The sequence below is a fragment of the Sorangium sp. So ce381 genome, from assembly GCF_051473845.1.
GTDB lineage: Bacteria > Myxococcota_A > Polyangia > Polyangiales > Polyangiaceae > Sorangium > Sorangium atrum.
In genome coordinates, this window is sequence record NZ_CP150336.1 from 460,670 (window position 1) to 576,012 (window position 115,343).

The 115,343-nt window shown below is 72.0% G+C and carries 73 protein-coding genes and 2 tRNA genes (2 of these 75 running past the window's edge); 43 read left to right on the forward strand and 32 right to left on the reverse strand.

Annotated features, from left to right (window positions below; translation table 11 throughout):
* The 5 genes from WMF29_RS01740 to WMF29_RS01760 all read left to right on the forward strand — a co-directional run.
* A protein-coding gene (locus WMF29_RS01740; protein ID WP_437327173.1) for a tetratricopeptide repeat protein crosses the window boundary here: on the forward strand, positions 1-1,269 show its 3' portion. Its footprint begins 369 nt before the window's first position; the window shows 1,269 of its 1,638 coding nt (coding positions 370-1,638); its start codon lies beyond the left edge, outside the window; it ends in the stop codon at positions 1,267-1,269.
* A gap of 473 nt (positions 1,270-1,742) precedes the next feature.
* Complete coding sequence (locus WMF29_RS01745; protein ID WP_437327174.1) at positions 1,743-2,315, forward strand: hypothetical protein; 573 nt, start codon at positions 1,743-1,745, stop codon at positions 2,313-2,315.
* A 1-nt stretch (position 2,316) separates the two neighbouring features.
* Positions 2,317-3,534 (forward strand): matrixin family metalloprotease, encoded by a 1,218-nt coding sequence (locus WMF29_RS01750; RefSeq protein WP_437327175.1) that lies wholly within the window; start codon positions 2,317-2,319, stop codon positions 3,532-3,534.
* A 205-nt stretch (positions 3,535-3,739) separates the two neighbouring features.
* Complete coding sequence (locus WMF29_RS01755; protein WP_437327176.1) at positions 3,740-4,069, forward strand: hypothetical protein; 330 nt, start codon at positions 3,740-3,742, stop codon at positions 4,067-4,069.
* Between the two features lie 228 nt (positions 4,070-4,297).
* Entirely contained in the window at positions 4,298-5,125 is an 828-nt protein-coding gene (locus tag WMF29_RS01760; protein ID WP_437327177.1) for a hypothetical protein, read from the forward strand.
* Between the two features lie 72 nt (positions 5,126-5,197).
* On the opposite strand, the gene WMF29_RS01765 is transcribed toward WMF29_RS01760, so the two are convergent.
* The gene (locus tag WMF29_RS01765; RefSeq protein ID WP_437327178.1) at positions 5,198-5,527 is read right to left on the reverse strand and encodes a hypothetical protein; all 330 of its coding nucleotides are present in this window, start codon (positions 5,525-5,527) and stop codon (positions 5,198-5,200) included.
* Between the two features lie 117 nt (positions 5,528-5,644).
* On the opposite strand from WMF29_RS01765, the gene WMF29_RS01770 reads away from it, so the two are divergent.
* A complete protein-coding gene (locus tag WMF29_RS01770) occupies positions 5,645-6,235 on the forward strand; it encodes a Uma2 family endonuclease (protein WP_437327179.1) in 591 nt (196 codons plus the stop codon).
* Between the two features lie 31 nt (positions 6,236-6,266).
* Here WMF29_RS01770 and WMF29_RS01775 read toward each other — a convergent pair whose 3' ends face one another.
* The gene (locus WMF29_RS01775; RefSeq protein ID WP_437327180.1) at positions 6,267-10,997 is read right to left on the reverse strand and encodes a sigma 54-interacting transcriptional regulator; all 4,731 of its coding nucleotides are present in this window, start codon (positions 10,995-10,997) and stop codon (positions 6,267-6,269) included.
* A 12-nt stretch (positions 10,998-11,009) separates the two neighbouring features.
* Positions 11,010-11,942 (reverse strand): hypothetical protein, encoded by a 933-nt coding sequence (locus WMF29_RS01780; RefSeq protein WP_437327181.1) that lies wholly within the window; start codon positions 11,940-11,942, stop codon positions 11,010-11,012.
* A 323-nt stretch (positions 11,943-12,265) separates the two neighbouring features.
* On the opposite strand from WMF29_RS01780, the gene WMF29_RS01785 reads away from it, so the two are divergent.
* Genes WMF29_RS01785 through WMF29_RS01795 form a run of 3 tightly spaced genes read left to right on the forward strand, consistent with a single transcriptional unit; the run spans position 12,266 to position 15,212 of the window.
* Positions 12,266-13,417 (forward strand): alpha/beta fold hydrolase, encoded by a 1,152-nt coding sequence (locus WMF29_RS01785; RefSeq protein WP_437327182.1) that lies wholly within the window; start codon positions 12,266-12,268, stop codon positions 13,415-13,417.
* 42 nt (positions 13,418-13,459) lie between these two features.
* A complete protein-coding gene (locus tag WMF29_RS01790; protein ID WP_437327183.1) occupies positions 13,460-14,680 on the forward strand; it encodes a GNAT family N-acetyltransferase in 1,221 nt (406 codons plus the stop codon).
* 13 nt (positions 14,681-14,693) lie between these two features.
* Entirely contained in the window at positions 14,694-15,212 is a 519-nt protein-coding gene (locus tag WMF29_RS01795; RefSeq protein ID WP_437327184.1) for a J domain-containing protein, read from the forward strand.
* A gap of 21 nt (positions 15,213-15,233) precedes the next feature.
* Here WMF29_RS01795 and WMF29_RS01800 read toward each other — a convergent pair whose 3' ends face one another.
* The 8 genes from WMF29_RS01800 to WMF29_RS01835 all read right to left on the reverse strand — a co-directional run bounded on the left by WMF29_RS01800 (position 15,234) and on the right by WMF29_RS01835 (position 27,832).
* Positions 15,234-18,554, reverse strand: a complete 3,321-nt coding sequence (locus WMF29_RS01800) for a protein kinase domain-containing protein (RefSeq protein ID WP_437327185.1) — start codon at positions 18,552-18,554, stop codon at positions 15,234-15,236.
* Positions 18,555-18,852: 298 nt separating this feature from the next.
* Positions 18,853-19,557, reverse strand: a complete 705-nt coding sequence (locus WMF29_RS01805) for a thioredoxin family protein (protein WP_437327186.1) — start codon at positions 19,555-19,557, stop codon at positions 18,853-18,855.
* Between the two features lie 38 nt (positions 19,558-19,595).
* On the reverse strand, positions 19,596-20,489 hold the full coding sequence (locus WMF29_RS01810) for a hypothetical protein (RefSeq protein WP_437327187.1): 894 nt from the start codon (positions 20,487-20,489) through the stop codon (positions 19,596-19,598).
* A 2-nt stretch (positions 20,490-20,491) separates the two neighbouring features.
* Entirely contained in the window at positions 20,492-21,520 is a 1,029-nt protein-coding gene (locus WMF29_RS01815; RefSeq protein WP_437327188.1) for a phosphatase PAP2 family protein, read from the reverse strand.
* Between the two features lie 16 nt (positions 21,521-21,536).
* Positions 21,537-21,893 carry a cupin domain-containing protein gene (locus tag WMF29_RS01820; protein ID WP_272097429.1) on the reverse strand — a complete coding sequence of 119 codons (357 nt, stop codon included), beginning with the start codon at positions 21,891-21,893 and terminating at the stop codon, positions 21,537-21,539.
* A gap of 167 nt (positions 21,894-22,060) precedes the next feature.
* Positions 22,061-23,749, reverse strand: coding sequence for a DUF4139 domain-containing protein (locus WMF29_RS01825; RefSeq protein WP_437327189.1), 1,689 nt, complete (start codon positions 23,747-23,749; stop codon positions 22,061-22,063).
* A gap of 19 nt (positions 23,750-23,768) precedes the next feature.
* Positions 23,769-26,030 (reverse strand): DUF4139 domain-containing protein, encoded by a 2,262-nt coding sequence (locus WMF29_RS01830; RefSeq protein ID WP_437327190.1) that lies wholly within the window; start codon positions 26,028-26,030, stop codon positions 23,769-23,771.
* Positions 26,031-26,104: 74 nt separating this feature from the next.
* A complete protein-coding gene (locus WMF29_RS01835) occupies positions 26,105-27,832 on the reverse strand; it encodes an Eco57I restriction-modification methylase domain-containing protein (RefSeq protein ID WP_437327191.1) in 1,728 nt (575 codons plus the stop codon).
* Positions 27,833-28,180: 348 nt separating this feature from the next.
* On the opposite strand from WMF29_RS01835, the gene acpS reads away from it, so the two are divergent.
* The 11 genes from acpS (at position 28,181) to WMF29_RS01890 (ending at position 38,710) form a co-directional block, all read left to right on the forward strand.
* A complete protein-coding gene (acpS, locus tag WMF29_RS01840; protein ID WP_437327192.1) occupies positions 28,181-28,744 on the forward strand; it encodes a holo-ACP synthase in 564 nt (187 codons plus the stop codon).
* The gene (locus WMF29_RS01845; RefSeq protein ID WP_437327193.1) at positions 28,741-30,534 is read left to right on the forward strand and encodes an NAD(P)H-hydrate dehydratase; all 1,794 of its coding nucleotides are present in this window, start codon (positions 28,741-28,743) and stop codon (positions 30,532-30,534) included. The genes acpS and WMF29_RS01845 overlap by 4 nt, the downstream gene beginning before the upstream one ends.
* 258 nt (positions 30,535-30,792) lie before the next feature.
* Positions 30,793-31,470 carry an RNA polymerase sigma factor gene (locus tag WMF29_RS01850; protein ID WP_437327194.1) on the forward strand — a complete coding sequence of 226 codons (678 nt, stop codon included), beginning with the start codon at positions 30,793-30,795 and terminating at the stop codon, positions 31,468-31,470.
* A 217-nt stretch (positions 31,471-31,687) separates the two neighbouring features.
* Entirely contained in the window at positions 31,688-33,031 is a 1,344-nt protein-coding gene (locus WMF29_RS01855) for an NAD(P)/FAD-dependent oxidoreductase (protein WP_437327195.1), read from the forward strand.
* A gap of 59 nt (positions 33,032-33,090) precedes the next feature.
* Positions 33,091-33,765 carry a helix-turn-helix domain-containing protein gene (locus WMF29_RS01860; RefSeq protein ID WP_437327196.1) on the forward strand — a complete coding sequence of 225 codons (675 nt, stop codon included), beginning with the start codon at positions 33,091-33,093 and terminating at the stop codon, positions 33,763-33,765.
* Positions 33,766-33,928: 163 nt separating this feature from the next.
* On the forward strand, positions 33,929-34,252 hold the full coding sequence (locus WMF29_RS01865; protein ID WP_272097438.1) for a DUF2325 domain-containing protein: 324 nt from the start codon (positions 33,929-33,931) through the stop codon (positions 34,250-34,252).
* A gap of 17 nt (positions 34,253-34,269) precedes the next feature.
* A complete protein-coding gene (locus WMF29_RS01870) occupies positions 34,270-35,313 on the forward strand; it encodes a sulfate ABC transporter substrate-binding protein (RefSeq protein ID WP_437327197.1) in 1,044 nt (347 codons plus the stop codon).
* 56 nt (positions 35,314-35,369) lie between these two features.
* Positions 35,370-36,224 carry a sulfate ABC transporter permease subunit CysT gene (gene cysT, locus WMF29_RS01875; RefSeq protein WP_437327198.1) on the forward strand — a complete coding sequence of 285 codons (855 nt, stop codon included), beginning with the start codon at positions 35,370-35,372 and terminating at the stop codon, positions 36,222-36,224.
* Entirely contained in the window at positions 36,224-37,129 is a 906-nt protein-coding gene (gene cysW, locus WMF29_RS01880) for a sulfate ABC transporter permease subunit CysW (protein WP_437327199.1), read from the forward strand. The genes cysT and cysW overlap by 1 nt, the downstream gene beginning before the upstream one ends.
* Positions 37,130-37,481: 352 nt before the next feature.
* The gene (locus WMF29_RS01885) at positions 37,482-38,195 is read left to right on the forward strand and encodes a hypothetical protein (protein WP_437327200.1); all 714 of its coding nucleotides are present in this window, start codon (positions 37,482-37,484) and stop codon (positions 38,193-38,195) included.
* Between the two features lie 443 nt (positions 38,196-38,638).
* Positions 38,639-38,710: transfer RNA gene (locus WMF29_RS01890), tRNA-Cys, on the forward strand.
* Positions 38,711-38,924: 214 nt separating this feature from the next.
* Here the strand turns inward: WMF29_RS01890 and WMF29_RS01895 are convergent.
* Positions 38,925-39,275 (reverse strand): SET domain-containing protein, encoded by a 351-nt coding sequence (locus tag WMF29_RS01895; RefSeq protein WP_437327201.1) that lies wholly within the window; start codon positions 39,273-39,275, stop codon positions 38,925-38,927.
* Between the two features lie 300 nt (positions 39,276-39,575).
* On the opposite strand from WMF29_RS01895, the gene WMF29_RS01900 reads away from it, so the two are divergent.
* From WMF29_RS01900 to WMF29_RS01910, 3 genes are all read left to right on the forward strand, one after another.
* Positions 39,576-42,041, forward strand: coding sequence for a penicillin-binding protein 1A (locus tag WMF29_RS01900; protein WP_437327202.1), 2,466 nt, complete (start codon positions 39,576-39,578; stop codon positions 42,039-42,041).
* Between the two features lie 144 nt (positions 42,042-42,185).
* Complete coding sequence (locus WMF29_RS01905; RefSeq protein WP_437327203.1) at positions 42,186-42,542, forward strand: c-type cytochrome; 357 nt, start codon at positions 42,186-42,188, stop codon at positions 42,540-42,542.
* Positions 42,539-43,006 (forward strand): hypothetical protein, encoded by a 468-nt coding sequence (locus tag WMF29_RS01910; RefSeq protein ID WP_437327204.1) that lies wholly within the window; start codon positions 42,539-42,541, stop codon positions 43,004-43,006. The genes WMF29_RS01905 and WMF29_RS01910 overlap by 4 nt, the downstream gene beginning before the upstream one ends.
* A gap of 64 nt (positions 43,007-43,070) precedes the next feature.
* Here the strand turns inward: WMF29_RS01910 and WMF29_RS01915 are convergent, their stop codons facing one another.
* The 3 genes from WMF29_RS01915 to WMF29_RS01925 all read right to left on the reverse strand — a co-directional run bounded on the left by WMF29_RS01915 (position 43,071) and on the right by WMF29_RS01925 (position 51,496).
* On the reverse strand, positions 43,071-46,694 hold the full coding sequence (locus tag WMF29_RS01915) for an AAA family ATPase (RefSeq protein WP_437327205.1): 3,624 nt from the start codon (positions 46,692-46,694) through the stop codon (positions 43,071-43,073).
* A 26-nt stretch (positions 46,695-46,720) separates the two neighbouring features.
* Entirely contained in the window at positions 46,721-50,299 is a 3,579-nt protein-coding gene (locus WMF29_RS01920; protein ID WP_437327206.1) for an AAA family ATPase, read from the reverse strand.
* A gap of 78 nt (positions 50,300-50,377) precedes the next feature.
* A complete protein-coding gene (locus WMF29_RS01925) occupies positions 50,378-51,496 on the reverse strand; it encodes a cytochrome-c peroxidase (protein WP_437327207.1) in 1,119 nt (372 codons plus the stop codon).
* Between the two features lie 485 nt (positions 51,497-51,981).
* Here WMF29_RS01925 and WMF29_RS01930 point away from each other — a divergent pair, with 485 nt between their 5' ends.
* Positions 51,982-52,821 (forward strand): SDR family NAD(P)-dependent oxidoreductase, encoded by an 840-nt coding sequence (locus WMF29_RS01930; protein ID WP_437327208.1) that lies wholly within the window; start codon positions 51,982-51,984, stop codon positions 52,819-52,821.
* Between the two features lie 165 nt (positions 52,822-52,986).
* Positions 52,987-53,151: a rubredoxin gene (gene rd / locus WMF29_RS01935; RefSeq protein ID WP_012232973.1), complete on the forward strand. Its 165-nt coding sequence runs from the start codon at positions 52,987-52,989 to the stop codon at positions 53,149-53,151.
* Positions 53,152-53,613: 462 nt separating this feature from the next.
* On the opposite strand, the gene WMF29_RS01940 is transcribed toward rd, so the two are convergent.
* Both WMF29_RS01940 and WMF29_RS01945 read right to left on the reverse strand, forming a co-directional pair.
* Positions 53,614-53,686, reverse strand: a tRNA-Ala gene (locus WMF29_RS01940).
* Positions 53,687-53,836: 150 nt separating this feature from the next.
* Entirely contained in the window at positions 53,837-56,011 is a 2,175-nt protein-coding gene (locus tag WMF29_RS01945; RefSeq protein ID WP_437327209.1) for a hypothetical protein, read from the reverse strand.
* Between the two features lie 194 nt (positions 56,012-56,205).
* On the opposite strand from WMF29_RS01945, the gene WMF29_RS01950 reads away from it, so the two are divergent.
* Positions 56,206-56,496, forward strand: coding sequence for a hypothetical protein (locus WMF29_RS01950; protein ID WP_437327210.1), 291 nt, complete (start codon positions 56,206-56,208; stop codon positions 56,494-56,496).
* Here WMF29_RS01950 and WMF29_RS01955 read toward each other — a convergent pair.
* Together WMF29_RS01955 and argB are read right to left on the reverse strand one after the other, a co-directional pair.
* Positions 56,457-56,924: a hypothetical protein gene (locus WMF29_RS01955; protein ID WP_437327211.1), complete on the reverse strand. Its 468-nt coding sequence runs from the start codon at positions 56,922-56,924 to the stop codon at positions 56,457-56,459. The two genes, WMF29_RS01950 and WMF29_RS01955, sit on opposite strands and share 40 nt — an antisense overlap.
* A 78-nt stretch (positions 56,925-57,002) precedes the next feature.
* Positions 57,003-57,857, reverse strand: a complete 855-nt coding sequence (gene argB / locus WMF29_RS01960; RefSeq protein WP_437327212.1) for an acetylglutamate kinase — start codon at positions 57,855-57,857, stop codon at positions 57,003-57,005.
* Positions 57,858-58,048: 191 nt separating this feature from the next.
* Between argB and WMF29_RS01965 the strand changes: the two genes are divergently transcribed.
* Complete coding sequence (locus WMF29_RS01965; protein ID WP_272097456.1) at positions 58,049-59,209, forward strand: M20/M25/M40 family metallo-hydrolase; 1,161 nt, start codon at positions 58,049-58,051, stop codon at positions 59,207-59,209.
* Between the two features lie 148 nt (positions 59,210-59,357).
* The gene (locus WMF29_RS01970) at positions 59,358-64,430 is read left to right on the forward strand and encodes a protein kinase domain-containing protein (RefSeq protein WP_437327213.1); all 5,073 of its coding nucleotides are present in this window, start codon (positions 59,358-59,360) and stop codon (positions 64,428-64,430) included.
* A gap of 24 nt (positions 64,431-64,454) precedes the next feature.
* Here the strand turns inward: WMF29_RS01970 and WMF29_RS01975 are convergent, their stop codons facing one another.
* The 3 genes from WMF29_RS01975 to WMF29_RS01985 form a co-directional block, all read right to left on the reverse strand.
* Positions 64,455-76,025: an amino acid adenylation domain-containing protein gene (locus WMF29_RS01975; protein WP_437327214.1), complete on the reverse strand. Its 11,571-nt coding sequence runs from the start codon at positions 76,023-76,025 to the stop codon at positions 64,455-64,457.
* Positions 76,026-76,619: 594 nt separating this feature from the next.
* Positions 76,620-77,201 (reverse strand): cupin domain-containing protein, encoded by a 582-nt coding sequence (locus WMF29_RS01980; protein ID WP_437327215.1) that lies wholly within the window; start codon positions 77,199-77,201, stop codon positions 76,620-76,622.
* Positions 77,202-77,738: 537 nt separating this feature from the next.
* The gene (locus WMF29_RS01985) at positions 77,739-78,980 is read right to left on the reverse strand and encodes a class I SAM-dependent rRNA methyltransferase (protein ID WP_437327216.1); all 1,242 of its coding nucleotides are present in this window, start codon (positions 78,978-78,980) and stop codon (positions 77,739-77,741) included.
* A gap of 30 nt (positions 78,981-79,010) precedes the next feature.
* On the opposite strand from WMF29_RS01985, the gene WMF29_RS01990 reads away from it, so the two are divergent.
* From WMF29_RS01990 to WMF29_RS02005, 4 genes are all read left to right on the forward strand, one after another.
* Entirely contained in the window at positions 79,011-80,084 is a 1,074-nt protein-coding gene (locus WMF29_RS01990) for a hypothetical protein (RefSeq protein ID WP_437327217.1), read from the forward strand.
* 541 nt (positions 80,085-80,625) lie between these two features.
* On the forward strand, positions 80,626-81,819 hold the full coding sequence (locus WMF29_RS01995; protein WP_437327218.1) for an FIST signal transduction protein: 1,194 nt from the start codon (positions 80,626-80,628) through the stop codon (positions 81,817-81,819).
* A gap of 25 nt (positions 81,820-81,844) precedes the next feature.
* Entirely contained in the window at positions 81,845-83,716 is a 1,872-nt protein-coding gene (locus WMF29_RS02000; RefSeq protein WP_437327219.1) for a sensor histidine kinase, read from the forward strand.
* A 111-nt stretch (positions 83,717-83,827) separates the two neighbouring features.
* On the forward strand, positions 83,828-85,786 hold the full coding sequence (locus WMF29_RS02005) for a 4-alpha-glucanotransferase (RefSeq protein WP_437327220.1): 1,959 nt from the start codon (positions 83,828-83,830) through the stop codon (positions 85,784-85,786).
* Between the two features lie 205 nt (positions 85,787-85,991).
* Here the strand turns inward: WMF29_RS02005 and WMF29_RS02010 are convergent, their stop codons facing one another.
* The gene (locus tag WMF29_RS02010; protein ID WP_437327221.1) at positions 85,992-87,488 is read right to left on the reverse strand and encodes a hypothetical protein; all 1,497 of its coding nucleotides are present in this window, start codon (positions 87,486-87,488) and stop codon (positions 85,992-85,994) included.
* Positions 87,489-87,687: 199 nt separating this feature from the next.
* On the opposite strand from WMF29_RS02010, the gene WMF29_RS02015 reads away from it, so the two are divergent.
* The 8 genes from WMF29_RS02015 (at position 87,688) to WMF29_RS02050 (ending at position 97,986) form a co-directional block, all read left to right on the forward strand.
* Positions 87,688-89,403: a serine/threonine protein kinase gene (locus tag WMF29_RS02015; protein ID WP_437327222.1), complete on the forward strand. Its 1,716-nt coding sequence runs from the start codon at positions 87,688-87,690 to the stop codon at positions 89,401-89,403.
* Positions 89,400-90,410 (forward strand): PEGA domain-containing protein, encoded by a 1,011-nt coding sequence (locus tag WMF29_RS02020; RefSeq protein WP_437327223.1) that lies wholly within the window; start codon positions 89,400-89,402, stop codon positions 90,408-90,410. Before WMF29_RS02015 ends, WMF29_RS02020 begins: the two co-directional genes overlap by 4 nt.
* Before the next feature lie 186 nt (positions 90,411-90,596).
* Positions 90,597-91,547, forward strand: a complete 951-nt coding sequence (locus WMF29_RS02025) for a hypothetical protein (protein WP_437327224.1) — start codon at positions 90,597-90,599, stop codon at positions 91,545-91,547.
* A gap of 42 nt (positions 91,548-91,589) precedes the next feature.
* A complete protein-coding gene (locus WMF29_RS02030; protein ID WP_437331073.1) occupies positions 91,590-92,363 on the forward strand; it encodes a thioesterase II family protein in 774 nt (257 codons plus the stop codon).
* Between the two features lie 100 nt (positions 92,364-92,463).
* On the forward strand, positions 92,464-94,110 hold the full coding sequence (locus WMF29_RS02035; protein WP_437327225.1) for a fumarate hydratase: 1,647 nt from the start codon (positions 92,464-92,466) through the stop codon (positions 94,108-94,110).
* Positions 94,111-94,500: 390 nt separating this feature from the next.
* Positions 94,501-94,815: a hypothetical protein gene (locus WMF29_RS02040; RefSeq protein WP_437327226.1), complete on the forward strand. Its 315-nt coding sequence runs from the start codon at positions 94,501-94,503 to the stop codon at positions 94,813-94,815.
* Positions 94,815-95,756, forward strand: a complete 942-nt coding sequence (locus tag WMF29_RS02045) for an alpha/beta fold hydrolase (RefSeq protein WP_437327227.1) — start codon at positions 94,815-94,817, stop codon at positions 95,754-95,756. The genes WMF29_RS02040 and WMF29_RS02045 overlap by 1 nt, the downstream gene beginning before the upstream one ends.
* A gap of 598 nt (positions 95,757-96,354) precedes the next feature.
* Positions 96,355-97,986 carry a protein kinase domain-containing protein gene (locus WMF29_RS02050; protein WP_437327228.1) on the forward strand — a complete coding sequence of 544 codons (1,632 nt, stop codon included), beginning with the start codon at positions 96,355-96,357 and terminating at the stop codon, positions 97,984-97,986.
* A gap of 46 nt (positions 97,987-98,032) precedes the next feature.
* Here WMF29_RS02050 and WMF29_RS02055 read toward each other — a convergent pair whose 3' ends face one another.
* On the reverse strand, positions 98,033-98,611 hold the full coding sequence (locus WMF29_RS02055; RefSeq protein ID WP_437327229.1) for a hypothetical protein: 579 nt from the start codon (positions 98,609-98,611) through the stop codon (positions 98,033-98,035).
* A gap of 110 nt (positions 98,612-98,721) precedes the next feature.
* Complete coding sequence (gene treS, locus WMF29_RS02060; RefSeq protein ID WP_437327230.1) at positions 98,722-102,117, reverse strand: maltose alpha-D-glucosyltransferase; 3,396 nt, start codon at positions 102,115-102,117, stop codon at positions 98,722-98,724.
* A gap of 507 nt (positions 102,118-102,624) precedes the next feature.
* Between treS and WMF29_RS02065 the strand changes: the two genes are divergently transcribed.
* Positions 102,625-103,227: a hypothetical protein gene (locus WMF29_RS02065; protein WP_437327231.1), complete on the forward strand. Its 603-nt coding sequence runs from the start codon at positions 102,625-102,627 to the stop codon at positions 103,225-103,227.
* 159 nt (positions 103,228-103,386) lie between these two features.
* Positions 103,387-104,988, forward strand: coding sequence for a serine/threonine-protein kinase (locus WMF29_RS02070; RefSeq protein WP_437327232.1), 1,602 nt, complete (start codon positions 103,387-103,389; stop codon positions 104,986-104,988).
* Between the two features lie 26 nt (positions 104,989-105,014).
* Here WMF29_RS02070 and gspC read toward each other — a convergent pair whose 3' ends face one another.
* The 3 genes from gspC to WMF29_RS02085 all read right to left on the reverse strand — a co-directional run bounded on the left by gspC (position 105,015) and on the right by WMF29_RS02085 (position 108,691).
* Positions 105,015-105,983, reverse strand: a complete 969-nt coding sequence (gene gspC / locus WMF29_RS02075) for a type II secretion system protein GspC (RefSeq protein ID WP_437327233.1) — start codon at positions 105,981-105,983, stop codon at positions 105,015-105,017.
* Between the two features lie 330 nt (positions 105,984-106,313).
* A complete protein-coding gene (locus WMF29_RS02080) occupies positions 106,314-108,107 on the reverse strand; it encodes a cytochrome b N-terminal domain-containing protein (protein ID WP_437327234.1) in 1,794 nt (597 codons plus the stop codon).
* Complete coding sequence (locus WMF29_RS02085; RefSeq protein ID WP_437327235.1) at positions 108,104-108,691, reverse strand: ubiquinol-cytochrome c reductase iron-sulfur subunit; 588 nt, start codon at positions 108,689-108,691, stop codon at positions 108,104-108,106. Before WMF29_RS02085 ends, WMF29_RS02080 begins: the two co-directional genes overlap by 4 nt.
* A gap of 239 nt (positions 108,692-108,930) precedes the next feature.
* Between WMF29_RS02085 and WMF29_RS02090 the strand changes: the two genes are divergently transcribed.
* Positions 108,931-111,294, forward strand: coding sequence for an autotransporter assembly complex protein TamA (locus tag WMF29_RS02090; protein WP_437327236.1), 2,364 nt, complete (start codon positions 108,931-108,933; stop codon positions 111,292-111,294).
* A gap of 70 nt (positions 111,295-111,364) precedes the next feature.
* Here the strand turns inward: WMF29_RS02090 and WMF29_RS02095 are convergent, their stop codons facing one another.
* From WMF29_RS02095 to WMF29_RS02110, 4 genes are all read right to left on the reverse strand, one after another.
* The gene (locus tag WMF29_RS02095; protein WP_157906386.1) at positions 111,365-111,529 is read right to left on the reverse strand and encodes a hypothetical protein; all 165 of its coding nucleotides are present in this window, start codon (positions 111,527-111,529) and stop codon (positions 111,365-111,367) included.
* 370 nt (positions 111,530-111,899) lie between these two features.
* Positions 111,900-114,269 (reverse strand): (Fe-S)-binding protein, encoded by a 2,370-nt coding sequence (locus WMF29_RS02100; protein WP_437327237.1) that lies wholly within the window; start codon positions 114,267-114,269, stop codon positions 111,900-111,902.
* A gap of 212 nt (positions 114,270-114,481) precedes the next feature.
* Positions 114,482-115,189 (reverse strand): hypothetical protein, encoded by a 708-nt coding sequence (locus WMF29_RS02105; protein WP_437327238.1) that lies wholly within the window; start codon positions 115,187-115,189, stop codon positions 114,482-114,484.
* Positions 115,190-115,202: 13 nt separating this feature from the next.
* Positions 115,203-115,343: the final stretch of a TrmH family RNA methyltransferase gene (locus WMF29_RS02110; RefSeq protein ID WP_437327239.1), read on the reverse strand. It continues 696 nt past the right edge of the window; 141 of the gene's 837 nt are visible here — the last part of the coding sequence; the start codon falls outside the window, past its right edge — the gene reads right to left on this strand; its stop codon occupies positions 115,203-115,205.

Consider the following 115,343-nt stretch of genomic DNA (forward strand, 5'->3'; position numbering starts at 1 on the left):
CCCGCGCAGGCGGTGCGCGACTACGACGAGGCGCTCGCGCTGTTCCAGGCCGCGGGCGCTCGCGCGGCGGAGGGCGACGCGCTGAGGGCGCGGGGCTTCGCGCGCGCCGAGGAGGGCGATCTCGGCGGCGCGGTGTGCGACTACGATCTGGCGATCCAGCTGTTCCTGCAGCTCGGCGATCGCGAGCCGCTCAAGCCCCGGGCCGGGTCGCGCGGGGCCGCCGACGCCGACACCCCGGGCCCCTCGGAGCCGCCTCGCGCCCGCCCCCACGGCGCCGCGCACGGGCGGGCGCTCAAGGCGCGCGGCGATCTGCGGGTCCGGCTCCGCAACCTCGCGGGAGCGGCGCGCGACTACAGCACCGCGCTCGCGCTGTTCCAGGACACGGGGGATCGGAGCGGGCAGGCCAGCGTGCTGAAGGCGCGGGGCGACATGCGGTTCGGCCAGGACAACGTGACGGGCGCCGCGCGCGACTACGACTGGGCGCTGACGCTCTATCAGGCGACCGAGGACCACCTCGGGCAGGCCGGCGCGCTCAAGGCGCGCGGCGATCTGCGGGTGCGGCAGGGGGATCTTGCGGGCGCCGAGAAGGATTACGATCAGGGGCTCGAGCTGTTCACGGCGACGCGCGACGTCCTGGGCCAGGCCGCGGTGCTGAAGGCGCGGGGCGATCTGCGCTCCGTGCAGGAGGACCTCGTGGACGCGGTGCGCGACTACGACCGTGCGCTCGCGCTGTTCCGCACGGGCTTCGAGCGCCGCGGGCAGGCCGCGACGCTCAAGGTGCGGGGCGATCTCCGCCGCAAGCAGTTCGAGCTGGTGGCCGAGCTCGTGGGGGTCGCGGCGGCCGATGCGTCGGACCTGGAGGAGGCGCTCTCGGACTACGAGCAGGCGCTCGCCCTGTTCGAGGTGCTCGAGGACGGCGCGGGTCAGGCCGGCGTGCTGCGGGCGCGGGGCGATCTGGCGCGCATCCAGGGGGATCTCGCCGCGGCGCTGTCGCTCTACCTCGGAGCGAAGCGGCTCCTGGAGGTGTCGGGCAACGCCGCGGAGCTCTCGGCGACCCTCGCGGAGATCGCCCGGACGCACGCGCTCGCGGGCCGCGCGGCCGAGGCGCGCGCCGCGGCGGAGCAGGCGCTCGCGCGGGCCGATCGCGCGACGAGCGCCGAGTGCCGCGAGCTCGCGGAGGCGGTCCTCGCCGGTCGCGTCGTGGCGCCGGGAGAGGCCGGCGCGAAGCGCGACTCCAGGGCGCCGAACGGCCTGAAGCGGTTCGACTGAGAGAGGCCCTGAGCGGCGTCGGGGCGCGGAGGGCGTCGGGGCGAGGCCTCCGCGCGCCCGTGCCTCCGCGGGCGGCGCGGGGCCGCGCCGAGGGCCCGAGCGCCATAGGCGAGCGGAGACCGCCTTTGAAGGCGCTGATGGCGAGTTGACCCGATCGACGGACAACCACCCTGACTCCGCCCGATGCCGTCGAGAGCGGGGATGACCCGATAAGGGTGTCTCATCCCCGAGAGCCTCCGGGAGAGCTCCGGAGTGCGCCGTCTACATGTACGGCATAAATCCAGGCGTACCACGGCGCGGGTGGTAGTGCGCGTCTCCGTACATGTCGGCGCGCCGTCGCGCCGCAGCGTGATGATCCGCCGTCACGACAGATGGGCAACACCACGGCAGCGCGAGCACGTTGCAGTCCTGTTTCCTGTGTGGCCGCCGCGCGCGCTTCGGGATAGAAATGAATGTCTTAAGGAGTCATCTACATGAAGAGAGGCTTGAAAGCAGTGCTCGCCCTGTCGGCTGCGCTCGCTCTGCTCGGCATCGGCGCGCCCGCGGACGCGACGACGGCCGTCCTGCTCTCGCGGGAGGAGCTCGTGCGCCAGTCGGCGACGGTCGCGCGCGTGATCGTCGGCCGATCGTACACGACGGAATCCGACGACGGAAAATCGATCGTGACCCGCACCGAGCTCACGATCACCCAGCCGCTCAAGGGGGGCGCGGCGGACAAGGGGGGCTCGAAGATGATTGTGCTGGAGCAGATGGGCGGGACCTACAACGGCAAGACACAGCGGCTGCTCGGCGACGCCAGGCTCTCGCCTGGCGAGGACGCCGTGGTCTTCCTGCGCCCGGGCGACAAGGGGCGGTGGCACCTCACGGCGCTGGCGCTTTCGGCCTATCATGTGGACAAGAAGGGCATGGCGCGGCGCATCCTCGAGGGGCTGAACCTCGTCCGGCGGACCGGAGCCGCGCTCGTGCCCATCGCGGCGCCCATCGACGAGGTCGAGCCCATCGAGAGCCTCATGACGGACGTCGTGCGCATCGCGGGAGGGAAGTGAGGTGAGGCGCCGCGTCGCCCTCGCCGCCCTGCTCGGCGCCGCCTCGTCCCTCGCCGTGGCCCGTGAGGCCGCCGCGTGGACGCCGCTCGATGACGTGGTCCCCCGCTGGGACAAGCTGCCCGTCGCCTACTACATCAACCGCTCGACGATCCCGGGCGAGATCTCCGCCTTCGCCGTCGCCCGTGTCGAGTCCGGGTTCGAGACGTGGTCGAACGCGGGGTGTACGGAGTGGCGGGTCGACCTCCTCGGCGACACCACCGATCGTTACAACTACAACGACGGCAAGAACGTGTTTCAGTGGATCAGCTCCTCCTGGCCGAACATGCTCGGCGACGTCAACTCGGTCATCGGCGTCACGATGCCGGTCTGGAGCTTCGACGGCGCCATCGTGGACGCCGACATGGTCTTCAACGACGTCGGGTTTTGCTGGAACGACACCGGCAACAACGGCTGTGTCGACACACAGTCGATCGCCACGCACGAAGAGGGGCACTTCCTGGGCCTCGGCCACTCCAGCGAGCGGAGCGCGACGATGACGCCTTACTATGTCGTGGGCTCGTCGATGCGCACCATCGAGCAAGACGACATCGACGGCGTGTGCGCGCTGTATCCCATCGGCGGGACCACGGCGAGCGCCGCGAGCGCCACGAGCGCCGCCGCCGGCGGCGGCAGCTGCGATAGCTGCTCGAACGATTCGCTCGCGAACACCTGCAAGGCGTCCTATGACGCGTGCGGCGCGTCGCTCGCGTGCAGGGGATTCATCGGCTGTGTCAACGAGTGCCCGGACGACGCGTGCGTCGAGGGATGCTTGAATGACTACGCCGAGGGGGCCGGCATGTATATCAGCATCCTCGAGTGCGTCTGCGGGGAATGCTCGACGGAGTGCTCGACCGAGTGCGTTGGCTTCGATGGCGGCGGCGCCGGCGGCGCCGGCGGCAGCGGGGGCGACGGCGGAGCGGGCGGCAGCAGCACGTCGACCTCCTCGTCGGCCGGCGGCGGATCGAGCGTGGGCGCGACCGTGAGCTCGTCGGTCGCCTCGAGCGGCGGGGTGGGCGGCGGCGGCGGCGCCGATCCGGACGACACGCAGAAGAGCGGCGATGGGGAGTCTGGCGGCGATGCCGGGTGCTCCTGCTCGACGACCGGCCGATCGGCCGATGTCGGCGGGGTCATGCTCCTCGGCGTGCTCGGCGCGCTGGCGTCGCGACGGCGCCGGCGCTGAGCGTTCGATCGCGGGGCTTCGGGGGGAGCGCCGGCCCTCGCGGCGGCGCGGAGCGAGTCGGGGCCTGCCGCGATCTTCCGGACCAGAGAGCACCTGAGAGGACACCTGGTGGAGGCCCACCTCGTCCTTCTCCCTCGTCGGCTGCATCGCCGAGCCGCTCGAGGGTGACAGCGCCGATGACGGCGCGAGCGACGCCGCCGAGGTCGTGGGCGAGGGCGCAGAGGCGATCATCGGTCCTGGCGGCGATGACGGCGGCGGTCCGGTCACGAAGACCGTGAACCTCTCCTGCTCGATCACCTATCCCACCATCTTCAACCCGAACGCCGCGATCAAGAACACCTCGCTCTTCGCCGTTCCTGACTCGGCGAAGATCACCTTCACCGTCACGCACTACTACGGCGATCCGGGGCCCATCACCCGCTCGGTCACCGGGCCGCTCGCCAAGGGCCAGACCAAGCTCGTCCCCCTCACACACACCGGCGCGCTCGACGCTTACGGCTGCACCGCCAAGGCCACCTGGACCCTCCTCGACTGAACCCTCGGCGACAGACCAGCTGCCCCATTGCAGGGCCAGGACGTCTCCGCGCACGAAGCCCCGATGTCTCTAGGCGCGCGTCCACGCGCGCCTTCGCGGAGGTCGCCCTGGCTCCCGATCTCCACGAGGGCATCGGCAGGCGTCCTACCTGCTCCCACCACTTCCGCCTCACGCCCAATTTTTATTTTGCCAATTGACACAATAGAAAATAGGGGTACCCTGAAGCTCGTGACATCGCCAGGCCGCCCGCGCGGCAGACCGAGGAAGGATCCGCAGCAGCTCGCGACATGGGTTCCGCCCGAAGGCTGGTCACGCCTCGTCGCGTGGATCTCGCCGGAGGAGCGGATGGCGCTGAAGCGCGTCGCGCTCGAGGCGAATACCTCCGTGGCGGAGCTGGTGCGTGCGCTGGCGAGCGGGCTCGCTGGAGGCGTCATCACGCCTGACGAGCTGCTCGGCCAGGTACGAAAGGGCATTCAGGTCATGGAGAAGATTCCGACGATTTTCGATCGCGGCGACGACTTCAAGGTGCTCCCGAAGCCGCGCCAGGGGTGCGAGTGGGTCTTTGCGGGCGAGGGCCGTCCCACCGAGAAGCTCGACGGCACGAACGTGCGATTGACCGTTCGCTCGGGCCACGTGGTCCGGGTCGAGAAGCGCAGGAACCCGAGCAAGCTCCAGAAGCAGCAGGGGATCATCGACGGTTGGTACGTCGACGCGGACGAGCACGGGCCGGAAGACAAGTGGATCTTCGAGGCGGTTCGAGAGACGGAGTTCCAGGGCTGGCCGGACGGCGAGCACTCGGCCGAAGCGCTCGGACCGAGCATTCAGGGCAACCCGCTCGGGCTCGCCAGGCACATGGTCGTGCCGTTCAACCTCGAGATTCCCGTCTACGACGACATCCCGAGGACCTATGACGGCCTCCGCGGCCTGTTCGAGCACCTGGAGAGCCGCTTCGCCCCGGGCCACCTCGCCGAGGGAATCGTGTTTCACCACCCCGACGGCCGGCGCGCCAAGATCAAGCGCAAGGACTTCCCCGGAGGGACCGGGAAGTCGCGGTGAGGCTCCGGCCGATCGGGGCGCCTCACCGCCGGGATCGGGGCAGCTCGCGATTCGCGCCCGTCCGGTGGGCGCTCAGCGCCGCCGCCTGCCGCGCGCTGGCTTGCTGCTGCCTCCGCGGCGCGGCGTTGGCTTTTCTCCACCGCGACGCGGGGCCGGCTTCTCTCCACCGGGGCGCTGGGCCGGCTTCTCCGGCGGCGCCTCCGTCGTCCGGACGACGAGCAGCGCCCGCCCGCGCTCGAAGGTCGGCGTCACGCTCACGTAGCCGTTCTCCCGCGCGAAGCCCGCCATGTCGCCGCGGTGCTCATCCATGTACCGGCTGAACCGCGTCCAGAGATCACGCGCCTCCTCGTCGGCGAGGGGCGCGCCGTCGATGGAGGCGGCGAGGTTCGAACGATCGCTCACTGGATACCGTGGCTGGGATGATGCGCCGTGAAGTGCGGCGTCTCCAGGGGTTTTTGCGGGGCGACCCACACGTCTCGCCGCCTTGCCGCGCCAGCCGCCCCCGGGCAGGCTTCGTCCATGGGCCAGCCCGCCGAGAAGCAGCGCCGCGCGACGTACGCCGACCTCGAAGCTGTCCCACCGAACAGGGTGGCGGAGCTCGTCCGTGGCACCCTGCATGTGTTCCCCCGGCCGGCGCCGAAGCACGCGTGGACGTCGTCGGGCCTGGGAGCCGAGCTGATCGGCCCCTTCCAGCGTGGACGCGGCGGCCCGGGTGGCTGGATCATCCTGGACGAGCCGGAGCTGCACTTCCCCGAGCCAGACGCGCCAGGGGAGATCGACGCCCTCGTGCCCGACCTTGCCGGCTGGCGCCGCGAGCGCATGCCTGAGCTGCCCGAGACGGCCTACTTCGCGCTCGCCCCGGATTGGATCTGCGAGGTGCTGAGCTCTTCGACCGAGGAGCTCGACCGCGACGAGAAGATGCCTATCTACGCGCGCGAGGGGGTGCGGCACGCGTGGCTGGTCGACCCCATCAAGCGGACGCTGGAGGTCTTCTCGCTCGTCTCGGGTCGGGGCTGGGGGCCCGCCGTCGTCCACCGCGACTCCGCTCGCGTCCGCGTCGAGCCCTTCGAGGCCATCGAGCTCGATCTCTCGGTCCTCTGGGCGAGGTGACACGCCGCTCGCTTCGAGCGCGGCCCCCGAATCACTGGATGCCGTACTCCTTGAGGCGTCGGTAGAACGTCCGGCGCGGCAGGCCCACGACCTGCGCCGCCTTCACCCGGTTCCAGTTACAGCTCGAGAGCGCGACCAGGATCCGCTCCCGCTCGCTCGCCTTGTGCGCGTCCAGCGACGTCTCGACGCGGCGGGGATCGCTCGACGGCGGTGCCCGGCCAGCGCTCGCGGGCGCACCGCCGCCGGCGGGCGCTCGCGGCGGGGGCGCCGCGCCGCCGTCGAGCGGGCCCCGCAGCGACCGAGGCGCCGCGTCGGGGAGCTCGAAGTCCTCGCTCTCCAGCTCGGGGCGATCCGACAGGACCCACGCGTTGAGCAGCACGTTCTCGAGCTGCCGCACGTTCCCGGGCCAGGTGTACGCCGACAGCCGCTTCAGCGCGGCGCGGGACACGCTGCGGCGATCGCGGCCGTAGCGCGCGGCGAAGATCCCGAGGAAGTAGTCGATGAGCAGCGGGATGTCCTCGATCCGCTGGCGCAGCGACGGCACCCGCACCTCGACGACGTGCAGCCGGTAGTAGAGATCCTCGCGGAACGTGCCCCTCGAGACCATGTCGGCGAGATCCCTGTGCGTCGCCGCGATGACCCGCGCGTCGACCGGCTCCTCGCGCGCGCCGCCGACCGGACGGACGACCTTCTCCTGCAGCACGCGCAGCAGCCCCGCCTGCATCTTCTGCGGCATCTCCCCGATCTCGTCGAGCAGGATGGTGCCGCCGGTCACCTCCCGGAAGAGCCCCTTCCGGTCGCGGTCGGCGCCCGTGAACGCGCCGCGGACATGCCCGAAGAGCTCGCTCTCCAGCAGGTGCTCCGGGATCGCGCCGCAGTTGACGCCGACGAACGGCTTCTTCGCCCGCGGGCTCGCGTTGTGGATCGTCCTGGCGACGACCTCCTTGCCCGTCCCGCTCTCGCCCGTGATCAGGATCGGGATGTCCGTGTCCTTCACCCGGTCGATGAGCGCGTACACGCGGCGCATCGCCTCGCTCGTGCCGACCAGGCCCTCGTAGCCGAAATGGCCGCGGATCACCGCGCGCGCCGAGCGCAGATCCCGCCGCGTCGCGGCCAGCTGCGCGGTGCGGTGGCCGAGGAGCTCCTCCAGCTTGGCGCGCGCCGCGCGCAGCTCCTCGTTCGCGCGCTCGAGCTCGCGGGCGCGGCGCTCGTTCTCGCTCACGAGGCGCGCCGTCTCGATGGCGATCGCGACCTGATCGGCCAGCGCCGTCAGCGTCGGGAGCTCCACCTCGAACTTCGCCGCCGCGCTCAGCCGGGTCTCCAGGTACAGCGCGCCGATCACCTGCCCGCTCCGCTGCCGGATGGGCACGCACGCGACCGACTGCAGCATGAGCTGGTGCACCGAGACGTAATCGCTCATGCGCGCGTCGTCCCGCGCGCTCGCGGTCACGACCGACTCGCCCGTGGAGATCACCCGCTCGGCGATCGAGCTGGAGAAGCGCGCGTGCGGGTCGTCCCCCGCCTGGTCGCGCGAGGCGTGGATCGAGAGATCGACAGCGCCCTCGCCCGCAGCCTGCTGCAGCTCGTCGCGCGGCGGCCGCTGCAGGATGATGAACCCGCGCTCCGCCTGGAGGAGCGCGATCGCATGATCGGTCACCTTCGCGAGCAGGCGCGTGAGATCGTGCTCGCCCGCGATCTCGCGGTTGATCTCGAGGACCCGCGCCAGCCGGTCCTCGCCCTGCGGGGGCGCCGCGCCGGCCTGAGCGCCCGTGCTCTGCTGGGTGAACGGCACCGTGCGGCTGCTCATCAGCTCGAGCATCGCGGCCGCCCGGATCTCCTTGCGACGCGCGTCGTTCCAGAAGACCTCCCGGAGGTCGCGCGGCAGCTTCGAGGCGATCTCCTCCAGCGTGATCAGCGCCTCCTCGCGGTCGTGGCGCGCCCGGATGAGGTGCCCCCGCTCCGTCTCGAGCTGCGCCCGCGCCTCCAGCGCGCGCCAGATCCAGTCGCGCTGGCCCGCGGCGCGCGCCGCGTCGAGCGCCTCGTCGTACGCCGCCCGGGCCCGCCACTCGTCGCGCGCGAGCGCCGCGACGCGGCCGCGCGCGAGCGCGAGCAGGGCGCGGTGGGCGCCGGTCGTCCCCAGGCGCTCCGACGCCACGTCGATCTCCTCGCCGAGGGCCCGCGGATCCGCGCCGGCGCGCGCCACCGCGAAGAGCACGCGCTCGAGCCGCGCCTCGACCCCGTCGATGCGCCGGCCCATCGCCTCGTACGCCTCGGCGCACTCGAGGCAGAGCCGCTCGGCCTGCTCGAGATCGCCCGAGCGCGCCGCGTGCTCCGCCTCGAGCGCCAGCAGCTGCGCCTGCTGCTGCGGCGCGAGATCCGCGCGCTGGGCGGCGAGCGCGTCGAGCGACACCCGGGCCCGCGCGAGCCGCCCGAGGTAGAGGTCGAGGTTCGCGAGGTTGAGGAGCGCCTGGCGGATCGTCGCGACGCGGCCGGAGCGCCGGCCCAGATCGACGGCGGCCTCGAGGTGGCGGATGGCCGCGCCGAGGTCGCCCTGGAGCTTCGTGAGCGCGGCGAGGTTCAGGCGGGTCGTCGCGAGCGTGCCCGCGTCGCCGGCCTGCTCCGCGGCCGTGAGCGCCTCCTCGTAGACCGCCTTCGCCTCGCTGAGGCGGTCGTCCCGCTGGAGCGCGAAGGCGAGCGACACGAGCGCGACCGACAGGATGCGCGGCTCTCCCGTGAGCCGCGCGAGCCGGACCGCGTGCTCCAGCGTGCGCTTCGCGTCCTCGTGCCGAGAGGCGAAGCTCTGCGCGAGCCCGCGCGTCGCCACCGCCTCGGCGACGATCGCCTCGGGCGACGCGCCGAACGCGGCGGCCGTCGCGACCTCGGAGCGCGGCGCGCCGGTGAGCTCCGCCTCGATCTTGAGGGGGCCCACGCGCTCCACGGCCTCGCCGGCGCGGCGCTCCGCCTCGCCGTAGTCGCCGGCGCGCACGAGCGCGCGGGCCATCTGCAGCGACCAGAACGCCGCGAGCGCGTGATCGCGCGAGGCCTCGACCTGATCCTTCACGCGCCCGAGCTCGGCGAGCGCCCTCGCCGTGTCGCCGCGGTTCATGGCGAGCCGCGCGCGCGCGACGGTCAAGGTGGGCACCGCGGCGGGCGAGCCGTCGCCCTCGTGCCGCCCGAGCGCCTCCGCGGCCGCGTCGAAGTGGCCGCGGTCGAGCAGCCGGTGGATCTCCGCCGGCGGCAGCGCCGCCCCCTCGGCGCCCGCGCCGCCCGGCCCGGACGCCACCGCGCTCGTCGGGGGCGCGTCGAGCAGCCGATCGACGTCCTCGGTCGACGCGACGGGCGCGCGCGCGATGCGCGCGACGATCTCGCGGATGCGCCCGGGCCACCGCCCCGCGCGGGAGACGACGTGCGCCGCCACCGCGTCGCTCAGCGACGGGATGGTGCGCTGCACGAGCTCGCGGGCGACCTGCTCGTCGAGCGGCGCCATCTCGAAGCGCTCGAACCCGCGGCCCAGGCGCGCGGGGGAAGGCGCGTCGTCAGCGGGCGCGCCGCGTGCCGCGCGCGGCGCGCCTGGCGCCCGGCCCGCGCCGCCCTCCGATGGATCCCCGAGCACGAACACGAGCTTGCCGCCGGCCTTCCGCACCTCGTCGAGGCGCTCGAGCGCCGCGTCGCCGAGCCGGTCCGCGTCGTCGACGAGCGCCGTCACCCGGCCGAGATCGTGCTCCGACAGCTCGATCGAGAGCGCCTCGCGCGGGTCGGCCACGCGGGCCGCCTCGACCCACGCGACGGCGTACCCGCCCACCTCGAGCGACCACGCGATGCGCCGGAGCAGCGCGCTCCGCCCGGAGGCGCGCGGGCCGTCGATCGAGAGCCCGCCGCCCGCGGGCAGCGCCATGATCTGCGCGAGCAGCCGCGTGGAGGGCGCGTCCAGCCCGACGATGGGCCAGACCACGGCGCCCGCGTCCGCGTCGGGCCTCGCGCCCGCCTCGCCCGTCCTCGCGGCCTCCTCGCCCGGCCCGGAGGGGAGCCGCGCCGCGCGCCGGAGCGCGTTGGCGAGCTCGTCCGCGCTCGGGTAGCGCGCGTTCGGGTCCTTGGCGGTGGCCCGGTCGACGACCCCCTGGAGCGCCTCGACGACCTTCGGATCGCGATCGCCCCCGCTGTCGCGGAGGGCCTCGGCGAGCGTCGCGCCGAGCGCGAACACCTCGGCGCGGACGGTGAGCGCGTCGCCCTTGAAGAGCTCCGGCGCGGCGTAGCGGGGCGTGAGGCCCACGGGCCGCGAGCCGTCGTCGCGGAACGGCGCGGCGAGGCCGAGGTCGACGAGCGTCGCGCGGCCGCCCTCGCCGACGATGATGTTCGCGGGCTTCACGTCGCCGTGCAGCAGGAGCGCGCGGTGCAGGCGCGTCAGCTGATCGGCCGCGTCGGCGATGGCCGCGAGGTTCCTGGCCAGGTCGGCCTTGCGCGCGAGCAGATCGGCGAGGCTCGTCCCCTCGACGAGCTCGCGCACCATGAACGGCCGCCCTGACGCCGGCAGCCGGCCGAAGCGGAGCACGCGCGGCACGCCGAGGCCCTCGACGCCCGACAGCGCCGCCGCCTCGCGGACGAGCGCGAGCACCTCGGGCTCGTCCGCGTCCTCGCCGAGCGTCTTCAGCGCGACCGTCTTGCCGGTGAGGCGGTCGCGCACCGCCCACACCTCGCCACCACCGCCCTTTCCGAGCGCCCCGATCGGCTCATAGCGCGGGGGAAACAGCGGACGCGACGTCACCTCATCCCTCGATCAGAGGCCATACCCCGCGGACAGCCCGAAAAACAACCCTGTGATGGAGAAGCCGGCGTCGAGCCGCGTCTGGAGCTGCTTGATCGGCTTGTACCGGAAGCTGAGCTGCGGGAACGAGATCCATGGGAACACCGACGGCTTGGATCCTCCGTTGATCCAGCTCGGCTCGTCGTAGTTGCCGAAATGGTCGTTGGAGCCGTCGCAGAAGCCGCCGGTCGGGCCGGCGCACTTGCTCCACGAGCCCACGTCGTCGGGGTCGAGGCGCGACGGGTTGTTCGGGTACGCCTGCGCGCGGTAGAGGTTGCCGAAGACGACGCCGAGCCCGACGCCGCCGCCGATGAGCAGGGAGAAGCGGCCCTTCTCCTTGTCGAGCGGGATCTCGTAGAGGAGATCGGTCGTGAAGTAGACGAGCTTCATGTCGCTCGACACCATCTCCCAGGCGTCGTTGCCGTCGTTCTTCCCCTTGAAGAGGAAGGGATCCATCGAGTAGTCCGCGTAGGAGATCGCCAGATCGATCTCGAGCCCGTCCCTGCGTGTGGCGAGCTCCGGGCCGAACGTGAACACGTTCACGGACGCCCCGCCGTCCGCGAAGAGGTTGATCATGGCCTTCGGCACAATGAGGTTCCGGAACCGGAGCCCGGCGAACCGATAGGTCTTGCCCTCCCTCTCGAACGGGGCGTTGTCATCCGCCGCCTCGGGGGGCGCTTCCTGCGGCTTTTCCTTCTCGCCGGGCGCCTTGTCGTCCTGCGCCTTCTCGTCCGTGGCCTGCTTCTCGGCAGCAGCGGAGTCGTCCTGTTTGCCTTCGGCGTCGTCCTTCTTGGGCTGCGCGCTGGCGCTCGACGAGAAGCACACGGCGCCGAGCAGCGCGGCGAGCGCGGCGGCCCTGGCGTGCACCCCGACCGCGAGCAGCCGACCCATCTTCACGTGGTACATTGTAGGTCACCTAGCGATGCGTAAGTTCAGGGCCGGGCTCCGGCGCCCACGGAACGGGCGCGCCGAGGCCAGCCTCGGGTTCTCCGCGCGCCCCGGTGGACCGGGCACCAGCGAGGGGAGGGTACACGAGACGCAGCGCCGTGTGACGCCCGCGGACCGCCCACGGCGGAGCTTTTTCCACGACGGCGTGCCAGAGCGCGCCTGCTCGTGATCAGCGTGGGTGGCCGTGCGATGTTGGCGCGGCAAGGGCCCTACGGCGGCAGCATCCCCGGCGGGCCAAACGAGGTTGCGCACAGCAAAATAATCCGCAATAGACGGAAAGGATGATCCTGCATCAGGCCCAGGTCGAGCAGACGGTCGACCGCGACGAGCGAGACAGGTTCATCAAGGAGCTCGTGGTGGTGCGGGTCCGGAGCACCGCGCACGAGTCCCCGCCGGCGAGCCGTGGGATCGAGGGGGCGCGCGCGCCGGGGGTGGAGGAAGCGGAGCCGGTGGAGCGGGACGTGCCGCTGGCGATGATCCGCAAGCGGAGCGCGCGGCTCCGGAGCACGGTGGCGAGCGTGCTGTTGATCCACGGGTACGGCCAGAACCGGTACATCTGGCACCTGCCGTCGCGGAGCTTCTCGAACTACCTGGCGCGCGCGGGCTTCGACGTCTTCAACCTGGACCTGCGGGGGCACGGTCGATCGCGGCACCTCGGGGCGCGGCGGCCGGCGCACGTGACCGATTTCGTCCGCGAGGACGTGCCGGCGGCGATCGAGGAGATCCGGCGCATCTCGGGCCCGCGGCCTGTGTACCTGATCGGCCACTCGCTCGGCGGGCTCGTCAGCTACGCGACGGCGCCGACGATGGGGGACGCGGTCGGCGGGATCGTCACGCTCGGGAGCCCGTACCTGTTCACGCACGGGTCGCGGTCGCTCGCGCTGCTCGGCCGGCTGATGCTGACGGTCGACCGGCGCGTCCCGCTCGGACAGGGGGCGCTCCCGCTGTCGGCGTGGGGCGAGCCGTTCCGGTTCGTGCGGGCGTTCGTCGAGAGCCCGATCTTTCCGCTGCCGATCCGGGGATTCGTGCCTGGCTCGATGGAGACGCGGGTGCTCACGCAGCACATGTCGCTGGCGATGGACAGCGGCAGCATCACGGTGCTCCGGAACATGTTCCTTGACGCGGCGGCGTCGCGGAAGAGCGGCCACCATATGGGGAGCCTCTTCGGCTACGCCGAGCGCTTCGAGCACCTCGACCTGCCGCTGCTGGTCATCGCGGGCACGCACGACGACCTCGCGCCGCCGGCGTCGGTGAAGCCGGCCTACGACTTCAGCCGCTCCTCGGACAAGACGTACCGCGCGTTTCCGCGCGGCCACCTCGACATCGTCGTCGGCCGGGACGCGCCGCTCACGGTGTGGCCGCTCATCGAGGCCTGGCTGAAGACGCGCATCCGGCGGGCGGCGGCGAGGGAGCGCGATCGGCTGAGCGCGTAGGGCGCCACGCGAGGGCGCCGGCGCGACTGCTATCGTAGCCTGATGAACATCGAGCTCCGGCAGCTGGGCACCGAGCGATACGGCGAGTTCGTCCATCCGATCCTCACCGCCTTCGGCGCGCTCCTGAACCCCGAGCGCATGGAGGGGACGAAGCGGCTCCAGGAGTTCACCTTGCGCCTCGGCGCGTATGACGGCGAGTCGCTCGTCGGCGCCGCCGGCACGTTCTCGCTCACGATGACCACGCCGGGCGGCGCCGTCCCGGTCGCCGGCCTCACGGCGGTCGCGGTCATGCCGACGCACCGCCGCCGCGGCATCCTCACGCGCCTCATCCGGCGGCACCTCGACGAGGCGCGGGCCGCGGGGCAGCCGATCTCCGCTCTCTGGGCCACGGAGGGCTCCATCTACGGCCGCTTCGGCTACGGCCTCGCGTCGCAGGCGTGCTCCATCTCGATCGAGCGCGATCGCGCCGCGTTCCGTGGCGAGGCGAGCGCGGAGGGCCGGGCGCGGCTGCTCGGGGAAGCCGAGGCGCTCGAGGCGTTCGCGCCGGTCTGGGAGCGCGCCCGCCCGCTCGTCCCCGGGATGCTGGCGCGCTCGGAGCCGTGGTGGCGGGGCCGGCGGCTGAGCGACAACGACTTCATCCGCCAGGGGGGCGGCCAGCTCCAGCGCGTCGTGATCGAGGTCGACGGGCGCGCCGAGGCCTACGCGCTGTACTGCGTGCACCACCGGTTCGACGCGTCCTCGATCCCGGTCGGCTCGGTCCGCGTCATCGAGGCGATCGGCGCCTCGCCGCTCGGGACCAGGCTCGTCTGGCGGTACCTCTTCGACATCGATCTGGCGCAGCGGATCGAGGCGAGCCTCCTGCCGCCCGATCATCCCCTCGGCATGCTCCTCGTCGAGCCGCGGCGGCTGCGCCTCACGGCGAGCGACGGGCTGTGGGTGCGCATCGTGGACGTCGAGGCCGCGCTCGCGGCGCGCGCCTACGGCAGCGGCGAGGCGCTCACGCTCGAGATCACCGACCGCGATTGCCCCTCGAACGCAGGCCGGTTCCGGCTGCACGGGGGCGAGCGGCGCGCGACGCGGACCGCGGCGGCGCCGGACCTCCGCCTCGACATCACGGCGCTCGGCTCGGCGTACCTCGGCGGCGTCTCCTTCCGTTGCATGGCCGACGCGGGCCAGGTCGAGGAGCTCTCCGGAGGCGCCGTCGAGCGCGCGGACAGCCTGTTCCGCGCCGCGCGCGCCCCGTGGTGCCCCGAGATCTTCTGAAGGCCCGGCCCCGATGACGCTCCCGCTCCGCGGTGTCTACGCGGTGACCCCGACCCGCCGCCGCCGCTTCCTGTGGGCCGCATGGTGGACGTCCGAGCCGGCGCGCGAGCCGTTCCGCCCTCCGGACGCGAGCCAGGGCGGCGCGCGGACCGTCGAGGAGGCGCGGGCGCAGGCCGAGCGCGCGGCGGGGCGCCCGCTCGTCGAGATCGAGCCGGCGTGGGCGACGGCCTGGACGCGCATCCTGCGCGGCGAGCCCCCGTGGCCCAAGCCGCGCGCGCGGCGGGAGGCGCCCCCGCCGCCACCCGGGCCGTCGAGGCGCGCCCCGTCGCGGCCTGCGTCCGCGCGCGGCGCGTCGCCGTTCGCGGTGCTCGGCGTGGCGGAGGCCGCGAGCGCGGACGAGATCCGCCAGGCGTTCCGCCGGCTCGCGCTCGTCACGCACCCCGATCGCGGCGGCGACGCCGGCGAGTTCATGCGCGTCAAGTGGGCCCACGACGAGGCGATGGCCAGGCTGGCGCGGCCCAAGCGCCGGTAGCGGTGCTGCGGGGATCTGGGGCTAAGGATGGCCCGCCGCGGCGACCTTGCGCGCCTCGTCGAGGAGCGGCGCGTACTCGCGCGTGAGCAGCGGGTTGCCGCGGAGCGCCTGATCGAGCAGGGCCCCTGCGCGCCGGGCCAGCTCCAGGCGCGCCGCCCGCTCGCGCTCCACCTTTGCCTTCAGGAGGAGCAGCGCGCCCTTCCTGGCGCTCGCCAGCGGGAAGCCCGGGTCGATGGCCAGCGTGCGATCGATCAGCGCGAGCCCCGCCTCGACCTCCGAGCGCACGTCGAGGAGCCCAGGCCCGGTCAGGGCGGCGCGCTGCCGGTGGACCTCGGCCAGGGTGCCGAAGATCCTCGGGTTGCCCTCGTTCGCCTCGTGGGCGCGGAGCAGCGACCGCTCCGCGGCGTCGAGCGCCGGCGCGGGGCTCCTGCCGCGCGACGCGGCCCACCGCGCCGAGAGCAGCTCGATGTGCCCGAGCGCGAGGAGCGCCCCCGCGTTCTGCGGCCTCGCGGCCACGATGGGCTCGATCGCGCCCCTCGCGGCGCGGAGCGCGGCCGTCGGATCCTCCCCCCGGAGGAGCGCCCAGTGCGCCGCCTCGATGCGCGCGAGGCCCGCGCCCTGCTTCGCCTCGAGATCGTCCGGGTTGAGGTCCGCCGCCGCGCCGTACGCCTCGAGCGACCGCGCGAGCGAGACCTCCGGGCTCTCGCCGGTGAGCCGCTGGTGCCGGCCCTGGATCAGGTAGGTCAGGGCCAGGTTGTTGTAGGCGCGGTAGCTGTCCGGGCGCCGCCGGAGCGCCGCCTCCAGGCTGTCCTTGGCCACGTCGAGCGACTCCTCGGGCGACGCGCCGTGGTCGAGCTCGTACTGCGCGCGCCGCGCGTAGAGCCAGCCCTGGTTGAGGAGCGGCGGCATGTCGTTCGGCGCGATCTCGATCGCCCGCTCGGCGTACGACGCGCCGATCTCGAAGAGGGGGAGGGGATCGGCGCCGCGGGACGCGGCGTACTCGGCCATCATGCCGTAGGCGATCGCGGCGTCGTTCCACGCCCAGAAGGAGTTCGGGTCGAGGGCGAGCGACCGCTGCGCGCTGTCGACAGCGCGGCCGAGCGAGGGCCACGCGTCGAGCCCCACGGAGCTCTCGTGCGACGCGAGGAGGAAGAAGCTCGCCCCCATCGCGCCGTACGCGGTCGCGTCCGACGGGTCGCCCTGGACCGCTTGCTCGCTGGCCGCGACCGCCTCGACGAGGTCCGACCTCGGGTCCGAGCCGCGCGACAGGTCGCGCCTCGCGCGGTGCACGAGCGCCCAGGCCTTCTTGGCGAGCGCGCCGCTCGCCCGCGGGTTGGCCTGGAGCGCCCTGTCGCACCGGGAGATGATCTGCGCGACGACCTCCTCCGCGTCTCCGCCGCGCTGCGCCTCGATCAGCATGATCTCGCTCAGGGCGCGCGCGGTCGCCTCGTGGACGTCGGGATCGCTCTCGGCCATCTCCGCCGCGGCCTCGTACGAGGCGACGGCGCCCCAGAACTCGACGAGCGCCGCCGCGTGCTCCCCGAGGTCGCGCGCCGCCGTGCCCTTCGCGAGCAGGATGTCGCCCTCCAGCTTCTTCGCCTCGTATTCCCAGGGTGATCGCGCGAACGCCAGCCGCGCTTCGGCGAGCGCCTCGTCGAACCGCCCCTCGTAGAGCGCGATGAGCGCCACGGCGTACGACGGCGGCTCCGCGGCCGATCTCACGCTGTCCCTCAGGTACCTGATCGCCGGCTGCTTGTGCCGCTCCTCGAGCTCGAGCTGGTGCGCGGACCGCTCCCCCTTGTCGGCGAGGCGCCGCGCCCGATCGAGCCCCTTCAGGTAGAGCATGCCGTGCACGAGGCCCGCCGCGAATTTCACGTCGCGCGTGGCATACCCGCTCGCGAGCGCCGCCTCGAGGTGCGCGAGCGCCTCCTCGGGCTCGTGCAGCGCGAGGTGCCCGCGCCCGAGCGCGTAGCGGCCGGGGCCCTCGACGAGATCGCCCGTCGTCTCGCGCATGCCCTGCATCTTCCGGTCGATCTCGCCCATGCGCGCCCGGATGACCTCCTTCTCCCGCGACACCTCGTGGAGGGGGAGCGCGTAGGCGTAGCGCATGAACAGCTCCATCTCCTTGACGTCCTGACCGAAGCCCTCGGCCAGGGACGCCACGCGCGCGGCGAGCTCGGCCTGCCGCGCGGCGGCGAGCTTCGCGCGGAGGGCGACGGCGCCCGAGAGCGCGAGCACGACGAGCGCCACGGCGGCCGCCGCGACCGCGAGCCTGTGCTTCCTGGCGCGCTTCAGGGCGCGGTAGCCGATGCCCATCGGCCGCGCGTCGATCGGCTCCCCCTCGAGGTAGCGCTCGAGATCGAGCGCGAGCATCTTCGCGGAGTCGTACCGCCGCTGGGGCTCCTTCTCGAGGCACTTCATGACGATGGTCTCGAGATCGACCGGGATCCGCTTGTCGAGCTTCCGCACCGGCGCCGGCAGCTCGCGCGCCACGCGGGCGATGAGGCTCGTCACCGACGGGTCGACGAACGGCGGGCGCCCGGCGAGGACCTCGTAGAGCGTGGAGCCGAGGCAGTAGACGTCCGTGCGGCGGTCGAGCTGGCGCTGGCCCCCGGACACCTGCTCGGGCGCCATGTACGCCGGCGTCCCCTCGCCGCTCGTCGTCGCCCGGGCGTCCGCCGCGGTGTCCCTCGCGAGCCCGAAATCGAGGAGGTAGGGGCGGAAGGCGCCGTCGGCCGTCCGCTCCACCAGGATGTTCGCCGGCTTGATATCGCGGTGGATCAGCCCGAGCCGGTGGGCGGCGTGCAGGCCGTCCGCGACGTCGGCCACGATCTTCACCCGCTGCTCGAGGGACATCTGCTGCGCCACCCGGTGGAGCGGCTGGCCGTCGATGTACTGCATGGCGATGAACGGCTGGCCCTGCGCCTCGCCCACCTCGTACACCTTGCAGATGTTCGGGTGCTCGACCCGGGCCTGGGCCCGCGCTTCCCAGATGAAGCGCTGGGCGAGCTCCGGATCGTTGCCCCGTATCAGCTTGAGCGCCACGTACCTGTGGAGTCGCGGGTCCCTGGCCTTGTAGACCGTGCCCATTCCCCCTTTCCCGAGGAGCGACTCGCACTCATACCGATCCCAGTTGCGGATGGGAAACCTGCTCGGCACGTGCGACGAGGGCGGCTCGACGCACATGAACACCGTTTCCTGCGCGGCGCCCGAGCTCCCCGGCGGGGCGGAGCGGGGCGGCCTGCTCTGGGGCGCGATCGCGACGGGGCGGGACGTGGGCTCCTCGTTCGCCGACCACGCGGCGTTCGCGCTCTCCGGGCCCGCTCCTCCGATTCGGCTCATGACTCGGACCCTTTTCAACAGCGAAGGTGGAGCCCCCCCAGCGCATGGCCTCGAATCGCCATCATCCCGGACCGCCTGGCCGCTTGCCAGTGAGCGTCTCGCTTCAGGCGTGAGCTACGAGCGATATGACAGAACTGTCACCCAACGGTAAACCTGAGTTTACGTCCATGTCAACACCCCGGACGGGGCCTATCCCTGGAGCCCGCGACGCCGTTTGTGGGGCGCGCGACATGACGCCGAGGTGGGTGGGTTCAGCTGCTCCGCGGCTCCGCTGCTCGAGCGCCCGCCGGCGGGCTGCTCAGTACTTGACGGAGCAGCCGAACGCTTCGGTCTCTTTCGTGGAGATCGCCTTGCCGGCGGCGAGCTCGGCCAGCGCGGCATCGACGTAGTTCGTGACCTGCTCGCCCGGCTCGGGCTCACCGCCCTTGGTGCTGTCGATGGCGCCGGCGTAGACGACCGTACCCTGCGGATCGATGACGACCATGTGCGGTGTGCGCTGGGCGCCGTAGGCGCGCCCGACATCGCCCTTCTCGTCGATGAGGACGGGGTAGCTCATCCCGAACTCGCCCTTTGCCTTCACGTTCTCTTCCTTGGTGGTGCCCTGCTTGCCCGGGGCGCCCGAGTTGATGGCGAGCCACACGACCCCCTTCTGGGCGTGCTGCGCCGGCACGTCCTTCAGGCCGCCTTGGCGGTGCGCGAGCTGCACGAACGGGCAACCCGGGTTGAACCACTCGAGGACGACCGTCTTGCCCTTGTGATCGGCCAGCTTGACGGGCTTGCCGTCGAGGTCCGGCAGCGTGAAATCGGGCGCGGGCTGCCCGATCTTGGCCTGGGCCGCCTTCGCCTGAGCCGCCGGCGCGTCCGCGGTTTTCGCCTTCGGTGCGTCGGCCTTGGCGGGCTGCGGCGCGGCGGCGCCGGCGGCCGCGGGCGCGCTCGCCTCGCCTGGCTGGGTGCACGCCGCCAGGGCCGCCGCGAGGAACGTCAGGGAAATGAGCTTGTTCATCCAGGGACGCTTACCACGCGTCGCGGGAGGCGCATGCGTCACGGGAACTCCGGCCAGCGATCGCCGGTCGCCCACCGGTACCGAAGGCCGAGCTGGCCGAGATCCGCGCCCAGCAGGCCGAGCCGATCGGGCGTCGCCGCCACCACCATCACCGTCCCCACCGCGTCCAGGTGGTGCGTCAACGACACGGCCAGCACGGGGCCGACGCGCACGACGAGGCTGTCGCGGCCAGGGTTGCCGAGCACCTCGGCGGCGGCGCCCAGGCGGAGCTCGCCGAACCGGTCCATCTCCGCCATGTAGCCGAGCCGGGCCCGGTAGAGGTACGGCGGCTTCATCACCGCGTGGAGCGCCTCCTCGTAAACGTAGAACCCCCGCGGCGTCCCCAGCACCGCATAGCCGGTCGCGACTCCGAACAGGCTGCCTCCGAGCAAGGGTATCGAGCCCGACACCTCGATCTCCCCCGCGACGTACCGCGACGGGGGCCCCTGCATGAGCTCGGTGTCCCTGCGCGTGTACGACGCCCGAGGCTCGAGGAAATACTGGCTCGTCGAGAAGGCGTATCGCGCGCCGCCGCGGATCTCCACGCTGGGCAGCGCGGCGCGGAGGCCCAGGTACTCCGCGCCGCCGCTCGGCGACAAGCTCGCGTAGGCCTCGATCCCGAGCCAGGACCAGTGCGGCTTGCCCACGCCGAGGGCGATGCTCGGCCTGAAATAGATGACGCCGAGATCCATCAACGCGGAGAGGAACGGGCGCGCGGCCGCGCTCCGCGCCCAGTACGAGCGCTTCTGCAGGAGGTCGATGCCCGAGGGCACCGGCGGCGGCTCGCCGGCGGTCGACGGCAGGTCGGCCGGATCCTGGGCGCCGGCCCCGCGGGGCAGCAGGGTGAGCGCGGCGAGCGCCGCGGCGGCGGCCAGCGCGCGGCGGAGCGCCATCGCTAGAACCTGCCCACCAGGTACCCGCCGAGCGGCGCGGGCGCGAAGCTGAGCGTGAGGCCGTCCCCGCGCGGCGCGCCCGAGGCGGGGGCGCCGCCGCGGTAGTGCAGGAGCCACGGGAGCCCGAGGCCGGTCAGGGCTCCGACCGCCGCGCCCGTGAGCGCGTCGGTCGCGAAATGCTGGTCGGCGACGACCCGGAGCGTCGCCACGGCCGCCGCCGTCCCGAGCGACGCGGCGCACGCGAGCGCGTCGGGGGCGCCGCCGCCGTAGAGGGGCAGGTTCGCGTGGTGCGAGCACACGAGCCCCGCTGCAGTGAACGCGGTCGAGCTGTGGCCGCTGAAGAAGCTCCGGTACCGCTTGCTCCCGCGGCAGTCGAGGTCCTGCTGCTCCTCCGGCCCGGCGCACCCGGCGCGGTAGGGGCGCTCGCGGCTCGTCAGCCCCGCGATGACGCCGTTCAGGGCCGCGTTCAGCGCGAGCGCCTCGACGTCGATCATCGCGATCTCCCAGGCGACGCTGCCGCGGCCGTGCCCCCACCAGGTCACGAGCAGGGCGTCCACCGCCAGGTGGTTGGTCATCAGCGTGAGCAGGAGATCGCTCGCGTCCCGCGCCATCTCGCGCTGGCGATCGCTCCGGATGCGCAGGGCGTCGCGCGCCGAGCCGTCGAAGCCGTTCACGGTCGTCCACCGGCCCTCCGACGGCGGGATGGCGAGCGTGCCGAAGGCGGTCGCGGCCAGGAGCCCCGTGGCCACGTATTCGCTCACGCGGAAGCGCGGCCAGGCCGGATCCCACGCGACCTCGGGCCGCGCGCGCGAGGGCCGCTCCGGCGCGGCCCGGCGCGGCGCGCTCGGCACCACCGCCCCGGAATGGAGAGCGGTGATGTCGCCGGCTCCCCGTGTCGCCGCGCCGGACGGCGCCGCGGACAGCTCGGCTCGCGCCGCGGCAGACGGCTCGGCGCGCGCCTCTCGAGCGCCGAGCAACGCCGTCACGGCGAGCGCGCTGGAGGCGAACCGGAGGGTCGCGGCGCACCTCAAGGAGCGGACCGCGCGATCAGAAATCGGGATGGCCGATGACGAGGAACTCGAGCGGACCGGCGCCCGTGTTGCGCAGCCCGTGGTGTACGTTCGTCTCGACGTGCATCATCTGGCCGGGGCCGAGGGGCACCTCGCGGTCGCCGACGATGCCGAGCGCGTGCCCGGCCAGGATGTAGATGGTCTCGGTGGTCTCCGTGTGGAGCTCGCGCGAGATCTCGCAGCCGGGCGCCATCGTGCCCCTGTAGAAGCCGAAGGCGTGCCCGCGATCTCTTCCCAGCAGCTGCGCCATGAAGACGCCTCGGTTGGGCAAATACTCCATCACATCTTCGTCGGCCGCGGTCAGCACCACGGCCCCGTCGAGCTGCTGCCTCATGGCGATCCTTCTCCTTCACGAGTGAAGCCGCTGAGAGATCGAACCGTTACAGAAGCGCACCGCGTCCTGTCAACGGCGCTCCGCGCAAACCGTGCGACGGCGGCCGTCGGACTCTCAGCTTCTCAGCTTCTCTCCTTCCCCGTTCCCGTTCTCTGCGTTTCCTGCCTTCAGAAGGGCAACACCACGCTCGCGGCGGCGCGGAGCTCGTAGCTGAACGACATCGTCTTCAACCCCTTCGGAGGCAGCTCGACATGGCCACGGAGAAATCCGTCCTTCTCGTCCAGCGTCCAGCCGGGGGCCTCGCCGAGCGCGACCTCTACCTCGGCCACCTCGCTGACAGGGATCCGCTCGGTGACAAGCACGCGCTTCACGTTGCCGGAGAGGTTGGACACGGAGAGCTTCACTCGCCGGCGGATCTTGCGGCTCCCCGTGATCGCCGCGGTGTCCTGCTCCTCGTCGATGGTGCGCCGCACGCGCACGGCGTCGTCCACGCCGAAGCCGAGCTCGAACGGCTCGCCGGCGCCCACGAAATCGAGCCGGGCGCGCCCGATGAGGCTGCCGCCCCGCGCGACGCGCACCGGGCCTGCCAGCAGCGGGCGCGGCCGTCCACCGGCGCCGCCGCCGTCCAGCGTCACCGTGGCGCGCAGGTGAGCGGCGGGGTGGACCTCGGGGTACAGCACCAGCGCGAGCTCTGCGGGGAGCGAGCGCCGCGCGATCTCGATGCGCGTCGGGCGGCCGTCGGAGGCGAGGGTCACCGGCTCCGCCGCCTCGAAGATCAGCGGCTCGCCGCCGTCGTCCACGCCCGGCATCTCGTCGACGGCCCGCGCCCCGCGGTCGAGCCCGGCCGCGGCGATCGCCTGGTCGCGCGCCTCGACGATCAGGCGGCGGCGCTCGATCTCCGTCTTGCGGCGTGCACGGAGCACGTCGTCCTCGAGCAGCGGCGCCTCGGCGCTCCTCGACGGCCGCGCGGTCGAGAAGCGCGCGGTGACGTTCTCCCAGACCTCGCCCGTCGCCTGCCACGCCGCCGCCCAGGTGGTGAGCTCGATCGAGCCGCCCGGACCCTGCGCCGCCGCGCCGCCCGCGGCGCCGGCAGCGAGCCGCGCGAGGTGCTCGGGGCGCCAGATCGCGCACGCGACGCGGTACGTCAGCTCGATATCGACGGGCTGGGGCGCGGGGGCGTGCACCTCGACCTCGATCACCGCTTCATAGCGGGGTTGCTCGACCGACCCCTCGCGCAGCCGCGTCGCGGCGCGCCGGGCGTCCTCCTCGGCGCGCGCCCGCGCCGAGCGCGCGTCGGCCGACGCGCCGAGCGCCTCGGCGAGCGCCGCGTGCAGCGCCTCGGCGCCGCCGCGCCACGAGGCGAGGCGCGCGGGCTCGCCGGCGTCCTTCGGGACCTCGCTCATCGCCCGCGCCCACTTCGCGAGCAGCTGGTCGAGGTGGGCCTCGCGGCGCGACGCCCGGTCCCGCGCGCGCTCCGCGGCGCCGGCCCGCAGCGACGCCTCGCGCTCCTCGCGCTCCAGCGCGTCGATCGCCTCGCGACCGAGCGCCGCCTCCCTGTGCGCCCTCCACCGTACGCGCGCTGCCGTCACGCGCACCTCGTCCGCGCCCGCGCCCGCGATGCGCGCCTGCACGGTGCGCTCGTCGACGAACACCGAGACGCCGCCGATCGCGATCCACTGCGCCCCGGCCTGGACCTCGACGCGCGCAGCGCGCACGACCTCGGCGCGATCCTCGAACAGCGTCACCGCGCGCGCCACGCTCGGGTGCGGCGCGCGGGCGCCTTCGTGCCCGCCGCTCCCTTCGCCTCCGCTCGCGCTCCGCCCAGCCCGGTCCGAACCGCTCGCATCCGTTGCCATGGTGCGCTCGTTTCCTTTGTTATTCCCGACGGTTACCGCCGACGATCTCGTTCTTGGACGAGAACACCACGCGGTAGGTGAAGGCGACGGAGGCCTTGCCGCCTGGCGCGATCGGGACGCGCCAGCGCAGCCCGCCGCGCACCGGCTCGCCGAGCTCCTCCTGGGTGTACGGCTCAGCCTTCGGCTGCGACGAGAGGAGCTTGATCTCGACGTCCTTGTCGTCCGTCACCGGGATGCGATCGAGGACCTCGACCTCGACGCCCATCCCGAGCGACGAGGAGAGGTCGATGACGACCGCGTGCTCGACGGCGAGCGAGCCGCCGAGCAGGCCGGCGCTCGACTCGTCCACGCGCGCGTTCCTTGCGACCCGGATCCGCTCCTCGACGCCGAGGCCGGCGCGGAGGAGGCCGCCCCGGTCCACGCGCCCGAGCGCGGATTGCGCCGCGAGGGCGCCGTCGACGAAGATCTCGACCGGCCCCGCGAGCAGCGGGGCGTCGAACGGGTTCTCGACGCGCGCCTCGCGGTAGACCTCGGCGGCCTCGCGGGGCGCGGTCACGAACCGGGGCGCGGCGGGGGCGCGGGCGGCGCCCAGCGCGACGCGGTGGAGCCTGCCGTTCGACGGCACGTCGGCGGCGCTCTCGCCGACGTAAAGGTGATCGAACTGCCCGCGCGAGTCGCGCGGATCCACGGCCCGGGGCGGGGCGCCGAGGTCGGCGATGTCCTGCTCCGCCCGCCGCGCGGCGCCCCTCGACGGCCCGGGCTCGTCGCGCGCGAGCCGGCCGCGCTGCTTGCCCGCTCCAGGGAGGTGCAGCGCGTCGAAGTCGAGCCACTCCTCCACCTGCGCGGGCTCGAGCGGCGCCGGGCCCGCGCCGCCGCCGTCCAGCGCCTGCTCGGGAGCGAGCCATTCCTCTTCGAGGCTGGCCGTGATCTCGGCGCTCGCCGCGGAGCCGAGGGCGCTCCGGGGGACCGGGGGCGCGCTCGCCTGGGGAGCCGGCGGCGGGGGCGGCGCCCCGTAGCCGCCGCCGAACGACGGGAGCGACAGCCCGCGCGACTTGCGCGCCGGCGCGGCGAGCGGCATCGGCGCGGCCGCCGGCATCGGGGGCGGCGGGGCGAATGCCATCGGCGCGGCGGCCTGCACCGGGGGCGGCAGCGCGCCCGCGCCGGACGGCGCAGGCGGTGCGAGCCTCTTCATCGCCGCGAGGGGCTCCGGGCTGACCGGCTTCCGCGCGGTCTCGTCGCCCCCACGGGTGCGCGGGAGCTTTCCAGGCGCGGCGGTGGTCTGCGCGGCCGGCTCGGGGAGGGCGGCGACGAAGCGGTCGAACCCCTCGAACATGGCGTCGAGCCCCTCGGGCGCGGGGCGGTAGCCGCGGCGCGGGGGGCGCTGCGCGCGGCTGAGCCGCAGCGAGGCGAGCTCCGGCAGCCGCGTGTCCTGCACGAGATCGGCCGTGGCGAGCGCGAGGCGCACGTCCTTCCAGTCCTCGCCGGAGGCCTGCGCGACGAGGGCGTCGAGCTGCAAGGCGACCTCGGTCGCGCCGCGCGAGAACCGCGCCGCGTAGGCAGGCCACCAGCGCGCGGCGAACACGGCGTACTCGAGCCGGAGCGCCGGCTCCCCGGTCGCGCCGTCGCGCTCCGGCGCGAGCCGCACGACCACGTCGAGGCGCGCCGGGTCGCGCTCCTCGACCTCGCCGCTCGTGGCCTGGGCGGCGTCGAGCTGGGCGGCCAGGAGCTCCTTCCGGGCGCGCTCGAGCTCCGCGTCGAGCGCGGCGGCGCGGGCGTCGAGCGCGGCGAGCTCGTCCGAGAGCAGGCGGCTCACCGCGAGCGCGTCGCGGATGCGGGCCGCCGGGTCGCCCGGCCGGAAGCGCCGCGCGAGCTCCGGATCGAGCGAGACGGCGCCGAGCTGGTCGCGCCAGAGGCGGAGGTGGTCGCGCTCCGCCGACAGGCGCGCGATCGCGAGCTCGAGCTCGCGGAGCTCGGCGGAGAGCGCCGTCCTCGAGACGGGCGCCGGGGGCACGACGAGCCGCGCGCGCACGCCGATCACGTCGCGCACGTCGCGCGGGGGCCCGGAGCCCGCCGGGGCGCCTGCGGCGGCGCCGCCCGCGGCGTCCATGAGCGCGCGGAAGCTCCCCGGCTCGGCGAGGGGCGTGATCCCCGGCACCGAGATCTCGACCGCGCCCCGCGGGAGCGGCGCCGCGAGCTCGACGCGGCGGGTGACGATCGCCCCGCGCGCGTACACGACGACCCCCTCGATACGGCTAGCGCACTCGATCTTCTCGGCCGTCATCGCTCGTCCCCTCGCCCGCGAACGCCCCGTGAGAGCGCGACGGTACCACGCCGCGCGTGGGCCCGGATAGCGGGCTATCTCCGCGTGTCGAGGAAGCCGAACCCGGGGAGCGCGTCGATGCCGTAGGCGCGCAGCGCGAGCTCGTCGAGCCTGTCGAAATCGCGCCGCTGGAAGGAGCTGCGGAGATCGCTCATCAGCTCCTCCGCGACGCTCTCCGGCGGCGGCAGGCGGATCCGCCGCAGGTACTGGGCCTGGAAGCGCAGGTAGCCTCCGCGCATCTTGACCGCATAGGACCACACGAAGAAGAGGGCGACCCTGGAGCCGAGCAGCCCGCCGAGGGCCTCCATGTCCCAGCCCTCCGAGGTGATGAAATAGAGATTGTGGTGCGGATAGAACCTGCCCTCGTCATAGACCACCTCGTTGGAGCCCGCGATGTCGGGGACGAGCAGCTTCGGGGCGGTGGCCAGCCCCGGATAGACGCGATCGATGGTGCGGAACCAGCCAGCGCCGCTCCGCCGGGCGATGTAGCGCCTCCTGATCTCGGCCTCGTGCGCGTGCAGGTACCCGGAGAGCCTGGGGTACTCCTCTAGATTGACCACCTTGCCGTCGGATCCGAAAGGATTGATGACGAACCGCCTGGCGTCGCGGATGCGGCCGTCCTCGATATCGTCTCGCATGACGAGCGGCACGAGGCGATCTCGTTCGATATCCACCTCTTCGCCGACGATGTAGATCCTGTCGCTCCCGGTGGCGACGCCGATGCCGACGCGGGTCCCGCCGACCTCCTCGATCGGCGCGAACCGCGCCTCGAGCGCGCGCAGGGCCTCGAGGTGCTCTGGCGAGCCGAGCACCCACGGGTCGTCGCCCTCGAACCAGGAAGCGTACTCCGACACGGCGACGCCGGAGCCGCGCTCGGCCGCGCCCGCCTCACCGCGCCCCTCCGCGCGTCCCTCCGCGCGTTGAAGAGCGGCGGAGGCGGCCTCGCACTCCTCCGGCGAGGCGGTGCGCAGCGTCGCGACAGGGACGCTCCCCGTCTTGCCGGGCGACACGGCGAATATCGACGGGTAGGCGACGACCTCGGACTCGAAGGGAGAGGCGCCGCGCAGATCGACGTAGCACCGCACCTGGAACCACCTCGACAGCATCCGGCGGAGCGGCGCGCCGTACCGGTTGAGGGTCCAACGGTCGGCGCAGATGAAGGAGAGGACCCCGCCGGGCGCGAGGAGATCGAGGCCGCGCTCGATGAACGCCACGTAGAGATCGGCGCGGTCGTAGAGCGACCTGTACCGGTGTCGATACTCCTCCTGGAGCTCGGGTGAGAGCTGTTCGATCCTGACATAGGGCGGGTTGCCGACCACCGCGTCGAACCGGCGTCCCTGGCTGGTGAGGAGGAAATCGCCGTGGGCGATCCAGGCCTCCGAGAGGCGCGTCGCGTCGGCGTGCGGCAGCCCGAGCCGCGCGAGGGCGCCGGCGACCGCGAGGCGCGCGCGGTCGACGTGATCTCGCTCGACGTCGTACGACCGGATCGCCGGCTCGATCTCGAGGAGGTCGCGATCGTGGCGGCGCGCCGACTGGATCAGCCGCTCGGCGGCGGGGACAAGGAACGCGCCGTGGCCGCAGGCTGGCTCGAGCAGCGACAGCGACGCGAGATCCCGGTCCGCGGTGTAGCCCGCGAGATCGAGGATGAGATTCACGACGTGGGGTTTGGTCAGCACCACGCCGTGGGCCTCGCCCGACGAGCGCTCGCCGTAATCGTAGGCGCTCTGCGGGAGCATGACCGTCAGATCGAGGGCTGTCTGCATTGGCGCCGCCAGCATGGTAGCCGCGATCGGCGCGCGCGGGTGACGCTCCACGGCAGCGCTCGCCGCGCGGTCGCGGCGCTTGAGGCCGCGGCCGGCCGCCTTGCGCCGGGCCTCTTCCCCGCTCGCGTGCCGCCGTCGAGGCGCTTTCTGCTTCTCCTTCCGCTCCGCGCTCGGGGCGAGGCGCGGATCGCGTTTCAGGGGGCGTCGCCATCGAATAGGGTAGAGTCGCCTCATGGCGTTCCCCCTGTCTGTCTGTCCTGCCAATCGCATCGCGGCGAGCGTCGCCTGCGGAGGCGCCGTGCAACCGCCGGCCGCCGGCCCGGACGCCCGGTCGAGCGAGGGGGGCACGTGATCCTCGGCATCGGCATCGACGTGTGCGGCATCGGACGCATGGAGGAGGCGCTCGCGCGGTGGGGCGAGCGGTTCTGGGAGCGGGTGCTGTCCGAGCCGGAGCGCCGCTCGCTCGCGCACCGCGTGGACCGGGCGACGGCGCTCGCGGGCCGCTTCGCCGCGAAGGAGGCCGTGGTGAAGGCGATGGCCGGCGCGCCGGGCGTCGGCTGGCACCACCTGGAGGTGCGCGGCGCGCCGCGCATGCCGCCGACGATGGCGCTCCACGGGCCAGCACGCGCGCTCGCCGAGCGCATGGGCGTCCGGCGGGTCCACCTGTCGATCACGCATGACGCAGGCGTGGCGGCGGCGGTGGCTATCCTGGAAGGGGACGGCGAGAGCCGATCCCCGACCGAAGCAGACGAGGACGGCGAGAGCCGATCCCCGACCGAAGCAGACGAGGACGGCGAGAGCCGATCCCCGACCGAAGCAGACGAGGACGGCGAGAGCCGATCCCCGACCGAAGCGGACGAGGACGGCGAGAGCCGATCCAGCCTGGACGACGAAGGGAAAGAGCGCTCGTGATTCCGGTCCTATCGCGCGCGCAGATGCGCGCCTTCGACAAACACGCGATCCACCAGTGCCACGTCCCCGGCGTTGTCCTCATGGAGAACGCCGGCCGCGGCGCCGCCGACGTGATCTCGGCGATCATCGAGGGGCGGAGCGCCGGGCAGCCCGGCGACGCCGCGCACCGCGCGCCGCGCCTGCCCGCGTCCGGCCTTTCGCCCGCGCGGGCGTTCTGGCCGGCGACGTTGCCCTCCGGGGCGGGTCTCCGGGGCCGCCCCGGGAGCGTCCCGCCGCCGAACGGCCGCCGCGACGCCGAGGAGGCCCGCGCCGCGCGCATCCGATCGTTCCCGGTGCGGCATGTCCCGAGCCCGGGGCAGCCCGCGACGTACCCCCTCCACGCCCGCGTCGTCGTCGTCTGCGGGGCTGGCAACAACGGCGGCGACGGCTTCGTCGTGGCGCGCCACCTCCTCGCCCGCGGCGCGGAGGTCCAGGTCTTCCTCGCCGCCCGGTCCGAGAAGGTCACCGGCGACAGCCGCATCAACCACGACGCGTACGTGGATCTCGGCGGCGCGCTGACCGAGCTCCCCCCGGGCGCGTCCCTCGCCCCGCTCGAGGTCGCGCTCGCGGAGGCCGACCTCGTCGTCGACGCGATCTTCGGCACGGGCCTGGACCGCCCCATCGAGGGCCACCTCGCCGACGTCATCGGCGTCCTCAACACGGCGACCTGCCTCTGCATCGCGCTCGACGTGCCCTCGGGCCTCGACGCCGACAGCGGCGCGCCGCTCGGCGCCGCGGTGCAGGCCGACGAGACCGTCACCTTCGGCCACCTCAAGATCGGCCTGCTCACGCCCGAGGGCGCGCGGCTCGCGGGCAACGTCCACGTCGTCGATCTCGGGGTCCCGGACCGGCCGATCCTCGCGCAGGTGGGATACGTCGCGGAGGTCCTCCGCAAGGAGACGATCGGCTCGTCGCTGCGCCCGCGCGAGGCGAGCGTCTACAAGCACCAGGCGGGCAACGTGCTCGTCATCGCCGGCTCGTCGGGCAAGCTCGGCGCCGCGCTGCTGACCGCGCGCGCGGCGATGCGGACGGGCGCGGGCCTCGTGACGATCTGCACCTGGGCCGACACGGCGCGCGCAATGGAGTCGCGCGTCGTGGAGCTGATGACGACCTCGATCGATCCGGCCCGCATCGCGGCGTCGCTCGACGGCGCGCTCGCCGGGCGGCGGGCGGTCGCCATCGGCCCGGGCCTCGGCCTCGACGAGCGGGCGCGGGCCGCGGTGGATCACGTCGTGCTCGGCTGGGACGGCCTGAAGGTCGTCGACGCGGACGCGCTGACGCACTTCGTGGGCCGCCCGGAGGCGCTCGCGACCGCGCGCGGGAGCCTCATCATGACGCCGCACTCCGGCGAGCTCGGGCGGCTCCTGGGCCGGAGCGCTCGGGCCGTCGAGGAGGACCGCTTCGGCGCGGTGCGCGAGGCCGTGGCGCTCACCCGGGCGATCGTCGTGCTGAAGGGGGCGCGCACGGTCATCGCGCTCCCGGACGGCCGCATGTTCATCTGCATGGCGGGCAACCCCGCGCTCGCCACCGCCGGCTCGGGCGACGTCCTGACCGGGATGATCGCGGCCCTCCTGTGCTCGATGGATCCCTCCGCCGCGGCGAGCGCCGGGGTGCTGATCCACGCGCTCGCCGGGGATGTGTGGCGCGCGCAGACGGGCAGCGATCGGGGGCTGCTCGCGGGCGAGATCGCCGAGCTGGTCCCGGGCCTGATCGCCGCGCTGGCCGCCGGGAGCGACCCGCTCTCGACGTGACGCGAGCGCCTGCTCCGCGGGACGCCCCGCCCGGCGCCCGCTCCGCGGGACGCCCGGCCAGGCGCCCGCGCGGGTGGGGCCGCCGGGCCGGGCGCGCCGCGGGGCGGCTCGCCACCCTGGCGCGCCCGTTCTCCCTGCTGTCGATTTGACACGCGCGCGCGTGTCTCCGCCCGCGCCGTTCAGCGTGATTCGCGGCCTTCGCGAGGTCCGCGCGGTGGCACCTGCCTTGCCAGTGCCGGTACGACAGGAGGTCCCGCCATGCTCGTCCACGCCGCTCATGCCCCCGCCCGGTCCTCGAACCCAGCGCCGCCGTCGCCCGGCGCGACGCGCGCGCTCGGGCGCGGGCCGTCCTTCGGCGCGGCGCGGACGGCGCCAGGAGAGGGCTCGCGGGGAGCGGCCGACGAGCTGCTCCGGGGCCTTGTCGAAATGACACCGGAGCTCTTCGGCCGCGCGCTGCGGCTCTCCCGGACGCCCGCGACGGCCGAGGACCTCGTGCAGGACACGGTGGAGCGCGCGATCCGGTTTGCGGGGAGCTACGAGCCCGGGACCAACCTGCGGGCGTGGGTGCACCAGATCCTCTTCAGCGTCTTCATCACCCGCTGCCGGCGCAGCCGCCGCGAGCGCAACGCCCTCGACGTGCTCGCGAGCGACCCGTGCGCGTGGACCGCGCCGGAGCGCTGCGCCGACGTGCACGCCCTCTCGCCCGGCGTGCGGCGCGCGCTCGCGACGCTCCCGCCGACCTTCCGTGACACCCTGGTGCTCGTGGATCTCGAGGAGCTGTCTTACAAGGACGCAGCGACGCGGCTGGGCGTCCCGGTCGGCACCGTCATGAGCCGCCTGCACCGCGGCCGGAAGCTGCTCGCCGAGGTGCTGCAGGGCGAAGCGCCGGGCGCCAAGACCGAGGCGAGGAGCGACGTGAAGGCCGCGGCGGCATGAGCCATCGCGGCGGCGATCTCCGTCGCCCGCGACCGGCGTCACGCCGCTCCTGCGCTGCGCCGCTGCGGCCCGATTCGCCGCCGCAACGAGGGCTCTTTCGGCCGCCTGCGCGCCGCGCCTGCCTGCCGCGCTCGCGCGCTGCGCCTGCTTGCCGCGGTGATCTGCGCCCCCTACCATCGTCGTGCCACCGAGGAAGCGTTCCTCGCCAGGAGGCACCATGGCAACGACCGCGAGAGAGCCCCACGTCGTGATCGTCGGCGGAGGGTTCGGCGGCCTGAACGCGGCAAAGGCGCTCCGTGACGCGCCCGTCCGGGTCACCCTCATCGACAGGACCAATCATCACCTGTTCCAGCCGCTGCTCTATCAGGTGGCGACGGCCAGCCTCTCGCCGGCCGACATCGCGGTCCCGATCCGATCGGTCCTGTCGCGCCAGCGCAACGTCCGGGTCCTGCTCGGCGAGGTGACGGGCGTGGACCTCGCCGGCCGGCGCGTCTCCGTCGACGGCGACCCGCTGGACTACGACTTCCTGATCCTCGCGGTCGGCGCGACGAACAACTACTTTGGCCACGAGGAGTGGGCCCGGTTCGCGCCGGCGCTCAAGAACCTCGACGAGGCGCTCACCATCCGCGAGCGCATGCTGCTCGCCTTCGAGGCCGCCGAGCGCGAGGAGGACCCCGCAGCGCGGCGGCGGCTGCTCACGTTCGTCGTCATCGGCGGCGGCGCCACGGGCGTCGAGATGGCCGGCGCCTTCGCCGAGCTCGCGCGCTACATCCTCGCGCGCGACTTCCGCTCCCTCGACCCCTCGCTCTCGCGGGTGCTGCTCGTCGAGATCGGCGCCCGCATCCTCCAGGCCTTCCCGGAGGGCCTCTCTGCGAGCGCCGAGGAGCAGCTCACGTCCCTCGGGGTCGAGGTCATCAAGGGGCGCCGCTTCCGCCGCATCGACGAGCAGGGGGTGGAGTTCGAGGACGGCGAGCGCCTCCGCGCCGCGACCGTCATCTGGGCAGCGGGGGTCCGCGGCACCCCGCTCGCGCACGCGCTCGGCGTCGAGCTCGATCGCGTCGGCCGCGTGAAGGTCGGGCCGGACTGCTCGCTCCCCGGGCACCCGAACGTCTTCGCGATCGGCGATATGGCCATGCTCCGCGACCGGAACGGCGTCGATGTGCCCGGCCTCAGCCCCGCCGCGATCCAGGAGGGGCGCTTCGTCGCGCGCTGCATCCTCGGCGACCTTGAGGGCCGCCCGCGCGGGCAGTTCGCCTACCTCGACAAGGGGACGATGGCGACCATCGGCCGCTCGCGCGCCATCGCGAAGGTCGGGCGCCTGCAGATGTCGGGCACGCTGGCGTGGCTCGCCTGGCTGGCCGTCCACGTGCTGTTCCTTATCGGCTTCAGGAACCGCTTCACCGTCATGTTCGCGTGGATGTGGCAGTACATCACCTTCAAGCGCGGCGCCCGCCTCATCACCGGCCATACCTCGCCGGTGCTCCTGGCGGCGCCCGCGCCTTCGCTGCGTCGCCCGTCGGCCGCGAGTCCGGCGGCGGAGGCCGTCTCCAGCGGCCCCTGAGCGCGCCTTTCCCCCCGCTTGCTTGACGCGCGCCCTCCACCATGGCGGATACGCGTCCAGTGAAGGCACGCAGAGCCCAGACCCCCGCGCGATCGGCGGCTGCCGAGCCGCCGTCCCCACCCCCGCCCCCGGCGAGCGAGCCTGGCGGGGACGACCCGGCGTTCGACGATGCGTCGGACCTCACGCCGGTCGTCGCCTCCAACCTGAAGCGGTTCCGGGCCGAGCGCGGCCTCTCGCTCGAGCGCCTGGCGAAGGCGTCCGGGGTGAGCCGGGCGATGCTCGGGCAGATCGAGCTGGGCCAGAGCACGCCGACCATCAACGTCCTCTGGAAGATCGCGCGCGCCCTCGGGGTCCCCTTCTCGGCGCTGATGAGCCAGGCGACCTCGCCCGTCACGACCGTGATGCAGGCCTCGCAAGCGCGCATCCTGCGCTCGCGCAACGGCGACTTCTCTTCCCGGGCGCTCTTCCCGATGGACCGGCCGCGCAACGTGGAGTTCTACGAGCTCCGCCTCGCGCCGCGCTCGGTCGAGCACGCCGACGCGCACGCCCCGGGCACCGCGGAGAACCTGATCGTCACCGAGGGCTCGGTGGAGATCACCGTGGCCGGCGAGCGGCGCCTGCTCGAGACCGGCGACGCCATCCTGTTCGAGGCCGACAGCCCGCACAGCTACCGCAACCCGGGCAGCTCCGAGGCCGTCATGTACCTCGTCATGACCTACGGCTCGCGCGGGTAGGTAGCCCGGCCGCATTTCCGGACCCCACCGGCCTCGTGTCCCTCCGGTATCCAAGACATGTCCTCCGTTATTTTGGCAGAACTCCCTTGCGTCCTCTGCTTTAGCGTGAGATATGTCCGTTATAGCGGCGGTCACCCGCTGCGAGGAGCAAGGAGGCGGAGCGATGCGGATCACCTGGATTGGTGGGTTGGATCGCAACCAGGCTCAGCTGGAGCGGATGGCCCTGCAGGCGGGGCACCATCTGGAGTTTCACACGGGCAACACGGGCGGCCGCGGGGCGGCCGAGCTGCGGGCGGCCATCGAGCGGGCCGATCTCGTCATCGTGCTGACCGACGTGAACAGCCACGGCGGTGTGCTCCTCGCCAAGAAGCTCTGCCAGAAGCTCGGCCGCGCGGCGTTCATGGCCCGGCGCTGCGGCGCCTCGCGCTTCCAGCAGCTGCTCGACGCGCTCGCGCAGCGGGAATCGCGGTATCTCGCGGCTGGATGAGGGAGTAGGGACGATCGATGCGATGCTTGATGACGATGCTTTGTTGTGTGCTGGCGCTGGCGCTCTCGGCGTGCTCGAAGGGCGATGCGGCCGGCGCCTCGAAGTCGGGGTCGCTGCAGATACTGAACGTCTCGTACGACCCCACGCGTGAGCTCTATGAAGAGGTGAACGCCGCCTTCGCGAAGCGCTGGAAGGAACAGAGCGGACAGGACGTCACCATCAAGCAATCACACGGCGGCTCGGGCAAGCAGGCCCGGTCGGTGATCGACGGGCTCGAGGCGGACGTGGTCACGCTCGCGCTCGCCTACGATGTCGATGCGGTCGCGTCCGCCGGGTTGATCAAGGAGGGATGGCAGGCGCGCCTCAAGGACAACAGCGCTCCTTACACGTCGACCATTGTCTTTCTGGTGCGCAAGGGCAACCCCAAGGGCATCAAGGACTGGGACGATCTCGTGAAGGAGGGCGTGGCGGTCATCACCCCGAACCCCAAGACCTCCGGCGGGGCGCGGTGGAACTACCTCGCCGCGTGGGGGTACGAGCTGAAGCGGGCGGGCGGCGACGAGGCGAAGGCGAAGGATTTCGTCGGCCGACTCTTCAAGAACGTGCCCGTCCTCGACACGGGGGCGCGCGGCTCGACCACGACGTTCGTCGAGCGTGGGCTCGGCGACGTCCTGATCGCCTGGGAGAACGAGGCGCTGCTCGCGGTGAAGCAGAGCGGGCAGAACGGCAAGGACAAGCTCGAGGTGATCGTGCCGTCGATCAGCATCCTCGCCGAGCCGCCTGTCGCGGTGGTCGACAAGGTGGTCGACAGGCGCGGGACGAGGGCCGCGGCGGAGGCATACCTCGCCTTCCTCTCCACGGAGGAGGGGCAGCGCATCGCGGTGAAGCACTTCTATCGCCCGCGCAACCCGGCGATCCTCGCGGCGGCCGAGTCGGAGGGGGTCTTCCAGAAGGTCGCGCTCTTCTCGATTGACGACGTGTTCGGCGGGTGGCAAAAAGCCCAGAAGGCGCATTTCTCCGACGGCGGCGTCTTCGACCAGATCTACCAGGCCGGTAAGTAGACTTCGTGGCTCTCCTCTGGCGGCGACAGAGCGTTCTGCCCGGCTTCGGGCTGGCGATGGGGATTACGGTAACGTACCTGTCGGTGCTCGTGCTTGTCCCGCTGTCGATGATCTTCCTCAAGACGGCGACGCTCCAGCCCGCCGAGATCTGGGCGGTGGTGACCTCGCCGCGCGCCGTCGCCTCCTTGAAGATGAGCTTCTCCGCGTCGCTCATCGCGGCGGGCATCAACGCGGTCTTCGGCGTCCTCGTGGCGTGGGTGCTCGTGCGCTACAGCTTTCCGGGCAAATCGATCGTCGACGCGCTCGTCGACCTGCCCTTCGCGCTGCCGACGGCGGTCGGCGGCATCGCGCTCACGGCCATCTATGCGCAGCAGGGGTGGGTCGGTCGGTTCCTGTACCCGCTCGGGATCCAGAGCGCGTTCAGCCGCCTGGGCGTCGTCATCGCGCTCACCTTCGTGGGGCTCCCGTTCGTCGTTCGGACCGTCCAGCCGGTGATGGAGGAGCTCGAGGTCGACCAGGAAGAGGCGGCGGCGTCGCTCGGCGCGGGCCGATTCGAGATCTTCCGTCGCATCCTCCTGCCCGCGCTCTGGCCATCGATCCTCACCGGGTTCGCGATGTCGTTCGCGAGGGCGTTCGGCGAGTACGGGTCGGTCGTGTTCATCTCCGGGAACATGCCGCTCAAGACCGAGATCACGCCGCTCGTCATCATGACCAAGCTCGAGCAGTACGACTACGCGGGCGCGACGGCGCTCGCGCTCGTGATGCTGCTCTGCTCCTTCGTGCTCCTCTTCCTCATCAACCGACTCCAGTCCTGGAGCGGTGCGCGCGTGTCGTCGCGGAGCCCTGTCGAAGCGCCCAAGCCTGCGTCCGAGCGGCCCGCGGGGGACAGCGCGCCCGGGGTCGCGTCGTAATGGCTGGGGCGGCGGGCAAGCTGCGGGTCAGGTCGCGCGGGGCGGTGCGCGGCGCGACGTCCGAGCCCCCGCTGGTGCGCTGGGCGCTGACGGCGCTGGCGCTCGCGTTCCTCGGGTTCTTCCTGTTCCTGCCGGTCGTGTCGGTGTTCATCGAGGCGTTGAAGGACGGCCTCGCGGGGTACTGGCGGGCGATCACCGCGCCGGACGCCGTGGCCGCCATCGAGCTGACGCTCACGACCGCGATCATCGCCGTGCCGCTCAACCTCGTCTTCGGCGTGGCCGCGGCCTGGGCGATCGCGCGCTTCGAGTTCACGGGAAAGAGCCTGCTCGTCACGCTCATCGATCTGCCGTTCGCGGTCTCGCCGGTGATCTCCGGCATGATCTTCGTCCTGCTCTTCGGGGCGCAAGGGGTGCTCGGCCCCTGGCTCATCGAGCACGACCTCCGGGTCATCTTCGATCGTCCGGGCATCATCCTCGCGACGACGTTCGTGACGTTCCCGTTCGTCGCGCGCGAGCTCATCCCGTTCCTGGAGAGCCAGGGGGCCGACGAGGAGCACGCGGCGCTGTCGCTCGGCGCGAGCGGGTGGAGCATGTTCTTCCGCATCACCCTCCCCAACGCGAAGTGGGGCCTGCTCTACGGCGTGGTGCTCTGCAACGCGCGGGCGATGGGCGAGTTCGGCGCGGTGTCGGTCGTCTCGGGGCATATCCGTGGGCAGACCAACACCATGCCGCTGCACGTCGAGGTGCTCTACAACGAGTTCCACTTCTCGGCGGCGTTCGCCGTCGCCTCGCTGCTCGTCCTGCTCGCGCTCCTGACGCTCGTGGCGAAGCGCCTTATCGAGTACCGGGCGGAGCGAGACGCCGCTCCGGCGATCGACCCGGCGGCGAAGGCCGGCGCGGGGTGACGCGCGCGCTGTCCGGCGCTCGCGCGGGACAGGGCGTGCGCGGAGGAGCGAGGGCCGCTGGAGGACTCGGCGCGAGCGGCATGAGAGGGAGCGCCGGGGACACGGTGCTTCCCTGGAATCGCCGTTGCGCGGGAGAACGGAGCGCGCGCGGAGAACAGCGGATCTCGACGCCTCGACCCGGGTGAGCGCCGCGGGAGGGCCGCTGTCGGGCTGCGCCCAACTTGCGATTGGCCCCCGGCGCTCCAGGTTCGAGGGAGGGGTCACCATGCGGTTCTTGGAAGCGGTTGGGCGTGTGATCGGCGGAGCGCTGTCTCCCATCGCCTTGGGAGGCAGCTTCATCCGGAGAGCGAGGTTGTTCCATCCCGACGGCGTGGTCTACTGCGCCGGGGTGAAGGCGCTCGCGGCGGAGGGCGAGGTCGGCGCGCTGGCGCAGCGGCTTGCGGGGCCGGCGCTCGTGCGGCTCTCGGGCGGGATATGGCGGTGGCGGGACGGCAAGGGCGAGCGCCGTCCGGAGGTGCTGGGGGTCGCGGTGCGCTTCCGGACCAGCGAAGAGGTGACGCCGGTCGCGAGCGCCGGCGATCAGGATCTCCTCTTCGTGAGCGCGCGCCGATTCTGGCTGCTCCCGTTCGCGCTCTTCACGACGAAGAGGCACGATTTCCTGGACAACGACTACTACGCGCTGGCGCGGTTCGACGTGGCCGGCCTCGGTCGCGCGGAGTTCCGCCTGGTGCCGCTGCGCGCGTCGGTGGTGAAAGGCAACCGCCGGGAGAAGCTGGAGCGCGCCGCTGCGGCGGGGCTCGCGCTGATGCGCCTCGAGGTGAGGCGACGGGGCTCGCGCGCGCGGTGGATGGCAGTGGCCGATATGGAGCTGTACGAGCCGGTGGACATCGACCAGCGCGCCCTCCGCTTCAACCCGTTCCAGACGGGGAAGGGGATCGTGCCGCGCGGGCTGCTCCAGGCGACGCGGCGGGCGGTCTACATGGCCAGCTACATCGGGCGAGCCCTGGGGGGGCGGGAGAGGGTGCCGCGCGCGAGAAGGACGCGGCGCGGCGGGCGCGAACAGTAATCGGCGGGGCGGCGCCGCGGCGCGGTGCGGTGCGGGGGTTCTGGAGGGCTGCGGGGGAACGCGTGGAGGCCCTCTCCAAGGGGCAGCGGCCGGCGGAGGGGGGGAGGGGGAGCGCACGGCGCGCGCTGGGGCCCCGCCGAACTCGCGTGGGCGCCTGCGTTCACCTCGCGAAGCGAGGTGAACGCAGGCGCAGAGTCGCTCGGACAGCGGCCCGTCCCCAGCGCGCGCCGTGCGCTCCCCCTCCCCCCCTCCGCCGGCTCCAGGATCGGGACGGAGGGAGCTGGAAGCTGGAAGCTGGAAGACAGAGCGGGAACGGCGCCTGAACGAGCGCGGCGGAGCGCTGGCGGAAGAGGCGGCTCGGCCGCGTGAATGGAGACGGGGGCACCAAAGGCGTTGACAGCCGGGCGGAGATGAGGCATGACCACCCGCCGCTTCGAACAGTCGGTGAGGTAGCCAAGTGGTTAGGCAACGGTTTGCAAAACCGTTATACGCGGGTTCGAATCCCGTCCTCACCTCCGCACGGACGTCACAGTTCGACTCTGCCGGTGGCATGCGACGGTGCCCAGCATCGCGCACCACGACGCCTCGATCGACGTCCGAGAGTTGTCGCAGCGGGCAGCGGCGATACTTCGTGCGCCACGGTTCTGGATCCAATGGATCGAGCCGAACGGCGCCGATGAGCCCGTGACGCACGAAGGTGCGCCCCGCCATGGAGCACCTCGGAAGAGATTACTTCAGAGGGAACCAGACGGACTCGTAGCGGAACGTCACCTCTTCGCCTGGATGGATGTCGCGCACGGCGACGATCTCCATCTCCCTCGACTCGAGGTGCCGGATGACCTTTGCGTTTGGCTCGGGGGAGTGGTTGTACAGCATCCCGAGCCCGGTCGGGATCGCCGCCGCGTCCTCTCCCCAGAGGAAGTAATACGCGTGGAGCGCCGTCTGCTCGAGCAGCTCCCACTGCGGATCCGGGAGCACGATCACCGGCACACGTTCGACTGTCTCGTCCTTCGCGATGAGGCCGCACGCGAAGACGCCGAGACCCCTCTCTCCACTTGAGCCAATCTTGAGCTTCGTCATGGGCACGGCGTTATCGATCGGGCCGGCGAGGGCGCGGCGCGCCGCCTCTCGCCTCTTCTCCAGGTCTCGCCGCAGCCTGCCATGGGCTGATGCCCGCACCAAAAATTTTGCGCTCCACGACTCGGACGCCGGCGGCCATGAGGCCCGCGCGTCGATGCCCGGGCTCGTGATATTGTGGCGTGGCTGGATTGGCTCACCGCCGCGAGGAGGCTGGTGATTCCGGCGCGCTGACGCATGGCCTCGGATCTCCCGCGAAAGCCCGCCGTACCGCCCGACGCATCGAGCGATCGGGCCGCACCCGTGGAACGTACGCTCCCCGATGACGGTGGCGCCGATGGCTCAGGCCCCTCGCCGAGCGAGCGCGCGCCGACGCGGCTCTGGTCCCCGCCGCGGTCCGCGGCCGAGCGTGTGCGAGCGGCGCTCGGCGCGCTCTTGCGAGCGGCGCAGGGCGCGCTCTTGCGGCGGGAGCCTCGCGCGCCGCGGCCCAAGCTGCCGCCCCGCGCGCTGCTCCTCCGCTGGGGAAAGCGGCTCGCGATCGCCCTCGCCTGCCTTCTTACTGTCGCCGTGGTCGCCTTCTTCCTCGTCGTCCATCACTACGAGCGCGACCTGCCGACCACCGAGGAGCTCAAGAGCTACAACCCGCCGCAGGTGACGCGGTTCCTCGCGCGCGACGGCACCGTCATCGGCGAGCTCTTCGTGGAGCGCCGGACGCTCGTGCCCGTCATCGAGATCCCGCCGGTGATGAGCCTCGCGGCGCTCGCGGCCGAGGACGCCAGGTTCTACAAACACGACGGCCTCAATTACCTGGGCATGCTCCGCGCGCTGATCGTCAATCTGCGCTCGGCGGAGGCGCGCCAGGGCGGCAGCACGATCACCCAGCAGGTCGTGAAGAACGTGCTGCTCACGCACGAGCGCACGCTGGACCGGAAGATGCGCGAGCTCCTCCTCGCGCGCCGCATCGAGCAGGAGCTCACGAAGGACCAGATCCTCGAGCTCTACCTGAACCACATCTACTTCGGGCACGGGCGCTACGGGGTCGAGGAGGCGGCGCGGTTCTACTTCGGCAAGAGCGTCCGTCAGGTCACGCTGGCCGAGGCGGCGCTCCTCGCGGGCCTCGTGAAGGGACCCTCCATCTACTCGCCGCGCGTGAACAAGGAGCGCGCCGAGAAGCGCCGCGCCTTCGTGCTCGGTCAGATGCGCGAGAAGCGCTTCCTGCCCGCGGCGCAGATCGACGCGGCGCTCGCGGAGCCGATCCACCTCGCGCCCGAGCCGGAGCACCTGGACGAGCTCGCGCCCGAGGTCCTCGCCGAGGCCGAGCGCGCGCTGCGGAAGGCCGTCGGGCCCGACGCGAGGTACGGCGGCTACACGGTCGTGACGTCGATCGACCCGAAGATGCAGGCCGCGGCGCGCGCGGCGGTGCGCCAGAACCTCGACGCCTACGCCGCGCGGCACGGGCTCGTCGCGCCGTTCACCCGCGCCAAGGGGGATCCGGCGCCCTTCCAGGGCGCGCCCAAGGACGCGGGCCGCGCCTACCTCGGCGCGGTGACCGGCGCCGACGACGCGCGCGGGACGCTGGCCGTCCGCGTCGGCACGGCGCAGGGCACCGTCGATCTGCGCAAGGAGCGCCGGTACAACCCGCGCGGGCTCCCGCCGAGCCGCTTCGCCGAGGTCGGCAAGGTGCTGCGCGTGCGCTTCGAGGGCGGCCCCGAGGCCGGCAAGCTCCGGCTCGACCTCGGCCCGCAGGGGGCGCTCGTCGCGATCGACGCGCGCACGCGCGAGATCGTCGCGCTCGCCGGCGGCTACGAGGGCGCGCGCGGCGGCCTCGATCGGGCGAGCAACGCGCACCGCCAGCCAGGATCGACCTTCAAGGCGATCGTCTACGGCTACGGCATCCATTCGCGCAAGCTCACGGCCGCGTCGATGCTCGAGACCGACCCGGCGGCGCTCGAGGGCTATCGGCCCGGCAACTACGACGAGAGCGAAGGGCAGAGCCCGAAGCGCCTGCGCGAGGCGCTCGCCCACAGCGTGAACGTGGCCGCTGTGTCGGCGCTCCGGGACGTCGGCCCCGAGGGCGTGGTCGCGTGGGCGCGGGAGCTCGGGATCGCGTCGAAGCTCGGCGCGGACCTGTCCCTCGCGCTCGGCTCCTACGAGGTGACCCCGCGCGAGATGGCGGCCGCCTACGCGACGTTCGCCGCGGGCGGCGCGTACCAGGAGCCCGTCCTCGTGACGAGGATCACGGGCCCGCGCGGCGAGGCGCTGCCCCTGCCGGCGCGGCCCCCGCCGCGCCCGGTGATGACCGCGGCGGAGGCGTACATCACGACGGACCTGCTCACCTCGGTCGTGAAGGTCGGCACGGCAAAGCAGGCGCTCTCGCTGCGCCGGCCGATCGCTGGCAAGACCGGGACGACGAACGACGCGAGGGACGCGTGGTTCGTGGGCTACTCGACCGATATCGCGTGCGCCGTGTGGACCGGCTTCGACGACGCCACGACGCTCGGCGCGCGCGAGGTGGGCAGCAGCGCCGCCCTGCCGGCGTTCATCGCGTTCATGGAGAAGGCGCACGCGGGGCGGCCGGCGACCGACTTCCCGGAGCCGCTCGGGATCGTGCGCCTCCCGATCGACCCGGAGAGCGGGATGCCGGCGTTCCCTGGCCAGGAGGGCGCGGTGGAAGAGGTGTTCCTCGAGGGCACCGAGCCGACCGGCGTCGCGGTGCCGGACCCGGCCGCGATCGGGCAGGGGATCCTGGACCTCTTCAAGACGCAGTGACCGTCGTGACGCGACCGCGCTTCCCCGGCGCCCTGCGCCGCGGTCGCCAGCTAGGGCTGGCCGGGCGCGCGGCGCCCTGGTGATCCTCGCAGCGCGACGCCGGCCCCACGCGGGCCGGCGCGCGCTATGTTCCGGGCCGCCCGCATGAAGTGGTCGCCGATCCTCGCCGCCCTGCTCCTGCTCGCGGCCGCGTGCAAGAGGCCCGCCGAGGAGGCGGTCGCGCTCTCGCCGCAGGCCGCGAAGGGCAAGGCCATGTTCTCCACCCTCTGCGCGGCGTGCCACGCCCCCAGTTCCAAGCTGGTCGGCCCTCCGCTCAGCGAGATCGCAGGGCTCTACAGGGCCGATCCCGCGGGCATCGTCCGCTGGGCCGTGACCCCGGGGCGCAAGCGCGCCGACGTCCCCCCGATGCCCAGCTTCCGCGGCGTCCGGGAGTCGGATCTCGCCGACATCGCGCAGTACATCATCGAGGCCGGCACCGCGGCCGGAAAGCAGGGTCCATGATCTATTCGTTCGTCCTCGTCGCGCACTCGTGGCTGCGCTGGGTCGTCCTGCTGCTCGGGCTCCTGGCGCTCGCGCGGTCGGTCCGTGGCTGGGTCCAGCGGGCGCCGTGGACGGCGGCGGATCGCAAGGTCGGCGCGGCGTTCGTCGGCTCGCTCGACGCCCAGTTCCTCCTCGGCATCCTGCTCTACACCGCGCTCAGCCCGCTCAGGCCCACGTCGCTGGCCGCGCTGAAGGCCGCCATGCCCATCGCGGCGCTGCGCTTCTTCGCCGTCGAGCACATCTTCACCATGATCGTGGCGGTGGCGGTCGCCCACGTCGCCTGGGCCCGGGTGAAACGAGCCCCGGACCCCACCGCGCAGCACCGGCGCCTGGCGCTCGGCGTCCTCATCACGCTGCTCGTCATCCTCGCCGCCATCCCGTGGCCCTTCATGGAGTACGGTCGCCCGCTCTTCCGGGTGCCCTGAGAGGCCGCCCACCGCGGCCTGCGCGTTCCCGGAGCAGCAGCCCGGGGCGCGCCGGCTTACGGGCTTACGCGACGTCCTCCCGGCTCATCCGGAGCAGCCACAGCGGCGCCAGCGCCTGCGATAGGCTCCGCACCAGCGACGACTCGGCGTACCCCATCACGTAGTCCTCGATCTCGATCGGCGCGGTGGCGCCCGGGCGGCGCGGCGGATCGAACCGGACCCGCCGCACCACCGGGAGGAGCTCGGCCGGGTTCGGCGGGAGCGCGCGCCCGCGCCGCGCCGCCTCGTCGAACGCCGCCTGCAGCTCGAGGTGCTCCCGGACCGCGCCCGCCGGCGAGAGGCCCGGCCGAGCCGGCAGGACGCGCACCCGCACCACCTCGGGGCCGCGCGAGAGCGACGTCCAGACGTGGGCGCCCGTCTCCAGATCGAAGAAGTCCATCACGCACAGGCCCACGACGCTCAGGACGAGGAGCTCGGCCCCGCGCCCGGGGGCGGCGAGCATCGCCTCGAGCCCCGCCGCCCCGCGGCCCTGCTCGACCACGCGCGCGTGCCCGTCGCCGTCGGACGCGCTGCAGAGGGGCGCGCAGGCCCACCCCTCCACCTCGCCCCCCGCCTCGCCGTAGGCGCGCGCGAGCGCCTCGAAGAGCCCCTCCTCGGGCTCGTCGCGCGCGCCGGCCGGCCTCTCGTCGAAGCGCGCCGCGCGGAGCAGCTCGATGAGGACCGCGTGCTGGCCCGGCTCGTCCACCTTGCGGAGCGCGCGCCGGAGCGCGTGGCCCTCCGCGATGCACTCGAGGACCTCCTGCTTCGCCGGCCGGCGCAGCGGGCCCGGCAGCTGGCGCCGGTGGAACAGGCGCACCCTGGAGCGGCTCCACTCGTCCTCGACCGTCACGTAGCCGAACCGCCGCACCTCCAGGTCGAGGTGCTGCTGCTCGTCGTCGTCGCCGCTCCGCCGCCGGACGAGGTCGATCCGCTCGCGGAACGCCCGGATCGCGCCGCGCATGGCGTCGAGGTTGTAGACCGCCTCCGCGTGCTCGTGCGCCTCGGGCCCCTCCGCCGCGGTCCGGCTGTGCTCCGCGAGGTGGTAGCGGATCCGCTCGGAGAGGCGCGCGAGGTCGTCGCTCCGGTCGAGGGCGTCGACGAACTCGAGCAGCGGCGAGAGCTCCGCCGTGAGCGCGCCGAGCGGCCTCGCCATGAGCGGCGCGAGGGCCCACGCCGCGGCCGCGGGCTCGGCCTCCGCGAGCGCCTCGCGGTGCAGCGCAAACGTGGGTGACGCGGGCGACTCGGGTGACGCGAGCGACCCGGGGGACGCGGCGCCGTCGCCGCGCGCGGTCGTGAAGATGCGGATCACCTGCATCGCGGCGGGCGCGCCGCGGGTGAGCGCGTCGCTCAGCAGCGATCCGATCTCGTCCTCGATGAACCGCTTCACCGAGCGGGCGCCGTCCTCGGCAACGAACGCCTCGCGCGCGATCCGCTCGGCGACGCCGGCGCCCCGGCGCACGAAGGCGCTCCGCTCGGCGAGCCCGCGCCGAGCGAGCAGCCGGTCGAGCTCCTTCTCGGCCACCCGCACCGCCACCTCGGGCGTCAGCGGCCGGAACGGCACGACGCGATCGATCCGGTTGAACAGCTCCGGCGGGAAGAAGTCGCGCACCGCCCGCGCGACCTCCTGGGCCGACTCCTCCGCGATCGCGAGCGCCCGCGCCTCCGACAGCCCCGCGCCGCCGAAGCCCACCAGCGCGCGCGACCGCGCGCCCAGGTTGGACGTCATCACCACGACCGCGTGGTGGAAGTGCGCGGGCCTCGCCGCCGCGTCCGTGAGCCGCCCGTCCTCGAAGAGCTGGAGCAAGAGGCCGTGCACCGACGGGTGCGCCTTCTCGATCTCGTCGAGCAGCACCAGCGAGAACGGCTGCTCTCGCACCCGCTGCGTCAGGAGCCCGTCGGGCGCGTAGCGATCGCCGACCAGCCGCGCCGGCGCGTCCGGGCCGCTCTGCTCGCTCATGTCGAAGCGGAGCAGGCGCGACGCGCTGCCGTAGATGAGCTCCGCCATGCACCTGGCGAGCTCGGTCTTGCCGGTCCCCGTCGGCCCGGTGAACAGGTACACGCCGTACGGGCGCCGCGGATCCACGAGGCCCGCCTTGATGCGCGCCACGAGGTCCGCGGCGGCGCGCACGGCCTCCGGCTGGCCGATCACCCGCCGGCCGAGCTCCTCCTCCAGCGCGCCGGCGTCGAGCGGCTCGTCGCCGCCCAGGAGGAGCCGCGGTACGCCGGTCTTCTGCGACAGGAGCCGCAGCACGTCCTGCGAGCCGACAGGGCGCGGCGCGTGGCCGCGCGCCGGCCCCGGCTCCCCGGAGGGCGAGGGCGTCACGCCCGCGCGGACGACCTCGCGCAGGAGGTCGATGGCCTTGCCCGGCAGCGCCTGCGCCGAGAGGAGCGAGCCGCCGAGGTCGAGGATCGTCCGCAGCACGTACGGGCTCACGCGGGCGGCGTGGCGCTGCTCGAGCGCGCGGACCTCCCGCACCATGAGGCGGAACGTCTCGGAGGGCGTCGCCTCGGGGAGGAAGAGCGGCGTGAACAGGGCCGCGAACGACGGGGACTCCTGCTCGAGGAGGCGGAACGCCTCGGGGGAGCACTCGCCGACCATCACGATCTCGCGGCGGGAGAGCGGGCCGCGGAAGAAGTCGGCGAGCGAGCGCTCGCTCTCGCGCGACCTGCCGATCCGGCCGAAGTGGTGGAGGTCGTCGATCACGAGGATCGCGCCGCGGCTGCGCGCGTCCTCGACGAGCTCGACGCACCGCTTCTCCCAGTCGCCGAGGTGGCTCATCCCGGCGATGAGCCTGCGGCCGCTCACGGCGACGACGTCGCGGACGCGGTCGAGGTTCTTGTGCGCGCCGTACCCGTCGGCCGCGAGCAGATCGAGCACCGCCCGGTGGATCAGGGTCGTCTTGCCGCACCCCGGCGGGCCGACGACGACGACCGGCTGCGCCCTGCCCGCGCCGAGCAGCAGCGCGAGCTGCTCGCGCTGCGGCGATCGCGGCACGCCCGCGTCGAGGTTGCCCTGGGCCGCGCGCTGCGTGAGGCTCACGCCGAGGCTCGGCAGGACCTTGAGGCCCCGGCGCTTCTTCCAGCGGAACGCCGGATCGGCGCCGGTGTCGTCGTCGCCCGGTCGATCCGGCAGGTCGGCGAGCGCCGAGCGCGGGGCGCACGAGAACGACAGCGCCGTGATGCGCTCCTTGCCCCGGCTCCAGAGCCGCGCGATCTCGTCGTCGTCGAGCGCGGCCCACGCGACCTGGAACAGCGCGCGGAGCTGCTCGTCCAGCGGGAGATCCTCGCGGATCGGCGCGGCCTCGCCCTGGCGGGCGGGGTGGTAGGCGAAGACGATGCGCTCCTGCTCCGAGGCCCAGCGCGGCTCGAGCACGACGGGGCAGAGCCCGCTCACCTTGCGCCGCTCGGCGGTGCCGGAGAGCGTGAGCTCGAGGCGCACCTTCTCGAGCCGGATGCCGCGAGGAAACTCGAAGCGCGCGATCTCGGCCGCGCGCGCCTTCTCGAAGACGGGCCTGAGCTCGTCGGTGAGCAGGCGCCGGACGCGCTCCGAGTGCCGCCCCTCCCGCGAGCGCGTGCTCGGGCCGAGGCCGAGCGTCACGCACTCGACGTTCGTGGTCCGCCGTTCGAAGAGCGGGATCGTGAAGTGCACGGCCTCAGGGTAGTGGCTCTGCCAGGTCAGGCGTCGGGCAAATCACCCAGCGCCGCGCCGTCCCCGCCTGCGCTGAAGTACTCGCTCCGATCCAGCCCGCTCCCCTCGTCCTCGAACAGGAGCAGGTGCGTCAGCGCGACCTCGTCGAGCCGCTCCCAGTACCAGGCCGGATCCATCGCGATCCGCGCCCTGCGCCCCGCGATCAGCGCCGCGCCCTCGACCTCGTCGAGCTCGCGCGCGGCCGCCCCGCGCCGCCGCGCCGCGGCCGAGCCGGCGGGCGGCGGGGCGAGCGACCTGTGCTCCCACTGGTCCTCGGCGATGTCGGCCGCGTGCGCGACGAAGTGCACGAACACGTGCATCCGGCCGTCGTCCGAAGCCTCGCCCGCGTCCCGCTTGCGCGCGACCACCCGGTGGAGCCCCCGCTCCAGCGAGAGGAACGCCCCGGCGTACGCGCCGGTGCAGCGGAGGAGCACGCTCCGGAACCCGCGCTTCGGCCTGTCGAGCGCCTCCAGCACGTCGCCCGGCGCGCGCGGCGGGCCCCACCGCCGGCTCGCGGGCCACGCGCCGTCGCCGGGCCCGGCCCGGTCGCCGTCGATGTGCAGCGTCGCGCCCCACCCGCGCCGCGGGAGCTGCCTGAGGAGCGGCGCGAGCCACCGCTCGAACGCCCCCGCGTCGAGCTCCTCCAGGATCAGCGTGATCGCGTCGCGCCGCGACTCGGTCGCGACGAGCGCGCGGGGCAGCACCTTGCGCACGCCGTCCCACGCCGCGCGCGCCTCGCCCGCGAGCCCTCGCACCTCCTCGCCCTCGAGCAGCGCCATCAGGGCGAGCTCCTCGACGCCGTGCATCTCCTCCTGCGCGCGCTCGAGCTGCCCCCAGAGGTCGCTCAGCCGGTGGTGCTCCGCCTGCAGCGCCGCGGCGTCGATCTCCTTCCGCCGATCGCGCGACGGCCCGCTCGCGAGGCTCAGCTGCGTCAGCAGGAAATCGATCTGCTCCTTGAGCTGCTCGAGCGGCCCGAGGCCCATCCACCGGTCCACCTCGCGCCGGAGCTCGCCGACCTGCTCGACGCCGAACGCCTGCTGCGCCGCCTTCGCCGCGCGCCGCCGCCGCGCCACGAGGCGGAGCGCGGGCGTCTCGGCGCGGGCCACGACGGCGCCGTCGGCGGGCGCCGCCGCATCAGGCTCGCCCGCCTCGGCCACCCACACCGTGAGGTCCCGCGCGTCGCCCCCGAGCTTCGCGAGCAGCCGCGCGAGCGGCGCCGCGAGGTGCTCCTCGACGTGCCGGCGCAGCGCCCGCGCCCCGTACGCCGGCGCGTGGCCGTCCTCGGCGAGCCGCGCGAGCGCCCGCTCCGACACCTCGATCGCGACGCCCGCCTCGGACAGCCCGCGGCGCTGGGCGAGGCGCTGCGCCGTGAGGCGCGCGACCTCGGCGAGCTCCGCGCGGGTCAGCGCCCGGAACGGCACGACGCGATCGATGCGGTTCACGAACTCCTGCCGGAACGCGCCCGCGACGACGCGCTGGTAGTGCGCCTCGTCCAGCGCGGCCTGCTCCTCCGGCCGCTCCGCGCCCCGCTCGCCGGCGAACCCGGCCCGCGCGCGCCGCTCCGCCGCGCCGAGGTTCGAGGTCATGATCACGATCGCGTTGTGGAAGTATGCCGTCCTGCCGCGCGCGTCGGACAGGCGCCCCTCGCCGAGCACCTGCAGCAGGAGATCGAACACGGCCCGGTGGGCCTTCTCGATCTCGTCGAGCAGGAGCACGCAGAACGGCTGCTCGCGCACGCGCTGCGTGAGCAGCCCGCCCGCGCCGTCGGTCCCGCGGATCAGGCGATCGGCCGCGCCCTCGCTCGAGAACTCGCTCATGTCGAACCGCGAGAGCCGATCGGGCGAGCCGAAGAGCAGCCCGGCGAGCGCGCGGGCCAGCTCGGTCTTGCCGACGCCCGTCGGCCCCACGAAGAGGAACGCCGCGAGCGGCTTGTCCGGCGGCGAGAGCCCCGCCTTCACCACGGCGATCGTCTCGGCGAGCGCGCGCACCGCGCGCTCCTGCCCGACCACGCTCGCGCCGAGGTCGCGCGCCACGCGGTCGACGCGGAGCGGGAGATCGTCGCGCAGCAGGAACGCCGGCATCCCCGTGCGCATCGAGAACAGCTCGTAGAGATCGCCCCGCCCAAGCGTGACCGGCTCCCCCTGCGCTGTCCGCTCCCGCTCGTGCACGGCGCGCAGGTCCTCGTAGAGGCGGACCGCCTTGCCGGGAAACGCGCTGTACGGCAGGTAGCGCTCCGCGAGATCGACGAGCGCCGTCAGCGCGTCGGCCGCGACCGCGGGGCGGTGCGGCTCGACGCGGCCGTCGCGCTCGGCGCGCGCGCCGAGCGCCTTCCGGGTGCCTTCGGCCGAGAGCGGATCGATCCGGATGCGGCTCAGGCCCGCGAAGAACGCCCAGTGCCGCCCCTCGAGCGCGTCGAGCCGGTCGTCCCGGAGCTCGCACAGGACGCGCACCCGCCCCTCGTCGAGGTAGGGCCGCATCGCGCCGGCCAGGTCCACGTGGCCCCCGTCGACGCGCTCGGCCAGGAGGTCGTCGAGGTTCTCGAAGTAGAGCACCGCGTCGAGCGCGGCGGCGGCCTCCATCACGCCGTGGATGCGCTCCTGCCACTGCCCGAGCCCGCTCATGCCCGCGATGAGCTGCGCGCCCGACGTCGCGTAGACGAGCCGCGTCTGGCGGGCGACGTACGCCAGCGCCAGCGCGGTCTTCCCGGCGTGCTCCGGGCCCACGAGCAGCACGCCGAGGCGCTCCTCGCCGTCGAGCAGCGCCGCGAGGCGCGCGAGCTCCGCGTCGCGGCAGGCGAGCGGCGGCGTCGCGTGCGGGCTCCGCTGCGCCGCCACGTGGAGCGGCGTCGCCACCGCGACGAGCGCCTCCACGGCCTTCTTCCGCCGCGCGCGCTCCACGATCGAGGCGCCGCGCGGCCCGTGCCCGCCCGCGCGCTCGGGCTCGGGCAGCCGCGTGTGGAGCACCTCCAGGCGGTGCGCGCTCCCGGGCAGGAGCCCCAGGTGCTCCCACGTCGACAGGACCTGCGACGCGAGCAGCCGGCGCACCTCGTGCCGGATCGCCGCCTCGATCGCCTCGCCCGCCTCCACGTAGAACGCGTGCCCGAGGCTCGGCACGAGCACCCACGCGTCGCCATCGCCGCGCTCCGCCGCCGCGTCCCCCTGCCCGCGCCCGCTCAGCTCGCCGGCCGGCACGACGACGCAGGGGAAGCTCACCGGCACCTCGTTCCGCAGCTTGCGCGGCAGATCGTCGCGCGGGACGGGGACGCTCACGGAGAGGAGGCCCGTCCCTTGCGGGAACGAGAGCCGGGAGACCGCCTCGGGCCGGGCGCGCGCGGCGTGCTCGCGCAGGAAGAGCTGCTGCTCGACGAGGACGTCCTCGTCGCGGCCGAAGCTCGCGACGCCCGGCGCCGCGACGGGGAAGGCGAGGCACGCGCCGTCGAAGCGCTCGCGCACGAAGACGAGCGCCCTCGAGGTGCGCCCCTCGCTCGCGTCGCGAGCCCCTTCCGCGGACGCGCCCGCTCCGTCCTCTGGAGCGGGCGCGGATTGTCCGTCGTCGCTGGAGCTCATGCTCATCCGAGAGGGCGGAGCAGAGCCGATCCGCCCTCCCGGCGCAATCAGGTGAACAGCGTGAGCAGCGTGATCAGCTCACGTCGGGTCGGCCTTGGGCGTGGTCGGCCCGCTCTTGGGCAGCTCGGGCTGCTTGATGTAGTCGGTCGGGAGGTCGCCGGTGAGCGACTTGAGGAACGCGACGATCGACTTCACCTCTTCGGGCTTGGCCTCCACGCCGAGCTGGTGCCACGCCATCTTGGTCACGGTCTCGTCGAGCGTCGCGAGCGAGCCGTCGTGGAAGTACGGGAAGGTCTTCTCGACGTTCCTGAGGCTCGGGACGCGGAAGAAGAACTTGTCCTTCTCGTCCTTCGTGGCGTCGAAGCGCCCGTTGTCCTTGAGGCCGGGGTACTCCTTCACGAGGCCGAGCTTCTGGAACGTCGAGCCGCCGACGGCCACGCCCGTGTGGCAGGTCGGGCACCCGAGCGAGATGAACTTGTGGAAGCCGGCCTTCTCCTCGGCGGTAAGGGCCTTGTCGTCGCCGCCCAGGAACTTGTCGAAGCGCGACGGCGTGACCAGGCCGCGCTCGAACGCGCCGATCGCCTTGGCCATGTTGTCGTAGGTGATCGGCTCCTTGTCGTCGGGGAAGGCCGCCTTGAAGAGCTTCACGTAGTCGGGGATCGACTTGAGCGTCGTGATGACCCGCTTCTCGTCCGGCATGGCCATCTCGACCGGGTTCAGGATAGGCCCTTTGGCCTGGTCCTCGAGCGTTGCCGCGCGGCCGTCCCAGAACTGGGCGACGTGGAAGCCCGCGTTGTACGCAGAGGGCGAGTTGCGGCCGCCGAGCTGGCCCTTGTGCCCGGAGGAGAACTGCTTGTTGTCGACGCCGTACGTCGAGAGGCCATGACACGAGTTGCAGGAGAGCTCTTGGTTCTTCGAGAGGCGCGTCTCGTACCACAGCATCCTTCCCAGGGTCACCTTGTCATCGGTGATCGGGTTCTTGTCGCTCTCGAATTTGGCGGGCAGGACCTTGAAGGACTTGACGTCCTTCGGATCGAAGACGAGCGGCTTCGCGTCGCTTGTCGCCGCGGCGGTCGCGGCCGGCTTCGCCGTGTTCGAGGCCGGGGGGGCCTTGTGCTCGTAATCCGCGGATCGTTCGCAGGCGCCCAGCCCGGCGGCGAGGAAGAGCACACTGATGAGAGATGAGGGCCAACGCATGAGGTCTCCTGGCTCGTGAGGACGCCGTCCACGGTATGAGAGAGCCGCCGTGGACGTCAACGCGCGCCGCGGCCGCGCCGCCTCCGCGCTCGCCGGCCAAGGCGCGGTGCCGGCGGCGGTCGCGGGGGCGCCCCCGGGGTGATGCGTGTTACCGGTCGGCAGCGATTCGTGGTCTCGAAGGTAGCGCAATGGATGTCGAGGTGCCTCCTGCGCGCCTATCTCCTCCGAGGTGCGCTTCTCCGCTTCGCCCGATTTCCCCGAGATGCCGCGGGGCGCGCTCGTGCGGCCTGCGGGGCGTAGCGGGCGGGCTGCGGGAGAGCGGAAGCGTGGGAGCGTGGAAACGCCGGATAACGGAAGCGCGGGAACGCGGAAACGCCGGATGGCGGAAGCGCGCGAGGGCGGAAGCGCGGGACCGTGGGCGACACGAGGCCGGCCGGCGAGGGGCCCCTTGCGCGCACGGGGGGCGCCGGGCAACCCTTCCGGCCGTGCAATCGCCGATCGACAGCGGGGTCGTGCTCATCACCGGCGCGTCGTCGGGCATCGGCCGCGCGCTGGCGCACGAGATCGCCCATCGCGCCCGGGCGCTCGTGCTTGTCGCGCGCCGCAAGGATCGCCTGGAGGCGCTGCGCGCCGAGCTCGTCGCGGCGCGCCCGGCGCTCGCCGTGCTCGTCTTCGGCTGCGATGTCACCGATCGGGCCGCTGTCGACGCGATGCTGCTCTCCGCCGCGGCCGAGGTCGGGGGGGTCGACGTCCTCGTCAACAACGCCGGCTTCGGCGACCTCGGCGTGTTCGACCTCTCCGCGTGGTCGCGCACCGAGCAGATGATCGCGCTGAACGTGACGAGCCTCGCGTACCTCACGCACCGGCTCGTCGGCCCGATGGTGTCGCGCGGGCGCGGCGCGATCGCCAACGTGAGCTCCGGGTTCGGGCTGACGTTCGGGCCCGGGATGGCCTCGTACGTCGGCACGAAGCACTTCGTCACGAGCTTTACCGAAGCGCTCCGCCTCGACCTCGCCGGCACCGGCGTGCGGGTGACGCAGGTCTGTCCGGGGCCCGTGAGGACCGAGTTCAACGAGGTGGCCGGCAACTTCACGGGCCTCGAGCCTCCAGCGCTCCTCTCGATCTCGCCGGAGCGCTGCGCACGCACGCTGGTCCGCGCGGTGGACCGCGGCCGCGCGCTCGTGGTGCCCGGGGTGGTGGCGTGGCTCGTCATCCACCTCGGCGTCATCTGCCCGCGGTGGGTGCTCCGGCTCGCCTACTGGCCGATCGCGCGCGTGCTGCGGAAGAAGCAGCTCGCGGTGCGCGGCGCTCCGGCGCCGCCGTGAGGCGCCCGCCCCTCGGGCCCGCGATCGGCGGGGCGGCGCGCCGAGGCGCGGGACTTGGGCGCCGCGGCGAGAGCTGCGGTGCGGACCAGAAGGTTCATCTGCGGTCGTGTCCGCCCTCGTGGTAGCGTCTTGCGCCGCTCGTCGAGCTCCTGAGGAGGACCACGGATGAAGAAGTATCGGTGTCTGGTGTGCGGATTCGTCTATGACCCGGGGGTCGGTGACCCCGACACCGGCATCGCGCCCGGGACCTCGTTCGAGGACCTGCCCGACTCCTGGATGTGCCCGGAGTGCGGCGCGACCAAGGCCGATTTCGAGCCGATCGACGAGTGAGCGATCCGAGCCTCCGCGCCGTCTCGGCGAGCCGAGTCCCAGGCAGCGCGGAGGCGCGATCCGATGAGCTCATCGGCTGCGCGGCCTCCGCGATCCGATGAGCTCATCGGATCGCGCCGCGCGCGGTCCCGGTGGGCGCTCCACCTCATCGACAGCGGATCGGCGTGACGCGCGCGGCGGCGTGAGCGCCAGCCGTAGCCACGCGGGCGCTCGCAGCGCAGCGAGGCACAGGGCGACGTCGAGGAGCGCCCCGCAGCGGGCGCTCAGCGCAGCGCGCTGCGATCTGCCCTCCGTGCCGACGGGAACACCTCGGCGCGCGGCCGCCTCGCGCTGGCCCTACGCCTGCGTGAGCTCGCACGCTCTCCGCGGACCGCTTCGCGTGCGAACCCCACGTCCGAGGACGTGCGATGGCGCGAAGGATAAGAAGAACTGCTAAGAAAGAGAATTGAACTGCTTCGAGGGTGGACCTGACAGGGATCGAACCTGCGACCTCTAGAGTGCGATTCTAGCGCTCTCCCAACTGAGCTACAGGCCCTCGCTTTCGAGAGCGCGGACTCTACTCGCCGGGGCGCTGGTGTCAAGCATGGATGGCGGTTTTCTCTCCACCGCCGGTCTGTCGTTCGGGGGGACCCTGGGCGCCCCACCAGGTCCCCTTGCTTGCCGTGGTTCCCCAGCTCCCCGCGCCCTAGTTGGCAGGGCTCGGCGGCTCCGCGGGCGCGCCGGGCGCCGGCGGAGGCTCGGCCTGCGCGCGCGCCTGGGCCTTCGGGTTCTGGAAGGAGAAGAGCTTCTCGCGCTCCTCCCCGTAGCTCTCCGTGCTGCCCCACTTCGGGTTCCAGTCCTTCACCCAGTACACGTCCCCGGAGACGATCGCGTCCTCGGGCCGGCCCGTGCGGTCCGGGTAGCGGTACATGTACTCCTTCATCGCGTCCCGGTACGAGGTGTTCGCCGGCAGCTTGATGCGGGCGAAGTAGTCGCACCAGATCTGCGTGTACCCGAAGCTCTTCGCGTGCAGGAGGTCGAAGTTCGGCGGCTCGCCGGTGAAGGGGTTGATGTGGCGGCCGTCGACCGTGACCGCGTCGACGACGATCGTCCCGTCGTCCATGACGGGGTTCGGCGAGAACATGAACCAGCCCTGGAGGAACCGGAGCTTCTGCGAGAGGACCCGCGTCGGCTCGGGGTGAGGCACCTTCCAGCGGTTCTTGATGACCCAGAGCTCGACCGCCGCCTGGTTGATCGCGCCGGCGAACATCACGAGCACGGCGAGCTCGCGCAGCGTCACGAGCACCTTCCGGCCGGCGAGCCGGAGCGGCGCCGGCGGGGGCGCGATCTCCGAGCGCTCCGGGATCCGCGCGCCGAGCGCCCGGCCCAGGCTGCGGCGGTGCGCCGCCGCCATCGCCGCGGTCGCCGCGTCGCGCACGAGCGGCAGGCGGAGCACCCACGCCACGACGGGGCCGAGCGGGATCGCCGAGACGATGTCGGCGAGCGCCGCGGCCCCCTCGGCCGCCTCGCCGCCCGGACGCCGCACCGAGAGCCCGTGGGCCGCGGAGTCCGACGCCTCGAAGGTGAGCAGCCCGAAGCGGTCCATCCGCTTCAGCAAGCGGCAGGCGAGCACGGCGCCCGGCGACCTCGGGTCGAACAGCACCACGCGGGCCCGGTGCACGCGCCGCATCGTCCGCGCGGCGATCTCCCAGTCCTCGCGGCCGATGAGGAGCGTGGAGAAGACGCAGAGCGCCCACGCGAACGGGCCCAGCACGAACGTCGTGCCGAACCCGACGTGGAGCAGGTTCATCATCACGAGCGTGAGCCGCCGCGCCCACACCCTGCCGAGCGGCGACAGCAGGCACACCGGGATGGCCGCCTCGAACGAGATGACCATCCTCGTCATGAACAGGATGAGGAAGTTCGGCGCGTAGTCGCGGACGTCCGCGATGATCGGCGTCACCATCCGGTCGACGTAGAGCACGAAGTGGACAGCGGTCCCGTTCTTCCAGGCGGGGCCGGTCTTGTGCACGACGTTGAAGAAGTAGATCGCCGCGAGCTGGATCAGCAGGACGGGCCCGAGGACGGTCACGTGGGCGTCCGGCTTCCGGGGGTCGTCGAGCGTGGAGCGGTCGTTCAGATCGTCCGCGGTCCGCTCGCGGCTCCGCTTCAGCGACGCGAGGAGCGCGTCGACGGAGAAGCGATCGCCCAGCGGCAGGAAGCACGTCCAGAGCAGCAGCAGGTTGTGGACGACGTAGCCGCCGTTCTCGATGAGCAGGACGCGCCCGTTCATGCTCGTGACGAACACGAGCGAGAGGACCTGCATGAGCTTCGTCTTCCAGCCGATGAGCAGGCAGACGTAGGTGGCGAAGATCACGGCCCAGAGGACCCAGAGCTCGCCCGGCGTGGAGAAGGCGTTGACGAGCGAGAAGTTCCCGCCGCCCTGCGGGCGCCAGAGGTTCACGTGGTTCGGCAGGACGCCGATGTCCGCGAACATGTCGGACCACGCCCAGCTGCGGCGGAACAGGTCGCCGATGAGGAAGAAGCCGAGCAGGATGCGCGTGAAGCCGAGCGTGCGCCGGTCGAACGTGAAGAAGCTGTCCCGGAGGATGTCCCACATCGAGGGCCCGCGCGGCCGGGGAGGCGGCTCCGGCTCCGCGTCGTCTTCCTCGTCGTGCTCGCCCTCCGCGGCGCCATCGTCCTCGGCGGCCCCTTCGCGCCGCGCCTCGCGCGCCGCGCCGTCGTCCGCGCGCGCGCCCTCGCTCGCGCCGGAGCCTCTCGCGGCGGCGGCCTCCGGGCCTGCTTCGCGGCTCTCGCCGGGGTCCTCGTTCCGGAGCGCGCCCTCGGGCCCACCCTCGTCGCGATCGTCTTTTGCGTTCATAAGGCGTCGAGATCGATGCTGCGCGAGCGGAGCGCTCGCCGTTCCGATCCCCTACCTACCGCAACCGCGCGGGCGCCGCACGAGGCGACCAGGGGCGCGACGGGCGAGCGCGCCGCGTCACGCGCTGTGGGCAGGATCGCGACCGCACGGCGCTCTTGATGTGCGCGGCGCGGGACGGTAACGAGGAGGGCGACGTGCGCCCGATGCCCGACGCGCCCAACGCGCCCAACGCGCCCGAAGCGCCCGAAGCGCCCGACGCTGAAGAGCGCCTCGCGCTCGCGAGCTGCGCCTTTGCGGCCGGCTGCATCCTGCTCGCGCCGCGCGAGTGGATCTCGTCGGGGCTCGCGCTCGCGCTCGCGGCGGTGCTCTTCGGGTGGCACCTACGGCGGCGCGCCAGGGCCCCGAAGGGAGGGCCGGCGGCGCTCGCGCAGGGCGCCCGCGGCGCTCAGGGTGCGCCGGGTGAAGAGCCGCGGGCCCCCGCCTGAACGCGCAGCGGAGGGCGGCCGAAGCGGGCGCGCACGCGGTCGGCGACGGCGCGCACCTGCGGCGCCCCGAGCAGCCGCCGCTCCAGGCGCCGCTTGCCGGGGATGTCGAGGAGCATCACGCCGATCACGATCACCAGCACGCCCGGACCGGGGACGCCGGGCAGCGACAGCAGGATCCCGAGCGCGACGGCCATCACGCCGAGCAGGTTCTTTCCGATGCGCGCCGCCACGCGCACCCAGGCCGGGCGCCCTTCCAGGAAGGGCGCCTCTTCCTCCCTCTCCAGGTAGTCCTCGGGCAGCCGGACGAGCACGACAGCGGCGAGCGCCATGCCCGCGAGGAAGCTGACGAGGCACACGCCCACGCCGATGGCGAACTGCTCGCGGTGCGACTCGACGAACGCGAGCGCTGCTCGGGCGGAATCCGTCATCGACGAGGCGGGCAACATACGGCGGTGAGGCGGGGAGCATACGGCGCGAGGCCGGCTCGGGCGAGTCGGGCGGGCCGCTCAGGGGATGAGCACGGTGCCGATCGAGCCCGGCTCGCTCGCCTCGCGCGCGAGATCGCCCGGCTTGAGCCGCCCCAGGATGTGGATGCGGCGGACCCCTTCGGCGAGCGCGGCGAACGACTCCTCGAGCTTCGGGATCATCCCGCGGGTGACGGCGCCGCTCGCGATGAGGGCGCGCCCTTCGGCGACCGTGAGGCTCGGGATGCGCGAGGCGGGATCGGACACGTCGCGCAGCACGCCCGGCACGTCGCTCACGAGGAAGAGCCCCGCCGCGCCGAGCTCGACGGCGACCCGGTTGGCGACCGTGTCGGCGTTGATGTTGTACGCCTGCCCGTCCGCGCCGGCCCCGAGGCAGGCGAGGACGGGCAAGTAGCCGCCGCTCCCGAGCAGCTCGAGCAGCCCGCGATCGACGCCCGTGATGTCGCCGACGAGGCCGAGGTCCACCGGCTCGGGCCCGGCGCCGGCGTAGACCTGCGGCGGCCGCTTGACCGCCGAGAGGGCGGGCCCGCTCGCGCCGTGGAGTCCGACCGGCCTCGCGCCCGCGGCGACGAGCGCGGCGCACAGGTCGACGTTGAGCTTGCCGGCGACGACCATCTTCATGACGTCGAGCGTGTCCGCGTCGGTGACCCGCTGACCGGCGACCTGCCGGACGGGGATGCCGAGGCGCTCCTGCAGCCGGGTCGCCTGCGCGCCGCCGCCATGGACGACGATCGCGCGCGTGCCCGCGCGGGTGAGCGCCGCGAGGTCGCTGGAGAGGATGGCGAGGGCAGGGCCGCCGACGACCTCACCGCCGAGCTTGATGACGAGCGGGCCTGTCGCCGTGGTCACGGGTGCCTCCGCGCTGCTCTGGGACATTTCATGAGGGGCACACGTACCACTTCTGAAACGGCCAGGGCAGAGGTCGCCCGCGCCCGCGCGCGGCGGGGTAGCGGGGGGTGGGTGAGCGCCCACGCCGCGCGCGGGGCGGGTGGCAGCGCGAGCGGGCGCCGGCGACCTCGCGCGGGGCGGCGCTCGGCCCTCCGCGGCTTCCGTGGCATGCTTGCGCGGTGATCCAGGCCCTCCGACAGGCGCTGTCCAGCCGCGCGGAGCCGATGCTCGCGCTCCTCGAGCGGCTGGTGAACCTCAACTCGTTCACGGACAATCCACGCGGCGGTGACGCCGTGGGCGAGGTCCTTGCCAACGAGCTCTCGACGATCCCCGGCCTGTGCGTGCGGCGGTTCGCGAGCGCGCGCTACGCCGCGCACTGGGTGGCGGAGAGCGAGGCGGCCAAGGCGTCCCCGGCGGGGCACGTCGCCGTCGTCGGGCACCTCGACACGGTGTTCCCCCCGGGGGTCTTCGAGGGCTTCCGCCTGGACGGGGAGCTCGCGCGCGGGCCCGGCGTGCTCGACATGAAGGGCGGGCTCGTGGTGGCGATCGAGGCGCTCAGGGCGCTCGAGCGGATCGGCGCGCTGCCGGCGATCCCGGTGCGGTTCGCGATCGTGGCGGACGAGGAGGTCGGGTCGCCCGAGGGGCGGCCGCTGCTGCAGCGCGAGCTCGCGGGCGCCGCGTGCGCGCTCGTGCTCGAGGCGGGGCGCGAGGGGGACCGGATCATCACCGCGCGCAAGGGCACGGGGGGCGCGACGGTGAGGGCCACGGGCAAGGCCGCGCACGCCGGCAACGCGCACCGGCAGGGCGCGAACGCCATCTGGGCGCTCGCGCGCTTCATCGACCGGGCGCAGCAGCTCACCGACTACGGGCGGGGGGTGACCGTCAACGTCGGCAAGGTGAGCGGAGGGCAGGGCAGGAACACGGTGCCCGACGCGGCGGAGGCGCAGGTCGACTTCCGCTTCGTGAGCCGCGCGGACGGCGAGGCGATCCTGGCGGCGCTCGCCGCGGCGGCGCGCGAGGCGGCGGCCGAGGTGCCCGGCACCGCCGCGCAGGTCGACGGCGAGATCGCGCGCTCGCCGCTCGTGCGGACCGACGCGAGCGAGGCGCTCTACCGTGAGTACGCGGCCTGCGCGCGGGCGGCGGGGCTCGGCGACGCCGAGGCGCCCCTCCTCGGCGGCGGATCCGACGCCAGCTCGACGGCCGAGATCGGGATCCCGTCCATCGACGGGCTGGGGCCGCGGGGGAGCGGCTTCCACACGAAGGACGAGCTGGTCGAGGTGGGCACGCTGGTCCCCAAGGCGGAGGCGCTAGCGGCGTTCCTGCTGGGCCGGCGCGCCTGAGGGGCTGACGGGCGGCGCGCGCGACTCCGACGCTCGCCTGCCGCGGGCTGCCACGTGCGACCCCAGTGGATCACCTGGGCGGCTGCATCGGGCCGCGGCTGTAAGGGATCCCCTTGCTGTGATGACCCGAACCCGCGAGAATGTATTTATGGCAAGTGGGGCAGCTTACACATTGACGGGCGTCATCCACGAATCCACGGCGACGACGGTCTACCGGGGAGTTCGAGAGAGCGACCGCTCCCCGGTGGCGATCAAGCGGCTCAAGCGCGAGCGCCCGCTGCCGGTCGAGATCGCGAAGCTCAAGTACGAATACGCCATCGCCCGAGATCTCGCCCTGCCGGGCGTCGTGAGGGTCTATGGGATCGAGCAGGTGGGGAGCAGCCTGGCGCTCATCATGGAGGACGCGGGCGAGCGCCCGCTCAACGAGGTCATCGGCGCGAGCAAGCTGAAGCTGGAGGACGCGCTCCGTATCGCTATCTCGATCGCGGACGCCCTGGAGTCGATCCATCGAAGGGGCGTCACCCACATGGATGTCAAGCCGCACAACATCCTCGTCAACGCGGAGACGTTGCAGGCGAAGCTGACGGATTTCGGCAGCGCGACGCGCCTCTCTCAGGAAGCCCACAAAGCGAACCGCATCGCGTCGTTCGAGGGAACCCTGGCCTACATGTCGCCGGAGCAGAGCGGGCGGCTGAACGTCGTCATCGATCGCCGCACGGACCTCTACTCCCTGGGCGTCACGCTCTACGAGATGGTGACGGGCGTCCTCCCGTTCCGGACGACGGACCTCATGGACCTCGTGCACAGCCACATCGCGCGGACCCCGCCGGCGCCGCACACCGTGTCGCCCGCGGTGCCGAGCGCCGTCTCCGACGTCCTGATGAAGCTCCTCGCCAAGAGCCCCGACGACAGGTACCAGAGCGCCCACGGGCTCAAGGTCGACCTGGAAGAGTGCTTGTCGCAGCTCTCCTCGAAGGGGAAGATCGAGCCGTTCCCCGCCGGCCGATACGACTACGTCGATGAGCTGCGGACGACTCAGAAGCTCTACGGCCGGGAGGCCGAGGTCGCGCTCCTCTCCGACGCGTGGGGCCGCACGAGGCAGGGCGGGAGCGAGGCTGTCCTGGTCTCCGGCTACTCCGGGATCGGCAAGTCGGTCCTCGTGAACGAGCTCCAGAAGAGCGTCGTTCGCGAGAGAGGGTATTTCGCGACCGGCAAGTTCGACCAGCTCAACCGGACCACGCCGTACGCCGCCGTCGCGCACGTCTACCAGGAGCTCATCCGCAACATCATGGCGGAGCCCGCCGAGGCGCTGGGGCAGCGGAAGAGCAAGCTAAAGGAGGCGGTCGGCTCGAACGGGCAGCTCCTCATCGACCTGATACCGGAGCTCGAGCTCCTGATCGGCCCTCAGCCGGCCGTCCAGGCGCTCGGCCCCACGGAGTCGCAGGCGCGGTTCCAGCTGACGCTCCAGAACTTCTGCCGCGCCTTCCCGTCCCAGGAGCGCCCCCTGGTCCTCTTCTTCGATGACCTGCAGTGGGCGGACGCGGCGTCGCTCAAGTTCCTTCAGACCATCGCAGCCGAAGCGCGGATCCCCTACATGCTCATGATCGGCGCTTACCGCGACAACGAGGTCGACGCGAGCCACCTGTTCTCCGTGGTCCTCGGGGAGCTCCGCAAGAAGGCGGCTGCGGTGAGCGAGCTGATGCTCAAGCCGCTCGTCTTCTCCGACGTGAACCAGCTCGTCGCCGACACGTTGAGCTGCGATCCGCACCGCGCGGAGCCCCTCGCGAAGCTCATCTTCGACAAGACCCGGGGCAACCCGTTCTTCATGAGCCAGCTCATGAGGAGCCTGCACGCCGAGAAGCTCCTCTCGTTCGATCCCGCCGGCTTCTCGTGGACATGGGATATCGATCGCATCCGCGAGGCGAACGCCTCGGAGAACGTGGTCGAGCTCATGATCGGCAAGATGCGCCAGCTGCCCGAGCGCGCCCAGCGCGTCCTCTCCCTCGCGGCGTGCGTCGGCCACCAGTTCGATCTGAAGACGCTGGCGATCGTCACGAGGCGGTCGCGCGTGGAGGCGGCCCGCGAGCTCTGGGGCGTGCTCCGCGAGGGGTTCATCCTCCCCGTGGACGCGGAGTCCAGGTTCTTCGATATCGCCATGGACGCAGAGCTCGCTGGCGCGGAGGACGGCGCCGACGAGGAGCTCAACGTCTCTTACAGGTTCTTGCACGATCGCGTGCAGCAGGCCGCCTACGCGCTCATGGACGAAGCGCACAAGCAGGCGGCGCACCTCCAGATCGGGCGGCTGATGCTCGAGGACAGCAAGCGAGACCAGTCCGAGGCCGAGCTGTTCGACATCGTGGGCCACCTGAACAGGGGCGTCGCCCTGATCACGGACGAGCGCGAGAAGCGGGCGCTCTCGCGGCTGAACCTCGACGCCGGAAAGCGGGCGAAGATGGGGGCGGCCTATGACGCCGCGGTCCATTACCTCGAGATCGGGACATCGCTGCTCGATCCGGGGAGCTGGGAGAGCGAGTACGAGCTCGCGTTCGGGCTCCACGCCGAGCTCGCCGAGTGCAGGTGCCTGAGCGGCGGGTTCGAGGCGGCCGAGCCGCTGTTCGACGTCCTCTCGACCCGGGCGAGGAGCGCGCTGGACCGCGCGAACGTCTGCGCGCTGCGGATGACCTTCTACCTGATGCTCGGCCAGATCAACCGGGTGATAGACCAGGCGCTCGAGGCGCTCGGGCTCCTCGGGGTCGAGCTCCCGCAGACCGCCGAGGGGCGCGAGGCGATGCTGCGCGAAGAGCTCGCCGCCATGCGGGCGAGCCTGGAGGGGCGCGAGATAGCGAGCCTCATCGACCTGCCGCAGGCCTCCGGCGCGGAGACACAGACCGTCCTGGGCCTCCTGGGCGAGCTGGCGACGCCGGCGAACGCCCTGGATCCCACCCTCGGCCTGCTCGTGGTGGTCAAGCAGATCAACCTGTCGATAAAGCACGGGAACTCGGCGAGCTCCGCGCTGGGGTACGTCACATATGGCAGCATGCTGGGGAACGACCTCCCCCAGCTCCGAGACAACCCGCGGCGATACGAGGAGGGGTATGCGTTCGCGAAGCTCGGGATCGCGCTCAACGAGCGGTTCAACAACGGCCGCCTCACCTGCAAGCTGCTGATCTACTTCGCGGCGATACTCCACCTGTTCGAGCATCTCGCGGCGACGATCGACTGCTTCGGGCGCGCCCGCCAGGCCGGGCTGGCGAGCGGCGACCTCGTCTATGCGTCGTATTGCTGCATGCACATCGCGGCGGCGAAGCTGAACCTCGGTGACGATCTGGACGGGCTCGCGGACGAGATCGAGCAGAACCTCGCGCTCGTGCGGCGGATCGGCGACCTGACCACGATCCACGCCCTGGCCTGCGCGAAGCAGGTGGTCGCGAACCTCACGGGTCGAACCCAAGGGGGGCACTCCTTGAGCGGCGGCTCGTTCGACGAGGCCGAGTTCACGAGGACGATCGAGGGGTCGGAGCTCGCCTATGTGGTCAGCTGGTACAGCGCCTTCAAGCTTCAGCTGAGCTACCTCCACGGGGACTTCGCGTCCGCGCGCTCGTTCCTGGCCACGGCCGAGAGGCAGAGCGTGGGGTGGTCGAGCCACGCCTGGGCGACGGAGATCGTGTTCTTCGGCTGTTTGACGCTCGCGGCGTCGTGCGACGAGGCGACGGCCGCCGAGCGGGCGCAGCACATGGAGGCGCTCGCGAGGCTCGAGGCGAAGCTGAGCCACTGGGCGGAGCTGAGCCCGTCCAACTATGGCCACAAGCGCGTCCTCGTGGCGGGCGAGGTGGCGCGCCTCTCGGGGAGGACCCGAGACGCGATGATGCTTTACGAGAAGGCGGTCGAGGCAGCGAAGGCGAACCAGTTCGTGCGGGATGAGGCGATCGCGAGCGAGATCGCGGCGAAGCTGTACCAGTCCGAGGGGCTGCTCCGAGGCGCTCGGGCCTTCATGACGGACGCTTATCACGCGTACCTCCTGTGGGGGGCGACGGCCAAGGTGGAGAGCCTGGCGCGGGCCGCGCCCCACCTCGTGCCCCCCGACGGAGGGCTCCTCGGGCCGCGCAGCGTGACCTCGTCATCCTCCTCCTCCTCGCGCTCCGGCAGGGCCCAGACCACGTCGACGACGCGGCTCAGCACCAGCATCCTCGACGTGGAAGCGGTCATCCGGGCCGCTCAGGCGCTCGCGGGCGAGGTCGTCCTGGAGAGCGTCGTGAGCCGGCTGATGGAGATCGTCATCAAGAACAGCGGCGCGCAGAAGGGCGCCCTCATCCTCGATCGCGAGCAGCATCTGCTCGTCGAGGCGGTCGTCACGGCGGATCCGGGCTCGCTCCGGGCAGGCCAGGCCGCTCCGCTCGAGGGGAGCGCCGACGTGCCGGTCTCCATCGTGGAGTACGTCGCGAGGACGAAGGAGCCCGTGATCCTGGCGGACGCGACCCAGGAGTCCCGGTTCGCGGGCGACCCGTACGTCGTCGCGTGCGCCCCGAGATCGATCCTGTGCCTGCCGATGGTCCACCAGGGCCGGACCAAGGGGATCATCTACCTGGAGAACAACCTCGCCCCGAGCACCTTCAAGCCGGCGCGGCAGGAGCTCGTGAAGCTCCTCCTGACCCAGGCCGGGACGGCGGTGGAGAACGCGCTCCTCTACGAGCACCTGGAGCACCGCACGGCGGCGCTCCAGGAGGCCGAGCAGCGGCTCGGGGTCGAGTTCGCCGGGCGAGAGCGGAGCGAGCGGGAGCGCCTGTCGCTGCAGGAAGAGATCATCCGGGTGCAGAACGACCGGCTCGCGGAGCTGTCCACCCCCCTCATCCCGATCACCGATCGGATCATGGTCATGCCGCTGATCGGGATGATGGACCGCGCGCGGGCCCAGCAGGCGCTCAGCACAGCGCTGCACGGGGTCGAGTCGAACGGCGCCGAGGTCGTGATCATCGACATCACCGGCGTGAAGCTCGTCGACACCGACGTCGCGAGCACGCTGATGTCCACCGCGAAGGCCCTGCGGATGCTCGGGGCGCAGGCGGTGCTCACGGGCATCCGCCCCGAGGTCGCGACGACCCTCACGGGCCTGCAGATCGAGTTCAAGGAGATCGTGACGCGGGGGACGCTCCAGAGCGGCATCGCGTACGCGCTGCAGAGGACGGGGAGGCCCGACGCCCTCGCGAAGAGCGCTGCGCGCTGAGCGCAGCGCTGGCTCGACCGGCTCTCAGTGCGTCGTGTCCCCGCTGTCGGGGCTGCTGTCCGGGCCGTTCCTCTGGGAGCTCCAGCGGCTCGTCCTCGCCCGGGCGGCGGCCGAGGGGATCCCGGGCCGCGCCTGGCTCCGCGCCGCGATGTGCTCCCGGAGGACGCGGGCCACGGACGCGACCTGGGGGGGCTCCATCATCGTGAAATGGTTGCCGGGGACCTGGTGCATGGCAAACGGGCCGCGGGTGAGGTTCATCCAGTAGCCGGCGTCGTCGGACTCCCTCTCGTCGAGCTGCTCGCGCGCGCGCACGAACAGGACGCTGGCCTGCGTCGGGCGCGGCTCGTAGAGCGTCATGGCGCGCCAGGTGCTCAGCACGATGGCGCGGAACGGCGTGTCCTCCTGGAGCGCCGCGACGAAGCCCTCGTACGCCTTGGGCGCCGTCTCCTGGAGCGCGCTCATCTCCCGGACCATGTCGTCGGCGCCGTCGATCGACGTGCGCCGCGCGGACGCCAGGGATCCGGTGTCCAGCAGGAGGAGCTGCGCCTTCTTCCCCTCGGCGAGGAGCTGCTGCACCATCTCGTACGCGATCACGCCGCCGGCCGAGTGACCGCCCAGGAGGTACGGCCCCTCCGGCTGGGCGGTGCGCAGCTCGCGCACGTACCGCGCCGCCATGGCGGGGATCTCGGTGAAGACGGGCTCGCCAGGCTCCATCCCCGACGCCCGGATCCCGTAGACGGACAGCTCGGCGCCCATCTGCCGCGCCAGCTCGCGGTAGATGTAAACCGTGCCGCCGATGGGCTGCACAAGGAACAGCGGCGCCCTCCGGTGCGACCCGACCTGGAGCGGGACGAGGAGCCGACCGTTCCCGCGCTCCGACGCCGCGGCGCTCGCGCTCCTGTGGGTGGGAGGGGCGCTCCGCGGCGCGGGCGCGCTCGGGGGCTGGCTCCCGCGGATGTGGTCGGCGAGCGCCGCGACGGTGCGGAGCTCCAGCACCGCGTGCACCGGTAGCTCGATCTTCAGCCGCTCCTTGATCTGGGCTCGCAGCTCGATGGAGCTCAAGGAGCTCCCGCCGAGGTCGAAGAAGTTGTCGTGCGGCCGCACCTTGGCCACGCCGAGCACCTTCTTGAAGATGTCCGCGAGCGTGCGCGCCACGTGATCCGCGGGCGCGCCCTCCCTCTCCTCGGGCGTCGCGCCGATCCGCTGCGGCGCGGGCGCCGTGCGCGACGGGGCGTCGCTGCTGTCGAGCGCCGACGAAGGCGCTGCCATCGACGCAGGCGCCGCGCGCGGCGCGCCGAGCATGTACGGCGTCCGCTTGAACGGGTACGTGGGCAGCGGGACGCGCCGGCGCCGCTCGTCCCGGGAGAACGCCGCCCAGTCGACGTCGGCGCCGGCGCACCAGAGCTGGCCGACGGCGGCGAGCAGCGCCTCCAGGTCCGTCCGATCGGATCCCGAGCTCGCCATGGTGGTGAGAATGAGCCGCCCCGCGCCGGCGTCGGGGTGCCGGCTCGTCAGCGTGGCCAGGGTCCGCCCGGGCCCCACCTCGACGAAGACGTGATCTTGGTCGGCGAGCAGCGCTGCGATCCCTCGCCCGAAGCGGACGGTCCCCCGGAGGTGCCGCGCCCAGTAGGACGGATCCTGGGCATCGGCGTCCGTCATCCATGCGCCGGTGAGGTTCGAGATCATCGGGACGCGCGGCGCCCGTCGCTCCAGGGAGGCTGCCAGCTGGGTCAAGCGGTCGGCGAGGGGGCCGAAGAGCGCGGAGTGCGCCGCCAGGGCGACCGGCAGGCGCCGGGTCTCGTGGCCCTCGAGCGCGAGCTCCTGCTCGAGGCGCTCGATCGCCGGCCGCGTCCCGGAGACGACGCACGCCCCCGGGCCGTTGACGGCGGCCAGGGAGAGGCCATCGCCGAGCCGCTCGACCAGCGCGTCCTCGGAGAGGTGCACGACGAGCGTCGCCATGTCCTCGGGCAGCAGCTCGTACAGGCGCCCGCGCGCCGCGATGAGCTGCACCGCGGCCTCGAGCGACAGCACGCCCGCGACGCAGGCGGCCGTGTACTCGCCCAGGCTGTGTCCGCTGACCGCCGCGGGGCGGATGCCCCAGGACAGGAGGAGCTGCGCCGTCGCGTATCCAGTCGAGAAGATGGCCGCCAGGTTCGCGCACGGGGCGCGCATCTGCTCGGCTGCGCGCTCCCGCTCCTCGGGGCCCGGGAAGAGCAGCGCCCGGATATCCATGGACAGCGCGCGCTGGAACAGCACCGCGCACCGATCGATGCTCTCCCGGAAGACGCGCTCGCTCTCGTACAGCTCTCGCCCCATGTCCACGCGCTGGCTGCCTCCGCCGGGGAACAGGAACACGACCTTCGGCGAGCGTGCCTCGGACACATGGCTGAAGGCATGGACGGGATCGCGCGCTTGCAAGCGGGTGGCCGCAGAGGCCAGGTCGCGGCAGACGACCGCTCGGCGATGCGCGAACGGCGTCCGGCCCTGCTGGAGCGTGAAGGCGACGTCGGGGAGGGAGACGTCCGCCGCGCGCCGCAGGCGCCCGGCCAGCCGATCCGTGATGCCCTCGAGCGCTTCGCTCGTCCGCGCGGAAAGGACCAGCAGCTGGCAGGCCCGCGACGGGCCGGACGGCTCCAGCGCGGGCGCCTCCTCCAGGACCACGTGGACGTTCGTGCCCCCCATCCCGAAGGCGCTCACTCCGGCGCGGCGCGGGCGCGCTCCGCGCTTCCAGGCGAGCGGCGCGGCGTTGACGAAGAACGGGCTGCTCTCGAGGTGGAGCTCGGGGTTCGGGCGCCGGAAATGGAGCGTGGGCGGGATCAGCTCGCGCTCGAGCGACAGCGCGGCCTTGACGAGCCCGGTGACGCCCGCCGCGGCGCCGAGGTGCCCGAGGTTGCTCTTCACCGAGCCCAGCGCGCAGAAGCCGACTTTGTCAGTGCCGTTTCTGAACGCGCGCGACAGGGCGGTGACCTCGATCGGATCGCCGAGCTTCGTGCCCGTCCCGTGGCCCTCGACGAATCCGATGCTCTCCGGCTCGACCCCCGCGGCGGCGTGCGCCTTGAGGATCGCCCGCGTCTGGCCCTCCAGGCCCGGCGCGGCGTAACCGACCTTGACCGCGCCGTCGTTGGTGATCGCGGAGCCGAGGATGACGGCGTGGATGTGATCGCCGTCGCTCAGCGCGTCCTCCAGCCGCTTCAGCACGACCACGGACACGCCGCTGCCGGCCACGGTCCCCTGCGCGTCGGCGTCGAACGGCCGGCAGTGTCCGTCCGGCGACGCGAGCGAGCCCTCCTCGTGGACGTGACCGAGCCGCGTCGGCGGGAGGACCACGACGCCGCCCGCCAGGACGATGTCGCTCTCCTTCGCCGCGAGGCTCTGGCAGGCCAGGTGCACCGCGACGAGCGACGTCGAGCACCCCGTCAGCACCGTCACGGCGGGCCCGCGGAGGCCCAGCTTGTACGCGACCCGGGTCGTCAGGCCGTCGGTGACGTTCCCGGTGAGGACCTTGTAGTACTCGGCGCTCAGCGGCGCCTTGGGCACGCCGACGCGCTCCAGCCAGTACAGCGGGGCCTCGCTCCCGGCGAAGACGCCGACCGACTGCTTGCAGGAGAGCGGGGCGTAGCCGGCCCTCTCCATCGCCTCCCAGGCGCACTCGAGGAAGATCCGATGCTGCGGGTCCATGAGCGTCGCCTCGTTCGGGCTGTAGCCGAAGAACTGCGCGTCGAAGCACATCGCGTCGTCCAGCACGCCGCACGCCGGCACGAGGTTCGGCGCTCGGATCAGGTCCAGATCGACGCCCGAGCCCTCCAGCTCCTCGGGCGTGAAGAAGCGGATGCCCTCGACGCCGTTGCGCAGGTTGAACCAGAGCGTGTCGACGTCGCGCGCCTTGGGGTAGCGCCCGGCCATCCCGATGATCGCGACGGCGTTCTCGGGCACCGCCCTGCGCGCCGAAGCGGGGCCGGGGCGGCTCGAGGGGAGCGTCGGCGGCGCCGGCGCTCCGCTCTCGTCGGCCTCCGCGGCGGGAGGGGCCGCCCGGAGGTGAGCGGCCAGGCTGCGTATCGTCGGGTACTGGAGCAGCTCCACGATCGGCACGTCCCGGCCGAGGCGCGCCTGGATCGCGGCCCGGACCTGCACGAGCAGGAGCGAGTGGCCGCCGAGCTCGAAGAACCGGTCGTCGAGCCCCACGCGGTCGAGGTCGAGCACCTTCCGCCAGATCTCGCTCAGGACCGCCTCGATGTCCGACGCCGGCGCGGCGGCCCTCGGGGCGGCGCTCGGCGCCGGGCGCTCGGGCGCGGGCAGCGCGCGCCGATCGACCTTTCCGCTCGCGTTGAGCGGCAGCGCGTCGAGCTTCACGAAGGTCGCCGGGACCATGTACTCGGGGAGCTTCGCCGACAGGAACGCCCGCAGGCCTGGGAGGAGCGCGCGCGCCTGCTTTGCGCGGAGCGGGTTGTTGGCCAGCGGAGCGCGGGCCTGCCCTTCGGCGGCGCGCGCCGCGCGAGACGCGCGCGGCCTCCGCGGATCCCCGTCGCGCTCGAAGAGGGCGTCCATGCGCCCCGGGCCTCCGGTCCGCGACCACGTGACGCGGACCGCGTAGCCCAGCCTGCTGCCGAGCTCCCAGAGCGCCTCCGGCTGGATCGCGGCGCCGGCGCGCGCGCCGCCCGCGCCGCAGAGCTCCGCCTTGGTCCCGCTCGCCGTCGACAGCGCCGCGGCCAGGGCGACGTCCACGTCCACGCGCGCGTTCGGGATGCCCAGCACCTCCAGCGCCCCGGGGCGATCCTCGCGCACTGACCGCTCGATCCCGTGGAGGTCCGACGCATCCGACCAGTCCAGCGAACGGGTGATCGCGACCGGCTCCGCCGCCGCGCCCACGAACAGCGCGACGTCGTAGCGGTAGCGGGTCATCTCGTCGGCGCCGTGGCCGCGCTTGAGCCAGATCTCGACGTGGCTAACGCCCGGGATCTGGCCGCAGAGGGCGCGGAAGTAGTCGGGCGCGATGACGAGCTCCTCGTCGGTCGAGATCGCGCGCCGCACCCGGCTCCGCAGCTCCGCGGCCGGGGTATCCGGCGACGCCCTGTGGAGCTGCACCGACGCGTGGAACGCCTCGAGCAGGGGGAGGCTCCTCACGTCGCCGACGAACACGACCCCACCGGGAGCGATCGACCGCACGGCGCCCTCGAGCACCGATCGCAGGTAGTCGGCGTCGGGGAAGTACTGCACGATCGAGTTGAGGACGATCACGTCGAAGCTTCCGGGCTCGACGCGGCTGAAGTCGCTCGCCTCGCGGCGCTCCAGCGTCACGTGCGCGTGCTCGCTGGCTGCGAGCCGGGAGCGGAGCAGCGAGATGGCCTGCTCGGAGAAATCGGTCCCCAGATACGCTTCGCAGCGGGGCGCCGCCTTCAGGAGCAGGAGGCCTGTCCCGCAGCCGATCTCCCAGACCCGCTTCGGCTGGAAGGACAGGATCCGATCGACGGTGAGATCGCGCCACGCGCCCATCTCCGCCGCGTCGATGGGCGCGCCGCTGTAGCTGCTGTTCCAGCCCGTCGTGTCGAGGTCTGGCGCGGCGATGGCGCCGTCCTTGCCGTAGGTATCGTCGTACAGCGCGCGCCACTCCGAGACGCGCTCCGCCTGGAACGCCGCGTCCTGCGCTGCGGGCTGCTCGCCGCTGTTCGGGACGACGTAGGCGACGAGGCGGGTGTCGCCGTGTGCGTCGGCGGTGGCGAGGACGACGGCGTCGTCGAGGCCCGGGTGCTGCCTGAGCGCGGCCTCGACCTCGCCGAGCTCGAGGCGGAAGCCGCGGATCTTGACCTGGTGGTCGAGCCTGCCGAGGAACTCGATGTTGCCGTCGTGCAGCCAGCGGACGAGGTCGCCTGTGCGGTACATGCGCGCGGCGGGGTCGGAGGAGAAGGGGTCGGGGAGGAAGCGGTCGCGGGTGAGCTGCGGGTCGTGGAGGTAGCCGCGGGCGAGGCCGTCGCCGGCGATGTAGAGCTCGCCAGGTACGCCGACGGGGACGGGCTGTCGCCGGGGATCGAGGAGGTAGACGCGGGCGTTGTCGATGGGGGTGCCGATGGGCGGCTCGCGCGAGGGGCCGCGGTCGTCGTGCGCGCCCCTGGGGAGGGAGCAGGAGGTGGTGACGACGGTGGCCTCGGTGGGGCCGTAGTTGTTGACGACCTCGAAGGGGATGGCGCGGTGAGGCCAGAGCCTGAGCCTGTCGCCGCCGGTGAGCAGGGCGCGCAGGGCGCAGCGCGCGGGCCAGTCGAGGCGCAGCAGCTCCTCGGCGAGCGGGGTGGGGACGAAGGAGACGGTGATCTGCTGCTCGAGCAGCCACTGCTTGAGGTCGGCGGGCGAGCGCCGGAGGGCCTCGGAGGGGATGTACAGGCACGCGCCGGAGCAGAGCGCGGGCCACATCTCCCAGACCGAAGCGTCGAAGCCCGGGCTCGCGATGAGGGTGGCGCGATCGGAGCTGGACAGGGTGAACCGGCGCCTGTGCCAGGCGACCAGGTTGGTCAGCCCGCGGTGCTCCACGAGCACCCCTTTCGGCCGGCCCGTCGAGCCCGACGTGTAGATCACGTACGCCAGATCGGAGGGGCCTGTGATCCTCGGCGGCGCCGACTCAGGCCGCCAGGCGAGCGTCGACCCGTCGGCGTCGAGGCGGATGACCACGCCGCCGAACGACGGCATGCGGTCGGCGAGGCGCGCCCCTGTGATGAGCACCGGCGCCCCGGAATCGCTCAGCATGAACTCCAGCCGCTCGCTCGAGCTCTCGGGGCCGAAGGGGACGTACGCCCCTCCAGCCTTGAGGATCCCGACGATGCCGACCAGGAGATCGAGCGACCGTTCTGCGTGGATCGCGACCGCCGTCCCCGGCTCCACGCCGGCCTCGCGCAGGCGGTGGGCGAGCTGGTTCGCTCGGCGATCGAGCTCGCCGTACGTCAACGTGCCGCGGTCGGCCACGGCCGCCAAGGCATGCGGCGCGCGCGCTGCCTGCTCCTCGAACAGGTCGAGGACGCACCGGTCTCCCGGATGGTCGACCGCGGTGTCGTTCATCTCGATCACGAGCCTCCGCTGCTCGACGCGCGTGAGCAGCGGCAGGGACGACACCGGCTGATCCGGCCCCGAGGTCGCGGTGGAGAGCAGCGTCAGCAGGTGCTCCGCCATCCGCTCGATCGTGGCTCGGTCGAAGAGATCGGTGCTGTACTCGAACATCCCCGTCACGCCGTCGGGGCCCTCCCAGGAATACAGCGAGAGGTCGAAGATCGTCTTCCCGGCGTCGGCCTCGATGGGACGGACCTCGATCCCGGCGAGATCGAGATCGCGCTCCGCTGGGCTCTGCGGGGCGAACGCGATCTGCACGACCGGGTTGTAGCCCGGGCTGCGCTCGGGCCTCAGCTCCTGCACGAGCACGTCGAAGGGCAGCATGTCGTGCTCGTAGGCCTCCAGGCACAGCTTCCGCACCCGCTGGAGCAGGTCGTCGAAGCTCGGGTCGCCGGACAGATCGACGCGTATGGGCACCGTGTTCACGAAGAAGCCCATGATCTCCTCGAGATCCATGCGCGCCCGGTTGGCGCTCGGCATTCCGATCAAGATGTCGTCGCGCTGCGTGTAGCGGTGCAGCAGGACGGCGAAGGCGGCCATGAGGACCATCGTCACCGTCATCCCCCGCTGGGCGCTGAGCTCCCCGAGGCGCTCCGCGAGCGGCGCGTCGATCCGGAAGGAGACGGTAGAGCCGCGCAGGCTCTGGATCGCCGGCCGCGGATGATCGCTCGGCAGATCGAGCAGGGGCGGCGCGTGGAGCAGCCGCTCTTTCCACCAGGCGAGCAGCTCTGCTCGGGCGCTGTCCCTCATGTGTTCGCGTTGCCACGCGGCGAAGTCGGCGTACTGGATCGCGAGCTCGGGCAGCGCCGCGGGGGCGCCCCCGCGGTGGCCGTCGTACAGGAGGGCGAGCTCGCGGAACGCGAGCTCGATGGACCAGCCGTCGGTCGCGATGTGATGGAGGTGGAGCCACAGGATGTGGTCCTCGGGCCCGAGCTTGAGCAGGCAAGCCCGGAGCACGGGGCCGCGCTCGAGGTCGAAGAGGGTCTGCGCCTCTGCGTTGATGCGCTGGTGCGCCGCGACCTCCCGCTCTTCCGCGGAGAGGTGCTGGAGATCCATCACGTTGAGCTGCAAGGAGCTCTGCGGTGCGATGAGCTGGACCGGCCGCCCGTCGCGCTCTGCGTAGGTCGTCCGCAGGATCTCGTGCCGCTGCGCGAGCTCGCGGAGGCTCTTGTCCAGCGCTCCGACGTCGACGCGCCCGCGCAGGCGGAACGGGAACAAGCAGTTGTAGGCCCGGCTCTCCGGCGCCAGCCGCTGGAGGAACCAGAGGCGCTCTTGCCCGAAGGACAGGGGCAGCGGCCCTGAGCGCGGGACGGGCGAGATCGCGCGCTCGGCCCCGCGCGCCGCGCGCTCCCGCCTCACGAGGGGCGCGAACTCGGCGATGGTCGGGTGGCGGAAGAGCTCCTGGAACTTGAGTTCGACCCCGAGCGCGCTGCGCACGCGGGAGAGCAGCCGCACGGCATGGACAGAGCTGCCGCCCAGCTCGAGGAAGCTGTCATGCACCCCCACGCGCTCCTGCCGCAGCACCTCCTGCCAGATCCCGGCGAGCGCCCGCTCGACCGGAGAGCGAGGCGCGACGAAGGCGTGCGCCAGCGCGGCCCGCGCGGGGCCGGGGGCCGGGAGCGCCGCTCGATCGACCTTGCCGTTCGCCGTCATCGGCAGCGCGTCGAGCGCGACGAAGGCGGACGGCACCATGTGCTCGGGCAGCCTGCCCTGGAGGTGCGCGCGGAGCGCTGCCGGCGACGCCTCCACGCCTGGCGCTGCGGGCTGCTCGCCGCTGTTCGGGACGACGTAGGCGACGAGGCGGGTGTCGCCGTGTGCGTCGGCGGTGGCGAGGACGACGGCGTCGTCGAGGCCCGGGTGCTGCCTGAGCGCGGCCTCGACCTCGCCGAGCTCGAGGCGGAAGCCGCGGATCTTGACCTGGTGGTCGAGCCTGCCGAGGAACTCGATGTTGCCGTCGTGCAGCCAGCGGACGAGGTCGCCTGTGCGGTACATGCGCGCGGCGGGGTCGGAGGAGAAGGGGTCGGGGAGGAAGCGGTCGCGGGTGAGCTGCGGGTCGTGGAGGTAGCCGCGGGCGAGGCCGTCGCCGGCGATGTAGAGCTCGCCAGGTACGCCGACGGGGACGGGCTGTCGCCGGGGATCGAGGAGGTAGACGCGGGCGTTGTCGATGGGGGTGCCGATGGGCGGCTCGCGCGAGGGGCCGCGGTCGTCGTGCGCGCCCCTGGGGAGGGAGCAGGAGGTGGTGACGACGGTGGCCTCGGTGGGGCCGTAGTTGTTGACGACCTCGAAGGGGATGGCGCGGTGAGGCCAGAGCCTGAGCCTGTCGCCGCCGGTGAGCAGGGCGCGCAGGGCGCAGCGCGCGGGCCAGTCGAGGCGCAGCAGCTCCTCGGCGAGCGGGGTGGGGACGAAGGAGACGGTGATCTGCTGCTCGAGCAGCCACTGCTTGAGGTCGGCGGGCGAGCGCCGGAGGGCCTCGGAGGGGATGTACAGGCACGCGCCGGAGCAGAGCGCGGGCCACATCTCCCAGACCGAAGCGTCGAAGCCCGGGCTCGCGATGAGGGTGGCGCGATCGGAGCTGGACAGGGTGAACCGGCGCCTGTGCCAGGCGACCAGGTTGGTCAGCCCGCGGTGCTCCACGAGCACCCCTTTCGGCCGGCCCGTCGAGCCCGACGTGTAGATCACGTACGCCAGGGCGTCCGGCGTCTGGCCAGCGGCGGGAGGCACCTCGTCCACGGGCTCGCGATCGAGCGTCGCCCGATCCGCGTCGAGGCGAACGACGCTGAGCCCGCGGCTCGGCACGCGGCCGACGAGGTGGTCGCTGGTCAGGAGCGCCGACACCTTCGCGTCTTCCAGCATGAACGCGAGCCGAGCCGGCGGATAGGCCGGGTCGAGGGGGACGTAAGCGCCCCCCGCCTTGAGCACGCCGAGCGCGGCCACGATCATGTCCGGCGAGCGCTCCAGGCAGATGCCGACGAGCGCGCCAGGCCCGGCGCCGTTCTTCCTGAGGAGGTGAGCGATCTGGTTGCTCCGCCGATCCAGCTCGGCATACGTGAGGCGCTCGCCTTCGAACGCCACCGCGGCGGCGGAAGGGGCGCGGCGCGCCTGCTCCTCGACCTGCTCGTGGACCAGCTCGCGCGGCGGGGCCGTCGCCGCGCCGCTGCTCCAGTCGACGAGGAGCTGCCGCCGCGCGTCGGCCGACAGGAGAGGCAGATCCGAAATCCGCTGATCAGGGTCCTCGGCAGCGCCGCCGAGCAGCGCCTGCCATTGCTCGAGCAGCCTGACCGCCGTCGCCTGCTCGAAGAGATCGCGGCGGTAATCGAGCCTCGCGACGACCCCTGCGGCGGCGTCCTGGATGCTCACCACGAGATCGTGACCGACGCACGGCAGGTCGAGGTCCGTTCGGGTCAGCGTCAGCAGCGACCCAGCGCATGGCGGGGGGCTGGGGGGCGTCGCCGCGAAGAGGACCTGGACGAGCGGCGTGCGGCCCGGGTCGCGCGGCGCGGCGAGCTTCTCCAGCAGCGCCCTGGCGGGAACCTCGCTGTTCGCTCTGCCCTCCTCGATGGAGCGGTGTACCTGGCGCAGGAGCTGTCGGAACGAGGGCTGCGCGCCGAACCTGCCCCGCACGATCACCGGGCCGCCGAAGAGGCCGATGAGCTCCCGAACGCCCGGCGTATCACGCCCGTGCAGGGGCGTGCCGATCAAGACATCCTCTTCGCCGGTGATCCGGTGCAGGACGGCCAGCACCCCCGCGAGCAGCGCGGTGAACAGGCTCGCTCCTTCGTCCCGGGCCGCTGATTCGAGGCGCTGCAGGAGCGATCGGTCGAGCGCGCGCTCGATCGACCCTCCGTCGAAGGATTGCACGGCGGGCCGCGGCCGGTCCGTCGGAAGATCCAGGGCAGTCGGCGCGCCGGCGAGCTCCCGTGTCCAGTGGTCGAGCCGCGCGTCGAGGCGATCGCCGGCGGCGCGGTCGAGCTGCCGCCGGACGTGGTCCTGATAGCGCATGGGCAGCGCCGGAGGCGTCGTGGAATGGTAGAGGGCGCAGAGCTCCGAGAAGAACAGCCCCACGCTGAAGGCGCCGTCGCAGACGAGGCCGTGCATGGACAGCGCGACCAGGTGGCGGCGCGGGTGCGCCCGGATGAGCGTCACCCGCCAGAGCGGGGCATGCTCGAGCTCGAAGGGGCGAGCGACCTCCTCGCGGGCGGCCGCGAGCGCCGCCTCGTCCGAGGTGGGCTGTCGGTCCGCGGCCAGGTCCACCTCTCCGAGGTCGATCTCCACCGTCGGCCTGACGACCTGCGCGGGCTCTCCCTCCCGCTCGACAAAGGAGGTCCTGAGCGGCTCGTGGCGCGCCGCGATCGCCTCGACCGCGCGGCGCAGCCTGGGCACGTCGAGATCCCCGTCGAGCCAGGCCGCGCCTCGTTCATGGATGATCGGCGCGGGACCATGGACTCGAGCAAGGAGCCACTTCGTCTCTTGCTCGAAGGAAAGTGGCGCGTAAGTCAGCTCAACCATGGCGCATGCCCTCCTGTCCGTTCATGTCAGCGAGCACCTCCCTCCTCCCGCTCCGAGCGTTCGGAGGGGCCCTCGCAATGGGCTCACGCGCACCGCGTATGCGGCACCATGCAGGTTGTCAGGCGCTCCATCCGCTCGCGCGCCGGCTGTCGGCTCAGCGATGCCCTCGGTGACACGGCGCTCCTCCTCCCGAGCGCGCAATCCATCCCCGAGCGCGCATCAGGCGTACGCCTGTCACGGAACCATCACGCGAGAACTCGACGTCTTCGCCTCCCCCGGCGACACGTTTTCTTGGTCTATAGAATTAATAATGATCCTTTATCGTAGCATTGCCAAGCGGAATGATCAAAATCGTTCGGGCGATGAGCGGGAGCCTCATCTCGTTGCTGTCCGAGTTCCTGCGCAGTTTCTGCGCGAGTTCCCGCCCGAGTTCCCGCCCGAGTTCCCGCCCGAGTTCCCGCCCGAGTTCCTGCTCGAGCCAGTTCATCTGTGCCGCGCCCGGGGCCGCGCCGGCATGGGGCCGGGTGTGGCCCTGAGCTGCGGCACCTCCGGGGCTCGGCGGGGCTGCCCGCGGATGGACCGCGAGGGCAGGCGCTACTCTGCGGGAGGATCGGTGAAGAGAATGCCAGTCGTCGCCGTGAGCTTCTCCAGGATTGCGGGCCCGAAGCGCTCGGCGAAGCGCGCCCTCTCCTCGGGGGCGATGGCGACGTCGCCCGGCTCGTCCTCTCGCTCGTCGGTGATGATGGCGAGGAGCAGCCCGGGCTCCTTGCCGACGTTCTCGAACTGCCGGTAGACGCCCACGGGCACGTCGATCATATCGAACGGCTCGAGCGTCGTCTCCTCCGTGGCGCCCTCGTTCCAGCGCAGCGCGAAGCGGCCAGTGAGGCACAGAAACACCTCCCTCGAGCGACGGTGTACGTGCAGAGGGACTTTGTCGCCAGGCATGCAGCTGACGATGCCCACGCTCATGCCTTTGGGGCCGACGATGGCCGGCCCCGTCCCCTCGCGCGCGCCGTCCGCCGCGTGGGCCATCAGTAGATATAGAGGAGGGTTCACGGCGTCGAACGCCTCCTGTGGGATGCTGGTGTCGACGGTGTGATTCATGTGAGCCCGGAGCTCGCCGAACCGCGCGATGCGCGAGCGCATCTGCTCCGAGGTGATCTTCAGCGTCCTCATGATAGATCCCCCTTGTCTTCCGCCGCCGAGCTCCTGGAGTGCTCGGCGCGGCTCTTCCAAAGATACCGCGGGCTATGGCGGTGCGCTCGATCGATTCCCTGCTTCGAATCGGCTTTATCGCTCGCTATCGTCGCACGGGAGCGGTGTGTTGGCTGAGCAATGGACAATACTGGGCCAGTGTAGTAGCGTGGCCCGGGAAGGCCGCTCTCTGGACGAGCCTGAAAGTGTCGAGACGCGATGCTGCCGATCCCGTGGAGCGCGCCGATCATGTCTTTGTTATCGACATTGAATTCCAGGGACAGCCGTTTCCGCTGCGCCGGCAGCGCCGGGGGGCATTAGGGAATTCCAGGGACAGCCGTTTCCGCTAGGCCGGCAGCGCCTGGGGTCACCGGCCGTCCGATGGTCAATCGCCTCGACCCGCAGGTGATCTCCGGCGAAGGCTTCGCGGCGGCGGGCGCCGGCCCCTTCTCCTGCGCCGTGGCGCGTCCGGACGCGTATCCCTGAGGGCGCGGCGAATCCGGCGGGCGCGTCAGCCCCTCACTCCAGCACCACGAACTTCAGATACCGCCCCTCCCACCACGCCGGCAGCGTCGGGTGGTCCTCCGGCTGCCCGTGGATCGCCCGGATCCGCAGGTCGTCCCGCTCCAGCGTGGCGTCGTCCAGCGTCGCCAGGAAGTCTTCCGCCGTGACGTGGCTCGAGCACGACGCCGCGCACAATATGCCGCCCCGATCCAGCACGCGCGCGACCGCCGTGTGCAGCCGCCGGTAGGCGCCGAGCGCGCGCGGCTTGGCGCGCTCGCTCGGCGCGAAGCTCGGCGGGTCGCAGATGACGAGATCGTACCGGTCGCCGCGCGCGCGGGCCTTCTCGAGGAAGTCGAACGCGTCCGCCGTCACGAACTCGTGGGCCGCCGGATCCACGCCGTTCTCGCGGAACGTGCGCTGCGCCGACGCGTGGGCGGCCGACGCCGAGTCGACGGAGGTGACCCGGCCCGCGCCGCCGAGCGCCGCGGCCACCGAGAAGCCCCCCGCATAGCTGAACAGGTTCAGCACGCGCCGGCGCCCAGCCGCGAGCGCGCGCACGCGGGCGCGGTTGTCGCGCTGGTCGAGGAACGCCCCCGTCTTCTGGCCGCGCGCGAGATCGACCTCCATCGCGACCCCCGTCTCCCTCACGAAGAGGCGATCCGGCAGCGGCGGCCCGTGCAGGTGCGCGAGCTTCTTCCCGTCGGCGTCCTCGCCCGCCGCCGACGCGCGCGCGCGGAGGCCGATCGAGCGCACGCCGCGGGCGCCCAGCGCGCGCGCGAGGTGCGGGAGCAGGCGATCGAGCCAGGGCGCCAGCATGTCGCCGTCGAGGCGGATCACCGCGGCGCGCTCGTACCGATCGATGACGAGCGACGGAACCCGGTCCCCCTCGCCGTTGCACAGCCGGTAGGCCGTCGTGTCGCGGCCGGCGAACCAGCCGTCGCGCAGGGCGAAGGCGCGCTCGAGCCGCTCCGCGATCGCCCGCTCGTCGAGCGGCGGCGCCTGCGTGCGCTGGAAGACGCGGACGGCGATCGCCGAGTCCGCGTCCCAGAGCCCTCGCCCGAGGAACGGCGCCCCTTCGGCCGACAGCTCGACGACGTCGCCCGACGCCGCGGCGCCCCCGCGATGCGCGCGCTCTCCGCGCTTGCCGTCGCCGCGCTTGCTCCCGTGCCCGCCGCCGTCCGCGATGCCGTCTCGGTAGACCCATGGGTGGCCGCGGCGGACGGCGGCCGCGGCCGTCGCGGTGAGATGGACCCGCATCGACCCCGCCTAGCACGGTAAGCTCGCAGCGTGCTGCACCGAGTTCGTTCGTCCGGATGGGCCTGCCTCGGGGGGATCGCGCTGGCCGTCGCGGCAGGCTGCACGCAGGACCACGGCGTCCTCGGCCGGGATCCGTCGGGCGGGGCGAGCACCTCCGGCGCCGGCGGCGGTCCGGCGGCGACCACGAGCGGCGCGACGACGACCTCGGGCGCGGGCGGCGGCGAGGTCGAGCCGCCGGGGCCGACGAAGCTGACGGTGGTGAACGGCGTCGGCGATCACGACGCGGTCCGCTTCTGCTTCCTCGCGTACCCCGACGGGACCGGCGCCGGCGTCGACCCCTGGCCGAGCGCCGCCGCGGGCCTCGCGTTCGCCCGGGCGCAGGCGGTCGAGCCGCTCGGCTCGGCGATCCCCGAGGGGACGAGCCTGCGCGCGCACGTGATCGCCGGCGACCTCCGCGCGACGGAGGGGCTCGACTGCGCGGAGATCCTCGCGCTCGCCGCGGAGAGCGCGGCCCCGATCGTGGCGGCGGGGCTCCCCGTGCTGCCGGCGTCCGTGTTCGCCGAGGAGAAGAGCCTCCTCCTTGTCGCTACCGGATGCCTCGGCGGCGAGGGGCACACCCACGCCAGCGAGAAGGAAGGCTGCGGCGACGCCTACACGATCGACACGCCGACCGCCGGGCTCGTCGCGGTCGCCATGTCGCGGCGGACGAGGTTCGACAGGGTGAGCCTGCAGGTCGCGCACGCGAGCGCGGCGACGCCGGTGGTCCATGTGGAGCTGACGCCCGGCCGCGGGGGCGCGACCGGGGCGACGCTCGCGCAGGACCTCTCGTACGGCGCGATCGCCCCGTTCCCGCCGTCCACCGGCTTCTCGGTGGGCGACCTCGGCGCGCTCGAGGAGGTCACGATCGAGACCCGCGATCCCATCGAGGGAGCGGTGACGTCGTCGGTGCCGATGCGCGAGATCCTGGCGAGCAGCGACGTGCCGGCGGCGGACATCGGGGACGGTCTGGGGTTCGTGCTTGTGGCCGTCGGGGCTGCTCCGGGGGCGGAGCAGGGCGGGTTCTGGCACCCCCTGACGTACTCGCTCGTGCGGGCGAATCCCTGAGCTCGTCCCCGAACCATCCCATCCCCCGGTGAGGCTCCGGTGTTCACCGTCTCTCGTCGGACGGAACGACAACGCCTCGCCCGGCAGCGCGCCGTGGACTCCCCTTGATTCCGCCTCGGGCATCAAGGCTCCATCGAGCGCGGTTCGCAATGCCACGCTGCTGCCGTGTGGTGCCGTGTTGTCCAGTATTTGCGCAAGACCCTGATTGCTTCTGTACGGCCGATTCGAGTGTGTCCGGCGCGTCTGCGGAGCTTGCGGCGCACGTTGTCTTATCGGAGGATGAAGGGTCTGCCCCCTCGGCCTCAGGCGCCTCCCTCTCTCCTCGCGGGTCTGCGCTTCGCAGGCCTCCCCACGGCTCTGCCTGGCTCTTCGCCGAGGCGCGTCGCGCCGGGAAAGACGTGAAAAGACGTGAAAAGACGCGAGTCGCTCGACGAACGGGAGCGCCCTGTACGGATGACATCACGAGAGGATCACCCGCCGTGACGATCGGATGAATCTCCAGTATAACGCGAGTGCCGAAATTCCGAGGGGGGGAGGGAACATGGCGACACAGGTATTTGTCGGGGCGAGCTCCGCGGCGGATCCGAAAGAGGCTGCCTCAGAGGCCGTGGCGACGGCGCTCCGCGGGTCTTCCCGCACGGAGCATGTGGCGCGACCGGCGTTCGCCCTCGTCTTATCGACGGACCAGTACGACGCCGACGCGCTCGCCGCGGCCGTGACGAGCCAGCTGCCGGGCGTCCCCTGGGCGGGGTGCTGCACTGCAGGGGTCTTCGCCGGCAGCCGGCTGCTCCGGCAGGGGCTCGTGGTGGGGCTTGTCGCCTCGGAGACGGTGCGTGTCGGCGTCGGGGTCGCGCAGCCGGTGAGCCAGGACGGGCGGCGCGCCGGCGTGCTGGCCGCCTCGCGCGCCCTCGAGGCGTTCCCGTCGTCCGTCGCTCCCGGGTGGAGCCGCGCGCTCATCGTGCTGCCGGACGCGGTCACGGGCAACGGGGCCGACGTGGTGCGCGGCGCGGTCGAGGTCGGCGGGACGGGCGTCGTCTGGGCCGGCGGCGGCGCGGGCGACAACCTCCGCTTCGTGCGCACCGCGCAGTTCGCGGGCGGCAGGGCGTACTCGGACAGCGTGGTCGTTGTCGCGATCGACTCGCCGGCGCGCATGGCGACCGGCATCCGCCACGGCTTCCGGCCGTATGGCCCGCCCACGATGGTCACCCGCGCCGAGGGCACGGTCCTCGCCGAGCTCGAGTACGAGGGCGCCTTCTCGGTCTACCAGCGCACCGCGCGCGCGAGGGGGCATCAGGTGAACATCGACGGCTTCGCCACGTTCGCCATGACCCACCCGCTGGGCATCCCGCAGGCCGACGGCGAGCACGTCATCCGCGACCCGCTGCGCGTCGTCTCGCCGGGGGGGCTCTACTGCGTCGGCGAGGTCCCGGACGGGTGCCTCATCCGCGTCATGGAGGGCGACCCCATCGGCCTCGTCGGCGCCGCGCGCGAGGCCGCGACCACGGCGCGCGACGCGGTGGCCGGGCCCATCGCCGGAGCGTTCGTGTTCGACTGCATCTCGCGGTGCATGATGCTCGGCGAGACGGTGCGCGACGAGCTGACCACCTTCGAGAGCGAGCTCGGCGAGAGCGTCCCGGTGATGGGCTGTCTGACCTTTGGAGAAGTCGGCACGCTGGGCCGAGGAGTACCGCAGTTTCACAACAAGACCGCTGTCGTGCTCGCCCTGGGGGCCTGAGCGCCGGAGCGGTTGGAGCCCTGTCATGGCGAGCGGCGAAGAGCACGAGATCCAGGAGGAACGGCTGGCGCTCCTCAGCGTCCTCCAGGAGCTCACGGTCGCGGCGCTCGACCTCTTCGATCCGCACCAGTCGATGGCGGTCTTCCTGGAGCGGCTCGCCGAGCGCCTGAGCTGCATCGCCGTGCTCGTGCTCGTCGAGCCGGCCCCGCTCGCCCCGCGGCTCCTCGACGCCGCCGGCCTGTCGGCGAGCTCGCGCGCGCTGCCCATCCCGCCGCGCTCACCCGCCGCTGCGGGCGAGCCCACCGGCGGGGGCGCGGGCCTCTCCTTGCCCTACCCCGAGCTCGCGCGGCCCGGGCTCGTGACGTGGCACTTCTCGCTGGAGGGGCAGGGCGAGAGCGGCGCATCCAGCCTCCTCCTCTGCTTCGAGAGCGAGCCCCCGTTCGCGCCTCGGTACCGGGGCATGATGCGCCGGCTCACGGCGACCTTCCGCACGGCGCTCGTGCACCGCCTGCTCTACGCCCGCATGCTCGAGAACGAGCGCGAGCGGGCGCGGAACCTCGCCGCCGCGGAGGCGGGGCGCGCGGCGGCGGAGGCGGCGCAGCGGCGCGCGGCCTTCCTCTCGGAGGCGAGCCGGCTGCTCTCGAGCTCGCTCAACTACGAGGCGACGCTGGTGCGCGTCGCGCGCCTGCCGGTCCCGTTCGTCGCGGACTGGTGCATGGTCGACATCATCGAGCGCGAGGCGATGCTCCGGCGCGCGGTCGTCGTCCACGCCGATCCCCAGAAGAGCGAGCTCGCGCGCCTCCTGCAGGGCCAGACGCCGATGGACTCGGTCCTCCCGTCCGGCGTCGCGCGCGTGCTGGAGACGGGGGAGGCGGCGCTCTGCGAGGTCGCGGGCGCGCCCCTCGCCCCGGAGAGCGAGCGCGGCTCGTACGACAGCGAGCCGCCGGTGTCGGCCAGCGAGGCGCTCCTCATGGAGCTCGGCCTCCGGCGTTACATCGCCGTGCCGCTCGTCACGCGCGGCACGATGCTCGGCGTGCTCACCATCGCGTCCGGCCGCGACGATCTGCTGTACGGCGTGGAGGACCGGGCGCTCGCCGAGGATCTCGGCCGGAGGGCCGCGCTGGCGATCGACAACGCGCGGCTGTACGAGAGCGCGCAGCGGGCGATCCGGGCCCGGGAGGAGCTCGTCGCGGTGGTGTCGCACGATCTCAAGAGCCCGCTCGCCACCATCGTCATGAACACGAGCCTCCTGCGCCGGAAGCTGCCGGGCGCGGACGAAGCCGCCGAGGTGCGGCGCCCCGTCGAGCGCATCCAGAAGGCGGCCGATCGCATGAACCGCCTCATCCGCGATCTGCTCGACCTGGCGAAGCTCGACGGCGGCTACATCTCGATCCAGCCGGTGCCCCACGACGTCGCCGGCCTGCTCGGCGACGCCATCGAGCTCCTGCGGGAGGAGGCGGCGGAGAAGTCGCTGCGCCTCGAGCAGAGCGTCGAGCTCGGCGTCGATCGGGCGCTCTGCGATCGCGAGCGGATCCTCCAGGTGATCGCCAACCTCGTCGGCAACGCGATCAAGTTCACGTCGGCCGGCGGCGAGGTCGCTATCCGGGCCGAGCCGTGGGGCCGGGAGGTGCGCCTCTCGGTGCGCGACACCGGCCCGGGCATCCCGGAGGACCAGCGGGCGCGCATCTTCGAGCGCTACTGGCAGGCGAAGGAGACGGCCCACAAGGGCACGGGGCTCGGCCTCTCGATCGCGAAGGCGCTCGTCGAGGTGCACGGCGGGCGCATCTGGGTCGAGAGCAAGGTGGGCGAGGGCAGCACGTTCTTCTTCACGCTGCCGATGGTGGAGGCCACGAGCGCGACCTCGGGAGTCGCGGCTGGCACGCGCCTCGGGGCCTGACAGCGGCATTCGGGGTTTGCCGTACAGCGGTGTAATCACATCACCGAGGCAGATTGCCTCTTCGCCTTGCGCGTTGGCGGTCCGATCCGTTCATCGCTATACCTTGCCACGATGAAGGACGTCGGGGACGACAGGGGCGATGCGGCGCCGGCCGAGGCTCGATGGGGCGATGACGAGAGGGGGCTCGTGGAAGCCGCGCTGCGGCTGCTGGGCATCCGCAACCTCGTGCTCGCGATCCACGATCCGAGCTTTCCCTCGGACGACGCGGAGGACATCGGGCGAGGGTCCCCGTATACCGAGGGCGGGCGCCGATTCCTCCGGTTCGTCCGGGATCTCGGCTTCAACGGCGTCCAGCTGGGTCCGCAGGGGGAGACCTCGGCCGACAACGCGTCTCCGTACGACGGCACCATCTTCTCGCGGAGCACGCTGTCGATCTCGCTCGCCCGGCTGGTCGAGGACGGCCCCTCTGGCGCGCTCCTCCGCCCCGAGTCGCTCCGGGAGATCGTCGCCGGGCGGCCTCCTGGCAGCGAGGCTCGCGCGCAGCACGGCCATGCCTACCGCGCGCAGCGCGCCGCGCTCCGCGAGGCGTACGCGTCGTTCGAGGGCCGGCGGACGCGCGGCGAGCTCGGCGACCTCGGCGACCTCGAGCGCCGCCTGGACGCGTTCACGCGGCGGAACGCGGCGTGGCTCGAGAGGGACGGGCTCTACGGCGCCCTCTGCGCCGAGCACCGGAGCGGCTGGTTTCACGGCTGGTCCGGCGAGCCGGATCTGGACCGGCGCCTCTACGCGCCTGGCCCTGGCGAGGTGGTCGCGTGCGGGGAGCGCAGGAGAGCGCTCCTCGACCGGTACCGCGACGAGCTCCGCTTCTACGCCTTCTGCCAGCTCCTCGCGCACGAGCAGCACGCGGCGCTCCGGGCGGTGACGGCCGATCTCGGGCTCAAGCTCTACGGAGATCTGCAGATCGGTTACTCGCCTCAGGATGCCTGGGCCTACCAATCGGTCTTCCTGAGGGGTTATCTGATGGGGGCGCCGCCGAGCCGGACCAACCCGGAGGGCCAGGTGTGGAGCTACCCTGTCCTGGATCCTGCGCAGTACGAGGATGCGTCGTCCGGCGGGCTCGCGCTCGTCCGGGCGCGGATGGACAAGATGTTCGACGAGTTCGACGGGGTGCGCCTCGATCACCCGCACGGGCTCGTGTGCCCCTGGGTCTATGCCGCCGACGCCCCCGATCCGCTCCGCGCCGTCCAGGGAGGGGCGCGGCTCTTCTCGTCGCCCGACCTGCCGGAGCACCCGTTGCTCGCGCGGTACGCCATCGTCTCTCCTGGGCAGCTGAACCGCGCCGTGCCCCGGTACGCCGACGACTGGGTCACCTCGCTGTCCCCGGAGCAGGTCGGGCGCTACAGCGTCGTCTTCGACACGATCGCGCGCTGCGCGGAGGCCCGCGGGCGCGCCATCTCCGACGTCGTGTGCGAGGTCCTGAGCACGCTCCCGTTCCCGCTCGGGGCCGTCCTCGAGCGGCACGGGCTGGGGCGTTTCCGGGTCACGCAGAAGGCCGATCTCGACAACCCGAAGGACGTCTATCGCAGCGAGAACGCCGCGCCCGCCGATTGGATCATGGTGGGGACCCACGACACGCCGCCGCTCTGGAGGCTCCTCGACACCTGGGAGCGCGCCTCCGCGCTGGGGCGGCAGGCGGCGTACCTGGCGACGCGCCTCGCGCCCTCGCCGGCCGAGGAGGGCGCGATGGCGCGCGCGCTCGCGTCCGACCCCCGCGCGCTGGCGCAGGCCAAGCTCGCCGACCTCTTCGCCAGCCGGGCGTCGAACGTGATGGTCTTCTTCGCCGATCTGCTCGGGATGAAGGGGATCTACAACACGCCCGGGACGGTGGGCGACCACAACTGGTCTCTGCGGGTCCCCCGCGATTACGAGCGGTCCTATCTGGAGATGCGCGCGCGCGGCGCGGCCCTCGATCTGCCGCGCGTGCTCGCGCTCGCGCTGCGCGCGCGAGGGGGCGCGGAGTCGGAGGAGCGGGGGAACCTCGCCAGGCGGCTGGAGCGCCGCCCGGGCTAGCCTCGCGTTCGTCAGAGCAGGTCCTGGTCCGGTCGAGCAGGCGCTCGGCCCGAGCTACTTCGGGCGCCTGACGGATCCCCTCATTGGGTTGGCATTTAAATCGAGAAATTGAACAGGGAGGCGGGGAGACGGGGAGATTCATGGGATTTTACTCCCCGTCTCCCCGCCTCCCTGTTCAATTTCTCGAAAAATCCGGGGAAATTCCTTAGTTCGGGCTCCACACGGCCCACTTCCCCGAGGTGGCCCATGTGTCGCTCGCATCCTTGAACGCGCCGATGAACGCGGCGCTCGAGTCGAAGAAGTCGCCCGGCGGCGCGACAGCGTCCTTGGTCAGGGACGTCGCGGGACCGAAGACCGGCGCGGACGGGTCGAAGCAGCCCGGGATACCGGGGTCCTCCTCCCGATTCTTCCGATCGGGCTCGCTCAGGAACGCGATCTCATCGAAGCCGCCGTCGTCGTCCTGGAGAATGCCTGTCCCGTCGCTCGTCTCGGCATAGGCGAAGTCATTCACCAGATTGGAGAAGATCGAGCTCGATATGTTCTGTTCGTGGTCCGGGTCGCGCACGTCGAGGCCCGACTCGAAGCCCGTGACGATCGTGTTGAAGATGTTCGCCTTCGTCGACCGGCGGAGGAGGATGCCGTACTGCTCCTTGCCCACGTCCACGCCTTTCCCGCAGAGCGTCGCGTTGTAGATCGTCGGCTCGCTCCGAGGCTCGAGCGCCGGCGTGAGCGCGAGCGGGTCGTTGTCCCCTTCGAACCCGTTGGTCTCCTCCGCGACGTCCGGGTCCTGCTGCGCCACGAGGAACTGGAGCTTTCCGCGATAGCCTTGGTCCCAGTCGAAGGCGTCGTCGCCGCTGTACTGGCAGGCGAGGTGCTTTGCGTTCACGGTGCCCCCGAAGAACTCGAAGCAGTCGTCGGACACGTGCCTCACCTGGACGAAATCGACGATCGTCCCCCTGCCGACCCCGCCGAAGGTGAGCCCATTGATCTCGTTGTTCGGCGCGAGCTTCACGCCGGAGTACTCGATGCGCACGTATTTGAGCGTGCCGCTCGAGTCGTTCTCGTCGATGCCCCCGTATTGTCCGTTGTTCGTCAATCCCTCGATCTGGCCCGGGCTGCGTGCGCCGTTCGCGTCCACGTGGTTGGTCGGCGCGTTGCCGAGGAGGATGACGCCGCCCCAATCGCCTGCCATGCGATCCTTCGGGGGCTTGCTGCTCGTGAACACGATGGGCTCATCCCTGGTGCCCACGGCGATGAGCTTGGAGCCCGGGTGCACCACGAGGGCGGCGGGGACTTGCGGGTTCGTCTCGCCGAGGATGGTCGTGCCCTTCTCGATGGTCAGCGTCGCCCCGGCCGAGACGTTCACCTGCCCCTTGAGGATGTAATTCTTGTCACATTTGAGCGTGAAATCCTCCGTGATATCACCGGTGATCTCGACGGGCGGCTTGTCGGCAGCCGCGCACCCGACTGGCGGGTTGCCGCCCTCGCCGCCGGCTGAGCCGCTCGACGAGGGGACGCAGATGCTGTCCGTGAGGTTGCAGACGGCGCCGTCGAACTGCGCGCAGTCCGCGTCGGAGCTGCATTGCACGTCCCGCTGCTCGATGATGAACGAGCACGCGAGGGCGCCCGTGGCGAGCGCGCCCATGGCGAGCGCGAGGGCGGCGGCAGGTGATGAGTCGACGAGGCTGCGCTTGGGGTTCATTGCAATGACCCGATGGCAAGAGAATCGTTTCTGTCAAGCAGGGCCGCGCTGTCCGGCTGACAGGAGGTGGGGAAAACCGGTGCCAAGAGCCCATCCTATTCGCGAGAACGTCACATGGCAGCCGCTTCGAGGTAACAGCTCGAGGGCATTCTCCCGCCCGGGCTGGCCTCCCTCTGGGGATCGATCCGGCACAGGTCGAATGAGCGCTCCCAGCGATCCCAACGGTTGGCGGAAATATCGCCCGATTGCCGAGATCGGCAGGGGAGGCATGGCCGACGTCTGCCTCGCGGTCGCCCAGGGGCCCGCGGGATTCAACAAGCTTGTCGTGCTGAAGCGGGTGCGCGCCGAGCTCGTGGAGGACGCCGATATCCTCGCCATGTTCCTCGACGAGGCGCGGCTCGCGGCTCGATTGAATCATCCGAACGTCGTGCAGACGCACGAGGTCGGCGACGAGGGAGCGCGCTTCTTCATCGCCATGGAGTACCTCGACGGCCAGCCGCTCGGCAGCGTTCGCGCCCGCATGGGGCACGACAAAGTCCCGCTGCCGCTCCAGGTGCGCGTCCTGTGCGACGCGCTCGCCGGGCTCCATTACGCGCACAATTTGCGCGATTTCGACGGGACGCCGATCCAGGTAGTCCACCGCGACGTGAGCCCGCAAAACATCTTCGTCACCTATGACGGCGTGATCAAGGTGGTCGACTTCGGGATCGCCAAGGCGGCCGACTCGCTGACGGAGACGCGCACCGGAATGCTCAAGGGAAAGGTGTCGTATATGTCGCCGGAGCAAGCGCGCGGAGAGCGCGTCGACCGGCGATCCGACGTCTTTTCGGTGGGTGTGATCCTCTGGGAGGCGATCGCCCGGAGGCGCATGTGGAAGGGCTTCAACGACCTCGCGATCCTCGGGCGGCTCGCCATCGGGGAGGTTCCGAGCCTCAGGGAAGAAGCGTCCAAGGTCGATGTCGACCCCGAGATCGAGCGGATCTGCCAGAAGGCGCTCGCGCCCGCGCTCGAAGGCCGCTACGCCACCGCGGCCGAGCTGCAGGCGGATCTCGAGCGCTGGCTGGTCGAGCGCCATCGGGGCATGACCGCGCGGGAAGCCGGCGAGATCGTCGCCAGCCAGTTCGCGGACGATCGGGCGCGGATCAAGCAGGTCGTGGAGGAGCAGCTGCGCGGCGTGCGCTGGACCGGGAGTTATCCCAGGGTCACGCTGACGCCCGATCTACCGAAGCTGGGCACCGGTCGGATGTCGACGACACCGACCATGACCGCGCCCGCGGCCATCAGCCATTCCTCGGACGCGACCTCGATGGTGCCCTCGGTGAGCGCGACCGAGGCGAAGGAGCGCGCCGCGCGCCCGAACCGCGCCATGTTCCTGGTCGCGGTCACCTTCGTCGCCATCGGGGGCACCGTGAGCGTCGGGGTCTTGCGCGCGCAGCCGTGGCGGCTCGCCGCGGGCGATCACCGCCAGGCGCAGGTCGCCGCGCCGCCCGCGATGGAGCCCTCTCCGAAGCAGGAGGAGGACATCCGCCTCGTCGTCCGCGTCTCGCCGGTCGACGCGAAGGTCTCCATCGACGGCTCCCCGACGTCGAGCGGCGCCTACGAGGGCCGCCTCGCCAGGGATGGCCGCGTGCACGTCATCCGCGTGGAGGCGCCGGGTTTCCTCGCGCAGGAAGAGAAGATCACGGCGAGCAACGATCTCTTCTTGAGCCTCGCGTTGTTGAAGAGCGGACCGGAAGCGCAGCCAGGGAGACTCGCCCCCATCGGTCGGGGCGCATCGGCGGACGCAGGCGGCGCCGCCGCGGCGCCGCCTGCGTCCGCCGTGCCGCCGGCGAGCGCGCCTGCGCCGCTGTCGCCGCCGTCTGCCGAGCAGAAGCTGAAGCGTGGCATCGACCTGGAGAGCCCGTACGCCCGATGAAGACCCCGAGAGCGCTCGCGCTCTGCGCCGCGATCGTGCTCAGCGCTCCGCTCGGCGCGCTCGCTCAGCCTGCCGGTGCCGGCAAGACCGAGGAAGCCGACGCCCGCTTCCGGCGAGGCGTCGAGCTTTATAACGAGGTTGATTATGGCGCTGCGCTCACCGAGTTTCGCCGCGCCTACGAGCTCGCGCCCGCATATCAGGTGCTCTACAACATCGCGGGTACGTGTTATCAGCTCAAGGACTACGCCTGCGCGCTGCGCGCCTTCGAGAAGTACCTCGCCGACGGCGGCGAGCAGATCCCGGGCGGCCGGCGGGCCGAGGTGGAGCGGGACATCGCCGTCCTGCGGAGCCGCGTCGCGACGGTCGAGATCTCGACATCGGCGCCGGGCGTCGAGATCTCCGTGGACGGGATGCCGGTGGGCGAGACGCCGCTCCCTGAGCCCCTCCTGATGAGCGCCGGTCGCCGCCGCATCGTCGCCGAGGCGCCGGGCCGCCCGGCGGTGTTGCGGGTCGTCGATGTGGCCGGCGGCGATCACGTTCAGCTCAAGATCGAGCTCCCCGAAGCGCGGACCCCGCAGGGCCCCGGCGAGGGCGCGGGCGGCGCGCCGGCTCCGCCGCCGGCGCCGCCGGGCGCGTCGTTGATGGACCACCGCGCGCCTCGCCAGCAGCGGGGCGTGCCCCTGTTCCCCTGGCTCGCGACCGGCGCGCTCGCCGTGGGCGCGGCCGCCACCGGCGTCCTCGCGCTCGGCGCCTCCGGCGACCTAGGCGCGGAGCTCGATCGGTATCCCGGCGACGCCCGCGCCATCGAGCGAGCGCGGGCGAGGAGCGAGGCGCTCGCGCTCACCACCGACCTGCTCGCGGGCGCCGCTGTGCTCGCCGGCGGCCTCTCGATCTACCTCACTGTCGCTGGTGCAGGCCCGGAGCGCGCCGACGCAGAGCGCGCGTCATCTCCTCCGGTGAGCCTCAAGATCGCGCCGGCGTCTCTCGAGCTCGCGGGCTCCTTCTAGACCGACGCAGAGCGTCGCAGGGTCGCGACGGTCAAAACGCTTGCATCCAGGGCGCTGGAGCTGCATTGATCCGGGCGATCGCCGCGGTCATGGGGGCCTCTCCCGTGCGACGCCGCGGCGACGGTGCGACAAGGTGGTCAATCGCCCGCGCTGCCCGCGAGTTGAGAACGAGATGGGAGACACCAGGTGAGCACGACCAAAGCGTCTCTTGGGACCCTGTTCCTCATGCTCTCCCTGGCCGCGCCTGCGCTCGGGCAAGAGGCGGCGCCGCGGCAGCCCGTCACGGACAAGACGAAGGAGCGTTGGGCGAAGAGCCAGGGAGGCCGGTTCGGGTTCGAGATCGACGTCCTCAGCTCGTCTTACCAGCGGGAGATCGCGGCGGCGAGCGGCGAAGAGGCCTCCGTCGAGGAGTCGTCGCGGCTCGGCGTCGCCATCACCGCCGCCACCCAGTACAAGCTCTTCGCGGGTCTCCACCTCGACGCGGAGATCCCGTTCGTCTACGGCGACGTCTCGGGCCCCCAGTCCACAGACCTGTTCGGCAGGCCGTTCTCGAGCAGCGCAGGATACAGCCAGTTCTTCATCGGCAATCCCACGTTCGGCCTCCATTACGCTGCCAACGCGCTGCCCATCCTCGCGCTCTTCGGCGGCATGAGCTTGACGATCCCGCTCCACCCGCACCCGGGCACGGAGCTCGAGGTCGCGTCGGTGGCGAATTTCCCCGCGCGGGCTTACTTCGATGCGCAGCGCGTGCTGCTCGCGCACTGGGCCTTCCGGGCGCGCGTCGGGACCGAGATCAACGTCGGCAAGGTCCTGTTCCTCACCCACGATCTCGCGAGTCAGGTCTTCTTTCCGACCCGGGACGGGGAGGACACGAAGACCGTGATCGAGCAGGGCAACGAGATCGCGTTCCGCCCGTTCGGCAGCTTCGGCATCGGCGTGCGCCTCCAGGCGGCGTTCCCTCTCTCCTCGACCAACTCGGCCCAGCTGGCGGCGGAGCCGTTCGTCGACTGGGAGCCGCTCGTGAAGGGCTCCTTCACCCGCGTCGGCGCGCTTGTCGCGCTCGACGACGACCTCGGCTTCGGCCTCGATCAGGGGAAGGTCGCGACCATCCGCGTCGCCCTGGGCAGCAAATGGTAAGGAGCGAGCGCCGCACGGGCGAGCTATGCTGAGCGCCCCGTGATGACGACCCCTAGCCCGAGCCGCGACCTCTGGGTCGGCGTGCCGCGGCCGAACCCTGCTGCCCGACTTCGCCTCTTCTGTGCGCCCTATGCGGGCGGCGGCTCCTCGATCTACAGCACCTGGTGGCGCGAGCTTCCCGCGCACACGGAGCTCTGCGCGATCAAGCTGCCCGGCCGGGAGGCGCGCATGAGCGAGCCGCCGTTCGAGCGCCTCACGCCGCTCGTCCAGGCCCTCGCCACCGCGCTCGAGCCATGGCTCACGAAGCCGTTCGCGCTGTATGGCCACAGCCTCGGCGCGCTCGTCAGCTTCGAGCTCGCTCGCGAGCTCCGCCGCCGGGGTGCTCCCCTGCCGCGCCACCTTCTCGTGTCGGGCCGGCGCCCGCCTCACCTTTCCGGCTCGGATCCGCTCCACGGCCTGCCCGAGCCCGCGTTTCTGGAGCGGATCCGCCGCATGGGGGGCACGCCCGACGAGGTGCTGCGCGAGCCGGAGCTCCTGGCGCTCTTCCTGCCCCTCCTGCGCGCGGATGTCGCGGTCAACGAGGCTGAGACGTTCGTCCCGGGAGCCCCGCTCGAGTGCTCGATCTCCGCGTTCGGGGGTCTCGACGACGAGCGTGCGGAGCGCGCCGAGCTCGAAGGCTGGCGCCATCACACGCGCGGGGCCTTCCGGGTCGAGATGTTCCCCGGCGGGCACTTCTTCCTGCGGAGCGCCCGGGAGCCCCTCCTGCGGTCGATCTCGGCCGTCCTCGACGACGTCGAGCGCGCGCTCCCCGCGTGACGGCCGGCGCTGGGTGGGTGTTGAGCCCGGGGCGGTAGCCATGCAAAGAAGGAGCGCCCCGCAGCCTCTCTGCCTCTCTGATTCCCCGGAGACCCCAACGATGACCGATTTCCAGTACCAGGACATGCTCCCCCTCGGCCATGACGAGACCCCGTACCGCCTCGTCAGCCGCGACCATGTCTCGACCTTCGAGGCCGCCGGCTCGACGTTCCTCAAGGTCGAGCCGGAGGGGCTCACCCTGCTCGCGCGCGAGGCGATGCGCGACATCGCCCACCTCCTCCGGCCCGGTCACCTCGCGCAGCTCGCGCGGATCCTCGGCGATCCCGAAGCCTCCTCGAACGATCGCTTCGTCGCCCTCGAGCTCCTCAAGAACGCGAGCATCGCCGCGGGGGGCGTGCTCCCGTCGTGCCAGGACACCGGCACGGCCATCGTCATGGGCAAGAAGGGCCAGCTCGTCTTCACGGGGGGCGGCGACGAGGCGGCGATCGCGCGCGGCGTCTTCGAGACCTACCGCGCGCAGAACCTCCGCTATTCGCAGCTCGCGCCGCTCGACATGTACCGGGAGGTCAACACGAACGACAACCTCCCGGCGCAGATCGAGATCTTCGCGACGGACGGCGACGCCTACAAGCTCCTGTTCATGGCGAAGGGCGGCGGCTCCGCGAACAAGAGCTATCTTTACCAGGAGACCAAGGCGCTCCTGAACCCGGAGAGCCTGCTGTCCTTCCTCGAGGCGAAGATCCGCGCGCTCGGCACCGCGGCGTGCCCGCCGTACCACCTCGCCATCGTCGTCGGCGGCACGTCGGCCGAGTACACGCTCAAGGTCGCGAAGCTCGCCTCGGCGCGCTACCTCGACACGCTCCCGGCCGAGGGCAACGCGCGCGGGCGCGGCTTCCGCGACCGCGAGCTCGAGCAGAAGGTGCTCGAGCTCGCGCAGCGGACGGGGATCGGGGCGCAGTTCGGGGGCAAGTACTTCTGCCACGACGTGCGGGTCATCCGCCTGCCGCGCCACGGCGCCTCGTGCCCTGTCGGTATCGCCGTCTCCTGCTCTGCGGATCGTCAGGCGCTCGGCAAGATCACGCGCGAGGGCATCTTCCTCGAGCAGCTCGAGACCGATCCCGCGAAGTACATGCCCGACACGACCGACGCGGATCTCGAGGGTGAGGTCGTGAAGCTCGACCTCCGCCGTCCCATGCGCGAGATCCGCGCGGAGCTCTCGAAGTACCCCATCCGCACGCGGCTCTCGCTGAGCGGCCCGATGATCGTCGCGCGCGACATCGCGCACGCGAAGATCAAGGAGCGCCTCGACCGCGGCGACGGCATGCCGAGCTACCTGCAGGAGTTCATGGTCTACTACGCCGGCCCCGCGAAGACGCCCGCGGGCTACGCCTCCGGCTCGTTCGGGCCCACAACGGCCGGCCGGATGGACGCGTATGTCGACCTCTTCCAGGCGAACGGCGGCAGCTACGTCATGCTCGCCAAGGGCAACCGCTCGCCCGCGGTCACCGCGGCGTGCAAGAAGCACGGCGGCTTCTACCTGGGCTCGATCGGCGGCCCGGCCGCGCGCCTCGCGAAGGACTGCATCAAGAAGGTCGAGGTGCTCGAGTACCCCGAGCTCGGCATGGAAGCCGTCTGGAAGATCGAGGTCGAGGATTTCCCCGCCTTCATCGTGGTGGACGACAAGGGCAACGACTTCTTCGCCGACATCAACAAGCCGGCCGGCCGGAAGCTCGACGTCACGGGCTGACGTCCGGAGCCCGGGGATCGCGGCCGGGCAGCTCCCCTCGGCCTCCAGCGCCGGCGCGGCCGCGGGCGGGCCGCCCGCCTTCTCCATCCGTGCCAGACCTTCCAGGGCCTGCGCAAACTCGGCGCCGGCGGCGCAGCAACAGCGAGGGTGACTGGCGACGACGTCCCCTCCGGATCGGCGTCGAGGACCCGATTCCATCCGCTCCCGATACGGCTCATCACCTGCTCCCCTGCCGCCGTCGCCCGGATCAGCGCGGGTGACCGAGGCAAATGGTCACATTCGAGGCGTCCTGGCTCCTGTTCAGCCCGGTATCGGCTCGGCGAGCGCTGATGGGGCCGCGGTCCGCGGGGGCACGGTCCATGCTTTGACCTCGTGCGGAAGGAGCTGAGCATGACAGTTCGACCTGATCGCGCGGTGTCTCATGGCCATGTCGACGCTGGGCACCACCGTTTCGAGGATCGGCACGGTGGTCCCCATGGGGCTCGCCATCACCTGGAGGAGGATCGTTTGGAGCGGCTGGTGCGCGCAGCGCAGGAGGTCGCTGGTCAAGCAGAGCGTCGAGAGCGCGAGAAGCGCAGCGACGCCGGCCAGGAGGCGAGGCCGGGCGACGGCGGCGTCAAGTCGCGGCCGGCGCCGAGGAATCCGAGCATCGCCGACCTCGAGCGCGCGGACAACGAGGGGATGCTGCCGCCGGGGGAGACGTGATGAGCGCACGCGCGATGAGCCTCGATGGGCTCGTCGATCGGCTGGTGCCGAGCGCGCTCCGCCCCGCGGAGCGCGCGCCCCTCGCCCCTGCGCTCGACGCGGAGGTACGGCACGTGGACACGTGGAGCGCGGGGCGCCTCGCCTATTACGTGGACACCCGCGCTGCCGGGCGCCCCGTGGTGCTCGTGCACGGGGTCGACGCGGCCGCCTCGTCCAGGGAGATGGCGCCCCTGTTCGATGCGCTCCGCGGCGAGCGGCCGGTCTACGCGCTCGATCTTCCCGGTTTCGGCCTCTCGGAGCGAGCGGACCGCGTGTACGATCGCGAGCTCTACCGCGCCGCGCTGCGCCGCTTCCTCACGGACGTGGTCCGCGCGCCGGGCGGCGCCGACGTCATCGCGCTCTCCCTCTCCTCGGAGTTCGCCGCCGCCGTCGCCTGCGAGGAGATGAGCATCGTTCACAGCCTCGTGCTCGTGTCCCCGACGGGGCTCGGCCGCGAGCCTCCCGGCGCGAGCGCCCTCTTCCGGGCTGTCTCGCGCGTCCCCTACGTCGCGGAGGCGCTCTTTCGCGTGCTGGCCGCGCCGCCCAGCATTCGCTGGTTCCTGAAGAAGAGCTTCGTCGGCGCGCCGGATCCGGGCCTCGTCGACTATGCCATCAGCGCGTCGAAGGAGCCTTTTGCCCACCGGGCCCCCCTCGCGTTCATCGCCGGTGACCTGTTCACGGACGACGCTCTCCAGCGCCTGTATGCGCGTCTGCCCGTCGCCACGCTGATCCTCCACGACCGTGACCCCTATTCGCGCTTCGACCGCCTCGGCGAGCTCACGCAGCAGAACGCGCGCGTGGAGGTCGCCCGCATCGCGCCGACGCTGGGTCTCCCGCACTTCGAGCAGCTCGACGCCACGCTCGATGCCGTGCGCAGGTTCTGGGCGCAGGACCCTTGGTAGATCTCCTCCACAGAACGACCAGGACAGCCTTGTAGAGAGCTCCGCGCAGGGCGGACGTCGATTTCCTGCGGAGCCCCAGGCGCCGCAGGGAAGCCGAGGTCGTCGGGCCTGCTCGGAGCCGCCGCCCTCGAGGCCAAACATGTATGCGCCATTACTGACTGGCCCCGTCTTGGGCCAGCGGGCCTGTGTCCCGCTGGCCTTGTGCGACCCCGAGGAGGGTCTCGAGGATCGACCTGCGACACGCATCCAGTTTCACCGCTCGTGAAGCGCTTGGTGTACAATAGAGCGGTGACCGAACACCGGGTGACCCGACAGGGGCATCATGTGTGTGTGGTCACGTGCTTGCCGGTTCGATCGTGGCCATTTCGTTAGGGCCATGACATCCACAGCCTGGGCGGGGGTGTCCTGGCGCAGCAATCCGGCGATGGAGCGCTGCGCCAGAACGCTGCGATGTGCCATCGATGAGCCATGATGGATGGCCAGGCGATGGAGCAATGCGGCACGCGTCTCTACAGGGGGCGCGGATTGTTTCCAGGCGTAAAAGTCTTTGCAAACTCCAGGTCAACGGGCTAATTAAGCTCTTATAGCGGGGGATGTCGTGAATGCAGGCGGCCAAACCATCTCTTCGACCCAGCAAGCGAGCAACAGCTTGCTTGGTCGATACCGCCTGATTGCAAAATTAGGCCGTGGGGGGATGGCAGATGTGTTTCTGGCCGTCTCCCGCGGGCCCGGGTCGTTCAACAAGCTTGTCGTTGTGAAGTGTCTCCGCGTCGGGATGGCGGATGACCCGCGCTACGTCCTGATGTTCCTGGACGAGGCCAAGCTCTCGGCCCGGCTCAATCACCCCAACGTCGTTCAGACCTACGAGATCGGGGGCGAGAGCGGCGGGTACTTCATCGTGATGGAGTACCTCGAGGGCCAGCCGCTCAAGGACGTCGTGAGGGCGGTGGTGAGCGGCTGTCCTGGCGCCGCGAGCTTCACGCGGGGGGCGTGGGTCAGGACGATCGTCGAGGCGCTGCGCGGGTTGCACTACGCGCATGAGCTCGCGGACTTCGATGGCGGTCTGCTCGGCGTCGTTCACCGCGACGTCTCGCCGCACAACATCTTCATCACGTACGACGGAGCTGTGAAGATCGTTGATTTCGGCGTCGCGAAGGCGGCCCTCAACGATGCGCACACCGAGAGCGGAACCTTCAAGGGCAAGATGGCCTACGCCGCGCCCGAGCAGGCGATGGCGAGCGCCGACGTCGACCGGCGGGCCGATATCTTCGCCATCGGCATCGTGCTCTGGGAGCTCCTTGCGATGCGGCGGCTGTTCGATGGCGACCACGTCGCCGTGATGCACCAGCTGCTCACGCGGGACATCCCGCGGCTCTCCACCGTCGTGCCGGACATCGACCCGGCGCTCGATGAGATCGTGGCGAGGGCCCTCCAGCGGGATCCGGATCGGCGGTTCGCCACCGCGCAGGAGATGGGCGACGCGCTGGAGAGTTACCTGCGGGCCTCGGGCGAGGACGTCCGCACGGAGCAGCTCGGCGCGAACGTGCTCGAGATGTTCGCGGAGAGCAGGGCGCTCGTGCGCCAGCAGGTCACCGCGCAGTTCGAGTACCTGTCCTCGCTGGACGTCGCGGGCGACATCCAGCGCGCCTCGATGGTCGGAGAGTTCCCCCGAGCCTCGATGGTCATGGGGATGAACCGCTCGATGTGGCCCTCCGCGACCGCGGCCGGTCTACCCCTCCTCAGCGATAACAGCCACAGCCTCCCCGCCAACCACCAGCACGAGCCCACGGCCGTCGACCCGGGCAGCCTGGGCGCGACGGTGGGGCGCGCCTCGTCCTGGCGGCAGCGTGGGTATCTCGCCTCTGCGCTCGGCGTGGTCGCGCTGCTCGCCGCGGGGGCCTTCGCGATGTTCCGCGATCGCTCGGTGGAGCCCGTCGCGTCGGAGCAGCCTGCTGCCGTGTCCACGGCTGCGACGGCGCTCGAAGCGAGCCCGATGAAGGCCAAGGTCACGATCAAGAGCGAGCCCGCGGACGCGAACGTGAGCTGGAACGGGACCATGCTCGGCAAGACGCCCCTCAGCGTCGAGCTGCCTCAAGGGATGCAGGTCGTCGTCGTGTCCAGGGCCGGTTGGGTCGACGTGTCGATCTTCCTGCAGCTCTCCGCGTCGGACGTCATCGAGCGCACCGTCGCGCTCCGGCGTCAGGACGTCAGCACGATACCGTCCAATTAGGGCTCTCGTTTCCCTGTGAATTCCCCCGAAAAATTCGGGGGATACTTCAAGTCCCGGCCCTGAGGACCCGCATGGAGGGCGCTGCCCTGGCGGCGAGGCGGCGGACTTCTCGACCGAGCCAGTCGAGGAAATCGTGGTTCCACGGAGGCCCGTCGGGCCAGCGTTCGCGTATGCGGTCGGCGAGCTCTAGATCCCAGCTCCCGTAGAGATCCACGAGCGCGTCATGCGCCTTGCGGCCGGCCAGCGCTTCAGGCGCCCCGCGAGGCTCGCCTCCGTGCGCGAAGGCGTCATCGCAAACATAGTAGTTGCACGTCGCCGCGCGCCGCTCGGGGGGGATGGTGCAGCCCTCGTGACCATGGAAAGCGCACCTCTTGGGGAGCGCTCGGCCATCGCTGTCCTGGGGCTCGACCCGCAGGATGAGCAGGCCGCGCTGGCCCGGGCGCAGGTTGCCCGCGGCCATCTGCTCGAGCAGCCAGCCTGCGCCGCCGAGCGAGACGATTCGCCCGATGTCCGACCACTCGACCCCGGGCGGGCTGGCGCAGCAGCCGGTCGGGCCCTGCGGGCATGAGCCGCACAACGTCGAGTGCAGCCGCGTGTGCATGCCCGCGAGCTCGAGCCGGATCATCGCGCCACCAATGCTCCGAGAATAACGGCGCCTGCCGCTGCGTCCAGCGTCGCTGGCGCATCCAGAGGTCGGGAAGAGAGGAGAGGAAGAGATAGAGAGCCCGGAGCAACCTATGCTCTGGGCGTGATCAGGCGCTCCAGCCCGCGCAGCGGGATGTCCAGCCAGTCAGGTCGGTTGTTGAGCTCGTAGCCGACCTCGTAAATGCACTTCTCGAGCATGTAGAAGTCGATCAGGAGCGTCGTGTCCGCGTCGCTCGCGGGCACGTACGGCGCCGTCTCGTCGGCCCGCGGCTCGGCGGTCGCCTGAGCGCGCGCGACCGTCTCCATGTATCCGGCGAGGTAGCTCGCGGAGATCCACGCCACCCAGGCGTCGGTCCACGGCTTGAGGACGGCGACGTCCTCGGGCCGGAGGCGAGCGTCCCGGAGCGCCGAGGCGCCGGCGTAGTCGAACGAGCGCAGCATCCCGCCCACGTCCCGGAGCGGGCCACGCTTGTAGCGGCGCTCGCTCAGCGGTCTCGCCGGCTCCCCCTCGAAATCGATCAGGATGAAGTCGTCGCCCGTCGAGAGCACCTGGCCGAGGTGGAAGTCGCCGTGCGTCCGGATGCGGGGGATGTCGAACTTCCTCGACACGATCTGCTGGAGCTTCGCGTTGATCTCGGCCTCGCGCGGCAGCATCGCCGACACGTGCTCCCGCACGCTCTCGGGGAGCGAGCGCTCGCGCTTCCTCAGCAGCGCGAAGGTGCGCGCGAGCATGCCGTGCGCCGACTGGAAGATCGACTGCTGGTGCAGCGTCGTGAACGACTGCTGCCCGAACGCGGGGTCCTTGCTGTGCTTGCCGAGGGTGAGGTGGAGCTGCGCGGTGCGCACGCCGAGCAGCCGCATCCTCACGAGCTCGGTGCCCATCAGCTGGTTCACCACCGGGGGCGGCGCCGCGCGCGACGCGTCGACGAGCGTGCCGGCCGGCATCGGCGGCGCGCTCCCCTTCACCGACCCCTCGTCGGTGAGCACCCGCTCGAAGAAGCGGTTCAGCGCCTCGAGCGTGCTCGTCCACGCGTCGGTCTGGCTCCGCACGTACTCCTGGAGCATCGCCACCGTGGTCGCCTCGCGACCGCGGCCCTGGTACTCGATCACCCCGGCGATCCGCGGCGTCGCGGGGAACTGCTCGTCCGTCAGGAACCTGCCGATCTCGAGCTCCGGGTTGATGCCCTCCTCGACCTGCCGGAAGATCTTGAGGAGCAGCTTGTCGCCGTAAATGATGGTCGTGTTGCTCTGCTCGCTCTCGGAGATGCGCGCCGGGAGCTCTCCGTCCTCGCCGAGCGACTCGAGCGTCGTCCCGAGCGGCAGCGCATGGAGCTCGCCGGCCGTGCCCGTCGCGACGCCCCGCGCCCGGATCGCGGCGAGGATCAGCGCGGCGAACTCCGGGGTCGTCAGCGCGTCGTACAGGATCCCCTCCGGCGCTGCCGCGCTCTCCGGCTCGGGATCGCGGATCGTGACGTCCGCGATCACCGCGTGGCGCGTGCGCGTCGCGAGCGTCCGCGCGTAGTCGCCCGTGGCGAAGCCGATCGGCACGACATACGTGTCCGGCGAGCCGTCCGTGTACTCGACGCGCACGAGCAGGAGGTAGTGCTCCGCCGCGGTCTGCTCGCCGCGGAGGATCGGGATGACGTCCGCGAGGGTCGTGGCGCGCCGCGTGCGCGCCTTGCCGCGGAACCAGCGCCGCGCCGCGATGAACTTGCCGAGCGCCGGCTCGAGCACCCTGCGCCCCTCCGGGGAGAGGAGCGTCCGCCACGAGCCCTTCGTCGAGATCGCGGGCGCCGCCTCGGCGTCGCCGGCGGACGTCGCCGGCGTCGCCGGCTCCAGCGCGAACCAGAAGAAGTCGTGCGGCCCGAGCGAGAGGGAGTAACCGCGGCTCGTGATCTCCGGGAAGCGGCTCCTGCCGAACAGCTCGACAGGCACCATGCCCTCGAAGCGCGCGAGGTCGAGCTCGACGTGCTGGGCGTACCGAGAGAGGTTCGCGACGATGAGCAGCCGCTCGTCCGCGTGCGCGCGGATGAACGCGAGCACCTTGCTGTTGTCCGGGTGCAGGAACTCGATCGTCCCGCGGCCGAGCACCTTGTTCTGCTTGCGAAGGGTGATGAGCCGCTTCATCCACCAGAGGAGCGAAGCGGGGTTCTGCTGCTGCGCCTCGACGTTGATCGCCTCGTAGTGGTACTCGGGATCGATGATGATCGGCAGATAGAGCTTCTGCGGGTTCGCCCTGGAGAATCCGGCGTTCCGATCGGCGCTCCACTGCATCGGCGTGCGCACCCCGTCGCGATCGCCGAGATAGATGTTGTCGCCCATCCCGATCTCGTCGCCGTAGTAGAGGACTGGGGTCCCCGGCAGCGAGAAGAGCAGGGCGTTCATCAGCTCGATCCTGCGCCGCGTCTTCATGAGCGGGGCGAGCCGCCGGCGGATGCCCAGGTTGATCCGCGCCGTGTGCTCCTGCGCGTAGACGCGGTACATGTAGTCCCGGTCCTCGTCGGTCACCATCTCGAGCGTCAGCTCGTCGTGGTTCCGGAGGAACGTCGCCCACTGACAGCTCTCGTGGACCACGGGCGTCTGCTTCAGGATGTTGACGATCGGGAAGCTGTCCTCGAGCTCGACCGCCATGAACATCCTGGGCATGAGCGGGAAGTGGAAGTTCATGTGGCACTCGTCGCCGCTCCCGAAGTACGCCGCGGCGTCGGCGGGCCACTGGTTGGCCTCCGCGAGGAGCATGCGATCGGCGAAATTCGCGTCGATGTGGCGCCTGAGCTTCCGCAAGAACTCGTGCGTCTCCGGCAGGTTCTCGCAGTTCGTCCCTTCGCGCTCGTAGAGGTACGGCACGGCGTCGAGCCGGAGCCCGTCGACGCCCATCTCCAGCCAGAAGTCGACCACCTTGAAGACGGCGGCGTGGACGTCCGGGTTCTCGAAGTTGAGGTCGGGCTGGTGGGAGTAGAAGCGGTGCCAGTAATAGGCGTTGGCGACCGGATCCCAGGCCCAGTTCGACGTCTCGAAGTCCTTGAAGATGATCCGGGCGTCCTTGTAGCGGTGCGGGGTGTCGCTCCACACGTAGAAGTCGCGCCAGCGCGAGCCCTTGGGCGAGGTCCGCGCCCGCTGGAACCACTCATGCTCGTTCGATGTGTGGTTCAGGACGAGCTCGGTGATGACGCGGATGTCGCGGCGGTGCGCCTCGCGCAGGAGGCGGGCGAACTCGCGCCGGGTCCCGTAAGACGGGTTGATGTTGGCGTAGTCCGCGATGTCGTATCCGCCGTCGCGCAGCGGCGAGGGGTAGAAGGGCAGGAGCCAGATCGCGGTGACGCCGAGATCTTGGAGGTAATCGAGCTTGTCGACGAGCCCCTCGAAGTCGCCGATGCCGTCCGCGTTCGAGTCGCTGAACGCGCGGACATGGACCTCGTAGATGATAGCGTCCTTGTACCAGAGGGCGCTGCCTTCGACGGGAGGGGGCTTTTGATCCTGGCTCATGGCTGCTCCGGCGATGCGCGTAGTCCGCGCGACGACGCCGGGCGCACAGGATGCAGCGGATCGGGCCCTGTGCGGCGTGAGCACGCCGCCCGGGCCAGAGGTGGCCAGGAGGCAAGGCACGCTGCGGAGTCCGCCACTGGGCGCGCGCTGCCGTCCCCGCGCGGGTGACGCGGATCACGTGTATAGTTTAACTACTCGGGATTGCAAGACCACGCGTGCCCGACTTCGGTAGCACGCCGTGCGCGCGGCGCAAAGCGGCGCGGTTGCGTTTCGCTTCCATCCGTCTGCACTCCGTTTGCAACCGCTTGCAACCGCTTGCAACCGCTTGCAACCGCTCGCATCCGCTCCCATCCGGTTGCCTCCGTTTCCGCAGGGTTTGCAACCGGCGCACTGTCGAGATCGCTGCTTCGTGAGCTCGACCCACACGTCGAACCGCAGCCGGTGTAAGAAGCGCTGGCACCTCGTTCTGCGATCGGGCGAGCTCATGCCCATCGAAGGAGCATTCTCATGATGCGTGTCTTCCACGTACTCCCGCTCTCCCTCGCCGCGCTCGGAGCGCTCGCGTGCTCATCGACCCCCGAGCCGACGATCGACCCGAACAACCCGTGCCCTCCGGGCCAGTGGTGCGCCTCCGCCGTGCCGACCACACCGACGACGGCGGTGCCCACGCCCACCACCACCGCCGCGCCCGCGGGCTCCGCCGCCACGCCGATCCCGCCGGTCGCCGCGGTGGCCGCGACGCCGATCCTGCAGGGGATGGGCACGACGGAGGCCCCGGGGATGAAGCCGGACGGCGGGCCGTTCGCGGGGCAGTTCCAGGAGGGCCAGGCGCTCGAGCAGCAGATCAACATCTCGCCCGGCAAGTGCTACACGGTCGTCGGCATCGGCCTCGGGGTCCAGGAGCTCGACATCCAGCTCGTCTCGCAGCCCGCGCCCGCGCTGCCGCCCGTCGTGCTCGCGCAGGACAGCACCACCGGCGCCGCGGCGACGCTCGGCGGCAAGGCCTCCGGCTGCTGGAAGAACCCCTTGCCGATCGGCGGCCCGGGCAAGGTGATCCTCAAGGCGACGAAGGGCGCGGGGATCGCGGCCGCGCAGGTCTTCATCAAGTAGCGCTCCCCGCGCGGGCTGGCCGCGTCCGCCCGTACTCCAAGGAGCGCCGCCGTGCGCATGCCGAGAGGCGTGCGCCTCGCGCGCGACTCTTCTATTCCCGCGGCCTGCGTCCTCCCCTAGAGCAGAACGGATGAGGCCGTGGGCCTCGCGCGCGACTCCATGAGCGAGACCGTCTTCCTCGGCCCCGACGCCAGCAAGACCTGCGCGAGGCCGCGCTGGGAGTGGCTGTCGCCGCGCCTCCCGCCGGACCTCGAGCAGGAGGCGACGAGGCGCGTCGCGTGGATGGCGCTCTGCACGATCGTGGCGGGCGCCCTCGGCTTCCTCGTGTCGGAGCTCATCCCGGGCCTCGAGCTCGGCCCTTACCCGATCCGCGTCGCGGTCTTCCTGCCGTTCATGCTTGTCTCGGCCGCGCTCTTCGTCATCGCGCGGAGGGGGCTCCTGTCGCCGCCGCGGATCGTCGATCTCTCGTTCGCCTACAAGGTCCTGGGCGCCGCGCTGCTCTCGGTCATCTCCAACGCGCAGCCGTGGCCGGAGGGGCCGATGCTGCCGGGATGGCCGCCGGTGGCCGTCTGGGTGCTCATGTTCCCCATCATCGTCCCCGCCCCGAGCGTGCGCACGCTGTTCACCTCGACGCTGGCGATCCTCACCGATCCGGCCTGCCTCTGGGTGCTCGTCCGCTCGGGCTTCATGGAGCCGCCCTCGCGCGAGGCGATGTTCCGCCGGTTCTTCCCGAGCGTCATCGCGCTCGCGCTCTCCGTCCTCGTGTCGCGCGTCGTCTTCGGGCTGGGGCGCAAGCTCGACGCGGCGCGGGAGCTCGGCAGCTACCGGCTCGTCGAGCGGCTCGGCGGCGGCGGCATGGGCGAGGTGTGGCGGGCGAAGCACCGGATGCTCGCCCGCCCCGCGGCCGTGAAGCTGATCCGGCCAGAGGCGTTCCAGGGCGAGCCATCGAGCAACGGCAACGCGAAGGCGCGGTTCGAGCGCGAGGCGCAGGCGACCGCCGCGCTCCGATCACCGCACACGATCGGCATCTTCGACTTCGGCGTCGCCCGCGACGGGTCGTTCTACTACGTGATGGAGCTGCTCGACGGCATGGACCTCGACACCCTCGTCAAGCTGGACGGCCCGCAGCCGCCCGCGCGCGTCGTCCATTTGCTCCGGCAGGCCTGCCACTCGCTCCACGAGGCGCACAGGGCCTTCTTCGTGCACCGGGACATCAAGCCGGCCAACCTCTTCCTGTGCCGCTACGGCGCAGATCTCGATTTCTTGAAGGTGCTCGATTTCGGGCTGGTGGCCCAGCGCAAGAAGGACGCGGACCCCTCCAAGCTGACCGCGGACAACGCGATCACCGGCACGCCCGCGTTCATGGCCCCGGAGGTGGTGCTTGGCGACCGCCCGATCGACGGCCGGACCGACATCTACGCGCTCGGGTGCGTCGCCTACTGGCTGCTCACGGGCGCCCTCGTGTTCGAGGCCGAGACGTCGATGAAGACGATGTTGCTCCACGCGACGGAGGCGCCCGTCGCGCCTTCGAAGCGCGCGGCGCGCGCGATCCCGCCCGCGCTCGATCGCATCGTGCTCGACTGCCTCGAGAAGGATCCCGCGCGGCGGCCGCAGTCGGCGCGCGAGCTGTCCGAGCGGCTCGCCGCGCTCCACATGGACGCCGACTGGACCGAGCAGCACGCGGCGGCGTGGTGGGAGACGGTCGCGCCGCCGTCGCTCTCGGGCCAGGCGGCCAGGGCGGCCGTCGACGCCTTCGGCTGAGCTCCGCGCGCGCCCGGCGCAGGTCCTCAGCGGATGTTGAAGTCGACCGTCATCAGCTGTCCGCCGCGCTCGATCGCGACGGACAGGCGGTTCGCGGTCCGGAGCCGCGCGTAGGCCTCCAGCGCCTTCTGGGGATCGGTGACGTCGAAGCCGTTGATCGACCTCAGGGTGTCTCCGCTCTCCAGCCCGAGCGTCTCCAGCAGCGAGCCTCGCCTGATCCTGAGCTTCAGCCCGACGACCTGGTCACCTCGCCGCTCCGGGATCACCCGGGCGGAGCGCATGAGGAGCGCCTGCTGCTCGAGGATCTGATCGACCGCCGCGCGGTCGACGTTGAACTCCGTGGCGCTCACCCGCCGGATGCGGGCGGCGATCTCCGGCGGGATCGTGTTCAGGTTGTCGTTGCTCCCGACCGGCCTCGCCTGAGGCCGGGGCTGCGGGGCGGGCGCCTCCTCGCGCGCGCCCTTCCCGAGCTTGCCGGCCTTGCCGAGCTGCATCTGGCAGCGCGCGCCGCCCGCGGTGATCCACACGCGGTCCCACGCGATGCGCGTGAGCGTGCCTCCCGCCGCGTCGCCGCCGAGCCGGCGGAGCTGCGTCTGCCCGTCGGGCCCCTCGATGGCCGCGAAGGACCACGCGGCGTCCTGCGACGCCGCGATGAGCACCACGCGTCCGGCGTCGCAGGTCGGATCGCTCCACGGATCGCCGTGCGCCACGGGCGCGCGCTCCTCGGGAGCGCCGCCCGGGGGCCGGAGGAGCGGCCCCGTCGCCGAGTCGAAGGGGTTGCGCTGCAGGATCGCCTCGGCGCTCGTCGCGTGGAGGCCGTCGCGCAGCGCGCGGTGAGGCGCAGGGGGCGTGGAAGAGAGCCTGGCGGCTCTGTCCGGGATGATCGTCTTCCCGAGCAGGTGAGACACCCCCGACGCCTGAAAGTAGGCGGCGGACGCGATCATCGTGCCCGCGATCCACAGGAAGTGGTGCTTTACAGCCGCATCCAGGTCCACGGGTCCTGCTCTTTCTGGGGCTCGATCGCCGCCCGCGCTCGAGGCGGGCGCCGCGCGCACGCCGGCGTGGAGGCGACCGTGCACAATGTCGCCACCGACCCTCCCTCTCGGGACGCGCAGCACCGCGCGTGCCGGCCCGTCGCGCCCGCGCGCCCACCTGGCAGATCGCGCGCCCCGCGCGCGAGCCTGTCGGAGCGCGCGCCTTGACCCGAACGGATCGGCGCGCGTCCACGAGCCGCGCGAGCGCCGAGCGCGCGCCGCGGCGGCGCTCATCGAGAGGGTGATCGGGAGGAGGAGAGTGGGGGCAGCGAGCGCCGGCGGGCGGCTCGCTCAGGGCTTCTTGTCGGGCGCCTTGGCGGCGACCGTCGTCCCGGACTCACCGCGGCCGCGGCGGTAGACCCAGGCGGCGAGGACCTTCCGGTCGCTCGCGGAGAGCTTCTCCTCGAACGCCGGCATGTGGCCTTCCAGATCCTTCGCCATGGCTGCCGGCGGGTAGGCCTTGCCGCTGCCGGGGTTCGTGATCTGCGCCTCGATCCACGCGACCGAGGCCCAGCCGCGGAGCTCGGGGGCGGCCGACTCCTCGTCGTCGGTCTTGCCGTCGAGCCGGTGGCAGCTCGTGCACCGCTGCCGGACCATCTTCTCTCCGGGCGTCCCGGCGCCGGGCTCCCCGCGCGCCTGCCCCTCGAGGAACGCGGCGATCGTCTCCTGGTCGGCCGCGCTCATCGGCGTGAACACCTTCGCCGCCTCGGGATCCGCGGGCGGCTTCACCGCAGACGGCATCATCTCCTTGAACGCCGTCTTGCCGAAGAGGTGGTCGGCGTCGGGATCCTTGAGCACCTCGAGCGCCCAGGCCTTCGTCCCGAACCCCGTGAGATCCGGCGCCGTCTGCTTCTCCTTGGGCGGGCCGAGATCGTTCAGCCGGTGGCAGCTCGCGCACTCCTTCTTGTAGAGGTCCTCGCCGCGCGTCTCCGGGTCGTTCCGGAGCATCGCGAGCGCGCCCTCGGGCGGGACGCCTTGCTTGAACAGCGCCACCGCCCGCGCGGTCCGCGCGGCGCTCTGCGCCTCCGAGCGCTGGAAGGCCTCGTCCTTCGCGTCCTTCACGAGCGACTTCCCCAGCAGGCCGACGGCCCCGAGGCCGATCAAGAACAGCGGCGCGAGCGCCGGCAGCCGCGCGCGGAGCGGGCCGGGCTTCCTGTCGATGAACGGGAGCAGGGCGAGGTACAGCCCGACGACCCCCGGCAGGCCGACGGTCGCGATGAGCTCCAGCGAGCCAGGGAAGAACTTGCGCAGCTCGAAGAGCGGGCGGAAGTACCAGGCGGGGCGGGCGTTGTAGTCGCTGACGGGATCCGCGGGCGCCTCGAGCGGGGCGCCGTGCTCCATGGCCGCGAGATCGAACACGACGACCAGCACGAGCGCCACGGCCACCAGGATCAGGCCGAGCTGCTTCGGGTAGAACCGATCCGCCTTGCCGAGGTCGGCGCCGTGCGGCGCGCCGAAGCCGTGCCTGCGGAACTGCGCGAAGCTCGCGGCGAGCAGCAAGGCCATGACCGCCGGCAGCACGAAGACGTGCAGGCCGTAGAGCCGCGTCAGCGTCAGGTGCCCGAGCGAGCTCCCGCCGATGACGAGCTGCTGCGTGAACGACCCGACCACGGGGACCGAGCCCATGATGCCGGTCTCGACGCGCGCGCCCCAGTAGCCGTCCTGGTCCCACGGGAGCGGGTTGCCCGTGAAGGCGAAGCCGAGGATCACGCCGAGCAGGCCGAGCGTCAGGAACCAGCCGATCTCGCGCGGCGCGCGGTACGCCCCGTGGAGCGCGATCCGCGCCACGTGGATCGCGACCAGGACGACGAGCGCCTGCGCTCCGAAGTAGTGGAGGCCTCGGATGAGCCACCCGGCGCGCAGGGTGAAGTTGATGTGCGCGACGCTGGCCCACGCCGTCGTCGCGCTCGGGGCGTAGGCCGACATGAGCAGCGCGCCCGTGACGGCCTCGATGAGCAGCAGCAGCGCGAGCGCGCCTCCCCACACGTAACCGATGCGCGCGCCGCCAGGGATGGGCTCGTCGAGGAACCGGCGCAGCGGCTCGCGGTGCCCTATGCGCTCGTTCAGCCAGTCGCCGAGGCTCATCCTGCGATCTCCTGGAGGTCGGCGACCCCGTCACGGTAGCGCCGGAAGTCGACCTCGAGCCAGCCGTCGACGACCCTCGTCGCCAGCGGATCCATGGCGCGCGGGGACGGCCCCGTCTCAGGCGCGCCCGACAGGCCGAAGCGCGACGCGTGACACGGGCAGTTGAAGCTCTTCTTGTCGTCGTTGAGCTCGATCCCGCAGCCGAGGTGCGGGCACGTGGCGCTCATCGCGCGGATCTTCTCGCCCTCCCGGATGACCCAGATCGCGCCGAGCATCTGGTCCTTCGCGACCGTGAAGGCGTCGCGCTCCTCGCCGATCACCTTGAGCCGCCGCGGCTCGCCCGGCGGGAGGTCCGCGAGGCGCCCGACCCGGACCCAGCGCTCGCGCCCGCCTGCGGCGCCGGCGCTGCCTGCGGCGGGGGCCGCGATGAAGCTCGCCGCCGGTACGGCGATCGCGCCGGCGCAGGCCAGACCGCCGATCGCCACGAGCGCCTTCAGGGCGCCACGCCGCTCCTCGGGGGCGGGGCCCGCGGACGGCGCGCCGGCGCCCGCGGGCACCCCGTGAGGCCCAGGTTCGTGCGGCAATCCATGTCCCAGGTACCCACCGGCACCAGGTTCCTTTTGCGTCGGCTCTGCCATCTCGTAGGCTCTCCCTCGCTCGCGCCGCTCTCCGAATGCCGCCCAGACTGGAGCGGGACCCTCGGCGGACGAAGCGGACGCAGCATATCGAAAACACAGGCGTAACGTTGAATCCTCGCCATCGCGCACATCGGGGCGATTGCGTTTCGGCCGGCACAGCCGAAAGTTCTCCTTCAGTTGTCCCGATGCCTCGCCCCATCGCCGCAGCGCTCGTGATGTTCGCCGTGTTCGGGGCCTCCGCCTGTGCCGCTTCGCGTCAACCGCCGGCGTGTACGCGTCCCGACCTCAGCGGGTGCGCCATCGAGGACGTCTCGTTCGAGGGCGACGAGGTGATCAGCGGCGACGAGCTCGCCGCGCGGATCGCGACGGCCGAGAGCTCGCGCCTCCTCGCCGGAGCGCTCGAGCCCGTGCCGATCCTGAGCATCTGGGACGCGCTCACGGTCGAGTACGAGCGGTTCGACCGGTTCGTCCTCGAGCGGGACCTGGCTCGCATCGAGCGGTACTACCGCGCGCGCGGGTTCTACGGCGCGCGGGTGCGCGCGGCGCGGGTGCAGCGCTTCGGCGGCCCCGGCAAGGAGGGGCGCGTGCGGGTGCGCATCGTCGTCTCCGAGGGCGCGCCGGTGAAGATCGCGTCGGTGGATCTCGCGTGGCGGGACTGGACCCTGGAGAAGGGCAGGGACATCGACCGGCCGGTGACCGAGGCGAAGGGCGAGCTCAAGGTCGGCGAGCGCATGGACGAGGCTCGGTACGAGGAGCTCAAGAAGCGCCTGCTCCGGGTCCTCACCGACCGCGGCTTCGCCTACGCGAACGTGGAGGGGCACGTCGACGTCGACCTCGTGAAGAACGAGGCGCGCATCCGCTACACGATCGAGCTCGGCCCCGAGTGCAGGTTCGGCAAGGTCAAGCTGGAGGGGCTCGGCGAGCTGCCCGAGGCGCCCGTCAGGACGGCGATCGGCATCGAGGAGGGCGAGCGCTTCTCGACCGCGGAGCTGGCGGACGCAGAGCAGGCGCTCGCCGACTTCGGCGTGTTCGGCGCCGTCGCCGTGAAGCCCGAGCTCGCGCCGCCCGGACAGCCCAGGAACCCGGTCGTCCCCGTGACGTTCTCCGTGCAGCCGTCCGCGCTGCGCGCCGTGAGGCTGGGCGGAGGCGCCGAGGTCGGCTCGCGCGTCGAGGCGCACCTCGTCGCCGGGTGGGAGGATCGCAACTTCCTCGGGGGGCTGCGCCGCTTCAGCGTCGAGGCCCGGCCGGGGCTCGTCTTTTATCCGGTGGAGTTCTCGAACCTGTTCGGCAAGGAGCTCGGGGACACGTTCCGCCTCCTGCCGGAGATCCAGCTCCGGTCCGAGCTCCGCCAGCCCGGGGCGATCGAGCGGCGCACGGCCGCGGTGCTGCGCGGCTCGTTCAAGCTCTACTGCCCGCAGACAGGGGAGTTCTGCACCAAGCCGGACAAGCAGGGCGGCGCCGGCGAGGGGGGGTCAGGAGCTGCACCAGGTGCTGCCCAGGAGGCTCCGGAGCACGCGATCGTCGGCTACCGCGAGTACGTCGGGTCCATCGGCGTCGAGCGGCCCTTCCTGAAATCGGACCTGAACGCGGCCCTCCTCTACAACGTCCAGCTGAACAGCCCGTTCACCTACAATTCGGCGCGGCTGCCCTCCGGGTTCGGGACCCTCTTCATCCCTTACCTCCAGGCGCAGGTGTCCTATGACCGCCGCCTGAACCAGGCGGGGAAGCCCGACAGGGTCACCCCCCATCACGGCTATTACATCGCGCTGGACACGCAGCTGGCCGGCTATCTGGGGTTCGACACCGCGATCGCGGAGGCCCTGGTCGGCGAGAAGGCGCAGGACGAGCGGGACAAGCGGTTTCACTCCGCGCGCGACATCCGCCTTCAACCCGAGTTTCGTGCCTACCTCCCTGTTTCGAGGAGATGGACCCTGGGTTTCCGCTTGATGACCGGGTGGCTGTTCACGGGCCGCTACGGCGACGCCTCCGTGGATCCTGCCCAGTGCGACGCCCTCGCGGGCGTGGACAGGGACCGTTGCCGGAGAGACGTGGGGGCCGACCTTCAGCTGATGCAGTTCCGTGGGTTCTTCAGCGGCGGCGCGACCAGCAACCGCGGATACGGGTACAACGAGGTCGGCCCGCACGCCCGCGTGCCGAGCCTGACAGCCGGCGGCAGCACCGACGAGGAGGCCCCGCTGGTCCCCATCGGAGGCCGTCTGCTGTGGGAGACGAGCCTGGAGCTGCGGATACCGCTCGGCGAGAGCTTCGGTACGGTGATCTTCGCCGACGCCGGCGATGTCACCCGGGAGCACCGGCTGTTCCGCTCGGGAGCGCAGCGCCTGCACCTCTCGGCGGGCTTCGGGCTGCGCTACGTCACGCCGGTCGGACCGCTGCGCTTCGACGTCGGCTACCGCATCCCCTGCTTGCAGGTGCTCGGTGTTTGCAATGAGACAGAAGCAGCAGGCTGGCCCGAGGACGAGCGGCACCCGGGCAAGCTGTTCGATGTGCTGCCTATCGCCGTGAACCTGGCGATCGGCGAAGCGTTCTGACGTGCGGTGATCCGTCCGGCGGGCGACGGAGGGCGGTGGGGCCCGCGCCTCCGGCGCAGGCCGCGGGCGATCAGCCCTCTTCTTCTTCGACGTTCCAGGCGGACAGCGCGGTCATCCCGATGGCGACCGAGCAGAGGCAGCACAGGGCAGGCTCCTCGAACCGCAGCTCGTCGCCGCGCGACCACACGTAGAGGCCGCGCCCGTGGGGCTCGCCCGCGATGGCCCTGTCGCACACGTCGCAGCGGTGCTCGGTTGCGCCTGAGGCTGCTTGACGCGCGCGCAGCGCATTGTCGGCGATCGCGTCGACCGAGACGCAAATCGGATGGGCCAGTATCCCTGTGAGCCGGTAATCCGCACTTGCGGTCCCCTCCGGCGTAGGGCAGGGGTCCAGGTTCGGGGTCCCCTTCAGAGCGCCTTCAATCACATCCACCTCCGGCGGCAGGGCCGAATCTAGCTCAGGCCGAGACGGGACGCACGAGAAGGCTGCGCCTGAACACCATCAGGCCTGCTCCAGGGCGCACATGTGGGCGAACGCGCTGGAACGGTGCGTCATGGACCGCAGGGCGTACCGTTCCAGCGTGCAATAGTGACGGAATTCGGCGGGATCAGGCGCTGGCGGACGCGGCCGTCTCGGCGGCGTCCTGGGCGGCGGCCGAGCGGCTGCCGGCCGAGCGGTCGAGAGCGCAGCTCTCTTCGAGCAGCTCGACCACGTCGAGCTGGCGGATCGACTCCTCCTTGGACTGATCCTTGAGGCCGTCGGTGATCATCGTCTGGCAGAACGGGCAGGCGGTCGCGATGGTCTTCGCCTCGGTCTGGAGCAGCTGCAGTGTCCGCTTGACGTTCACGCGGTCCTTGTTCTGCTCCTCCATCCACATCTGCGCGCCGCCGGCGCCGCAGCACAGCCCCTTCTGCCGGTTCCACCCCTCGGCCTCGACGAGCTGCAGCCCGGGGATGCGCTTCAGGATGTCGCGCGGCTGCTCGTACACGTCGTTGTAGCGGCCGAGGTAGCAGGAGTCGTGGAAGACCACCTTCCCCTCGACCGGCTTGCTGGGGACGAGCTTCTTCTCGGCGACCAGGCCGAGCAGGAAGTCGGTGTGGTGCACGACCTCGAACTTCGCGCCGAAGTCGGGGTACTCGTTCGCGAGCGTGTTGAAGCAGTGCGGGCAGGTCGTGACGATCTTCCGGATGCCGCCCTGCTCCTTGTAGCCGTTCAGGGTCGCGGCGTTCTGCTCGGCGAGCATCGCGAAGAGGTACTCGTTGCCCGCGCGGCGCGCCGGATCGCCGGTGCACGTCTCCTCCTGGCCGAGGATGGCGAAATCGACGCCGGCGGCCTTCAGGAGCCTGGCGGTCGCGCGGGCGATCTTCTTCGCGCGGTCGTCGTAGCTCGCCGCGCAGCCGACCCAGTAGAGCACGGGGGCCTGCGGCTTCTCGGCCATGGTCGGGATCTCGAGCCCCTCGGCCCAGTTGCCGCGGTCGAGGCGCGCGAGGTTCCAGGGGTTGCCGTTGACCTCCATCGCGTTGAACGGATTCCCGAGCTCCGCCGGGAACTCGCCCTTCACGAGGACCAGGTGGCGGCGCATGGAGACGATCTTGTCGACGTAGCTGATCATCACCGGGCACTGCTCCTCGCAGGCCCGGCACGTCGTGCAGGCCCAGAGCACGTCCGGATGGACGACGTTCGCCACGAGGTCGACCGGCTTGTACGCGACCTCGGGGATCGGGACCGGGTTCTCCGGGGCCGCCTGCTCCGCGCCCTCCTGCGTCTCCGCCGCCTCCGCTGCCTGGCCGTCCTGCGCCGCCCCGTCGGTGGCCTGCCCGTTCGCCTGGGCCGCGTGGCCGTCGCCGGCGCCGCGCGGGCCGCCCGGCCTGTTGATGAACTCCCCCTCTCGGCCGTACAGGTGATCGCGCAGGTCCAGGGTGAGCTGCTTGGGGCTCAGGATCTTGCCCGTCTTGTGGGCCGGGCAGTTGTCGCTGCAGCGGCCGCACTCGGTGCACGTGTAGAAGTCGAGGATCGCCTTCCAGGTGAAATCCTCGATGCGCGAGACGCCGACCGGGGCGGCCTTCTCGGGCTCCTCGGCCGCCTTCATGACCATCTCGCCGATCGCCTCGGCGCTGCCCGCGACGAGCGGCAGCCGGCCGCGCGCCTCGATGTTGCGCGTGAAGACGTTCGGGATCGACGTGATGATGTGGAAGTGCTTCGAGTGCGGGAGCAGGTTCAGGAACACGAGCACCAGCGTGACGTGCGTCCAGAACCCGATGTGCGCGAGCACGACGAGCGTCCCCGGGCTGACGCCGCTCAGGAGCACGGCGAACAGCGAGCCCGCCGGGGCCGGGAACAGGTGCCAGCGGATCGCCGCCGGGTCCGCGGGGACGCCAGCGAACGGGGCCGTCACGGTGGCGACGCGCTCGCAGAGCGCCGCGTCCGCGGGGCCGCACGCCGCCGTGGACCAGCGGTGGTGAAGCACCAGCGCGGCGCCGTCATAGAGCATGTCGCTCACCATCATCGTGACGATGATGCCGAGGATGAGGAGCCCCTCGCCGGACAGGGTCATGCGCCGCTCGCGCTTGATCGCCCGGTAGTAGATGAACACGAGCGCGCCGATCACGACCAGCGTGGCCATGACGTCCTTCACGAACTCGTAGATTCCGCCGAGCGGCACCGCGCCGATGCCCGGAAGCCGCACCGGCTCGTGCCCCAGGATCCACAGGTCGAACGACGGGTCGATGCCGCGCCCCCACAGCATCAGCGTCCGGAGCAGGAGAACCAGGAATCCGAAGAAGATGAGCTTATGCGCCAGCCCGGCGAGCGGGTAGTAACCCATCTTCCGTTGCCGGAAGGCGTACTCCCAGGTGCCTTTGAGGCGCTCGGCGATCCGGTCGAGCCGGTTTTCTCCGCGCCCGACCTTGAGGAGCTGCCAACGCCGGCTGGCGCTCCACGCAAAGGCGGCGAAGAGGCCGACGAGCAATGTGAGCATCCACGTGGGATTCATTCGCGGGGCGTCTCCAGGTGCAAAATGGCCACATCTTTTAAGGTGGGCGGCTGCCGGACGTCAACCGCGCGGCGGCGATGGATCGCGCGGAGGTCCTTCGCCGGATTTCTGTTCTTGCAAGGGCGGATACGTCGGCGCGCGCTGGGGTGGCTCCTCGCGCGGCGCCGGGGGCACGGGCGGCGCGCCGCGTGGGCGGCTCAGAGCGTGAACTCGACGCTCTTTTCTTCGGTCGCGGCGGCGGGAGACAGATCGAGCGCCATGCTGTACGAGCGCTGGCCGACCCGCGCGCTCAGGCGGACGCGGATGGGGGCCGTCGCGTCGTTCAGCTTGTCGAGCCGCACGACGACGCGGTAGCGGCCCCGCGCCGGCTCGCCCTCGGTGAGGAAGACGTTCTCCACGTTCTGCTCCTGGCATTCGCCGCTCACGCGCGGGCAGTCGCGATCCTTCATGAGGCCGCTCGCCGTCGGCTCCCCGACGCGCGCGAGCTCTCCCGCCGGGTCATAGACGTTGAGATCGACGTCGGCCTCGGGCTCCTCCCACGCGATCGTGAACTGGAGGATCCCGGTGTGGAGCCCGCAGCCCTCGTCGATCACGCCGTTGCAGTTGTTGTCGCGGGCGTCGAAGCAGAGCTCGACCCCCGTCGGTGTGCAGGCGATCTCGAGCCCGACGCCCTCGGAGACCTTGATGTCCTTCGGCTGGAGGGCCGGCCTGGGCGGGGGCGGCGGCACCTCGATGCAGCCGGCGAGGAGCAGGGCGAGGGCGGCCGCGCCGCGCGAGACGCGCGCGACGTGCGCGACGTCGATTGCCGCGCGGGCGAGGCGCGCGCGGAGGCCGTGAGGCGCCGGAAGGCGCGTCGCGTCGCGGCGGGCGCGCGGCTCGCGCCGCGGGGGACCGGGGCTTCGCATGGGGAGCTGCATGTTATCCGCCTTCAGGCTCGCGCGGGGCGCCGGCGCTGCGCGGCTCGAGCACGGGCAGCGCGGGCGGCCTCCGCGGCTTGGGGCCGCGCGGCTTCGGGGGAGGGGGCGGCGTTCCTCCGAGGGGCTGGGGGAGGTGCATGCC

Excerpts from the sequence above, each read along its gene's own strand:
- WMF29_RS01745 (WP_437327174.1), top strand. The coding sequence starts at position 1,743 with ATGAAGAGAGGCTTGAAAGCAGTGCTCGCCCTGTCGGCTGCGCTCGCT.
- WMF29_RS01770 (WP_437327179.1), top strand. The coding sequence starts at position 5,645 with ATGGGCCAGCCCGCCGAGAAGCAGCGCCGCGCGACGTACGCCGACCTC.
- WMF29_RS01780 (WP_437327181.1), bottom strand. The coding sequence starts at position 11,942 with ATGTACCACGTGAAGATGGGTCGGCTGCTCGCGGTCGGGGTGCACGCC.
- WMF29_RS01785 (WP_437327182.1), top strand. The coding sequence starts at position 12,266 with ATGATCCTGCATCAGGCCCAGGTCGAGCAGACGGTCGACCGCGACGAG.
- WMF29_RS01790 (WP_437327183.1), top strand. The coding sequence starts at position 13,460 with ATGAACATCGAGCTCCGGCAGCTGGGCACCGAGCGATACGGCGAGTTC.
- WMF29_RS01795 (WP_437327184.1), top strand. The coding sequence starts at position 14,694 with ATGACGCTCCCGCTCCGCGGTGTCTACGCGGTGACCCCGACCCGCCGC.
- WMF29_RS01800 (WP_437327185.1), bottom strand. The coding sequence starts at position 18,554 with ATGAGCCGAATCGGAGGAGCGGGCCCGGAGAGCGCGAACGCCGCGTGG.
- WMF29_RS01805 (WP_437327186.1), bottom strand. The coding sequence starts at position 19,557 with ATGAACAAGCTCATTTCCCTGACGTTCCTCGCGGCGGCCCTGGCGGCG.
- WMF29_RS01810 (WP_437327187.1), bottom strand. The coding sequence starts at position 20,489 with ATGGCGCTCCGCCGCGCGCTGGCCGCCGCCGCGGCGCTCGCCGCGCTC.
- WMF29_RS01820 (WP_272097429.1), bottom strand. The coding sequence starts at position 21,893 with ATGAGGCAGCAGCTCGACGGGGCCGTGGTGCTGACCGCGGCCGACGAA.
- WMF29_RS01825 (WP_437327189.1), bottom strand. The coding sequence starts at position 23,749 with ATGGCAACGGATGCGAGCGGTTCGGACCGGGCTGGGCGGAGCGCGAGC.
- WMF29_RS01830 (WP_437327190.1), bottom strand. The coding sequence starts at position 26,030 with ATGACGGCCGAGAAGATCGAGTGCGCTAGCCGTATCGAGGGGGTCGTC.
- WMF29_RS01835 (WP_437327191.1), bottom strand. The coding sequence starts at position 27,832 with ATGCAGACAGCCCTCGATCTGACGGTCATGCTCCCGCAGAGCGCCTAC.
- WMF29_RS01850 (WP_437327194.1), top strand. The coding sequence starts at position 30,793 with ATGCTCGTCCACGCCGCTCATGCCCCCGCCCGGTCCTCGAACCCAGCG.
- WMF29_RS01855 (WP_437327195.1), top strand. The coding sequence starts at position 31,688 with ATGGCAACGACCGCGAGAGAGCCCCACGTCGTGATCGTCGGCGGAGGG.
- WMF29_RS01865 (WP_272097438.1), top strand. The coding sequence starts at position 33,929 with ATGCGGATCACCTGGATTGGTGGGTTGGATCGCAACCAGGCTCAGCTG.
- WMF29_RS01870 (WP_437327197.1), top strand. The coding sequence starts at position 34,270 with ATGCGATGCTTGATGACGATGCTTTGTTGTGTGCTGGCGCTGGCGCTC.
- cysT (WP_437327198.1), top strand. The coding sequence starts at position 35,370 with ATGGGGATTACGGTAACGTACCTGTCGGTGCTCGTGCTTGTCCCGCTG.
- cysW (WP_437327199.1), top strand. The coding sequence starts at position 36,224 with ATGGCTGGGGCGGCGGGCAAGCTGCGGGTCAGGTCGCGCGGGGCGGTG.
- WMF29_RS01895 (WP_437327201.1), bottom strand. The coding sequence starts at position 39,275 with ATGACGAAGCTCAAGATTGGCTCAAGTGGAGAGAGGGGTCTCGGCGTC.
- WMF29_RS01905 (WP_437327203.1), top strand. The coding sequence starts at position 42,186 with ATGAAGTGGTCGCCGATCCTCGCCGCCCTGCTCCTGCTCGCGGCCGCG.
- WMF29_RS01910 (WP_437327204.1), top strand. The coding sequence starts at position 42,539 with ATGATCTATTCGTTCGTCCTCGTCGCGCACTCGTGGCTGCGCTGGGTC.
- WMF29_RS01920 (WP_437327206.1), bottom strand. The coding sequence starts at position 50,299 with ATGAGCTCCAGCGACGACGGACAATCCGCGCCCGCTCCAGAGGACGGA.
- WMF29_RS01925 (WP_437327207.1), bottom strand. The coding sequence starts at position 51,496 with ATGCGTTGGCCCTCATCTCTCATCAGTGTGCTCTTCCTCGCCGCCGGG.
- rd (WP_012232973.1), top strand. The coding sequence starts at position 52,987 with ATGAAGAAGTATCGGTGTCTGGTGTGCGGATTCGTCTATGACCCGGGG.
- WMF29_RS01945 (WP_437327209.1), bottom strand. The coding sequence starts at position 56,011 with ATGAACGCAAAAGACGATCGCGACGAGGGTGGGCCCGAGGGCGCGCTC.
- WMF29_RS01955 (WP_437327211.1), bottom strand. The coding sequence starts at position 56,924 with ATGACGGATTCCGCCCGAGCAGCGCTCGCGTTCGTCGAGTCGCACCGC.
- argB (WP_437327212.1), bottom strand. The coding sequence starts at position 57,857 with ATGTCCCAGAGCAGCGCGGAGGCACCCGTGACCACGGCGACAGGCCCG.
- WMF29_RS01970 (WP_437327213.1), top strand. The coding sequence starts at position 59,358 with ATGGCAAGTGGGGCAGCTTACACATTGACGGGCGTCATCCACGAATCC.
- WMF29_RS01975 (WP_437327214.1), bottom strand. The coding sequence starts at position 76,025 with ATGGTTGAGCTGACTTACGCGCCACTTTCCTTCGAGCAAGAGACGAAG.
- WMF29_RS01980 (WP_437327215.1), bottom strand. The coding sequence starts at position 77,201 with ATGAGGACGCTGAAGATCACCTCGGAGCAGATGCGCTCGCGCATCGCG.
- WMF29_RS01985 (WP_437327216.1), bottom strand. The coding sequence starts at position 78,980 with ATGCGGGTCCATCTCACCGCGACGGCCGCGGCCGCCGTCCGCCGCGGC.
- WMF29_RS01995 (WP_437327218.1), top strand. The coding sequence starts at position 80,626 with ATGGCGACACAGGTATTTGTCGGGGCGAGCTCCGCGGCGGATCCGAAA.
- WMF29_RS02000 (WP_437327219.1), top strand. The coding sequence starts at position 81,845 with ATGGCGAGCGGCGAAGAGCACGAGATCCAGGAGGAACGGCTGGCGCTC.
- WMF29_RS02005 (WP_437327220.1), top strand. The coding sequence starts at position 83,828 with ATGAAGGACGTCGGGGACGACAGGGGCGATGCGGCGCCGGCCGAGGCT.
- WMF29_RS02010 (WP_437327221.1), bottom strand. The coding sequence starts at position 87,488 with ATGAACCCCAAGCGCAGCCTCGTCGACTCATCACCTGCCGCCGCCCTC.
- WMF29_RS02015 (WP_437327222.1), top strand. The coding sequence starts at position 87,688 with ATGAGCGCTCCCAGCGATCCCAACGGTTGGCGGAAATATCGCCCGATT.
- WMF29_RS02020 (WP_437327223.1), top strand. The coding sequence starts at position 89,400 with ATGAAGACCCCGAGAGCGCTCGCGCTCTGCGCCGCGATCGTGCTCAGC.
- WMF29_RS02030 (WP_437331073.1), top strand. The coding sequence starts at position 91,590 with ATGACGACCCCTAGCCCGAGCCGCGACCTCTGGGTCGGCGTGCCGCGG.
- WMF29_RS02035 (WP_437327225.1), top strand. The coding sequence starts at position 92,464 with ATGACCGATTTCCAGTACCAGGACATGCTCCCCCTCGGCCATGACGAG.
- WMF29_RS02040 (WP_437327226.1), top strand. The coding sequence starts at position 94,501 with ATGACAGTTCGACCTGATCGCGCGGTGTCTCATGGCCATGTCGACGCT.
- WMF29_RS02045 (WP_437327227.1), top strand. The coding sequence starts at position 94,815 with ATGAGCGCACGCGCGATGAGCCTCGATGGGCTCGTCGATCGGCTGGTG.
- WMF29_RS02055 (WP_437327229.1), bottom strand. The coding sequence starts at position 98,611 with ATGATCCGGCTCGAGCTCGCGGGCATGCACACGCGGCTGCACTCGACG.
- treS (WP_437327230.1), bottom strand. The coding sequence starts at position 102,117 with ATGAGCCAGGATCAAAAGCCCCCTCCCGTCGAAGGCAGCGCCCTCTGG.
- WMF29_RS02065 (WP_437327231.1), top strand. The coding sequence starts at position 102,625 with ATGATGCGTGTCTTCCACGTACTCCCGCTCTCCCTCGCCGCGCTCGGA.
- WMF29_RS02070 (WP_437327232.1), top strand. The coding sequence starts at position 103,387 with ATGAGCGAGACCGTCTTCCTCGGCCCCGACGCCAGCAAGACCTGCGCG.
- WMF29_RS02080 (WP_437327234.1), bottom strand. The coding sequence starts at position 108,107 with ATGAGCCTCGGCGACTGGCTGAACGAGCGCATAGGGCACCGCGAGCCG.
- WMF29_RS02090 (WP_437327236.1), top strand. The coding sequence starts at position 108,931 with ATGCCTCGCCCCATCGCCGCAGCGCTCGTGATGTTCGCCGTGTTCGGG.
- WMF29_RS02100 (WP_437327237.1), bottom strand. The coding sequence starts at position 114,269 with ATGCTCACATTGCTCGTCGGCCTCTTCGCCGCCTTTGCGTGGAGCGCC.
- WMF29_RS02105 (WP_437327238.1), bottom strand. The coding sequence starts at position 115,189 with ATGCGAAGCCCCGGTCCCCCGCGGCGCGAGCCGCGCGCCCGCCGCGAC.